The organism is Corynebacterium sp. 13CS0277 (genome assembly GCF_002994655.1).
In the GTDB taxonomy this organism is placed as follows: domain Bacteria; phylum Actinomycetota; class Actinomycetes; order Mycobacteriales; family Mycobacteriaceae; genus Corynebacterium.
The window spans coordinates 1-115,343 of the sequence record NZ_PPDL01000005.1; the positions used below are offsets into that span (position 1 = coordinate 1).

Here is a 115,343-nt window from a genome sequence, read left to right on the forward strand (position 1 = left end):
AAGCCCACCTGCGCCGATGGTACTGCACACGGGAGTGTGTGGGAGAGTAGGTCACTGCCGACATTATATCTTCATAAAAATCGCTCCAAGGCCCCGGAAACCAGTACCTCTGGTTTCGGGGCTTTGTTGCGTGTACAGGGGTTTTGGGGGTGCTCGTTGTTGTTGCGGGCCTGCCCCCGGGGAGGCGGTCTGTGGAGCACATGGAGCTCTACTGGGGCACCTGTCCGGTGCTGCCGAAGATTGCTTGTTGAGTCTCCTCCAGCGGGTGAATCATCTACGAGCGGCTGTGTTACGGGGTTCGTCGTTCTTTTTCTACACAGTGACGCTCTGCCGCGTCGTCGGGTTTCTTCTGATGTGTGGCGTGACGAGTGTTGTTGGTGACTCCCACTGTTCGGGTGTCAGGGTGTAGAATCATCCACCTAGCTTGTGTCCTTCTCCCACGTCGTGTGGCGGGAAGGACTTTGATTGCGCCGAGAGCGCACCCACCGCCCCAGAAGGAGCACCACACTATATGGCCAACGAGTATCGCGAGCGCCGGGATGACCGTCGCGACGACCGTCGTTCCCGTCGAGATGATCACCGCAGCGACGACCGCCGTTCCTATGACCGTCGTTCCGGTTCCTTCGATTCTGACAGCCGTCGCGACGGCCAGCGTCGGGATCGCTTCGACGACCGCCGCGGTGGCTACCGTGGTCGCGACGACAACCGTGGTGGTTACCGTGGCCGGGACGACCGGCGTGAGGATTCCCGAGGCGGCTACCGCGGTCGGGACGATCGCCGTGACGACCGGGGCGGCTACTCGCGAGGCGACCGTCGTGATGACCGTGGCTACCGGGGTCGTGATGACCGCCGTGACGACCGTCGCGGTGGGTACCGTGAGGATCGGGGCGGCTATGGGCGCTCGAATGATCGTGGCTATGGCCGCGATGACCGTCGCGAGGATCGCCGCGATGACCGCGGTGGCTACCAGTCCGGTGGGTACCGGGGCCGTGACGATCGGCGCGATGATCGTCGGGACGACCGTCGTGGGGGTTACAACCGGGATGATCGCCGGGGTGGCCGCCGTGACGACCGCCGTGGCCCGCAGGGCGGCGGACGCGGTCACGCGCAGCGCGGCGGTAAGGACCGCACCTATCAGGGGCCGATGCGTCCCGGTTTCCGTGAAGAGCGCCTGAACAACCGCCAGAATGACCCGGACATTCCTTCCGACGTTAAGGCTGATCTGCTGGATCCGAGCGTGCTGCAGGACCTGAAGAGCCTGAGCAAGGACAACGCCGATAAGGTCGCCCGCCACATGATCATGGCGGCCACTCTCCTCAATGATGACCCGCAGCTCGCGCTGCGACACGCCCGCTCCGCCAAGGACCGCGCGGGCCGTGTGTCCGTGGTGCGCGAAACTGCCGGTATCGCCGCCTACCACGCAGGCGAGTGGAAGGAAGCCCTCGCGGAGCTGCGCGCCGCCCGCCGCATGTCCGGCGGCCCGGGCCTCATCGCCGTCATGGCTGACTGTGAGCGCGCCCTGGGCCGCCCGGAGAAGGCCATCGAGCTTGCCCGTGAGGAAGGCGTGGGTCTTGACGACGAAACCCGCACCGAGCTCGCCATCGTCGTCGCCGGTGCTCGCCGCGACATGGGGCAGTTGGACGCTGCGGTGGTGGAATTGCAGCAGGAGAACCTCGACCCGAATCGGACGGATTTCGAGGCTGCGCGCCTGTTCTACGCCTACGCTGATGCCCTCAATGACGCCGGTCGCCCGGAGGAAGCACTCGAGTGGTTTGAACGCGTCCGGGGCATCGATCACGACGAGTTCCTCGATGCCGACGAGCGCATCCGGGAGCTGCAGCGCGCCATCGGTGGGCAGACGGAGCTTCCGCTGACCACCGATACCGTGCGCACCCAGCAGCCCGCAGAGTCGGACGACGACGCTTAAGGCTGATGATCTTCTGATCGTCGGCGCGGTCCCCGCGTCGTCAATGGCGCCCCACTCTTGCACTGCACTCGCGGTCCTGTGAAGGACTGTCGGTGGTGACGAGGGTGGGGTGTCTGCGTATCTTCTCCTCAGTGTGGGGCTTGGGTAATGTGTGCCCGCGCGCTTTCGGGGTTTAAGCTGGTACACCATGACCGCCGTATACGACGCTTACGATGCCCTGCTGCTGGACCTGGATGGAACCGTGTGGGAGGGCGGCGACGCGATCGAGCACGCGGTGCCCGCCATCAACGCCTTCCCCGGCCACAGCATCTACGTCACCAACAACGCCTCCCGCGCGGCGGCAACCGTGGCAGACATGCTCCAGGCGATTGACCTTGCCGCAGCACCTCAGGATGTTCTGACGAGTGCTCAGGCGGCGGTGTACATGCTCGCCAAGGACATTGAGCCCGGCAGCCCGGTGCTCGTACTCGGCGCGGAGTCCCTCCGGGACCTGGTCCGCGAGGCCGGGTTCGTTCCCGTGTCCAGCGCCGACGACCAGCCCGTGGCGGTGCTGCAGGGCCACAACCCGGAGACCGGGTGGGCGCAGCTGTCGGAGGCGGCGTTGGCGATTCGCGCCGGCGCGAGCTTCTTCGCCACCAATCTGGACACCTCGCTCCCGCAGCAGCGGGGCCTCATGGTGGGCAATGGTGCGATGGTGCACGCCGTCGCCATCTCCACGGGGGTGACCCCGCGCAGCGCGGGCAAGCCGGAGCCGGCGATGTTCCACGTCGCCCAGGAGCAGGTGGGCGCGCAGCGCCCGCTGGCGGTCGGTGACCGCCTGGACACCGATATTGCCGGTGGCGTGGCCGCCGGCATGGACACCCTCCACGTGCTCACCGGCGTTTCCGGTGTCGACGACCTCTTCTTCGCCCCGCGGGCGCACCGCCCGAGCCTCATCGCCCAGGATCTGCGGGCCTTGAGCGGCGACGTCGACACGCTCCGCCCCGGAAACCAGGGTGGTTTTAGCGCCACCCGCATCGGTGACACCGTCACCGTGGAGGGGGCGCCCGCAGGCGCGCTTGCCGAGGATCCGGTCGCCATCGTGCGGACGGTGCTCGGTGCCGCCTGGTCGGATATTGACGCGCCCCGCGAGCTGGTCTTCGGCAGCACGGCCGCCAAGGAGGCGTGGGACGCGTGGACGTAAAGCCTCAAGATTTCCGGGCGGCGCAGACCCCCGACCCGGAGGCCCTGTCCGCCGAGGTGCTGGGCCTGCTGGCGCAGCCCACCCATAGCGTGGACGAGGAAGTGGAGCTGCTCACCGCAGCCCACCAGATCCTCGCGGACGCGCTGCGCTAACCGCGGTGGCCTCCCACCCCAGTGGCCGCCTCAAGTTATCCACAGGTGTGCCCGCGGGGCATTGTGCTTTCGGCCCGCCAGGGGCCATAGTGGTGGGGTATCCCAGCACGCCTGCGTGTTGATCCCTGACGTCTTCTCCCCAGGGGTGCGGCGTATCTGCGCCCCAGGGCATGTGATCGGAGTTTGTTTTCATGGTTTCCCGTCGTCGGCTCGACGCTGAGCTTGTGCGCCGCAAGATTGCCCGCTCCCGGGAACACGCGGTCACCCTGGTCCGCGGCAACAAAGTCTTCGTGGGCGGCATGCTCGCCACGAAACCGGCCACCGTCGTCGACGATCAGGTCTCCATCCGGGTGGATGGCTCCGAGGAGGACAATTGGGCTTCCCGCGGCGCGCACAAGCTCATTGGTGCCCTGGATGCGTTCGGCATCTCGGTGGAAGGGCTGCACGTCCTCGACGCAGGTGCCTCCACGGGTGGTTTCACGGATGTGCTGCTGCGCCGGGGTGCGGAATCCGTCACCGCCGTCGACGTGGGCTACGGGCAGCTGATTTGGCGTCTGCAAAACGATCCTCGGGTGCGGGTGATGGACCGGACGAACATCCGGCACCTCACACCATCGATGCTGGAGCGCCCCATGGACATGATGGTCGGTGACCTGTCGTTCATCAGCCTCAACCTGGTGCTGCCGGCCATCGCTGCCTGCATGCGGCCCGGTGCGAGCCTGCTGCCCATGGTCAAGCCGCAGTTCGAGGTCGGCAAGGACCGCCTGGGTTCCGGGGGTGTGGTGACGTCTCCTGAGCTGCGTGCCGAAGTGACCCTCGATGTGGCCCGCCACGCCCGCGAGTTGGGGTTGTCGACGAAGCAGGTGGTGGCCTCCCCGCTGCCGGGCCCCTCGGGCAACGTAGAGTATTTCCTGTGGCTCGTCGCCGACGATGGTGCCAGCCACCCCGACACTGACACGCTGACAGCCATGGTGGATACCGCCATCGCGGAAGGACCCTCACGGTGACTGAACGTTCCGTCCTGCTCGTCCCGCACACGGGACGCCACTCTAACCTGGCGGCTGCGTCGACGGCGGCGGCCCTGCTGGATGCTGCTGGCATCACCGTGCGGGTGCTCGCCCCGGAGGACCCCACCCCCATCGACGAGGACCCCATCCTGGGCCGGTTTCCCCAGTTCCCGCACCACGCCTCTGCGGCGCGGGGCTGCGAACTCGTGCTCGTGCTCGGTGGTGACGGCACCTTCCTGCGGGCCGCTGACTTGGCCTACCAGGTGGACCTGCCGGTGCTCGGAATCAACCTCGGCCATGTGGGCTTCCTCGCCGAGTGGGAGTCCGACTCCTTGGAGGAAGCCATCCGCCGGGTCATTGACCGGGACTACCGGGTGGAGGACCGCATGACCCTCCAGGTCACCGTCCGCGGGGCGGATGGTGAGGTGTCGGGGCGGAACTGGGCACTCAATGAGGTGTCCGTGGAGAACACCAACCGCCGCGGGGTGTTGGATGCGACGCTCGAAATCGACGGGGAGCCGGTGAGTTCCTTCGGCTGCGACGGCGTGCTCGTGAGCACCCCGACGGGGTCGACGGCCTACGCGTTTTCCGCAGGCGGGCCGGTGCTGTGGCCGGAACTCGACGCCATCTTGGTGGTGCCGAATAACGCGCACGCCCTGTTCGCGAAGCCGCTGGTGGTCAGCCCCCAGTCGCGTGTCGCCATCGAGTCCAACAGTGATACCTCCCCGGCACTGGCGATCATGGATGGTTTTCGGGACCTCCACATGCCGCCCGGCTCCCGGGTGGAGGTCGCTCGCGGCGAACGCCCGGTGCGCTGGGTGCGCTTGGACGAGTCGACGTTCACCGAGCGGTTGGTGCAGAAGTTCCGACTGCCGGTCGTCGGCTGGCGTGGCCCCCAGGCCGGGAGCACCCCAGGCTATCCCCAGCCCTAGCCGCCCCTCCGACTGCGGGCAGTGGCGCCAGCCGGTCGTCTGCGACTGTGCTGGGTGCGAACTTTTCGCGTCGCTGCTCTGCGTTTCTCTTTCTTTGTGTGAATCCTTTCTCTTTTTCTCTTCTGGTAGAAGGCAGGTGGAAGCCCCTTGTTGACTGAACTGGACATCCGCGAACTGGGCGTCATTCACCACACCACGGTGGAACTCGACCGGGGGCTCACGGTGCTCACCGGTGAGACCGGCGCCGGTAAGACGATGATCCTGTCGGGGTTGCGGCTGCTCGCGGGCGGCCGGGCTGATGCCGGCCGGGTCCGCACCGGGGCTGCCGCCGCCGTGGTGGAGGGGCGCTTCCAGGTGCCGGAGGAACTCGCCGCCGCGGCGGCTGCCGTGGTGGATGCTGCGGGTGGCAGCATGGACGAAAACGGCGAGTACATCGTGAGCCGGACGGTCAATGCCTCCGGGCGGTCGAAGGCGCACCTGGGTGGCCGGGCGGTGCCGGCGTCCACGCTGGGGGAGTTCACCAGCGAACTGTTGGCGATCCATGGCCAAAACGATCAGCTGCGGTTGTTGTCCCCCGAGCGGCAGTTGGCGGCCCTCGATCGCTTTGGCCCCGACTGCCTGCGCCTGGCGGAGGCCTACCGCTCGGCCTACACCGAGTACAAGGCGCTGGCGAAAGATCTGGCGGAACGCACCGCGAAGCGCAGGGAACTCGCCCAGGAGGTGGATCGGCTGCAGTTCGCCATTGACGAGATCACCCAGATTGATCCGCAGCCGGAGGAGGATGTGGAGCTGCAGGCCACGATTCGGCGCCTGCAGGACGTCGATAGTCTCAAGGAGGCAGCCCAGGCAGCCCTGGGGCGCGTGGATGGTCCGGGGGCGCTCGACGGCGGGGAGATGGGGGAGTTCCTCGGCGCGATTGACCTCATCGGTGAAGCAGCCCACGCCCTCGGCGGGCCGGAGGACGAGACCCTCGCAGACCTCGCGCAGCGCCTCGGGCAGGTGGCGGTCCAGCTGTCTGATATTTCCTCCGAATTGGGCCAATTTCTCTCCCGGTTGCCCAGCGACCCGGACGCGTTGGAGACGATGCTGCAGCGCCAGCAGGAACTGAAAAACCTCACCCGCAAATACGCGCCCGACATGGCTGGGGTGTTGGCGTGGAAGGACAAAGCAGAACGCAAGCTCAGCCGTATCGACGTCTCCCCGGGGGCGTTGGACGAGCTGGCCGCCCGGGTGGCGGCCGCCGAGGAGCGGGTGCAGGCCACCGGGCAGGAGCTGAGTGCGGCGCGGGCTGCTGCGGCGACGACGCTCGCGCAGGCAGTCACCGAGGAGCTGCACGGGCTCGCGATGCCGAAGGCCGTGTTCACCGTCGAGCTCAGCCCCCGGGAACCGGGGCCGCAAGGTCTCGACGAGGTGGAGTTCCGCCTCGCGCCCGCGCCGAAGCTGCCGGCACAACCGCTGGCGACCTCCGCGTCGGGCGGTGAGCTGTCCCGCGTTATGCTGGCCCTGGAGGTCAACCTGTCCGCCACGCAGGCGGGCACCACGCTCGTGTTCGACGAGGTGGATGCCGGCGTCGGCGGCAAGGCCGCGGTGGAGATTGGGCGTCGTTTGGCGCGGCTGGCTCGCCACAACCAGGTGCTGGTGGTCACCCACCTGCCGCAGGTGGCGGCGTTCGCCGACACGCACATCCATATCTCGAAGGATGTGGCAGACGATGCGGTGACCTCCGCGGCGCGCCGGCTCGATGACGAGCAGCGGGTGGAGGAACTCGCCCGTATGTTGGCGGGCCTGGACGATACCGCCACCGGCCGGGCGCACGCCGCCGAGCTGTTGGAGATCGCCCGCACCGATACCTCCGAGGCGTAGCCCGCCCGCAGCGGAGTGGATGCGTGCTGGGGGAAGCAGCTGCGTAGGGAAAGTTTCTGCCACCAATTGCGTGTCATTGCGCCCGTTTGTGTCTGCGTGCCGCCACACTAGGCGGCATGAGTTTGTTCTCCCGCAACCCTGACCTGCCCGGTCTTTACGCACCGATTCGTGACTGCACTCCCGGCGCGAAGGGCATGCGCAAGCTGTCGACTGGCGACATTGCGCTCATTGATGCCCCGGACATCACCCGCGCGTTCGCCCAGCAGCTCATTGATGCCGGCGCGGCTGCCGTCGTCAACATTGCTCGCGCGGGAGCGGGCACGGTGCCGAGCTTCGGCCCCCAGTTGCTCATCGACGCCGGCATCACGCTCGTCGACGGGGTGGGCGTGGAGGTGCGTGCCCAGTTCAAGGACGGCAAGAAGGGCCGCCTGACGGATGAGGGGGAGCTGTTCTACGGGGAGAAGCTGCTGGGGCAGGGCACTGTGCTGTCGGCGGCCGATGTGGACGCCCAGTGGCAGGCCGCGCAGCAGCAGCTGCTCGACCACATGGAGGCGTTCTTCGGTAACACCACCGAGTTCATTCGCTCCGAAGCGCCCCTGCTCGTCGACGGGTTGGGTATCCCCGCCACCGGTGTGGATCTGCACAACCGGAAGGTGGTGGTGGTCTCCCCGGCGGTGGACTTGGAGGAGCAGCTCAAGGAGTTGCGGAATTTCCTGCGGGAGTACCAGCCGGCACTCATCGCTGTGAACGAGGCGGCGGACACTCTGGTGAAGGCGGGCTACAGCCCCGACATCATCATTGGTGACCCGGCCCGCATCGAGGTGGAGACCATGCGTGGCGGGGCGCTCATGGTGCTGCCGGCGGATACCTCCGGGCACGCAGTCGGCATGGAGCGCATCCAGGACCTGGGTATTGGGGCGATGACGTTCCCCTCGGCGATTAGTGACGCGAGCGATTTGGCGCTGTTGTTGGCCGAGTACCACGGGGCGTCGCTCATTGTGAATGTGGGTGCGCCGCTGGATTTGAATGGGGTGTTTGCCGACGCTGTGGGCGCGCAGCCCTCGGGGTTGTTGGCCCGGTTGAAGGCCGGCACCCGGCTCGTGGATGGCCGCGCCATCGTGGAGCTGTACACCGTGCGCACGAACTTCAGCTTCCACTGGCTGTGGGCACTGTTGGGTGTCGTGGCGCTTATCGCGGTGCTCATCGTCATTGGCGGGACCCATGGTGATGGCAGTTTCGTCGACAACCTCATCGATGCCTGGAACAACATTGCTGTGGATGTGCGTTCCTGGGTGGGGCTGTAGACCAGCCTGTGGGCTTGTGCGCGAAGAGCGCCTGATCTTTTTCTCCTCTAGACGACTTCACTGGGAAAGGTTTCACTATGGGTTCAATGCGTCCCGGACATGTTTTCGCCGGCGTGACGCTCGGGATGGCGGCCGGTGTGGCCGCCGGTGCCCTGCTGGTGGCCCCGAACCTCGCGGATGGGGGCAACGCGCAGTTGCGCGATACCTCCAGCCAGCTCAAAGACTTGAAAACCTCCAGCCAGGTGGTCGCCGCGGAGGCGGATGCCGCCGATAGTTTCATCGCGTCCACCGCGCCCGCGCAGGTGGCGGGCATCCTCGACGGCAAGCCTGTCACGGTGATTCGGACGGCCTCGGCGCAGCAAGAGGACGTTGATGCGGTGGAGGCGCTGCTGCGGGACGCGAAGGCCGTCGATGCGGGCCGTCTTAAGCTGACGGAGAAGTTCTTCGACAAGGAGCACGCGGACCGGCTCAAGTCGATTGTGGCGACCACGCTGCCGGCGGGGGCGAAGCTGTCCGTCGACAAGCTGGACCCGGGCACGCACGCCGGGGAGGCGCTCGGGGCGGCACTGTTCGCCCCGAAGGAGGGGCAGCCGGCGTCGCCGCCGGAGGATCGGGCGTTGTTGCTCAACGCCCTCCAGGGCGCGGGCCTCGTGGAGGCCAATGCGGCGGCGATCGCCCCCGCCGAGGCCATCGTGATCATCACTGGTGATGCGGAGGAGGGCAATGAGTTTGCCGCCCGCAACCTGGCGGCGTTTGCGCTGGCGTTGGGCCGCTTCGACGGTGGCGCGGTGTTGGCGGGCCGGATCACGCAGGCAGCAACCACGGGGGCGATTGGTGTGGTGCGTTCCGATGCGGCCGACGGGTTGAAGGTGTCCACCATTGATTCGGTGAACATGGCCTACGGGCGCCTGGCCACGGTGTTGGCTGTCCGGGAGCAGCTCGACGGCAGCTCCGGGGCCTATGGCGCGGCCGCCTCCGCGGAAGCCGCATCCCCGCCGGTGCCGCGCACCTAGCTGGCATCCGCGCTGGCGCTGACTGCCACCTGCCGCCCCGTGTGCGTGTCGCATGCGCGGGCTGCAGTGTCGCATGTGTGCAGCGCCCGCTGTCCTGCGGGAAGCTCATGGGCGCGTCCGTCGGGGGACGTGTCCCGTTTTTTCGGGTGATTTCTCGGGCTGCGGCAAATGGGGTGGGAATTTCTCAGATTTGTGGCGGGAGTGTTAGGCTGAAATCCCGTGGGTATCCAAGGATGCCGCCACAGTGGCCCGTTGGGCCAGCCTGACACAGCGTGTGAGGCGGTGGCGCTCCCGGCACACTGTGCCGCGACACCTGCGGATTTGTCGTTTCTGCACATCTTTTCTCTGCGTGGCTTCGTTCTGATGGCGGCGCATGAAAAAAGTGCGCTGCTTGTCTATTCCGCAGGCGTCGACAATGGTCTTTTCTCCCACCCGTTTTTCGCGCACCCTTTTTTCTTGATGTCTATGCATTCGTGGGGTGTGTGAGGGCGGTTTTTCTGGTGGCTTTTATATTGTCCGGGCGTCCTCTGTGGGGCTTCCGGTGGGAGAGTGTGGAGTTATGCAAACGCAAGCAGGGTCGGGGGCTAGTCCGGTGAAGTATGTGTTCGTCACCGGTGGTGTGGCGTCGTCGTTGGGGAAGGGGCTCACGGCGGCCAGCCTGGGCCGCCTGCTCATCGCCCGTGGCGTGTCGGTGACGATGCAGAAGCTGGACCCGTACGTCAACGTCGACCCCGGCACCTTGAACCCCCGGGAGCACGGCGAGGTGTTCGTCACCGAGGATGGTGCGGAGACGGATCTGGATTTGGGCCACTACGAGCGTTTCCTCGATCGGAATCTCTCGCAGGCGGCGAATGTGACGACCGGCAAGGTGTATTCCTCGGTCATCGCCAAGGAACGCCGGGGCGAGTACTTGGGCCGCACGGTGCAGGTGATCCCGCACATCACCGACGAGATTAAGGATCGGGTGCGGGTGCTGGCGGATGCGGTCGCGGGTGGCCAGCGCCGCCCGGATGTCGTCATCGTGGAGATCGGCGGCACCGTCGGCGATATTGAGTCCCAGCCTTTCCTGGAGGCTGCGCGCCAGCTGCGGCACGACGTAGGCCGCGACAATGTCTTTTTCATCCACGTGTCCCTCGTGCCCTACCTGGCGCCCTCGGGGGAGTTGAAGACGAAGCCGACGCAGCACTCCGTGGCTGCCCTGCGGGCCATCGGCATCGTGCCGGATGCCTTGGTGTTGCGCTGCGATCGGGAGGTGCCGCAGGCGTTGAAGTCGAAGATGGCGCTCATGTGCGACGTCGATGAAGCCGCTGTGATTTCCTGCGCGGATGCGGATTCCATCTACTCCATCCCGGAGGTGCTGCACCGCGAGGGCCTCGACGAGGTGGTGCTGGATCGGCTGCGCCTGCAGGCGGGGCCGGTGCAGTGGGGTGAGTGGGGCACCCTCCTTGAGCGGGTGCGCAATCCCCGCGGGGAGGTCACCATCGGCGTGGTGGGGAAGTACACGGAGCTGCCCGATGCGTACCTGTCGGTGGCGGAGGCGATCCGGGCGGCGGCGTTCACCCATGGGGTGCGCGCCACGATCCGCTGGGTGGCCTCGGACGAGTGCGCCACCGACGAGGGCGCGGAGGCACTGCTCGGCGAGCTGGATGGTGTCGTGATCCCCGGTGGCTTCGGCGGCCGCGGTATTGACGGCAAGCTGGGCGCGATCCGCTGGTGCCGCACCCACGGCCTGCCGTTGCTGGGGATCTGCCTGGGCCTGCAGTGCGTCGTCATTGAGGCGGCGCGCGCGGCGGGCCTGGACGGCGCGACCTCAACCGAGTTTGATCCGGAGACGCCCACGCCGGTGATTGCGACCATGGCGGAGCAGGAGGCCGCCACCCGTGGGGACGCGGATCTGGGTGGCACGATGCGCCTCGGGGCATCGCCCGCAGTGCTGGAGGAGGGCTCCGTCGTGGCGGGAATCTACGGCTCCCGCGAGGTCAGTGAGCGGCACCGCCACCGCTATGAGGTGAACAACGCCTACTGCGAGGAGATCACCGCCGGTTCCGGTCTGGTGTTCTCTGGGCGCAACCCCGACAGTGGCCTGGTGGAGTTCGTGGAGTACCCCCGCGAGCAGCACCCCTTCCTCGTGGCCACGCAGGGCCACCCGGAGTACGCCTCCCGGCCGACGCGCCCGCACCCCCTGTTCGACGCCCTCGTCGGCGCCGCGCTGCAGCACCACGCCGCGCAGTAGTCTGCGCGCGCACCAGCAGACCTCAGCGCCGCCGGGGGGCGGCGCGGGGACTGGGCTAGGGTGGTGTGCGGAGCTCGGGTGCGCCCGCAGGATGCCGCACGCGTTGTGCTGCGGGGTGCCGCGGACTTCGTACCCGAGCAGGAAGAATCGACGCATCGTCCCATCCCCGGCGCGCGCCCGTGCGGGCAGCCGCAGTGCCGCCGGGGATGGCCTGAGTAAGGAGGGCACTGTCCGTGCACACGCAGAAGCCAGATGGCACCACCCGCGCCACGACGCCCCCGGCAGTACCCGCGGTGCCGGACGCCCGGCATGATTTTCCCGTCCAGTCGACGGAGCTGTTGCTTGACGCGCCGATCCTGGGGGTCCGGCGCGATCAGGTGGTGATGCCGGGCGGTCACGTGGCGGCCCGGGAGGTGGTCGAACATTTCGGGGCGGTCGCTGTGGTGGCTGTGGACGACCATGACCGGGTGGCGTTGGTGCACCAGTACCGCCGGCCGGTGGGCCGCCACCTGTGGGAGCTGCCGGCGGGGCTGCTGGATGTTCCCGGCGAGCCTGCGGAGGTGTGCGCGGCCCGTGAACTCGCCGAGGAGGCGGGGTTGCGTGCGGCGCGGTGGGAGGTGCTCACCGACATGGTGACCTCCCCGGGGGTGATGGATGAGGCGGTGCGGGTGTTTCTTGCCCGGGAACTCACCCCCGTCGACCGGGGCGAGGCCGATGATGAGGAGGCCGACTTGGAGCTGCACTGGGTGCCCCTGGACGAGGCTGTGGAGTGGGTGGCTGCCGGGCGGGTTGCCAACGGCATTGCCATCGCGGGCCTGCTGCTGGCGGCCCGCGCGTGCGCCGGCGGGGCGACGCGCAGCGTGGAGGAGCCTTTCGCGCTGCGGCCGACGGCGCTGGCCGCACGCAAGGCGGCCGCCGCGTCAGGGACTGTGCGCCGTGGGTGAGGGGCGCGCCCCGGCCGCGCCGGATGCGGTGGAGGTGGTGCTGCGCCTGTGGCTGGAGCACCTGCGGGTGGAACGCTCCGCGTCGGCGAACACGGTGAGTAACTATGCCCGGGATGCGCGCCGCTGGCAGCACTGGCTCGCCCAGCAGGACATCTCCCGCCTGGGGGAGGTCACGGTGCCGATGGTGGAGCGCTACGTGCGGGATCTGCGCGACGGTGACCCGGCCCAGGGGCGCGCGCCCTTGGCGGTGAGTTCCGCGAATCGCGCGCTGGTGGTGGTCCGCCAGATGCACGCCTTCGCCCTGCACGAGGGGCGGGTGAGCCAGAACGTCGCCGCGGAGGTGCAGCCGGTGCAGATGCCGAAGCACTATCCCGACACCCTCACGGTGGAGGATGCCTGCCGGATCATTGACGCCATCCCCACCGGGGAGACGGCCACGGCGGTGGACGTGCGGGACCGGGCCCTGTTGGAGCTGTTGTACGGCACCGGTGCCCGCATCACGGAGGTGTTGAGCCTGCGCGCCCAGGAAGGCATCGGCGACCGCGACATGGTGTTGCTGCACGGCAAGGGGGACAAGGAGCGCCTGGTGCCCCTGGGGGAGCCCGCCCGTCAGGCGGTGCGGGAGTACGCCCGCAGGTCACGCCCGGAGCTTGCAGCCAAGGCCCGCGCAGGCGTACCGCAGGAGCTGTTTTTGAACACGCTCGGCCGGCCGCTGTCGCGGCAGAGCGCCTGGAAGGTCATCAAGGAGCGCGCGCAGCGCGCCGGGGTCACGGCGGAGATTTCGCCGCACACGTTCCGCCACTCTTACGCCACGCACCTGGTGCAGCGGGGTGTGCCGGTGCGGACGGTGCAGGAGCTTTTGGGGCATGCGGCGGTGACGACGACGCAGCTGTACATGCACATGAATACCCAGGGCATTGCGGAGAAGTGGCGTGAGGCGCACCCGCGCGCATAAGGTGCGTGCGGTGTTCGCCCCCGTGCCGTGCGGGGGCAGGTGTCGGGGATGATGCTCACCCGCCGCGCGGGGTTGGTAGGGTGGAGGGGCTAGAAGAGGTGGGGTGTGCGCCCCGCCCGCCGAACCACCACACACCCACAAGTGTCAAGGGAGAAGGTTTGACTGTGAAGGATCCTGGGCTGTTTGAGAAGCCGGAAAACACCCTGGGCTTGACCGGCCGTCCCTTGCGCGAGATCCCTGAGCCCGCGCCCCTGGACCGGCATGGTCCGGCGACGATCCTGGCGATGTGTAATCAGAAGGGCGGGGTGGGGAAGACAACGTCGACCATTAACCTCGGGGCGGGCCTGGCGGAAGCCGGCCGGAAGGTGCTGTTGGTCGACCTGGATCCCCAGGGTGCGCTGTCGGCGGGCTTGGGTATTCACCACGACGAGTTGGACTTGACGGTCTATAACCTGCTGGTGGATAACGAAACCTCCATCCTCAACGCCATCCACACCACGCGGGTGCCGGGGATGCATTTGGTGCCGGCGAACATTGACCTGTCGGCGGCGGAAATCCAGCTCGTCAACGAGGTGGGTCGTGAGCAGGCGTTGGCGCGGGCGCTGCGCCCGGTCATGCGCGAGTATGACTACATTCTGCTGGACTGCCAGCCGTCGCTGGGGCTGCTCACGGTCAACGCTTTGGCGTGCGCGCAGGGGGTCATCATCCCGATGGAGTGCGAGTACTTCTCCCTGCGTGGCCTGGCGTTGCTCACGGACACGGTGGAGAAGGTGCGGGATCGTCTCAACTTCAACCTGGACATCGTGGGTATTTTGGTCACGATGTTTGACCGCCGCACCTCGCATGCGCGTGAGGTGATGAGCCGGGTGGTGGAGGTCTTCGGGGAGAAAGTCTTCGACACGGTGATTACGCGGACGGTGCGGTTCCCGGAGACGAGTGTCGCGGGCGAGCCGATTACGACGTGGGCGCCCCGCTCGGAGGCGGCGACGCAGTACCGGATGCTGGCCCGCGAGGTCATTGAGCGCACCACCCATGGCGGCTAGCCGGCCCCGCACCACCCCGGGTGGCGCTGCCGCGCAGGAGGCGCCGGGGGAGCAGCTGACCCTGCCGGGTTTCCAGCTGGCGCTCGGCAACTTTGAGGGGCCTTTCGATCTGCTGCTGCAGCTCATTGGGGCGAAAAAGCTGGACGTCACCGAGATCGCGCTCGCGGAGGTCACCGACGAGTTCATTGCCTACACGCGGGATCTGGGGGCGACGGCCGACCTTGATGAGATCACCGAATTCCTCGTCATTGCGGCCACCCTGCTGGATCTGAAGACGGCGCGCCTGCTGCCCCGCGGGGAGGTGGACGACGAGGAGGACCTCGCATTGTTGGAGTCCCGCGACATCCTGTTCGCGAAGCTGCTGCAGTACCAGGCGTACAAGAAGGCCGCGGAGCAGTTCGCGGCCTGGCAGGTGGCGGCCCGGCGCCGGTATCCGCGGGCGGTGTCCCTGGAGCCGCAGTTTGCCCAGCTGTTGCCGCCGGTGCGCTTGGGTATGGATGCTCAGTCCTTTGCCGAGTTTGCGGCGAGTGTGTTTCGTCCCCGCCCGCCGGAGGAGGTGGCCACGGGGCATATTCACCAGGTGGCGGTGTCCGTCCCGGAGCAGGCCGGCAAGCTGTTGGATGCGCTGCGCCTGGCGGGTGCGGAGACGTGGTTGAGTTTCGCGCAATTGACGAGTGACTGTGGCCGCAACATGGAGATCGTGGGCCGTTTCCTCGCGCTGCTGGAGTTGTTTAAGGCTAAGGCGGTGAGCCTCAAGCAGGAGGAGTCGCTGGGCCCGTTGGATGTGTCCTGGACGGGTATCGAGGTCGATCCGGCGGTCGTGGCCGCCGCCAACTGGGAATAGGTGGGGCGCGCCCGGCGCAGGGGCAAAACAAGGGGGCGCACAATTTTTCCCGGTTTCCCTGCCGTGGGCAGGGTTGTCTCGGTAGGGTGTGGTCCATGACGACGAACAACACAGGTGCACCCACCCCGACCGCCCTGGATTCCAGTGTGCCGCCGCTGATCACCGCCGCCGCGCTGCAGCAGATGCTCGCTGAGGATCCCTCCCGCCTGGTGGTGCTGTGCGCCTCCATGGGTAACCCTGCCCGCGCCCTGCAGGAGGGGATTCCCGGCGCGCTGCTGGCCGACATTGAGGCCGAGTTCAGTGAGGCTGACGCCGAGTTTCCCCACACCGTGCCGGCGGATGTGCAGGCCCCCTTCGCCGCGTGCGGTATCAGTGACGATTCGGTGGTGGTGGTCTACGACCGCCACGGTGTGGTGGTCAGCCCCCGGGTGTGGTGGCTCGCGCAGGCCGCGGGGCTGCGCACAGTGTTCGTGCTGGACGGCGGGTTGCCCGCCTGGGTGGCTGCGGGTGGGGCGACCGCCCCGATCGCCACCCCGCAGGACGCGGGGGTAGCCGGTGGGGAGATCTCTGCACAGCCCCGCCCGGAGCTGTTCACCGATATCCGTGGTGTGGAGCGTGCGCTGGCGCGCTCCGCGTCGGCGGTGGTGGACGCCCGGAGTGCGGGCCGCTTCGCCGGGGTGGCCCCGGAGCCCCGCCCCCATATGCGGGCGGGCCACATCCCGGGCTCGGTGAATGTGCCCTTTGAAACCCTGTTTGCTGAGGACGGGACGTTCCTGCCTGCGGTGCAGCTGCGCCAGATTTTTGCCGCCCAGGTGGGCGACGCCACCCAGCTGGTGTTCAGCTGTGGTTCTGGCGTGACGGCCTGCGTGACGGCACTCGGCGCCCGCCTGGCCGGGTGGGAGGACCTGGTGGTCTACGACGGGTCGTGGTCCCAGTGGGGCAGCGCCGACTCCCAGCAGCCGATTGCCACCTAGTCGCAGGCGGCCGTAACACCCGTGGGGTCTGCGCGGGCGCCGCAGCGCCACGCGGGTGCGGGGCTGGGGAAGCGGGTGGTGCGGGCAGCCATCTAGACTGGTCGTTTGTGACTGAGCAGCCCCACACCACTGACGCGTCCCCCGCCCCCGGAACCTCCGCCCCCGGGGCGGAGTTCACCCTGGAGGCTCCCGCCGCAGCGCCAGTGGAACCCCTGGCGCACACGCCCGCGCCCCAAGGGCTGCCGGTGGTCTCCCGGCTGCGCTCCCGGATTGAATCGGTGCTGCTGGTCACCGATTCCCCCGTGACGGTGGCGGCATTGGCGCGCGCCACGGACGCCCCGGAAGCCACGGTGCGCGGGGTCCTCGTCGATATTGCCCGCGAGTTTGATGAACGCGGCAGCGGCTTCGAGCTCAGCGAGAACGCCGAAGGCTGGCGCTTGTACACCCGCCGGGCCAACGCCGATGCTGTCGAACGGCTGCTGTTGGGCGGCTCCCACACGAAGCTCACCCGCGCAGCACTGGAAACACTGGCGGTCGTCGCCTACCGGCAGCCCGTCACCCGCGCCCAGGTGGCCGCGATCCGCGGCGTCAACGTCGACGGTGTCATGCGCACGCTCATGCTGCGGGGGCTGGTGAAGGAAGTAGAGACCGACTCCTCGACGGGCGCGCACCTGTATGCCACGACGGAGTTGTTCCTCGAATTGTTGGACATCCCCGACCTGTCGGTGCTGCCGAACCTGGCCCCGTTGCTGCCGGAGGTGGATGCGATCGACGACGTCCTCTAACGGCGGCCGCCGCGACCAAGGGGGTGCGGCACGTCGGTGCGCGCCGGGCGGTGGCGTGGGGGTAGTCGTGGGGGAGAAAAAGGGGTGGGAAAACAGAGGCGGGAACGTATCACCCGCCGTATACTTGAACGGTGTTTGGTAGCGGCCGGGTTGGTCTCCCAACGATCCTGCCCGCCGTGCCTGGCCACTGCGCACACTGCGCCCACTGTGCTCTTTGGGATCCGTGTGCGCTCTGTATATTCCCCTCACCCCACCCGTAGACATGACTCACCCCGCATCCTCACCCACTCCCGCGACCAGCCCCTTCGCCGCGCCGGCGGCAGGGATGTCCCCTGAAGTGCTGGCTGCCGACCTGGCTGCCTTCGACCAGCGGCACCTCTGGCACCCCTACAGTCCCACCCCGGCCGCGATGGACCCACTGCCCATCGCCTCCGCGGAGGGGGTGTACCTCACCTGCGTTGACGGGCGACGCCTCATCGACGGCATGAGCTCCTGGTGGGCCGCCGCCCACGGGCACTCCCACCCACAGATCACTGCCGCCATGCACGCCCAGATCGACACCATGAGCCACGTGATGTTCGGCGGGCTCACCCACCAGCCCGCCGTACGCCTGGCGGAACTCCTCCTGGACATCACCGACGAGCCACTGACGAAAATCTTCTACGCCGACTCCGGCTCCGTCAGCGTCGAAGTCGCCATCAAAATGGCCCTCCAATACCAGCGCGGCACAGGCCATCCGGAACGCACGAAGCTGCTGACCTGGCGCAGCGGCTACCACGGCGACACCTTCGGCCCCATGAGCGTGTGCGACCCCGACGGCGGCATGCACTCCCTGTGGCGCGGCGTTCTCGCCGAGCAAGTCTTCGCCCCCGCCCCGCCTGTTGCCGGCAGCGCCCCGGAGGCCCACCAGGCATACCTCGCCGCGATGGAAGAACTCATCGACGACCGCATCGCCGGCATCATCATCGAACCCATCGTGCAGGGCGCGGGCGGCATGCGCTTCCACGACCCGGAACTCGTCGCCGGCGTCCGCGCCCTCTGCGACCGCTACGGGCTCGTGTTCATCGCCGACGAAATCGCCACGGGCTTCGGCCGCACCGGGGCCATGTTTGCCACCCAAGCCGCCGGCGTGACCCCCGACATCCTCTGCGTCGGCAAAGCACTCACCGGCGGCAGCATGACCCTTGCCGCAGTCCTCGCCACCGACGCCATCGCCGCCGCCATCGACACCCCCGCCGGCGGCGGGGCACTCATGCACGGGCCCACCTTCATGGGCAACCCTTTGGCCTGCGCGGCAGCGGCCGCCGCCGTCGACCTCGTCCGCAGCCGCTACTGGGAACCCCTCGTCGCCCGCATCAGCGAGGAACTGCGCACAGGGCTCGCCGACCTCGGCCACGACCCCCGGGTCGCCGACGTCCGCGTCCTCGGGGCCATCGGCGTCGTCGAACTCGTCGAGCCCTGCGACATGCGGGCCGCGACGGACGCCGCCGTCGCCCACGGAGTCTGGCTGCGCCCCTTCGGCAAGCTCATCTACACGATGCCGCCGTTTATCAGCACCACCGACGAGGTCGCCACCATCTGCACAGCCATCCACGCCGCCGTGGCGGCACAGCGCACCCCCGGCGCTTAAAGGCCGGATGCGCGCACGCGCGCGCCACCTGTGCGCGGCAGCATAAGCCGCCTTCCCTTGTGGCATCTCCCTGTGCGTATCCCCTGCTTCCTCCACTTTCACTCCAGTCGCGGAAAGGACCTGGTTGTTCACCATGGCAACCCCCACCCACCCCATCGTCGTCATCACCGGCACCAACACCGACGTCGGCAAAACCATCGTGACCGCAGCACTCGCTGTCGCACTGCACGACGCAGGCCTGGCCGTGCACGTCATCAAACCCGCCCAAACCGGCGAACCGGAAGGATCCGGGGACCGGTTTACCGCCGAGCACCTCTCCGGGGGAGTCATCACCACCGACGAGTGCGCCCGCTACCCGGAGCCGCTCGCACCGAACCTCTCTGCCACCCGGGCCGGCATGCCGCAGCTGACACTCGGTGATGTCGCCGCCCACATCCGCAGCACCGTCGAGCAAGCACCCCCGCACCAGATCACCCTCGTGGAGGGCGCCGGCGGCCTGCTCGTCCGCATCGCCGACGACTGGACGATCGCCGACCTGGCGGCCGAGCTCGGCGCCCCGCTGCTCGTCGTGACCTCCACGGGGCTGGGCAGCCTCAACCTCGCAGAGCTCACCGTGGAAGCAGCCGCCCGCCGTGGGGTGAACACCCTCGGGCTCGTAGGCGGATCCCTGCCCCAGGAACCAGACCTGGCCACCCGGCTGAACCTCGACGAATTCCCCATCGTCACCGGGGTACCGCTGCTCGGGTGCCTGCCGGAGAACTCCGGCACCCTGCCCCCGGAGGCCTTCGCCGCCATGGTGCGCCAGCAGGCACTGGACGTGACACCGCTGCTCACCCTCGACTAGGGTGGAGACATTCAGTGCGCGCACGCCTGTGGCCATAAGCCTGGGGCGTGGATGCTCCCACCGGGACCACTCGCACACTCACCCTGGAATACCGTGCCGCAAGGCGCGGTTGCAGGTGACGAGTGCGTGCGCCCGGTGTCTGCTATGGCGCACACTGACATTTTTCCTGCATTTTTCCTGTTTTCTAATCCCCGCAGCGATGCGGCGTGAATACCTTGCGATGACGAACCCCGCATCCCGTGCGGTGGTGCCTACCCTTTTTCCGTCTGCCGCGTCATTGTCCCCCTGCTTGTGCGCTCGAAGTCTTGTGGCCGGCGCGCCGGGCACCTGGCGGTAGCCAGGATGGGGGAGCAGACGCGGCGGGAGGGGGCCACCACCTGCCAGTGGGGGTGGTCCAGGCCAGGTCACGCCGCGGTGATGAGAATGCGGCGGGCCTGGCCTGTGTGCATTTTCGCCCCGCTGCCTCTCGCCTGCGGCGGCACCGCCGTGTGCTGCGCGCCTGGATGGGTAGCGCACTGGCGGGCGCCGGCGCTGGTGGGGTGGACACAGGAGACGGGCTTCTCCGCCAGCGCGGGGTGCCTGAAGACTTTTCCCCGAACAGATTGAGGACTTTCACGTGACCCCACCCGCTCGCCGCGACGGCACACCGGATAAGCGTCCGCCGCGCACCAAACTCAAAGCCGCCGACATTTACGTCTCCAAGGCCAAGCCCGCCCGCCACCAGCATGTCGACTCCTCCCGCCAGGTGGAACCCTCCGGTGAAGGGGTGCGCCTGCAGAAGGTGCTCGCCCAGGCTGGTGTGGCGTCCCGCCGCATGGCGGAGAAGCTCATCGAGCAGGGCCGCGTGGAGGTCGACGGACGTATCGTCACCACCCAGGGCCTGCGGATCGACCCGAACACCGCCATCGTCCGCGTCGATGGTGCCCGTGTCCGCATCAACGAAGACATGGTGTACTTCGTGCTCAACAAGCCGCGCGGCATCCAGTCGACGATGAGCGACGACATGGGCCGCCCCTGCGTCGGCGACATCGTCGGCGAGAAGCTCGACGCCGGCCAGCGGCTGTTCCACGTGGGTCGTCTCGACGCGGCCACGGAGGGCCTGCTGCTGCTCACCAACGACGGGGAGCTCGCCAACCGGCTCATGCACCCCCGCTACGAGGTGGCCAAAACCTATCTGGCCACCGTCGTCGGCGAGGCTGACCGGGAGCTCATCCGCACCCTCAAGGCCGGGATCGAGCTCGAGGATGGGCCGGCGAAGGCCGACTATGTCCAGATCGTCGATACCTGGCAGGGCAAGTCCATCGTGCGTGTGGAGCTGCACGAGGGGCGCAAGCACATTGTGCGCCGCATGCTCAAAGCCGCGGGGTATCCCGTGGAGCGCCTCGTGCGCACCAAGATCCACACTGTCCAGCTGGGGGAGCAGACCCCCGGCACTATCCGCGCGCTCAACTCTGCTGAGCTGACTAGCCTGTACAAGGCGGTGGGAATGTGATGTTTAATATCGAAAATCCTCGTGACCTCCCCGGGGAGCACACTGGTCTCCTCGTGGCCGTCGATGGCCCGAGCGGGGCGGGCAAATCCACGGCCTGCCGGGCGATCGCCGAAGAACTGTCCGCCAAGTACCTCGACACGGGTGCCATGTACCGGGTGGCCACCCTGCATGTGCTCAACCAGGGCATTGACCCCGCTGATACGGAGGCGGTCGTTGCGGCGACGGCGGCGCTGCCGCTCGTCGTCAACGACGACCCGGCGTCCCGGGAGGTGCTGCTCGACGGCAAGGATGTGTCCGCGGAGATCCGCTCCGCAGAAGTCACCCGCGCAGTCAGCGCCGTCTCCGCTATCCCGGCGGTGCGCGACAACTTGGTCGCCCTGCAGCGCAGCCTCGCCCGGGAGGCGGGCCGCTGCGTGCTCGACGGCCGTGACATCGGCACCAACGTGTTCCCGGACGCCCCGGCGAAGATCTTCCTCACCGCCTCGGCGCGGGTGCGGGCGGAACGCCGCCACGCGGAACTTCTCGCCAAGGGCGAGGACGTCTCCTTCGAGGAGGTGTTTGCCGATGTGGAGCGCCGCGACCACCTGGACTCCACCCGGGCCACCAACCCCTTGGCCCCGGCGGAGGACGCCTACGTCCTCGACTCCTCTGAGATGACCCTTGAGCAGGTCATCGACACGATGATGGCGATCGTGGAGGATTCCTGCGACGCCTACGCCGAGTCGCTGGGCCTGGATGGGGATGCGGCGGAAGACCGGGAACTCAGCGAGGAGGAGTACCGCGTCCTCGACGCCGCCGACTTCGACGACAGCGAGTTCGGTGAGGCCGACTTCGGTGAGAACTTCACTGAGGAGCAGTGGGAGGAAATGGAGCGCGCCTTCGGCGTGGAGCCCGACGGCATCGTGGAGGAAAACCTCTGCACCGTCGCCATCGTCGGCCGCCCCAACGTCGGCAAGTCCTCCCTCGTCAACCGTTTCCTCGGCCGCCGTGAGGCCGTCGTGGAGGACTTCCCCGGGGTGACCCGCGACCGGATTTCCTACCTGGCTGAGTGGAACGGCCGCCGTTTCTGGGTGCAGGACACCGGCGGCTGGGACCCGGACGCGAAGGGCATCCACGGGGCGATTGCCCGCCAGGCGGAAACCGCCATGGCCACCGCCGACGTCATCGTCTTCGTCGTCGACACGAAAGTCGGCATCACCGCCACCGACGAGGTCATGGCCCGCCGTCTGCAGCGCTCCGAGGTGCCTGTCATCCTCGTGGCCAACAAGTTCGACTCGGATGCCCAGTACGGCGACATGGCCGAGTTCTACGGCCTCGGGCTGGGCGATCCTTACCCGGTGTCCGCGCAGCACGGCCGCGGCGGCGCCGACGTCCTCGACGCCGTCGTCGCAGCCTTCCCCGCCAACCCCCGCCACCCCTCCATCGTGGAGGGGCCGCGCCGCGTCGCGCTCGTCGGCAAGCCGAACGTCGGCAAGTCCAGCCTGCTGAACAAAATCTCCGGCGAGGAACGCTCCGTCGTCGATAACGTCGCCGGCACCACCGTCGACCCCGTCGACTCGCTCGTGCAGCTCGACCAGAAACTGTGGAAGTTCATCGACACCGCAGGCCTGCGCCGCAAGGTGAAAAACGCCACCGGCCACGAGTACTACGCCAGCCTCCGCACGAAGAGCGCCATCGACGCCGCCGAGGTGTGCGTGTTCCTCCTCGACGCCTCGGAGCCCGTCAGTGAGCAGGACCAGAAGGTCCTCAACATGATCATCGAATCCGGCCGGGCACTCGTCATCGCCTTCAACAAGTGGGACCTCATGGACGAGGACCGGCGGGAACTCCTCGACCGGGAAATTGACCTCCAGCTCGCCCACATTCCCTGGGCGCGGCGGATCAATATTTCCGCCAAGACGGGGCGCGCCCTCCAGCGCCTCGAGCCCGCCATGCTGGAAGCGCTCGAGTCCTGGGACCAGCGTGTCACCACCGGCCAGCTGAACAACTGGCTGCGGCAGACCATCGCCCAGAACCCGCCGCCGATGCGCGGCGGCCGCCTCCCGCGCGTGCTGTTCGCCACCCAGGCGTCCACCCGCCCGCCGGTGATCGTGCTGTTCACCACCGGCTTCCTTGAGGCCGGCTACCGCCGCTACCTGGAGCGCCGTTTCCGGGAAACCTTCGGCTTCGAAGGCTCCCCGGTCCGCATCGCGGTCCGGGTGCGCGAAAAGCGCAAGCGCAAGTAACGCGCAGCGCACCCACGCACCAGCGCCCGATCCCTACCGCCCGCCCGCACCTCACACATCCAGTGAGCGTGCCGGCGGGCGGTGGTGTGTCGTGGGCCAGGAGCGCGCAGGCGAGTCACGGTGAGCCCCGCAGGAGCAGACGCCCACCCGCCAGGGGAGCAGCGCACCCGGCGCGCGTGCTCGCCCAGTATTCCGTGCGGACGCCCGGGTGCGGGCAGGGGCGGAGGTGGGTATGCGAAAACCCCGGAAGGGTGAACCTTCCGGGGTTTTCTACTGGTCGGACTGACAGGATTTGAACCTGCGACCCCTTGACCCCCAGTCAAGTGCGCTACCAAGCTGCGCCACAGTCCGTAACCATCCCACGCTAAGAAACATCAAGCGTTTCGTGCCGTGCGACTGGTATAGGTTACAACATGCCGATGTATGCGCACTAATCGGCAGGTCATGGGAGGAAAACGCCGCCCGTGGGCGTGATCGGAGGGCGTTTAGGCTTCGCCGATGTAGTACCAGCGGCCCCCCGCCTTGCCGAAGGTGGAGTTCTCCACCTGGGAGCCCACGGTGTCGCCCACACGGTAGAACGCCTCGAAGTGCACGGTGCCCATCGTGTCGAAGGGGCCGCCCTGGGTGTGACCCACGATGTCGAGCCGGTAGAACTCCACTCGCGGGTCCAGCATGAGGGTCTCTGGGGCTGTTTCCTGCAACCAGGTCGATAGCAGGTAGTCGGCGTTGCCGGTGACGAAGGCGCTAAACCGGGACCGCATGAGTGCCACGGCGGTGGGGGCGACTTTCTCGCCGGTGAGGTAGGGCTTGCAGCAGGTGGCGAACGTTGCGGTGGAGGTGCACGCGCAGCGGTCGTCGTCGGCGAAGGTGGGGAAACTGTGGGTGCTCATGGTGGGTCCTTGTGGGTGAAGCGTGGGTGGGTGTGTCCGCGTGTGAGTCTAAACGCTCTTCCGCACGCACTGGTCCTGAGGCAGCGCCGCTGGCGGCGGGTGTGGGGTCACAGAAAAGCCCCACACGTGCTGTGCGGGGCTGGTGCAGCCGGGCGTGGGAGCCGGGCCCTAGGTCGTCGCCGCGGCGGGGGTGAGGTAGGCGTCGGCCCAGGTGTGGATGAGCTCGGCGGCGCGCTGTGCGGTGCCCTGGCGGGTGAGCAGGTGATCCACCTTGTCGATCGCGAGCAGGGACTTCGGGTAGCGGGCCACCATGAAGATCTTCTGCGCGTTGTCGATGCCGACAGTCTGGTCGGTCGGGGAGTGCAGGATGAGCAGCGGGCGGCGCAGCTTGTGGATGTACTCCTCGGGGTTGACCTCCGCGAGGTCCTCCAAATAGTGGCGGGAGATCTCAATGTCACGCCCACCGAGGGTGACCCACACAGAGCCGTGGGCGTCGACGTCGCTGATGTGCTCCGCGAAGTGCAGCACCGCGTGCGCCGGGTCGAAGGGGGCACCGATGGTGGCGACGGCTTTGAGCTCCGGCATGTGGGAGGCCGCCTTGAGGGCCGCCGCCCCGCCGAGCGAGTGGCCGATGAGCAGCTGGGGTGCCTCGTGGTGGAAGCGCAGCCACTCGTAGGCGGCCACGAGGTCGCGGACGTTTTCATTGAAGGACGTCTCCGCGAAGTTGCCTTCCGACTGCCCCAGCCCGGGGAAATCGAAGCGGAGGCAGGCAATGCCGTGCTCCGCGAGGGTCTTGCACACGCGGGCCGCGGCGGGGGTGAAGCGGGAGCCGGTGAAGCAGTGGGAGAACAGTGCCCAGGCCCGCGGCTCGCCGTCGGGCAGGTCGATGGTGGCGGCCATGCTGAGGCCAGTGCTGGAGGGAACCTTCGCGCTCATGGATCGCATTGGTTCACCATAAACCGCGGCGCGGGGGTAGCGCTTGCCGCGCGTTTCCACCCGCACAGCCACATCCCTCACCCGCCACACGCCCGGCCCGTGCGCGCACCCACACGCGCGCTTGAGGGGCTCGCCCCGGCCGCGCGCGGCGGGTGGGATGCGGGCCGCAGGGCATCCGCGCGGCGCTTTTTCCGCACGTCGGCACCGTGCACAGGCCGCACCCCGGTTGCCCACGTTGCAGCACACCCACCCCTGGCGACTACGCCACCTGCCTCGGTGGAGTGTGGAAGGTGGAACAGGGGTGTGGGCGCTGTGATTTTCGCAACCGTCAGCGGCGTGGGGCCCCTGCGGCCGATCTCCCGGTCGCCCGGCCGCTGCGTGGCCGCACCCCGCGCCCGGTGTTGTGGTCTCCTCGCGCGGGTGGTTTCCGCGCGCGGCAGCCATGCGGGTGCCCACGCTGGGGGCAGGGCAAACACTCATGCCTCGGCTGGCGTGGGTACCGTAGTGGACACGGCGTGCTCGGCGCGCGCCCCTCCGCACGGCGAGCACGCCGCCCCTGTTGGCTGGTGCTCTCGCGGGTGCGGTGGACCGTTTTTCGTCCCCGAGGGAAGGCAACAATGGCAGGCTTGAACTGGCTCTGGAAAGCACTGGGCGACTCGAGTGGTCGCAATCAAAAGCGCAGCCAGGGCATCGTGGCATCCGCCACGGCACTGGCGGGCGAGTTGAGTGCCGCCAGCGATGAGGACCTCGTGGCCGCCGCCCACGCGGCCACCTCCCAGGGGCAGTTGAGCGACCCGGCGCGGTTCCTCGCCGTGCTGGGGGAGGCCTCCCGCCGCACCCTGGGGCTCAGCCCCTTCCCCGTGCAACAGCAGGCCACCCTGCGGCTGCTTGAGGGGGATGTCGTCCACATGGCCACCGGTGAGGGCAAGACCCTGGTGGGGGCGATGGCCGCCACCGGCTTTGCGCTCATGGGCAAGACGGTGCACGCCATCACCGTCAACGACTACCTGGCGCAGCGCGATGCCGAGTGGATGCGCCCCCTGGTGGAGTTCTTTGGCCTGAGTGTGGGCGCGATTGGGGAGAAGCTCACCAGTGACGAGCGTCGCGAGATCTACGCCCGCGATATCGTCTACGGCCCGGTGGCAGAGATCGGCTTCGATGTGTTGCGTGATCAGCTCATCACCGACCGCAGTGAGGCCGTGCAACACGGGGCGGATGTCGCCATCGTCGACGAGGCCGATAGCGTGCTCGTCGACGAAGCCCTCGTGCCGTTGGTGCTCGCCGGCAATCAGGCGAGCCAGGCGCCGACGGGCAAGGTCACCGCCGTGGTGCGGATGCTCAGCGAGGGGGAGCACTACGCCGCCGATGCTGATCGCCGCAACGTGTTCCTCACCGACAAGGGGGCGCGCCGCGTGGAGGAGCTGCTCGGCATCGACAGCCTCTACGAGGAGGACATGGCGGATGTGCTCGTGCAGGTCAACCTGGCGCTGCACGCCAAGGAGCTGGTGCAGCGCGACGTGCATTACATCGTGCGCGAGGGCAAAGTGCAGCTCATTGACGCCTCCCGTGGTCGGGTGGCGGACCTGCAGCGCTGGCCGGACGGATTGCAGGCCGCCGTGGAAGCCAAGGAAGGGCTCGCCGTCAGCGACTCGGGCCGCATCCTCGACACGATCACTCTGCAGGCGCTCATGGGGCGCTACCCCATGGTGTGCGGCATGACCGGCACCGCGGTGGAGGCCACCGACCAGCTGCGGCAGTTCTACAACCTGCGCGTCAGCGTCATCGACCGCAATCACGAGCTGCAGCGCTTCGACGAGCAGGACCGGGTGTACGCCACCCTGGAGGACAAGAACCGGGCCATCGTGGAGGAAATCGCCCTGCTGCACAGCCAGGGCCGCCCGGTGCTCGTCGGCACCCACGACGTCGCCGAGTCGGAGGAGCTCGCGGCTGCGCTCGCGGACCGCGGCATCGAGGTCAATGTCCTCAACGCGAAAAACGACGCGGAGGAAGCCACCATCATCGCCGAAGCCGGCGACTTGGGACGGGTGACCGTGTCGACGCAGATGGCGGGCCGCGGCACCGACATCAAACTCGGCGGCGCCGACGAGGCCGACTATGACGCGGTGGTGGCGCGCGGCGGGCTCGCCGTCATCGGCACCGGCCGCCACCGCACCGCCCGCCTCGACAATCAGCTGCGCGGCCGGGCCGGCCGTCAGGGCGACCCGGGCCTCACCCTGTTCTTCGTCTCCTTGGAGGATGACGTCGTCACCGTCGGCGGCGCTGGCGAGCAGGTCACCGCCCACCCGGAGGCCGACGGGCGGATCGATTCCAAGCGCATCTACGACTTCATCAACCACTGCCAGCGTGTCACCGAAGGCCAATTGCTGGAGATCCACGCGCAGACGTGGAAGTACAACAAGCTGATCTCCGACCAACGGGTCATCATCGATGAGCGCCGCGCCCGCCTGCTGGATACGGAGGCCGCCTGGGAGGAGTTGTCCGCCCGCGCCCCGCAGCGCGCCGCAGAGCTGCAGGCCACCGTCGACCACGACACCCTGGTGCGTGCCGCCCGCGTCATCATGCTCTACCACCTCGATGAGGGCTGGAGTGAGCACCTGGCGATGCTGGACGATGTGCGCGAATCCATCCACCTGCGCGCCATCGCCCGGGAAACGCCCATCGACGAGTTCCACCGCATCGCGGTCACCGAGTTCAAGCAGCTCGCGCAGCGGGCTGTGGACGAGGCGGTGGAGACCTTCACCACCGTCACCATCGACGCCGAGGGTGCCCACCTCGACGACCATGGCCTGCACCGCCCGAGCTCCACGTGGACCTACATGGTCAACGACAACCCGCTCGCCAGCAACGGGCAGAAGGCGCTGAAGAAGATTGCGGCGATGTTTGGCCGCGGCGGCCGAGACGAGGACGAGGAGTAGGCACACGCAGCCTCCGCGGGCGAGATCGTGGCTGTGCCTTTCGCCCCGTGCGGCCCTGTGTAGCCCGGTGCAGCCCGGGCCGTGGCGGTGGCGCAGGCAGCCTGCGCTTCCCCCACACACTCGGCGCATGACCACCGTCCCGCAGCACCCCCAGCGCCACCCCCAGGAACGAGAAAACAAGGCTGAGGCCTAGACAGCTGTGGGGTCCGGCGGTGTGTTCGGGGGAGGCGCTAAGATAACCAGTAATACGCAACGGCCCATCCCGCCCCCCGGCAGGCACATGCCTGCCACCCGCCCCGTCATCCCGTGCGGTGGGCGGCGCGGCCGCTGCTGTGACAACGCGACGTGCCACCGAGTACGTCCCGCACCCCATGCCCCGGATTTACGGTGATCCCGCCGGGTGTTGGCCGCTGTACCGCGGCCGCAGTGTGGGCAGGTGAGGGATTCTCGGTGGCACCCAATGTGAAAAGGAAGCGTCATGAGCGAAAACCTGACCCCTGCGCCGCAGATGGAGACCACCAGTGTCCTGCGTGCGGACCTGCTGAAGGAAATGGAGTCGGGCAGCCAAGCGCCGGCAGCCACCGGTGCAGAAAACCTGCCGGCGGGTGCCGCACTTCTCGTCGTGAAGCGTGGCCCCAACGCGGGTTCCCGCTTCCTGCTGGATCGCGCCACCACCACGGTGGGCCGCCACCCGGAGAGCGACATTTTCCTCGACGACGTCACGGTGTCCCGCCGCCACGCGGAATTCCGCGTCAACGACGGTGAGTTTGAGGTGGTTGACGTGGGAAGCTTGAACGGCACCTACGTCAACCGTGAACCGAAGGACTCCGAGACCCTGTCCACCGGCGACGAGGTCCAGATCGGCAAGTTCCGTCTGGTGTTCCTCGCCGGCCCGAAGCACTAAGCTTCACCCCCGCGCTCTACCCGCCCGTGCGCACGCTACGCACCGGCGGGCGCGGTGCGGGGACCCTGTTGTTTTTCCTCCCCCTGAGATCTGAAGGGACGACCACCGAAGTGTCTGCAGCTCGAGCACACGGCGTCGCCGCCGAACCGTTGAAGCGCGCCGGCGCGACGATCTCCATCGGCAACGCCGTGGAGCAAATGTCGCGCGAGTTCCCTGATCTCAGCGTCTCCAAAATCCGCTTCCTCGAAAGCGAAGGCCTGCTGTCGTTGAAGCGCACCCCCTCGGGCTACCGCCGCTTCAGCCAGGAGGACCTGACGCGCCTGCGTCGGGTGCTGCTGCTGCAAAAGGAGCAGCACCTTCCGCTCAAGGTGATCCGCGAGCGGCTTGCCGCCGAGGATGCCGCCGGCGTCACCCAGCTCGGTGGGGTCGTGCCGCTCGTCGGCGCGGAGCAGATGCGCCCCGCCGCGCCTGCGCTGCTCACTGACAAGGATGTTGCGGATACCGCCGGTGTCGATGTGGAGTTCGTGCGGGAGATGACCAAGCTGGGTGTGATCCGCGCGGATAGCAGCGGGTTTTTCACCCAGGATGATGCGCGCACCGTGGCCACGGCCTGCCAGCTGCACGAGCTCGGCGTGGACCTGCGCATGCTGAAGACTCTGCGGCTGGCCGCTCAGCGTCAGGCTGACGTCATCTCCCAGGTCGCTCAGCCGGTGGCGCATTCCCGCGATGACTCGGCGAAGGAGCGTGCGCTGGAGTTCGCCACCGAGCTCTCCGCGCTGGTGATCTCCCTGCACGCCGGGATTGTCAAGCAGGAACTGCGAGGCCAGTTCGGGTGAGTGAGCTCAACGATTCGGCCTCCGGCCAGGGTTCTGCGAACGCCCCGGAGGAAGTGGCTTACGCCGGCGTGCACAACGTGGGGCCGGAAGGCTTCGCCTGCGTGATGCTGGTGAGTACTCGCCGCCAGGTGTTGTTTCCCCTGTGGGTGTCCCTCGAGGCCGCAGCGCAGGTGCTCACCCACGAGTCCGGCGGTGGTCACCGGCGTCCCGACATGGTGGATGTGCTCAAGGACTTCGCCGATCAAAGCGGCGTGGATCCGCTGAACGTGCAGATCACCGACTACAACAAGGGCGTGGCCTACTCCTACATAGCGATGGCCCCGGACTATCTCATCGATGCGCGGCCGAGTGATGCTATTGCTTTTGCGCGTGCGGTGGGGTGCCCTATCCTCATCACGCCCTCGCTGTTGCAGCAGTACGGCATCCCGCTGGACTTCTTCGCCGGCAGTGTGCCCTTCGATTTCTCCGCCTGGGTGAATCCGGAGGAGCTCACGCGCGCGGTGGCGGACCACGATTCGGCGGTCGGCGATGAGGCCGCGGATGCTTCCTTCGCTGACCTGATGAAGAATCTTGGCTTCGATGAGAATGAGCTCATCGCTGGCATGGAGGACGGGTTTGAGGAGTTGCCGGACAATCCCGAGTCCGACGCTTAACCGCCCGCACTAGCCCTCGGCCTGAGAGTGTCGCCCCGCGCGGTGGATGTCCGCGCGGATGTCTCTCGGTGTGCTGAGGCCTGTCGCCGCTTCACGTGGTGGGTGCTGTGGCTGTGATTCTTGGCGCACAGGATATCGGGGTGCTGGGGGAGTTCCTAGTGGTGTTTTCTCTCCGGATGTCCATATGTAGTGGTGTGGCTGCGGCCGCGTGACGCGGTGGAGATGGGGTGAACCCGTCCGGGGGTGTTGCTGGTGTGGCGGAATGTGACAACTGTGACGTGGGACTTTAAGCTTCAAGTTGAGGTTGAAGGTTTTGGGCGTGTCGCGCAGCGCACGTTCACACGGCTCGTTACTCTGACCTCCGTCACGCACACCGCCGGGAAGTGCGCCACTGTGCACTTTCTTCCGTCACCACCTGGTGTTCCTGGGGCGCGCTCCACTACGCTGGGTGTCGTGCGCGCCAGCGCCCCCACGCACGTTTCGTGCCTGAACTGGATGCTGGCGGTGGTGACGAGACCGTGTCCACCACACACACCACATGTAAGGGAGAAACATATGAGCCACGACCACCCGGTGCAGGAGTCTCTGTTCGATATCAGTGAACTGACCAGTGGCCCCGACGAGGAGGTTGGCTACCGCGTGCCGATTGCCTGCCAGGTCGCCGGCATCACCTACCGCCAGCTCGACTACTGGGCCCGCACCAAGCTGGTCGTGCCCTCCGTGCGCGGTGCCCGTGGCTCCGGCTCCCAGCGCCTGTACTCCTTCAAAGACATCCTCGTGCTGAAGATCGTCAAGGGCCTGCTCGATACCGGCATCTCCCTGCAGAACATCCGCCAGGCGGTCGACAAGCTGCGTGACCGCGGCGTGCACGACCTGGCCACGATCACCCTCGTGTCTGATGGCAAGACGGTGTACGAGTGCCGCTCCAACGAGGAGGTTATCGACCTTCTCGGCGGCGGTCAGGGCGTGTTCGGCATCGCCGTGCCGGGCATCATGCGTGAACTCACTGGCACGATCTCCGCCTTCCCCTCGGAGCGTATCGATCAGCCGGCAGCCCCCATGGACGATGAGTTGGCTGCGCGCCGCGCCGCCCGCAAGATCTCCTAACATTTCAGCCCCACCCCACACGGTGGGGTGCGGCCAGGGCTGGGCGCACAGTGCCCCAGCCACTGCCTCGCGCTTCAGCGTTCCTTCGTTTTCTTTGCCGCATCGCCACGGTTTCTCCCACCGTGGCGATGCGGCATTTGTGCATGCTGCACACGGGTCCATGCGCGACTAGGTGAGCATCCCGGGATGCCTGCTGTGCGGGGTCGAGGCGTGCGGCAGAGTGGGGACGATCCGCGCACCGCCCACGTTGATGGCCGTGGGGTGTTCGCTGGTGCAAAGCAGGTGGGTCTGCGGGTGGCAGGAGTGACCGCCGTGGCCACGACTGTGGTGCCGGGTTTGGGGGAGCGGCTTGCGCGTGTGGGTCCTGGCCCAAGGGGATCCGGGGTAGCGGCCTCTCCCAGGGGCGGTGGTGGGGTCTTTAGTCTCGGGGTGCGAGGACCACGGCTGCGAGAGTTGCCGCGGAGTCAGGCGTCGGCGCGCTCGTCGGGGCGGCGGTGGTGTTGTTGGATGCCTGGCTCTCGGCGGAAGCGGCGGCAGGGTAGATGCTTTCCGCCGTGGCGAGGACTGCGGCGGTGGCGTCGTTGGGCTCCTGGGCAATATTGGCCCGCAGGAAGTCCTCGAGTGTCGCGGCGGCGCGGGATTCCTTCTCCGACACCGATCCCGCCGGGGTGAGCCGCACCGCGCGGAAGGGGACTTGGATGTCCTCGAAGATTTCGGCGGTGGCCTTCGCATCCACGACAGTCTCGCCCATGGCGAGCGGGGCATCGCTCAGCCCTGCGGCCGGACGACGGCGGTCCTTGAGGAGTGCTTCCGCGGCCGCGCGGTCCCCGTCGGCCAATACTGCGGCGGCCAACGCCTGAATCATGGCCGGTTCACCGGAGTTGATGTAGGCGTCCTCGCGGGCGGCCGTCCAGGTGGGGAAGTTCTGCGGCCGGTAGGCGGCGAGCACCACAGACTCCCAGAACGCCACCGGCCAGCGGTTCTCGCTGGTGGCGGTTGCACGCTGCGCGGAGGTAATAGTCGACTCCAGGGCGTCCGTGGGCGCGGAGGAAATGACGATGGCAGCCTCTGCGAGGGATTCCACGCGGACCGCCGTCACGCAATAGTCCCCGGAGCGGGGAGCAGAAGACGAATAGGCCCGCAGGATTTGATCGACAACGTTCTGGCGGGCATCCGAGTACACCGGCAGGTTGAGATTGCCTTCCGAGCATGCCGCCGTGGCGGCGTGTTCCGCGCGGGCGGAATTGCGCAGGGACATCCAGCCGATGACGCTCGCGACGAGGGCGGTGACCACCACAAGCGTCACGATGGGCCACAGTGCGACGCGGAATTGGGCGCGGCCATTGGAGTGGCGTGACATAGCGTCCTCAACGTCCTTCCTGTGCCGAACTCGGCAGGTCACTGTCGATGAATCGCGCCCACCGTCGTCGGGCAGCGGGCGTGCCGCGTGTTCGGCAAAAGAGCGCAGATGCCTGTTTCGCATCAGCGTCACAATAAGATATCACCAATGGTGGCGGTGAATCCTTACATGCCCACACCAGGAGCAACCACGCCGCGCGCAACCGCGGGCACAAAGGCGTAAAAAACGGTGTCCGCAGGCGCGACCGCAGGTAGGCGAAGACCTGCACAGAACTGGGCCGATTGCGGATCGCGTGGTGCTCGCCGGGATCGCCGGCGGGCGGGGCGCAGATTCAATTTTTTCTTCAGCCCAAGTTTATTGCAGCACCCGTGCTACTGCACCCTTTGTTGCCTATAGTGTCATTGCGCTGATAAGACAACAAGGCCCACCAAAGCATTTTCGTCCGGCCATGAATCCGCAGGTGGAATCATTTCACCCCATCACCGCAGGAACGGCCGCGAAAAATGGGGCAAGAATACGTGCCCAAAAGGGGGCCGAAGGAAAATATTTTTCCTCGCACCCGGACGCGCCCGGAACCTCAGCGTCCGGCGCGGCTGCGTGCCTCGGCAACGACGGCACTCAACCGGGCGCGCAGGCGACTGCCCTCGGCGGCGAGCGCCCGCTGGCGGCGCACGTACTCCGCCTTGCCCTCGGGGGTCTCGATCGGCACGACGCCGAAGCCCAATCCACGGCAATCGTAGGGGGAGGCCTCCATGTCGAGTCTCCGGGCATCGCGCGCCAGGGCGAACGCATCCAACAGCACCTCGCCCGGCACCAGCGGCCCCAGCTTCAACGCCCACTTGAGCAGATCCATCGTGGCGTGCAGGCACCCCGACTGCTCACAGGAGATCTGGTCGTCCCGCGTCAGCTGCCGGGCATTGTGGGGGCGGGCGGCAGGAGTAAAGAAACGAAACGCATCAAAGTGCGTGCAGCGCACCTGGTGGGAATCCACGACCGCATTGGTGCCCACGGCGCCCAAGCGCAGCGGCAGGCTGTGCCGGGGAGTATCGGTGCGGTACACCATCGCCCACTCGTGCAGCCCAAAGCAGTCAAAGTGCGCCGGATTCGACTCGGTTGCCGCGAAGAGATCCGCGATGAACTCGAAGGATGCGCCCCGGCGTGCCCACAGGCCCGCCACGTCGACGGCCGTCACCGGTTCCCCCGGGCGGCCGCCCTCACAGGCAGCGGTGGTGACGTGGTAGTCCCGCCACGCGGCGCGCAGGTCCTCCCCGGCGATGGCGGTGCCCACACCCGGGTGCCAGCGCGCCAGCTGGGCGGGCTTGAGCGAGTAGTAGTCGAAGAGGAAGTCCCACACGGGGTGGGAATCCCCGTGGGAACGCCGGGCGAGATGCTCGCGGGTCCAGCCCTCGACGCGGGCGGCGTGGGCGGCCGCGGCAGCGGCGGCCTCCTGCGCGCTGAGCACCCGCCACGGCCGCTGCGGGGCAGAGCCAACCGGCAGCGCGGAGATGGAGGAATTCACAAGCACACACCTTTCGGGGCGGGGGAGTCACGGACGAGCGACGAGAACGCGGCGGCCACCCAGGCAGCGCCCGGTGGGTACCGCGATGAGAAACCTATCGAGTATTAGTGGGCGGTGTCGTCCTCGTGCGTCCAGTCGCGCACAGTACCGACGAACTCCTCGATGAGGTCTTCCAGGGTGACGATGCCCAGCAGCGTCCCGTTGTCACGCACCTGGGCGATGTGCACGCTGCGGCGGCGCATGCTGCGCATCGCCTCGTCGAGGGAGTCCTGCCCATCGATGGTGGTCAGGGTACGGATCTCCGCGCGGGAAATAATCGTCGTGTGGGGGTCATTCGGGGTGACCAGTCGGTCCAAAATGTCCTTGATGTGGACGTAGCCGATGAACGACCCGGAGGCGCCGACGACGGGGAAGCGGGAGTAGCCGGTTTCTTCCACGGCGCGCTCCACCTGCGCAAGCGTCGGCCCGGAGGTGTTGAAGGAGAGACTGCGCACCTTCGCCAGGGGCACGACCACTTCCCGCACCTGCCGGTTTTCGGAGCGCAGGGCCTTTTTCAGCCGGGCGTGCTCCTCGGCGTCGAGGAGCCCTTCCGAGCGGGATTCGGTAATCATGGTGGCCAGCTGTTTCGGGTTGACCGTGGAATCCATCTCGTCGCGCTGCTCAATGCCGAACATCCGCAGCGTTACCCCCGCCAGCCAGTTCATCGCAACGATGATGGGGCGGGTGAAGCGCACGAAGATGACGTGCGCCGGCACCAGCATCATCGCCACCGACTCCGGCCCGGCGAGCGCAATATTCTTCGGCACCATTTCACCAGCAATGATGTGCAGGAACGTCACGATCGCGAGCGCCAGCGCAAACGCCACCGGGTGCAGCAGCTGCTCCGGGAGCCCGAGCGCATGCGCCGGTCCCTCAATGAGGTGCGCGATCGCCGGCTCGCCCACCTTACCCAGCAGCAGGGAGGCGATGGTGATGCCGAATTGGGCGCCGGCGAGCATCATCGACAGGTGCTCCGTGGCGTCCATGACCGTCCGCGCCCGCGTCTTGCCCTGGGCAATGAGCGCCTCCAGGCGGTCCCGGCGGGAAGAAATGAGCGCAAATTCTGCGCCCACGAAGAACGCATTGACCAACAACAGCACGATGGTCAGCGCAATGGCAGTGATACCACCCATGGTCTAGAACCCCACCTTTCCTTCGGCGCTGCGGGCGGCGGCAGACTCCGCCTCCGCGAGTGCCCGCTGGGCCACCTCGTCGCTGATGGGGGTGAGCACCGCGCGCTCAATGCGGCGGCCATCCATTTCCGTCACGTGCGCCTGCCAGCGGCCGTGATACCCGGACGCGAAATTGTCGAGCACCTCATGGTCGGAGGTCGGCAGGATCACCGTGTCACCCACCGCCGGAATCCGGCCCAGGGTCGCCATGATGACCCCGCCGAGGGTCTCGAAGGGGCCCTCCGGTGGGGTGTAGCCCACCTCCTCGGCGAGCTCGTCGACGCGCATGAGGCCGACGACCTCAAAGGAGGCGCCCATGCGGCGCACTTCTCGCTCCTGGTCGGCGTCGTCGTACTCGTCGTAGACCGCGCCCAGAATCTCTTCGACAACGTCCTCGATGGTGACGATGCCGGCGGTGCCGCCGTACTCGTCGGCGACGAGCACCACCTGGCTGCCCGCGGACCGCACCCGCTCGAGCACCGCATCACCATCCAGGGAGGCCGGCACCGTCGGCACCGGGCGCGCCAAGCGCTGCACCGCCACGTGGGGGCGTTTCGGCGCGGGAATCGCGAACGCATCCTTGACGTGCACCACCCCCACCGTGGCATCGAGGTCACCCTCCACCACGGGGAAACGGGAATGGCCGGTCGACAGTGCCAGCGTCAACAGATCGGACACCGTGTCGTCGACCTCGAGGTACTCGATCGTGGAGCGCGGCGTCATGAAATCCTCCGCCGTGGCCTCACCGAACTTCAGCGAGCGGTCCAGCATCTCCGCCTGGGAGGCCTCAATCCCGCCCTGCTTGGCGGAGTTACGCACCAGGGCCACGAGCTCCTGTGCGGAGCGCGCGGACGCCAGCTCTTCCGCCGGCTCCATGCCGAGCTTGCGGACCACCGCATTCGCGCACGCGTTGAGGGCCTTAATAAACCAGGTGAACACCCGGTTGAAGGCGCGCACCGGCAGCACCGTGAGCCGGGCGACGCGCAACGGGTCGGTGATCGCGAAATTCTTCGGCACCAACTCGCCGTACACCATCGACAGCAAGGTGGCCACGACCATCGCCAAAGCCAATGCGACCGTGCGGGCCACATCGGCCGGCAGGTGCGCCCACTCGAGCAGCGGGCGGAAGTACTGCGAGAGCACCGGTTCCGCGAGGAAACCGGTCGCCAGCGTCGTCATCGTGATGCCCAGCTGCGCGCCGGACAGCTCAAAGGAGAGGTTGTTGTGGGCCTGCTGGATGGCGTGGGCGCGGGCATCGCCGCGGCTGCGGGCGTGCTCGTCGATGGTGGCGCGCTCCATGCCGGTGAGCGCGAATTCGATCGCCACAAACACGCCCGTCGCCGCTGTGAGCGCAACGAACCCGAGGAGCGCAAAGACGCCTATGAGGATGTCCATAAGGGGATGAAAGAAGAACTCGCTAGAAAAAGTGAAAGAAAAACAAACCGTCCACGACGCCGCACGCCGGTGCCGGGCCAGGGGGACACAGCCGGGATACCAGCTGTCACGCCCGCCTGGCCGGCAGCAGCGCTAGAAGCGGCGGCGGCGACGCGGCCGGGTGCCGTGCTTGTCGCCCACGGCGCTGCCGTCGGCACGCACCTGCACCGGCTTCGTCCGCCGGCGGCCGCGGGGAGTACTACTGGCCTGCTGCTCGGGGGCCTGCGCGGGCGGCTGCGCGCTGGTGTTGCGACGACGGCCCCGCGGGGACTGCGTGGCCGAGGACTCCTCAGCGCGCCGCGCGCGACCCCGGCCGCGGCCGGGGGAGGACCCCGCAGCCTCACGATCCGCGCTGCGGGAGTCGCGAGAGCGGCGCTGCCCGCGTGTCTTCGACCCCTGGCCGCGGCCGGAACCTGCGGCCGGGGTGCCGGCGGGCGCGCCGAACGGCGCCAACGCGGGACCACTGGCGTGGCGGGCACCCATGAGCTCACCGAGGATTGCGGAGTCGGCATCCACCTCGTACTCGGCAGGCGAAATACCAGCCGCGCGGCACAGTGCCTCGACGTCCTTGGTTTGCTCCGGCATCACCAGGGTGACGACGGTACCGCCTGCGCCCGCGCGGGCCGTGCGGCCCGCCCGGTGCACATAGGCCTTGTGCTCCGCCGGGGGATCAATATGGACCACGAGGTCGACACCTGCGACGTCGATGCCGCGGGCGGCGATATCCGTCGCCACGAGGACCGGCACATCGCCGTTCTGGAAGCCCTCGATGGCGCGGGTGCGGGCACCCTGGCCCTTATCGCCGTGCAGGCCGGCGGCGTTAATACCCGCCCGGCGCAGCTTCTTCACCTGCCGGTCGACGGCGTGCTTGGTGCGCATGAACATGATCGTGGTGCCCTCACGGGCGGCGATCCGTTCCACCACCGCAAACCGGCTCGGCCGGTCGGCGACGTGGAGGAGGTAGTGCTCCATCCGGTCGACGGTCGCCTGGGCGGGTGCCGTGGAAAACGTCACCGGATCGTCCATGAACTCGTCGACCAGGGTGGTGATGTCCCCGTCCAGGGTCGCGGAGAACAGCAAGCGCTGCCCGTCGCGCGGCATGGCCTGAAGCAGGCGGCGCACCTGGGGCAAAAAGCCCATGTCCGCCATCTGGTCGGCCTCGTCGAGGGCACACACCTCCACCGCCGCGAAGCTGAGAATCTTCTGGTTGAGGAGATCCTGGGCGCGGCCCGGGGTGGCGACCAGCAGGTCGACCGGCGCGGCCAGGGAGGTGATGTTGCGCTTGATGTTGACGCCGCCGACGACCTCCAGCACGCGCAGCCCGAGGGCTGCCGCCGGGTCCGCCAACCGCTGGCTGACCTGGGCGGCCAACTCGCGGGTGGGCACCAGCACGACGCCGCGGGGGCGCCCCGGGCGGCTCGCGCCACTGGCAGCCAGCCGGGCCAGCATCGGCAGGCCGAAGGTGAAGGTTTTGCCGGAGCCGGTCGGCCCGCGGCCGAGCACATCCCGGCCGGCGAGTGCGGCGGGGATGGCTTCTGCCTGGATGGGGAAGGGCTCGGTGATGCCCTGGGAGCGCAGCTCGCGGCAGATCTCCTCGGGGAGACCGAGATCCCGGAAGGTAGTCACTTAGGCGTCAACCTCAGTTCGGTCACCGCTCCACAGCGTGTGGAAGTGGCCGGGGGCATCGACACGCTCGTAGGTGTGCGCGCCAAAGAAGTCGCGCTGGCCCTGGATGAGGGCCGCGGGCAGGCGCTCCGCGCGCAGCGAGTCGTAGTAGGACAGGGAGGAAGCGAATACCGGGATCGGCAGGCCCCGCTGGGTGGCGGCGACCACGACGCGGCGCCAGGAATCCACCAGGCCCTCCATCTCGGAGCGGAAGTAGGGGTCCAGCAGCAGCGACAGCAACTCCGGGTTGGTGTTGTAGGCGTCGACGATGCGGTTGAGGAACTTCGCGCGGATGATGCAGCCGCCACGCCAAATGGTGGCCAGGTCGCGGGGGTCAACATCCCAGCCGTGCTCCTTGGAACCGGCGGTGATCTCGTCGAAGCCCTGGGCGTAGGCCGCCAGCTTCGAGGCGTAGAGTGCGCGGCGCACATCCTCGACGAAGGCCTCACGGTCGGCGATCGGGGTGGTCACCAGGTCGCCGGAGGGCAGCACCCCAATGGTGGCGGCGCGCTGCTCCCGGGCGCCGGACAGGGCGCGGGCGAACACGGCCTCACCGATACCGGTGACGGGGATACCCAGGTCGAGGGCGGTCTTGACCGTCCAGCGGCCGGTGCCCTTCTGGCCGGCGGAGTCGACGATGACGTCGACGAGCGGCTTGCCGGTCTTCGCATCGACCTGGCTGAGCACCTCGGCGGTGATCTCCACGAGGTAGGAATCCAGGTCGCCCTTGTTCCACTCCTTGAACACCTCGGCGATCTCGGCGGGCTCCATGCCGGCCGCGTAGCGCAGCAGGTGGTAGGCCTCACCAATGACCTGCATGTCGGCGTACTCGATGCCGTTGTGCACCATCTTCACGAAGTGGCCGGCACCATCCTCACCGATGTGGGTGCAGCAGGGCACCCCATCGACCTTGGCGGACACACTCTCCAGCAGCGGGCCGAGGGACTCGTAGGAGGCTGCGGGGCCACCCGGCATGATCGACGGGCCGTTGAGGGCGCCCTCCTCGCCGCCGGAAATACCGGCGCCGACGAAGTTGAGGCCGCGGGCAGCCATCTCGGCCTCCCGGCGGATGGTGTCGGTGTACAAGGAGTTACCGCCATCGATGATGATGTCGCCGGGCTCCATCGCGTCGGCGAGCTGGTTGATGACAGCATCGGTTGCCGGGCCCGCCTGCACCATGATCAGTGCACGGCGCGGCCGCTCCAGGGAGGCGACGAAATCCTCAATGGTGGTCGAGGGGATGAAGTGGCCTTCCGCGCCGTAGGCCTCCATGAAGTGTTCGGTCTTGTCGGTGCTGCGGTTGTACACCGCAACGGTGTGGCCGTGGCGGGCGAAATTGCGGGCAATGTTCGAGCCCATCACCGCCAGGCCCACGACACCAATCTGTGCCAGTGTGTTCTGCTCAGTCATGGTTGTCTACTCTACCCCGTTGTTGCCCGCTTCAGCGCTGCCGACTATCCACAGCCGTGACGAAAAACCCCACGATACTGCCCGTCAGCGCCCCAGGCGAGTGTGGGATCCCACAGGCAAACCCACACAACCGGGCGTGATGTGGGCGTCTGGGGGCGGCCATCGGAGAGGTCTCCGCCCCAGGCCCAACGGCTCGTCCGCGCTGTCAGCCGCCCCAGGGGCGGTGGGTGTGCGGTGGTGCCCGCGTGGGCGTGCCTGCGCCCACTATGGTGGACCGCATGGATATCCACGACATCACCGCCCACCCCCGCGGCCTCGACGCGGCTCTCGGCCTGCGCTATCACACCGTCACCCCCACCCGCGTGGTCGCCAGCCTCGTCGTCGGGGAACACCACCTGCAGCCCGGGGGACTCGTGCACGGGGGCATCTACTGTGCGCTCGCCGAATCCTGCGGCAGCGTGCTCGGCATGGCGGCCCTGCGCGACCGGGAGGATGAGGATGCCCACGGCATGGTCGTCGGGGTGAACAACAGCACTGATTTCCTGCACCCGGTGAAGTCCGGCGTCATCGACATTGAGGCCACCGTCATCACCAGCGGTCGCCGCACCCAGCTGCTCGCGATCGAGATGAAAAACCGGGATCGGCTCGTCGCCCGCACCACCCTGCGCACCATGGTGATCCCACCGCTGGCACAGGCGTAACACGCGCGGCCACCGTGGTCGCCCGCGCGCGACTTGCGTCAGTCGGCTGCCGGCCGCTATCCGCGGGGGCCGAAAATCGCCTGGCCGACCCGCACGCAGGTCGACCCGTGGGCGATTGCGAGCTCGAAATCGCCCGACATGCCCATGGACAGCTCCTGCAGCCACTCCTCGGGCACCCGGCCCCGCAAGCCGTCGCGGACGTCCGCGAGCCGGGTGAAGCAGGCCGCCACGGCAGCACGGTCGGGGGAGTGCAGTGCCACGGTCATCAGCCCGCGGGGGCGGAGGTGCGGAAACTCGGAGAGCGCGTCGACAAACGCCTCGACGTCTGCGGGCCGCAGGCCCGCCTTTTGCGGCTCATCGGAGGTATTGACCTGCACGAGGACGGGCAGTTCGCGTTCGGCGGCGGCGAGCCGGCGTTCGAGTGCCGCGGCCACCGACAGGCTGTCGAGCGCCTGAAACTCGGCCGCGTGCGCGGCAATGAGCTTTGCTTTGTTGGACTGCAGTTGGCCGATCTGCACGAATTCCACCTGCATCTCGCCCGCGGCCTGGGCTTTGAGGGCGAGTTCCTGGGGGCGGTTCTCCCCAAACTGGGTCATGCCGGCGGCAGCGGCGCGGGCGATGACCTCCAGCGGGTAGGTTTTCGACACGGGCAGCAGGCGGATCTGCTGCGGGTCGCGCCCGGCAGCAATCGCCGCGGCATCCACCCGGGCCCGAATGGCGGTCCAGCGTGCTGCAAGTTCTTCCACCGTGGGCCACGCGTCAAGAGCGGCGGGCTGGGGCGGGGCGGGGTGGGGGTCGTGCGGCGTCACGGGGTGTAAGCATACTGCGTCTGCTGCGGGGCGGGGTGGACTGTGTTGTGCACAGCGGGTGAAAAACCGCCCCGGCCGCCCCCTCGACAGGTAGCCTGGTTCGCATGCCTACGTGGAACGACTTGATCGCGAATAATCCCGCCCACTCGCAGAACTACGCCGCCCGCTGGGAACGCTTTGAGCACCAGGGCGACGACATCGTCGGCGAAGCCCGCCTCATTGACGCCATGGCGCAGCGGCACGCCAAGATCCTGGACGCCGGCTGCGGACAGGGCCGTATTGGCGGCTACCTGGCGCAGGCCGGCCACGAGGTGACGGGCGTGGACTTGGACCCCTACCTCGTGGAGATTGCCCGGGCGAAGTACCCGGACGCCCAGTTCGTCGTCGGCGACCTGGAGCACGATGAGATGCCGGGCGGCGACTACGACCTCATTGTCTCCGCGGGCAACGTGGTGGCCTTCCTTGAGGTCGAGGGCCGCCGCCCGGCGCTGCAGGCCCTGGCGAAGGTCCTGGCACCCCAGGGGCGGATGGTCATTGGTTTTGGCGCGGGCCGCGGCTATAGCTTCGCCGAGTTCCGCGCGGATGCGGCCGCCGCCGGCCTGGTGGAGCAGCAGGCGTACTCCACCTGGGATCTGCAGCCCTTCACCCCGGAGTCCCAGTTCCTCGTGTCCGTCCTCGTGCACGCGGAGAACCCGCAGGCCTAACACGAGTACCGGCCGGATAGACGAACACCCCGGGCAGGACAGTCCTGCGCGGGGTGTGCGCTGCGCGCCGCTGCTAGTAGCGGCGGTCGGCCGGGTGCCGGTCGGCCACACCACGGGCCGCCAGCGCTAGCACCACGGTGGCAATGATGAGGGTCACCGACTGGGATTCCCCGAGGGCGTGCTGCCAGGCGGCGTAGCCCTTGTCGGGGTCGAGCAGGTGGTTCGGCCCCCACCACTGCACCAGGCCGAAGGCCAACGCCCACCACCGCAGCCGGGCCTTGTCGGCGAACAAGGTGACCACGACCGGCACCCACAGCACGAGCACCGCCCAGTGGTGGGTGACGGCGTAGGGCTGCAGCAGGCACAGCATGAACACGAACATCGCGAGGCTGAGCAGCGGGTGGCCTTTGCGGGAGTAGGTGACCATCGCCCACAGGCCCAGCCCCCCGAGCAACACCACGCCCGCACCCCACAGCACGAGGAACAGGGTGGAGTTGGGGTCGGCGATCTCCCGGGCGATGAGCCCACTCAAGGCCTGGTTGCGGAAGAAGTCTTTTTGCCCGGCACGGTCGGTGTTCCACATCTCCACCGTCCAGAAGTGCAGCGAGTCCTCGGCGCGCACCAGCCACCCCACGATCAAGGTGACCAGCCCCATGGCGACCGCGCGGGCGGCCGCCGCCCAGTCGCGGCGGATGAGGAACACCAAGCCGAAGGCCGCGGGCGTGACCTTGATGCCGGCCGCGAGCCCCACCCCCAGGCCGCGCAGCCGGTGCGGCAGCACGCCGGCCACATCGGCGATGACGAGCATCGCCAGGTAGGTGTCGATCTGCCCGAAACCCATCCCGTTGTCGATGGGCTCCGCCGACAGGGCTACGCCCAGCAGGCACAGCCCGAGGAACATGGCGGTGCGGCGGCCGAAACCGCCGAGCGCGAGCCCGGCACTGACAATGATGAACACGCAGACGACCTGGCCGAAGTTCCACGCGAGCCGCAGGGGGGTTTGGGGCACGTACGCCAGGGGGGACATCACGAGTGCCGCGAACGGCGGGTAGATGAACCCGAAGCCGCTGCGCGAATAGAAGCCCTCAAACAGGGGGCCGTCGGTGCGGAATGCGCGGGCCGCATCCTGGAAGACCTGTAGGTCCATGAGGAACCCGTGGGCGGCGAGCCGGTAGTTGACCACCAGCGCCCACACAGTAAAGCCGAGGCCAATGCCGCAGGCGACGAGCAGCCACTGCGCGGCCGACAGGGGTGGCGCGATCCGGGGGCGGGTGGGTGCGGGCACTGTCGCGCCAGGCGGCGGGGTCGGCGCGGCGGGGGAGGGGGGCGTCGTCGGCGTCACAGGTGGGCCTTTTGTGTTGTGGTCGGGGCGTGGGGTGGGCACCTCACGCGGTGAGAAATTACCGTGACACACCCTAGCAAGCGCACGCGCAACACCCCCGCCTCATCCGCCCGGGCAGGGGGATGAAAGACGGGGGTGTGGTGCGCGCTCACGAAGGAGCAGTGTGCGCGGGGCGGTTTACTTGCCGGTGAAGCGCTGGGTGTCGAGGATCTCGATGGGGGTGTCGTCCTGCTTCGAGTCGCCGGCCTCCTTGGCGAGGCGCGCCAGCTTCGCCAGGGCGTTGCGGGCGTGCAGCTGCTGGCGGGTGGTGGTCAGCTGCCAGCGGTTGCGGGACACGGAGTTCAGGCCCCAGGCGACCGCCGAGACGAAACGGTTGCGGAAGCCGACGAGGAACATCAGGTGCACGGCCAGCCACAGCAGCCACCCGATGAAGCCGGTGACCTCGACCTTGCCGAGCTTGACCACGGCGGAGAAGCGGGACACGGTGGCCATGGAGCCCTTGTCGAAGTACTCGAACTCGCCGCGGCCGCCGGCGGGGCGACCATCGGCCTCCGCGGCGAGGTTCTCGGCAACGTACTCGCCGGCCTGGATGGCGACCTGGGCGACACCGGGCAGGCCCTGGTAGCTCATCATGTCGCCGATGATGAACACGTTGGACTTGTCGCCGACGCTCAGGTCCGGGCCGACCGGCACGCGGCCGGCGCGGTCGACCTCGACACCGAGCTGTTCGGCGACGAGCTTGCCCAGCGGGCTGGCGGCCACACCGGCCGACCAAATCTTGCAGAAGCTTTCGATGGTCTCCACCGAGTCGTCCTTGGTGGACTTGAAGGTCACCGAGGTGGCGTCGACGTTGGTGACGATGCTGTTGAGCTTCACCGTCACGCCCAGCTTCTCCAGCTGGCGCTGGGCGTTGCGGCCCAGGCGCTTACCGAAGGGCGGCAGCACCTGCGGCGCGCCGTCGAGGAGAATGATCTTCGCGGAGGAGGGGTCGAAGTTGGAGTACTCGCCCTTGAGGGTGCGGTGCGCCATCTCTGCGAGCTGGCCGGCCAGCTCCACACCGGTCGGGCCGGCGCCGACGACGACGAAGGTGAGCAGGCGCTCCCGCTCAGCGGGGTCGGTGCACAGCTCGGCGCGCTCGAACGCGCCGATGATGCGGGCACGGATCTCGAGGGCGTCGTCAATGTTCTTCATACCGGGCGCGAACTCGGCGAAGTGATCGTTGCCGAAGTAGGACTGGGAGGCGCCGGCGGCGATGATCAGCGAGTCGTACTCGTAGGTGCGGGTGAAGTCCCCGAGGCGGGTGGTGACGATCTGGGTGTCGACGTCAATGTCGACGACCTCGCCCTTGACCACGTGCGCGTTGTCCTGATCTTTGAGGATCTGGCGGGTCGAGGGGGCGATTTCGCCCGACGACAGGATGCCGGTGGCCACCTGGTACAGCAGCGGCTGGAACAGGTGGTGGTTGGTGCGGTCAATCAGGGTGACGTCAACGTCGGCGTTCGCGAGCTTCTTGGCCGCGAACAGGCCGCCGAAACCGGCACCGATGATGACCACGTGGTGGCGTCCGCCTTCAGGTCGAAACGGCTTGTCAGTCATGTGGCGTGTGTACTCCTTGCACGATGGTGTTGCGCCGCCACCCACACCCCGGAGCTTCCGGCGTGCAGCGTGGCGTGCCGGGGTCGGGTTGGTGGCGGTCGAGGTGGGTCCCATGGTAGCGGTTTGTGTCGGATAACTCACACTGTGTGTGCCTGGGGCGCCACAGTGGGCAGACACCTCGGCCACAGTGGCCGGGCCGCGCCGGGTGCTCCGTCGTACCCCGCGCCGCTGTGTGGCCGCCGCACCGCGGCCTGTTTGCCCCGTTGTCGGACAGGTTTCGCCCGTCACCCACCGCCGCGGCACGCGGGGTAGGGGAACTGGTGACACGTACCCAGAATGTGAACTGGGGCGCACCCGCGCGCCCGCGGTGAAATACCCCGCAGGGGCCTCGCGTGACGCCTCCCCGCACCCGCAGCTCGCTGGCAGTGTGTGAGTTTGCTGGGAACCCGGCATGGGTCCCCACACCTGGAGGTCAAGTGTGAGACATTGCAGTACGCGCCACCCGCCACCGGCCACACACGCCCGCACCACGCTGCCGCGCGCGTGGGCAGGCCGTGTGCGGCCCGCGCCGGTGAGTGAAGGTGCGCGCCCAACTGTGTCTGCTGTTGTCGTGACCCTCGTGGAAGGTTCCCCTCGTGCTGTTCATCCCCGTCACTGGTGCCGGTGGCTGCCATGCCTAGCGTCGAGTTCGCCCACCTGGCGGGCCTCGACCCGCAGCTCTGGCCGGAGCTCGTGCAGGTGCCAGTGACCCGCACCTTCCGGGCGCAGGCGCACGCGGAGGCGGAGCTGGCCCGCGCAGCAGCCGCCGGTGGCATCAACCTCGACCCCGCCCGCGCAGGTGATGGCGTGCCCAGCCTGGTGGTGCACCACGATGCTGTGTTCGCCCGCATGGCGACCCGCGGCTGGTTGGGTTTCGCCGAGGGCTTTTTCGCCGGCGAGTGGGATTCCGCGCAGCTTGCCGAAGTGCTACGCCTGCTGCTGGCGGCGGGTTTTCAGCCCGGGGAGTCGCGGGTGCGTCGCGGCCACACCCAGGTGCCTGCCGCACCGCGCCACCCGGGCGGGGACCTGCCCTGGGAGGTGGTGTCCCTGTATTCGCCGACGCCGATTCCGGTGGATGTGGCGGGCCTGTACGCCAGCGGGGTGGCGACCACCGCCCGCGTGGAGCGGCCCAATCACATCGGGCGCCGCGGTGCCCCGCCGACCATCCCCGTGGAGGTGACGACGGTGCAGGCCCCGGTCGCCGTGGAACGCGCCGATCTGGCGGCCGCCCAGCTGCGGGCGGTGGATTCCCTGCTGGACTTGGCGTGGGTGACCCGCGGTACGGATGTGCTGGATATGCCGGCGACGACGGCGCTGGTGGCGCTCGCCGCTGCGGAGCGTGGCGCCGTGGTCGATGCGGTGTGCATGGATCATGACGTCGCTGAGGCGATGGCCGTGCAGATCGGAGACGTTGCGAGCGTCGACGTGTGCGAGCAGGTCGTGCCGCCGCGCAGCCAGTGGCGGGGCCGCTACGAGGCAGTGATTTCCGCAGGCCGCCTGGAGATGCTGGGGTCTGCTGGGGTGACCGAGCTCCTCCACGGCATGGATCGTTTGCTCAGCCCCGGTGGCCGGGCCGCCGTGCAGACGACGATCGCGACGGAGCGTTTCGGGCGCGTGCGCGAAGCGGCGCTGGCCCCCATCCGCACCTACCTGTGGCCCGCCTACGAACCCCAGCCCCTGGAGGGGCTGCGGGCCGCCATCGACGGGCGCACGGGGCTGCGCCTGCACACGGAGAAGTACATCAGCAGCCACGCGCAGCTGACGGTGCAGCTGCAGGGGCAGCTGTTTGCCTCCCAGGAACGCAAGGCGGCCGCCGCGGGCATCGATGCCGTGACACGCAGGCTGTGGCGCTATTGGCTGGCCTTCCAGGAAGCTCTGCTCGCCGAGGGGGCGCTGGAGGTGGTGCAGCTCGGCATCGCCCACAAGCCCCGCCGCGCACCAACCGCTACGCGCGTCACCCGATGAAAAAACCGCACCGGCAACAGGGCCGGTGCGGGCGGGGGAGTGTCGACGACGTGAAGGACAAGCGCTTAGGCCGAGGTGTTCACGTCCGACGCCGCAGCATCCGAGGCGTGCGCGGCACTAGCGTCGGCATCCGTGTCGGCCACGAGGGCTGTGCGGTCCTGCCGGGACTTCTTCACGATCATGTAGATCTGGTAGCTGAACGGGATGAGCAGTGTCGCCAACCCCGCCCAGATGAACCAGTGCATGTACTGCTGCACGAGCGGGATCTCCCCGAGGAGGTAGCCCGCCAGCGGGATGAGCGCACCCCAGGCGAAAGACCCCAGCACCGAGTAGAAGGTGAACTTGCGGTGGTTCATCTGCGACAGGCCCGCCACCACCGGGGTGACGGTGCGCACCACCGCGATGAAGCGGGCGATGAACACGGTCGCCGCGCCAAAGCGGTCGAAGAAGTGGTGGGATTTCTCCACCGCATCGGGGCCGATCCACTGCATGGCCCGGGAGTGCAGGATGGCCGGGCCGACGCGGCGGCCGATGGCGTAGCCCAGTTGGTCGCCCAGGATGGCCGCCAGCGGGATGCCCAACATCAGCGTCCATAGGGGAGTAAACGGCTGCTCCGCGTGGGCCATCATGCCGGCGGTGAACAGTAGTGTGTCGCCGGGGAAGATGAACCCAATGAGCAGGCCGGTCTCCATGAAGACGATGAGGAGGATGCCGACGAGCCCGAAGGTGCTCAAGAGCATATTGACGTCAAACAACGCTTGGGCCGTCAACTTTCTGGACTGGACTTCGGGGGAGGCGTGGGCGAGAGGCGCCCACGCGGGGCGTGTGCGGCCGCGGCCTGGGCCGGCGACCGTTCTCTGCTGTTGAGACTACCCCATGACGGGGGTAGTGGCCATCCTGCGCGCCCGCCGTGAAACGGGCAGGACCGGGCAGCACGACTGCGACACGCGACACTCCCGCGGGTCGGCGGCCACGACGGGAGGAACCCGGCTCGCCTGCCGTCAGGAGATCCACCCGGCGCGCCCACAACTCCAGTCAAGCCTGATGTCTGGAATGTGGTTGGTTGGCGCGCGGGTGGCCGCGATCCTGTTAGGGGGTGACGACGGGGCGCGAAGCCCGCTCGAGGAACAGGGCGATGTTCTCATAGGGCTTGCCCGCCACCATCTGCAGACCCATTTCGCAGGTGCGGTTGTCGGAGACAAAGGCGTCGAAGTCGCGGGCGTCGAGGGTGCGGCGCTCTTCCCGGGTGGCCGATTCGACGAGCTCCGGGTGGAGCAGCCCGCGGTCGCCGGCGGTACCGCAGCAGCTCGTGCCGTCGGGGACGACGACGTCGGTCGTGCACAGGCGCACCAAGTCGGTGAGCGCATCGTTGATGCCCATGTGCGTCGTCGAACACGTGGGGTGCACGGCGACCGCGTCGAAGTGGGTGGTGAAGGTCAGTGCCTCGGCGACCTCGTCGCGCAGCCATTCGACGATGTCGAGGATACGCAGCTGTGCGAAGCGCTCCCGCCACTGCTCCTCGAGGGCACTAGGCACTTGTTCCAGCAGGCCGTGGGTGCAGCTGGCGGCGTCGACGATGATGGGAAGCGCGCCGTGCTCGGACCACTCCCACAGATCGGCCGCGATCTTGCGGGCCTGGTAGGCGAAGCCTTCCTTGTATCCCTTGGACGACCACGGGGTGCCGCAGCAGTCCTCGCCCACCCCGCCGGGAATCCACACGGGGCGCCCGGCGCGGCGGCCAAGTTCGACGACCGCGTCCGGCAGGGGCAGCGCTTCTGCGGCATGCGGGGCGCCGAAGATGCGGTTGATGCAGGCGGGGAAGTACACCGCCGTCGCCCCCTCGCGGAACGTTTCCGGCAGGTGCGCGGGTGCCGCCTGCGGCAGCGCCCCCGGCAGGGTGGGCAGCAGGTCGGGGCTGATGACCTTCCGCAGGGTGTCTGCCACGGCGGCGAGCCCCCGGTAGCCGACGGCACGCTGCACGGTGCCGGCGGCACCGACGCCGAGGCGCACGCCACCGGCGACCTGCCCCCAGGTCTTCGCCAGCTGCAGCGCCACCTTCGCCGCCCCGGGGCGGACCTGTTGGGCGCGCAGCCCCTTCATCACCTTGCCGGTGTCGATGGACACCGGGCACGCCACGGAGCACACGCCGTCGGCGGCGCACATGTCGATGGCGTCGTACTGGTATTCCTCGTGCAGGGTGGCCAGCAGCTTGGAGTCCTCCGGCTGGCGGGCCATCTCGCGGCGCAGCACGATGCGCTGCCTGGGGGTGACGGTGACGTGCCGGGAGGGGCACACCGGCTCGCAGAAGCCGCACTCCACGCAGTCGTTGATTTCGTCCTCCACCTTCGGGAAGGACTTGAAGTTCTGCAGGTGGATCTGCTGGTCCCGGGTGAGTTTCACATCCGGGGCGAGGATGCCGTGCGGGTCGAGCAGATCCTTGACGCGCCACATCATCTCGAAGGCGCGGCTGCCCCATTCGCGCTCCACGAAGGGGGCCATGTTGATGCCGGTGCCGTGCTCCGCCTTGAGGGAGCCCTGGTACTTGCCGATGACGAGCTCGGCGAGGTCGTCGAGGAAGCGGGCGTAGTCGGCGCGGTCCTGCGGGTTGGCGAGCCGGGGCAGGAGGAAGAAGTGCAGGTTGCCGAAGGCGGCGTGGCCCATGACCATCTGCGGGTAGCCGTACTCGCCCAGCAGGTCGAGCAGGTCGGCGGAGGCCTCGCCGATGTCGCTCGGCGGGAAGCACACGTCCTCGGTGATGAGCGCGGAGCCCTGGGGGCGGCCGGAGCCGATGAGACCGAAGAGTCCGTTGCGGATCTGCCACGCGCCACTCATGCCGGCCGGGGTGGAGTCGAAGGTGAGCGGGGCGGTGAGCTGCGCGTCGGCGAGTACGTCCTCCACGGCCGCAATCTGGGCGGCCAGTTCGTCCTCGTCGCGGCCGCCGACTTCCACGAGGAGGGCGGCTTCGTCGTCGCCGATCGTGGCCCAGGATGCGGGCGCCTGGGGGAAGTTGCCCACCGAGCGCTTGAGTACCGGGGCGACGAGCAGTTCGCAGGCCAGGGCGCCGGCCTGCATGATGCTGTGCACGTAGCGGGCCGCCTGCTTAAGGTCGGGCAGCATCACCCACGCCACCGCCTTCTTCCGCGGCAGCGCGACCGTGCGAATCGTGGCCTCCGTGATCGCGCCCAGGGTGCCCTCGGCGGACACCATGAGCTTGAGCAGGATGTCGACGGGGGTGTCGGCGTCGAGGAAGGCGTCGAGGCGCAGGCCGTTGGTGTTGCGGATGGAGAACTTCCGCTGCAGGAGCGCCACGAGGTCCTTATCGGCGCGGATCTCCTCGCGCAGTGCTTCCAGGCCGGCGTAGAGCTCCGGTTCGGCGGCCGCCAGCCGGGCGTTGGCCTCCGGGTCGGTGGTGTCGACGATGGTGCCACTCGGCAGGACGATCGTGGCGGACTCCAGGGTGTGGTAGCTGTCCCGCTCCACAGAGCAGCGCATGCCGCCGGAGTTGCAGGCGAGGATGCCGCCGATGGTGCACACGGAGGTCGACCCCGGGTCGGCGCCAATCATGTAGCCTGCGCGGCCGAGGACGGCCTGGGCGTCGCCGAGGATCACCCCGGGGCGCGACCACAGGCGCCGGCCGCCGTCGCGAACCTCCATGCCCCGGAAGTGGGTCTTGAGGTCCACGAGAATGTCGTCGGTCATCGCCTGCCCGTTGAGCGACGTGCCCCCGGAGCGGAACACCAGGTGGTGGCCGGAGGTGCGGGCGTAGCGCATCAACGCCGACAGGTCCGTGGCGTTGCGGGGCCGCACCACGACCTGCGGCACCTGCCGGTAGGGGGAGGCGTCCGAGGCGTAGCGGATGAGATCGCTGATGCGGGTGAGCACATTGTCGTCGCCGACGATGGCGGCGAGCTCCCTCCGCAAGGGTTCGGGGGTGCCTGCCCAGCGGGAGGCAGGCACCGCGTCCGGCTGCGGCTCACTTCCGGCGGGCTGGCCGATGAGCTGCGGGTTTGGGCTGAACAGCTGAGTCATGGTTGGTAGCTTACCGCCCCCACACACCCCGCGTCGGGGGTAGGGCACCCTGAAAAATATGTTGCCTACTGCATAGTGCGATAGTGTTATTTGCCACAGAGGCGAGCCACCCCTCGCCACGAACCACGATGCGCCCGCGCCACACCCGGCGCCGCCACTCGCGCCCCTTGTCACTGCGGGCGTGCCCGCGAGCCCACCACACGCTCGCCCAGGGACCGGCCATCGACACGCCCGACGCTCGTGCTGTCACGGATGGGGCAGTACGAGCGCACAGCGCTGCCAGTCTTCCTGCGCGCAGGTGCACAGGAGCCCCACGCCACCGCCTGCCGCCTGGGCTGGCCCGCAGAAGTGCCGCAGCAACCCCACGCGCCCGGCAGGAGGACTCTTCTTCGCCGGTGCGCTGCCGCGCCGGCAGGGGAGAAGACCCCCGGGATTTTACGGCCGCTCATCCGCGCCACACCCCCAGCGCCGACGCGCATCACGCGTGCGGCACCACACCCCATACACCCCACACACTCCACGACACGACTTTAAATCTTTTGCGAAAGCGACGAACAACGCCATGAGTTTGCTTGATACGCCCAGCGTGCACGACGCCCAGGACGCCACCAAAGAAGACATGTCCGCCAAGCTGGCGGTCGCCGTTTTCCCCCTCGTGGTGCTCCTCGGCGCGGCGTTCGCCTACGTCAACCCGACCCCGATGCTGGGGTTCAAGCCCCACCTGACCAACCTGCTCATGGTCATCATGTTTTGCATGGGCCTGACGCTCACCCTGCCGGACATCGGCACCGTCGTGCGCCGGCCGTGGCCCATCTTCCTCGGCGTGGCCTGCCAGTACATCGTCATGCCCGCCTCCGCGATCCTGGTGTCGAAGATGCTGGGCCTGTCGACGGAGCTCACCATCGGTCTGCTGCTCCTGGGCAGCGTGCCGGGTGGTACGGCCTCCAACGTCATTGCCTACCTGGCGAAGGGCGATGTCGCCCTGTCTGTGGCGATGACCAGCGTGTCCACCCTGCTGTCGCCGCTGCTCACGCCGGTGATCATGCTGTGGCTGGCGGACGCCGAAACCCAGGTGGATGCCTCCGGCATGATGCTGAGCCTCGTCAAGACGGTCCTCGTGCCCGTGATCGGCGGCCTCGTGCTGCGCCTGGTGGCCAACCGCCTGGTCACCGCCCTGTTGCCGGTGCTGCCGTGGCTGTCCATCCTCGTCATCGGTATCGTGCTCATGACGGTGGTGGCGGTGAACTCGGAGCGCCTGGCCACCGTCGGCCTCATCGTGGTCCTCGGGGTGGCGATCCAGAACCTTGTGGGCTTCATCTTCGGCTACTTCAGCCCGAAGCTCATCCGTCAGAGGGAGGCAGCGTGCCGCACCACCGCCATTGAGGTCGCCACCCAAAACTCTGCGCTCGCCTCCGCAATGGCCACCCAGTTCTTCACCCCGGAGGCGGCGATCCCGGGCGCGGTCGCCACGGTGTATGCCAACGTCTCCGGCGCGGTCTACGCCGCCATCGTGCGCCGCCGGCCCATCACCGACTAGCAAGCCCTCCATAGAGGCACAGACGGCCGCAGCAGATCCGCGCATGCACACGCGTGTCAGGGATCCGCTGCGGCCATCGCTGCGTGGTGGGGCAGTGGCGTCCGTGATAAGTCCCGCGGGTGGTGTGTGGGGAACCTTTAGCGTGGGGTCGTCGACTCGGTGCCGACAGGAACGAGGTCGGCGCCCCGGAAGCGGTACTCGCCTCGGGTATAGCGACTGGGGCAGCAATCGGGGTCCTGCGGAGCGTGGGAGGCAAAGCCCAGTCGCACTGTGCCTGCCGGGGTGACGCTCAATTCCTTGAATGGGGCGCGCCGCAGCGCCGCCGGCCGCCATCCTGACGTGCGGCTCCCAGGATTGGTCACAAGGTGCAGATCCTGGTCGACGAGGAAGAGTTGTTCGGGCCAATCGACCCCACCGCGCCAACACTGCATCGCCACCACGTACTCGAAGGTTCCATCGCGATCGACATCGATCACGTAGCCGCGAATCTGCTCGGCGAGCTGCGCCGTCGACGCACTGGCATCGTCCTTCCGGTAGACGGCGCGCGGATCGCTGGTGAGGATGGTGACTGCACCACCCGGATCCTTGAGCGCAGAGGTCTCTAGGCGTCCGCGGATCATCCGACCGGGGTTCTGCTCACAGATCGCCGGCAGCTGCATGCTGAGCATCTGAGTGCGCACGGCCAGGGGGATGCGATCACCAGGTGCAGCAGGGATCGTCGTCGAGGTGCCGGGAAGGTGGACGGTGCCACGCTGATCAGTGGCGTTCGGGCTGTTGCTGCCTGCGCTACCGCCACCACCGGTGGTGCTGGTGTTCCCGCCGCCCCCGGGGTTTCCAAAGCCCCCGCCAGGGGAATCGGTGTGAGCACCGGGACGAGTGCCCTGTCCAGGCTGCTGTCCTGCCGACCGCGCTGGGGTCTGGGAACTTCCCACGGCAGGGCCAGCGAACAGTGTGCCGAAAAGGAGCACGCCGATGAGGAGTGGGAGCGGGTTGTTGGGGTCAAGGAACCCCTGGGGGATGGTACTCCAAGGTGGCGGCGCAGCTGCGGGTCGGTGATCCGCCGTGCCAGGCAGCGAGGATTGCGCTTCCGCAGCGGGTGTCTGCACGGTGCCCACCATGCACGCCATACTCGTGCCGAGAGCAACGACCGCTCGCACCAGGCGGCGGCGCGTGGTGTGCGCAGTACCAGGGGATAGGGAGCGGACCCCAATCACGGGGCCCGGGGTGGTGGGAGCGTTCATGGAGACGGCCGACCTTTCACGGAAGCATGGGGAATCGCGGGTGTCGCGCGGCTGACGGCCGACATGTCGCGCAGGTCTTTCAGCCGGCGACCCAACGGAAGAACACTCTGCGACACTAACGCCTGTGACCAGCAGAAATCATGGCTGCGATTACCCCCGACGTGCGCGTGTGGTGGCACAGCACATGGTCACGGCGCAGGCGTTCAGTCGTTGGGGTGACCACGGGGACAACCCGGGCGCTTGGGACATGCGCGCCGTTGGCGCATCACAGTGGAGGCAATCGAGGAGACAACTCGTGTCGGCTCGGCGTGGGTGGCGGATGCGAGACGATGCTCGCGATCCTCAACAGAGGCACGCTCGTCGTCGCACGGCCGCCGCGTTCACGGGCGTGCCTGCAGCGTGGTGCGCTGAGCACGGTCGTAGCCCACGCCCGGTGGTTGCGACCGTGCGGCGCGGCGTGAACCTGATCCGAGTCGAGTGCCCTGAGCGCGGAGCGCAGGAACGCATCGCCGAGGTGAGAGTGAGGATGCGGCCATCCACACAGACGAAGGGGATGGGTGTGGTGGGGACGTCACTGTCAGGGGCTGGCACAACACTGCATCCAGAATGACATAATGTACATTATCGGACTTTTAACGAATGTCCTGATGGTGGCCGTGTGGTCACAGTGCCCAGCTCTTCACCCCGTCACGGTATGGATCTGTTGCTGTGTGCATGGCCTGACGCCCGCATCTGCGGGCTGTCTTGTGTGGGCGCGTCGTCGGCACGGCTCGGCGTGTGCCGCAGCCGCCATGGCGTGCCAAGGGGTCGTGCGTGGTGTGGCGATCCGCGTATCGCTCGCGTTGCTGTGGCGCCCGAGCCTTCCGGCGGGCTGTGGGTGCTCCGCCGTGGCGCGTGTCGGCATGTGCGGTCTGAGCATCCGCAGGTTCCGCGCGATCCGGGGTTCTTCGATCTCTGCATGAGTCGCCCGCACCCCTGGGCCCTGTGCGTCCGCCCCTCCGTATCGCCCGAGGGGTCCTGATCGTGACGGATTGCCATATGCTGCCGGAGGCTCCTTTTTGTCACGTATGACGAAATGTGGGTGTGTTGCCGCAGCTAGGACGCCGATAGTTCTCATCGTGTAGGCGGCCTCCGGGGCGAGTTTTCCTCATGGGTGTACGCTGGGCGGCTATGACTCAGACTGTCCTGATTTTTGGCGCGCATGGACGCGTCGCCCGCCTGGCCACGCCGTTGCTCGCGGAGCGTGGCTGCAAAGTCCTTGGCGTGATTCGCCAGCCCGCCCATGCTGAGGACGTACGTGCCGATGGCGCCGAGCCGATGCTCGTGGATGCGCTCAGCATGAATGTCGATGAGCTTGCCGCTCTCATGGAGCCCGCCGACGTCGTCGTCTGGTCGGCTGGTGCGGCCGGCCGTGGTGGCGCGGAGATGACGATGGCTGTGGACCGGGACCTTGCGCTCCGGGTCGCGGAGGCGGCCGCCCGCACCGGAACCCGGCTCATCATGGTCAGCTTCGTGCGGATGGCGGTGCCTGCGGAGCATCCTCTCCGGACCTATTCGGTGGCCAAGCGCGCCGCCGATGCCGGCATCCGGGACCTGGGATACCACGAAGGCCTTCGTTATGTCATTCTTGGCCCGACGGCTCTCAGCGACGAACCGGCCACCGGCATCGCCGTCATCGCCGAAGGTGATACCGCCGCCGCGGCCACACCGACGAGCCGCGCACTCGTCGCCCAGGTCATCGCCCACTACGCCCTCCAGGACGACCTTCCCTGCGTCACGGTGGACTTCTCCGACGGCGTGCAGGCCACGGCCGAGGTTCTCCCCTAAAAAGTCACCTCTCCCCTGTGCCGCGCGCGTGAGCGGCGAAAAACCTCCTGACGTGCGCTCCGCCCGCCGCAGCACCATGATCGTGGTGTCGCAGCGGGCGGTTGTTTCGTCGTTAGTACGGCCAGGGGCACGCTCTAGGGTCGGCCGCGCGGGGACTCCTGCGCGGGCTGCCCGCCGAGGCGTAGCACCCGCACCATCTGGTAGCCGGTGAGCAGCAACAACACGATGCCGATGCCGACGAACAGCAGCTGCTCACGCACCAGGTACATGAAGACGGCGATGGCGAGGATCCTCAACCCCAACAGGCCCAACTGTGCACTCTGCGACATGGCGTGTCCTCCACTTTCCTTAGAACTGTTGTCGTCGTGGCGTGCGCCTCGTAGCGCTGGACGCCTACTTCTTCTCCAGGGCGAGCCGGATGTTGAGCACACCCTGCTCGTCAATCTTCGCCGCCACGAACTCCGGCGAATCCACGCCAAACTCCGTCCGGTCGAAGGGCAGGTCGCCGGCGACCACGAGACGAGCGCCCGTGCGCAGCACATCGAAGGTGCCGGTGACCTCACGGGCAGTGCCGTGGAGGGTGAGCATGCCGGTGAGCGTGGCTGTGCCCACCCGACCGTCCTCGGGGACGCTTGCCACATCGACCGGTTCGGTCAGTGTGAAGGAGGCAGTCGGGTAATCGTCCGTATGGAGGATGTTGCGGCGCACGTTGATGTCGCGCTTTTCTACATCGGTGCGAATCTGCGTGAGATCCACGGTCACCTCACCAGCAGTGACCACGCCGTCAGCGATCGTCACCGCGCCGGTGACCGCGTGGGTGGTGCCGGAGGTGTCTTTTTCCTGGCCGGGCAGCAGCTCGTGGAAGGTGTAGCCCACGGCGGTGGTGTTCCTGCCTGAACCTTTCACCACGGACCACTCCCCCTCCAGCGGCGTCGATGCGGGCAGTGCCCCGTCGGCGGACAGGCCTTCAGTTTTAATGCCTGTGCTTGTCAGCGCCTTATAGGCGACGGGGCCAACGCTCGCGAGCGCGAGCACGATAATCGCGACGACCAGCAGGGCCACAACAGGCTTTCTCATGATTGGTCATTCTAGTCCCTCCACCGTCACCCCGCGCCGCCACCCCCAATCCCCCGGGGGTATCCCGGGATCGCTCCCGCGAGGCACCCCGGAGGCCTCCCCAGGGCAGGGCCGGCGCCGGTGGCGCAGGCGCGCTAGTCCCGCACCCGCAGCTGCTCAATCTGCTTGGCGAGCTCCACCAGCTCCCCGCACAGCAGCGAGATGTCCTCGCGGTCCTCCCCCTCGGACACGGCCGTGGCGATATCCTCGGCCGCGCAGCGCAGCTCGAAGAGCCGGTCGGTGAGCTGCTCCGCGCGCTCCGGGGTGAGGATCACCGCGTTCTGCGGAATAGGCGTGCCCTTGACGTTGTTGCGCTGTTCGTACGCCCGCTGGCGGCAGGACTGCCCGCAGTATTGCTTCGGGCGGCCCCGGCCGGCGAACTCAATTTCGCGGCCGCACCACTGGCAGGTCGGCGGTTTCCGGTGTCCATGTGCTTTCACACTGGCACACTGTAGCCCTGCGGCAAGTCACCGCGCGACCCCACGGGTTCGCACCTGTGGATAACTCGTTGCCGGGGCCGGCACATCCCCACCGGCGGGCGTGGCGTGGACGTTGCTGGGGCGTGGACTCGTTCCCCTGCAGCGTGACTCGCTATACTGGACACTTCCGATGCGGCGCGCCGCTCTCCCCCACCGCAGAGGCAACACGGTGTGGGCTGGCGCGGTGGTGCCGTCACTTTTCACAGTTGTAAGGATTGATGCGCAAATGGCAGATCGTGTTCTTCGCGGCAGCCGCATGGGTGCGGTGAGCTACGAGACGGATCGTGATCACGACCTGGCTCCCCGCCAGATGGTGAAGTATAAGACGGAAGCGGGCGAAGTGTTCGAGGTTCCGTTCGCCGATGACGCTGAGGTTCCTGGCACCTGGCAGTGCAAGAACGGCCAGATGGGCACCCTCATGGAGGGCGAGGGCCTGGAGGCGAAGCCGGCGAAGCCGCCGCGCACCCACTGGGACATGCTCTGCGAGCGTCGCACCATGGAGGAGCTCGACGTCCTCCTGGAGGAGCGGATTGAAATCCTGCGGAAGCGTCGCCGCAACGCCGCCCGCCTGCTCAAGCAGCAGGAGGAGGAAGCAGCGGCCGCAGCCGCAGCCGCCCAGGAGTAACTGCGCTGACCTTCACAGGTCAGGCACTGAGCCTTTTTCTTTATCGGGGCCCCACGCCCGCCCTCGTCGGCGGCACGTGGGGCTCCCCTTTTTTACTCCCGCTACGGACCGTGGGTGCGGCGGGCAGGATGGTCCCATGGGAAGACCCCGCCCGATTCCTGCTGCAATGGCAGGAAGATCGGCGCGGGGTCGAGGTGTGCGGCCGCGTGGCTTAGCGGTTACGGAACTTCTTCCACTGGTACTTCGCGAGCTTCGTGGTTTCCTTGGCGATCTCCTTGAGCTGCTCGCCACGGTGGGCGACACCCCAGCGGGTGACTTCCGCGAGGGAGGAGCCGACGAAGCTGCCGTCGAGCTTGGATTCGCCGATCTCACGCTCGGTGAAGGTGATGGGGACTTCGCGCACGTCAAAACCGTCGCGGATGGCGCGCCACGCCAGGTCGACCTGGAAGATGTAGCCGGCGTTCGACAGCTCGTCGAGGTCCATCGCCTCGATGACCTCGCGGCGGTAGGCGCGGTAGCCGGCGGTCATGTCCGACAGGCCGGCGCCAAGGGCCAGGCTGATGTAGAGGTTGCCGCCGCGGGAGAGCACGTAGCGCTTCGCCGGCCAGTTCACCACCTTGCCGCCCGGGATGTAGCGGGAACCGATGACGACGTCCGCGCCGTCGGCGATGGCCTCCAGGAGGGTGTGGAGCTGCTCCGGGGCGTGGGAGCCGTCGGCGTCCATTTCGCACAGGACGCCGTAGTCGCGCTCCAGGCCCCAGCGGAAGCCAGCGACGTACGCGCCGCACAGCCCGCCCTTGCCCTCGCGGTGGAGGACGAAGAGGTGCTCATCGTCAGCGGCCATCGCATCGGCCCGGTCGCCGGTGCCGTCGGGGCTGTTGTCGTCGACGATGAGGACGTCGACCTCGGGGTTGGCGCTGCGAATCCGATCCACGATCAGCGGCAGGTTATCCAGCTCGTTGTAGGTCGGAATGATGACCAGCGTTTTCTCCAGCGTCACAGCGTGCCTTTGTTTCTTCAGTCGGTGGTGTCAGGTGAGTCGGAAGGTGTGGGCCGGGCGTGATGCCCGCGCCGGCGGGTGGCAACCCACGCGCCCAGTGCACACAAGAGTCCAATGATATCCAAGCTGGTGGCGATTGGTGAACCCGCGCGGGCAGCCAGGGTGCGCCCCTGCTTGAGCGGCAGCGTATCGGTGAGAACATCCTGGGTGAAGATCTCACTGTGGTCCAGCACCGTGCCTGAGGGGTCGATGAGCGCACTGACCCCGGAGGTGGCGGCGACGATGACGGCGCGGTCGTACTCCACCGCCCGCACCCGGCTCATCGCCAACTGCTGGTAGGTCATGTCGGTGAAGCCGAAGGTGGCGTTGTTCGTCGGGGTGGTGAGGATTTCCGCGCCGTGGGCGACAGCGCTTGCGGCCGAGCCGTCGAAGGCGACCTCGTAGCAGGTGCTCACCCCGACGGTGATCTCCCGGCCGATGAGCGCCCCGGTGAGCCGCACCGTGCCATCGCCCGTGCCCGGTTGGAAGTTGCCCGCCTGATCCACCAGGGGGCTGATCGTGCGGAAGAAGTCCCGCAGGGGCATGTATTCGCCGAAAGGCTGCAGGTACTTCTTGTAGTGGTAGTCCCCCGCCCGGCCGTCGGCGTCGAAGACAACCATGGTGTTGCGATCCCCCACCGCGTCCGCGGTGACGGTGCCGACGAGGATCGGGGCCTGCAGCTCGCGCGCAGCACCCGCCACCCAGGCGCCGGCCTGGGCATCACGGAAAGGATTGACGTCCGAGGCGTTTTCTGGCCACACCGCGAAATCGACGGGCGTGCTGATGCTGTCGGTGGCGTCGACGTGGTTGCGGAGCACTGCGCGGCGCTGGGCGTTGAAGTCCAGGCCCATGCGCGGCACGTTGCCCTGCACCGCGGCTACCCGCACGTCGCCGACAGGTGCCGGCGTCGGCAGGTGCGCCACCCCCAGCACGAGCGCCGTTGCCCCCACGAGCACGCCCGCAGTGACCCGGCGGGCCCGCCGGAGTGGGGTCGGGGCGGTCCTCGCACCGCGACGCCAGTCGGCCAGCGCCTGGACACCCAGGACGACGAGGGCTGCGAGCGCGACGACGAGGACGGTGATCATGGTGGGGCCCGCCACCCGCGCCGCCCACACGAGTGGGCCGTCTGCTTGGCCCCAGCTGATGCGTCCCCAGCCGAACCCGCCGAATGGCCAGCTGGCGCGCAGCCACTCGACTGCCACCGTCACCACAGGCGCCATGAGCAGACCCCACCGCAGCCGCAGCACCCGCGCGAGCAGCACGCCTAAGCCTGCCGAATAGAGCGCCTCCGTGACGGCGAGCGCCACATAGGGCATGGCGCCGACGAATTCCCCCACCCACGGCAGCAACAACAGGTACAGGGCCAACCCGTGCGCCAGGCCGACCACCAGGCCCCCACCCGCGCTGAGAGGCCGGCCACCCCAGGGGGCCGCGGCAGCGAGGAACACCGCCATGCCCACGATCCCGAGCGGCCACAGGCCGTGCGGGGCGAAGGAGAGATACACGCCCACGCCGCCGACCGCGGCAAGCAGCATGCGGACAGCCAGCACCCCCAGGCCCGCCCAGCGGGCGCGGCCCGGCCGCGGGCGGTCGTGGGCGGCGTGCGGGTGCGCGGCGGGTGGGGGCAACAACGTCATCGGGGTCATCGGGCCTCACAGAAGAACACACGGGGGTGCGCCCCGTGGGTTGCGGGGGTGGTCGTGGCGACACCCCGCGCCCGGCACCGGGGCGCACGCGGTGGCGCGGGGTGCGGATGCGGGGTGCAGGTGGTGTGCGAGGAGGCTATCTCGCTGCCGGCGGGTCCCGGAAGTCCTCCGGGTCGAGCGAATCCGACCAGCGGCTGATGTCCTCTTCCGAGGGCGCGGACTGCGTGCTGCTTGCCGGCCCGTGGGCCGTGGAGGTGGGTTCCTCGGCGTCGATGACGAAGGAACCGTAGCTGCTGCGGCGCTCCCCCATGCCGTACTGGGCGGCCTGGGCGTACATGGCGTCGCCGAAGGCCGACAGGCGGGCGCTGATACTGCGGGCCAGCACTTTGCGCACCATCACGCGCGTCGGCGAGATGATGAGCAGGAGGCCACAGATGGTGGTGATGAAGCCGGGGATGGCGACACCCATCGCGCCGGCCGCAATGAGGCCGAGTTCGCCGGCAGCCTGGCCGGGCGAGCGGCGGCCCCGGGCGGACAGTTCCGCGATGTGGCGCATCTCGTAGGCGGCGAGCAGCAGGCCGCCGAAGAAGAAACCGGCGAGCGCGACAAGCGCCCAGCCGGTGCCAATCCAGCGGGACACGGCGTAGAAGGCGAGGCCTTCGCCGAGGATGTACGGGATTGCGAATGTCAAAGGCACGTGTGCCACTGTATCGGACCCGCAGGCATTCCCCGGTCCTGCCACGCACCCACCGGCGGTGCCGGCGCGCGCGGGGCGGGGGTGTTTAGCGGTCCTCGAGGGTGCCTTCGGCCTCCAGGAAGGTGGCGCGCAGCAGGTCGAGGGATTCCTGGCTGGGCTCCTCCCACAGGCCGCGTTCCGCGGCCTCGAGGAGACGCTCGGAGATGTCCTTCAACGCCCACGGGTTGGACTGGGTGAAAAACTCCCGGTTGACGGGATCCGCCACATAGGTCTCGGTGAGCTTCTCGTACATCCAGTCGTCCATGAGCCCGGTGGTGGCGTCGTAGCCGAAGAGGTAGTCCACGGTCGCCGACATTTCGAAGGCGCCCTTGTAGCCGTGGTTGCGCATCGCCTCCAGCCAGCGGGGGTTGACGACGCGGGCGCGGAACACGCGGCGGGACTCCTCGTGCAGGGTGCGGGTCTTCACCGTCTCCTGGCGGGTGCTGTCACCAATGTAGGCTTCCGGGTCCTTGCCGGACAGGGCGCGGACGGTGGCGACCATGCCGCCGTGGTACTGGAAGTAGTCATCCGAGTCGGCGATGTCGTGCTCCTGGGAGTCGACGTTCTTCGCGGCGACGACGATGCGGCGGTAGGCGGTGCGCATCTGCTCTTCGGCGCGTTCGCCGTTGATGCCGCGCCCGTAGGAGTAGCCGCCCCAGGTGGTGTACACCTCAGCCAGGTCGGCGTCGTCACGCCAGTTGCCGGACTCGATGAGCTCGAGGAGGCCGGCACCGTAGGTGCCCGGCTTCGAGCCGAAAATGCGCGGGGTGTGGGCGTCGACGGTGCCGTCGGCGAGCGCGTGGGCGCGCACGTAGTTCTGCTCCACCGGCTCGTCCAGCTGGGCGACGAGCTGCACCGCGTCGTCGATGAGTGCGAGCACGTGGGGGAAAGCATCGCGGAAGAACCCGGAGATACGCACCGTGGTGTCGATGCGGGGGCGGCCGAGTTCAGCCAAGGGGATGACGGACAGGTCGGTGACGCGGCGGGAGGCCCCATCCCATTCGGGGCGCACACCCAGCAGGGCGAAGACTTCGGCGATGTCGTCGCCGGAGGTGCGCATCGCGGACGTACCCCACACGGAGATGCCGACGCTGCGGGGGAACTCGCCGTCGTGGTCGGCCTGGTAGCGCTCGATGAGGGAGTCGGCGAGCAGCTGGCCGGTCTCCCATGCCAGGCGGCTGGGCAGGGATTTCGGGTCCACGGAGTAGAAGTTTCGGCCCGTCGGCAGGACGTTGATGAGGCCGCGCATCGGGGACCCGGAGGGGCCCGCCTCAATGAAGCGGCCGTCGAGGGCGGCGAGCACCTGCGCGATTTCGCGGCCGGTGCCGGCCAGGCGGGGGATGATTTCCGCGGCGGCGAAGACGAGGATGTTCTCCACGAGCGTGCGGTCGGCGCCGGCGGGCAGGGAGCCTGCGGCGAGGGCGGCGTCGACGATGCCGGGGATGGCTGCCTCATCCCAGCTGGCGGCGTCGAGGGCCTCCAGCAGGCCGCGGGCGGACTCCTCGGCGGCGTCGACCTCCGCGCGGGATGCGTCGCCAGCTTCGCTCAGCCCCAGGGCCTCCCGGAGGCCGGCGGTGGCGCGCTCCCCGCCCCACAGCTGGCGGGCCCGCAGCATCGCCAGTACGAGGTCGATGCGCATCTCCCCCTCGACGGGCTGGCCGAGGATGTGCAGGCCGCCGCGGATGGCGACGTCTTTGATTTCGCACAGCCAGCCGTCGATGTGCATGAGCATGTCGTCGAAGACGTCCTCGTCGGGGCGGGACTCCCAGCCCAAATCCTGGTCCATCTTCGCCGCGGTGAGCAGCGTCCAGATTTCCTGGCGGATCGCCGGCAGCTTCGCCGGGTCCATGGCGGAAATGTTCTGGTGCTCGTCGAGCAGCTGCTCCAGGCGGGTGATATCGCCGTAGGTTTCGGCGCGCGCCATCGGCGGAATCATGTGGTCGATGAGGGTGGCGTGGGCGCGCCGCTTCGCCTGGGTGCCCTCGCCGGGGTCGTTGACGAGGAAGGGGTAGATCAACGGCATGTCCGCGATCGCCTGGTCGGTGTAGCACTCGGCCGACATGCCGACCGTCTTGCCGGGCAGCCACTCCATGTTGCCGTGCTTGCCCATGTGCACGATCGCGTCCGCACCGAACTTCTCCCGCAGCCAGAAGTAGGTGCCCAGGTAGTGGTGGTTCGCCGGCAGGTCCGGGTCGTGGTAGATGCCGACCGGGTTATCGCCGAAGCCGCGCGGCGGCTGCACCATGACCACCACGTTGCCGAAACGCAGGCCGGCGACGTAGATCTCGCCGGTCGTCGGGTTGACGTAGTGGGTGCCGGGCGCGGCCCCCCAGTGCTCCTGCATCTCGTCCTGCATCGCCTCCGGGAGGGTGGCGAAGTAGGCGAGGTAGTCCTCGCGGGACACCTTGAGCGGATTGTTGGCCAGCACCTCCTCGGTGAGCCACTCGGGGTCGTGGCCGCCGGCGTCGATGATGGCGTGCATGAACGCATCCCCGTCGAAGTCGGCGTAGCCGGGGATCTGGTCTACATCGCCCAGGTCGTAGCCGGCCTCGTGGAGGGCGTGCAGCACCCGCAGCGTCGACAGCGGCGTGTCGAGGCCGACGGCGTTGCCGATGCGGGCGTGCTTGGTGGGGTAGGCGGACAGCATGACCGCGATCTTCTTGTCGCTGTTGGAAAGGTGCCGCAGGCGGGCGTGGCGGGCGGCGATGCCGGCCAGCCGGGCGCAGCGCTCCTCGTCCGGCACGTAGGAAAACAGCCCGTCGGCGTCGTATTCCTTGAAAGAGAAGGGCACGGTGATGATGCGGCCGTCGAATTCGGGCACCGCCACCTGGGTGGCGACGTCGAGCGGGGTGAGCCCGTCGTCGTTGGCCTCCCAGTCCGCCCGGGAGCTGGTCAGCGCCAGGCCCTGGATGATGGGAATGTCGAGGGCGGCCAGTGCTGCCACATCCCAGGCTTCGTCGTCGCCACCCGCTTGTGCGGTGGCGGGCTTCGTGCCGCCGGCCGCAAGCACCGTCGTGATCGCCACATCCATGCCGGACAGTTCCTCCAGCAGGGCCTCCGGGGCCTGCCGCAGGCTGGCGGCGAACATCGGCACGGCGCGCACGCCGCGCTCCTCCAGGGCGTCGGCGAGGGCGTGAATGTAGCCGACGTTGCCCGCCAGGTGCTGGGCGCGGTAGTACATGATCGCCACGCTCGGGGCGCCCTCAGGCAGGGTGCGTGCCCGGTCGCTGCGGTCGAGGTGTCCCCAGAACGGCATGCGCTCCGGCGGGGCGAAACCATGCCCGGTGAGCAGCACGGTGTCGGAGAGGAACTTGTACATCTCCCCCAGGTTCTTCGCCCCACCCTCGGCGAGGTAGGTGTGGGTTTCGGTGACGGTGCCGGCCGTCGGCGTCGACAGTTCCGTCAACTCCGCATCCACGGCCAACTCGCCGGAGACGAACACCACCGGGGTGGATCCTGCGACGAGGGCATCCACACCCTCCTCCCAGGCGCGGCGGCCGCCGAGGAGGCGGACGACGACGATGTCGGCCTCGTCGACGTGCTGGGCCAGCGCCTCCATGCTCATGCCGTTGGGGTTGGCGTAGCGGTAGTGGGCGCCGAAGTGCTCGTTGGCGGCTTTCGCCGAGAGCAGATCGGTGTCGGAGGTGGTCAGCAGCAGAATCACGGAAACGTCCATGCCTTTCTTCTGTTGGGGTTACGCGCCCCAGGAGAGGGAGAAAAGAAAAACGCCGCACGGCAGCTTAGAGGCGTGAGTGTGCCTCATGCCGGCGTGGCGACACATGTGTGGTGGAAGGCCCTGCACAGCACCACAAGGTGGCGTGCATGCAGGACCGGCAGGGTGGCTGCGGGTGGCACTGGCCGTGGTCTGGCTTCGCCCCGCCGCACACTGGAAAGCCACGCGCCCGCGTGAAACCCCGGCGGACAATATCCGCCGGGGGACGGTGGGCGTGACGTGCACGGGTGCGAGCCCGTGCGGTGTGGGCAAAAGATTGGGCGTGACAGTGGCGCGACCGCCCCGGATTTTCACCGGGTTCACGGATCCTGGTTCGCCGCAGCCGCCATGCATGTGGGGACAACCTTACCTGCTCACCCGAATCGCCCGGCCGTGACGTCACACTCCACTCCCCCGCGACTACCCCCGCCGCGCCCCGGGCCCTGCGGCGCCATGCTCCCCCACGCCCGGGGCGCGCCACCACACCGTCTCCCGCAGCCGCACCCGGCCCGGTGGGCAGCCTCGGGGCTGTGAGCTACTCCCCTGGGCGTCGTGGGGTTTCTCATAGAAGATGCCCGGAACTTTTTTGCCCGGGCACAATCGGGCAAGGCCAGGGCGCAAACCGGGCGCATCTGGGCCGACACCCACCGGGGTATCCCCACCACCGTCCACCCGCCAGGGTGGGTGCCTGCGGCGTAGGGTGTGGGGCATGAACGCTCGAGAGACACAAAAAACACCAGGTCAACAGGCATCCAAGCCTAACCTGGCAGGTGGCATCGACGGCGACGTCACCACAGGCGCCGGTACCGGCGATCTCGCGACCTGCATGGTGCTCGGCGACCGCAGCCGCGGCGACGGCTGCCCCGGCGCGATCCGCATGCACCAGGCCACCGACGGCTACATCGGCCGCGTGCGCTTCCCCGGCGGCTTCATTACCGCCGCCGAGTGGGACCAGCTCGCCGCCATCTCCGCCGAATTCGGCGACGGCGACATCCACCTGACCACCCGCGGCAACGTGCAGATGCGCGGCGTCGCCGACCAGGAGGGCTTGAGCGCCCACCTGGACCAGCTGGGCTGGATTCCGAGCCGCGCCCACGACAAAATGCGCAACATCATCACCGAACCCCTCCTGCCCGAGTGGGGCGCCTGGGCGAAAACCCTCGACGCTGCGCTGCGCGCCGAACCCGGCACCGCAGGCTTGTCCGGCCGCACCCTGTTCGCCCTCGACGAGGGCGCGGGCCGGGTGTCCCGCTTCCGCCCCGACTTCGGCCTCCAGCGGCACCCGCAGCACGCAGGCCACCCCGCCCGGCAGAACGACCACGCCTACCTCATCATCGGCGGTCGCCTCTTCGACGCCGGACACACCCTGGCCACCGGGCTGGGTGCTGTGGTGGCGCTCGCCGCCGCCTGGGCGGAGATCCGCGGGGACAACTGGCGCGTGCGGGAACGTGACACCGCTCCCGCCGAACTCCTCGCCCACCTCGGAATCGACGCCCAAGAGATCCCCACCCCCGCCGACACCCACACCCGCCCCATCGGCTGGTTCGAAATCGACGCCCCCCACGGCGCGGGCGACGAGGACATCACCAGCCCGCAAGCCGCCGACATTGACGACCCCGCCACCTTCGGCGGCGACCCGGCGCGCCGGGTGTCCCTCGGCGTCGGTGTGCCCTTTGGGCGGGTGACCGCCGCGCAGGCGCGCCTGTTGGGGGCGGTGGGGTATCCCACGACGGTGACGGCGTGGCCGTCGATCACGATTCACGGGCTGCACGAGGCGGAAGCCGACGCGGTGGTCAAGGTGCTGGCCCCTGCGGGGTTTGTGTTCCACCAGGATTCCCCGCAGGTGCGGGTCACGGCGTGTACGGGTTTGCCGGGCTGTGAGAAGTCGGCCACGGACGTGCGCCGCGATGCGTGGCAGCTCATGGCGGACCCGGCGCTCATGGCCACGAGCACGGAGGAGGTGTTCGCTGAGGCTGGCCGCGAAGCGCCTGCGGACGGGGATCTGTTGGTGCACTTCTCCGGGTGTGCGCGCCGCTGCGGGCACCCGGGTCGCGCCCACGTGGAATTCCTCGCCGAGGGCGAGGGCGAGTACACCACTCAGCTGCGCCCCTAACCCCCAGTTACCCCCGGTGCGGGTGCGCGCCGGGTGGGATGCGGGTAAAGCTATACACAACGAGCCGTGCAGCACATGCGAAGCCCTGTGGGCGCTGCGCTGTGCGCTGGCTGGTTGTTCACAGTCTTCTCTTCTTCGCCGCTTTTGCCAGGTTGTGGAATCCCTGGAGGAAGTGTGTGCCGCTGTGTGTGGCGGCACAAGAGAAAATCGTGCGGGCATGTGTGGTGCCCGCACGTGTGTGTGGCGCCCGGGCGGGTGCGGCGCGGCGCAGGTGTGTGCCGGCGCGGCCCGCCCGGGTGTTTTTTCTTGCGTGCCTGTGCGCCGGGTGCGCGGAGGTCGACCCCGCGCGGCTGACGGTGTCGGCCCGCCGGGCTAGTGTTATGGGCATGTATGACTACATCACCGACGGGGCGGAGATTTACCGCCAGTCGTTTGCGATGATTCGCGCAGAATCCGATCTGTCCCGGTGGACCCCGGAGCAGGCGCAGGTGGCGGTCCGCATGATCCACGCCGCCGGCCAGACGGACCTGGCAGACGACATTGAGTTTTCTGCGGGGTTGGTGGCTGCCGCCCGGGGTGCGCTGCGCGCCGGGGCCCCGATTTTCACGGATGTGAACATGGTGGCCTCCGGGGTGACGCGGAAACGCCTGCCCGCCGACAATGAGGTGGTGTGCCTGCTCGGTGATCCCCGTACTCCGGAGTTGGCGCGCGAGTTGGGCACGACCCGTTCGGCGGCTGCGGTGGAGTTGTGGGGTCACAAGCTGGCGGGCGCTGTGGTGGCTATTGGTAATGCGCCGACGGCGCTGTTTCATCTGCTCAACCGGCTGGCGGAGGATCCGGAGTTTCCCCGCCCGGCGGCGATTGTCGGGATTCCCGTCGGGTTCGTTGGTGCCGCGGAGAGCAAAGCGGCGCTGAGCGACGTGGCGGCTGATCTGGGTGTGGAGTTCGTGACGGTGCACGGTCGCCGCGGTGGGTCCGCGATCACCTGTGCCGCGCTCAATGCCTTGGCCACCGAGCACGAGATCATGCCGGGGTCCTAAACCGCCCGCGCACCCCAGTCCCGTGCGCGCGTCTGCCCATCCTGCGCGCCCGTTTGTTGCCTGTTGTTGTCTTTGAACTGTGGAAGTGTCGTCATGACGAAGTCCCCTGAATCCTCTGCCCCCTCCCCCGCGCCGGCCGTGGTGGCCGCGCAGCAGCCCGCTGGCCGGGTCATTGGGGTGGGTGTGGGCCCCGGCGACCCGGAGTTGTTGACCGTGGCGGCCACGAAGGCGCTCGCCGCGGCGGACGTGGTGGCGTATCACGCGAAGCCCGGTGGGCGCTCCAGTGCGCGGGCGGCGGCCGCGCCCTACCTGCCTGAGACGGTCATCGAGGAGTTCCTCGAGTACCCCGTCACCACGGGTTCGACGGCGCACCCGGGCGGCTATGCGGGGGCGCTGGCGGACTTCTATGCCGAGGCCACGGCCCGCCTGGGGGCGCATCTGGCGGCGGGCCGTACCGTCGTCATCCTTGCCCTCGGCGACCCCATGCTGTACTCCTCCTACCAGCACCTCCACCGGGCGTTGTGTGACCTGGCTACGGAGGCGCGCATCATCCCGGGGATTTCCGCGATGACGGCGGCCGCCGATGTGGCGCAGCTGCCGCTCGCCGAAGACGATGATGTGCTGACCATCCTGGCGGGCACCATGGAGGAGTCCGCACTCGTGCAGGCGTTGTCGGCCACGGATTCGGCCGTCATCATGAAGCTGGGGCGTACCTTCCCCCGCGTGCTGCGGGCGCTGGCGGCCGCCGGCATGACGGAGCGCGCCGTCCTCGTGGAGCGCATCGGCATGGACGGGGAAAACGCCACCCCCATCACCCAGGTCGACCCGGAGCAGGTGCCGTACTTCTCCGTCGTGGTGGTGCCGTCCCCGACGGCGGCCACCCGCGCCGCCGAGGGCTACCGCGCCATCGACACCCACGTCAGCACCGACACCACCCACACCACCCACACCGCGGGCGCGGTGGTGGACGATCCTGCCGGCGGCGAGGTCGTCGTGCTCGGCCTGGGGCCGGGCGCGGCCCGTTGGACCACCCCGGAAGTCACCGCCGAGCTTGCGCAGGCCACCGACATCATCGGCTACACCACCTACGTCAACCGGGTGCCCCTGCGCCCCGGGCAGCGCCGCCACCCCAGCGACAACAAAGTTGAGGCCCAGCGCGCGCTCATGGCGCTCGACCTGGCGGCCCGCGGCCGCCGCGTCGCCGTGGTCTCCAGCGGGGATCCCGGCGTGTTCGCCATGGCGGCCGCCGTGCTGGAGGAAGCCGACCGCAACGGCATGGCCGACATTCCCGTCCGGGTGGTGCCGGGCATGACTGCCGCCCAGGCGGTGGCCTCCCGGGTGGGCGCCCCGCTCGGGCACGACTTCGGCATGATCAGCCTGTCGAACCGGCTCAAGCCCTGGGAGGTCGTGGAGCGCCGCATCCGGGCGCTCGCGGGCGCGGACATGGCTTTTGCCTGCTACAACCCGGCCTCGAAGGAGCGCCGCGACCAGGTCGCATGGCTCAAAGACATCGTGCTCGAGTACCAGTCCCCCGACACCCCCGTCATCGTGGCCCGCGCCGTGGGCAGTGAGCAGGAAAACGTAACGGTGTGCACGCTGGGCGCGTTTGATCCCACAGTGGTCGATATGCGCACGATGGTGATCATCGGCGCGTCGACGACGACCGTGTTCGACACCCCGCAGGGCCCGCGCGTCTACACCAGCCGCACCTACGGGCCCAACCACACCGCCGGCACCCCCGTCGGCCCCGTGGACTAGCCGCCGCGCCCCACAGCACGACGCGCGCGGGTGTGATGATTCCCGCATCCGGGGCCGCGACCTTGGGGCTGAAAAGCCCCGGTTGCTACCCTGTGAACCACGGAACCACTGCGCCTTCGTCCGCGGGCCTTCTCGGCGTGCGTTGTCACGCCACACCGCGGCCACGGCAGAGTGAAAACAAAAGACCGTCCATTTCACCCCCGGTGTGTGGAAGAACTCGCATCCGAGTTCCACCTCTCTACACATCACGTCCCCACACACGACACATCCCCTGGATGCTCTGCCACGAGCGCTGGGAGGTGGTGGTGTCCGGGGCAGGGCAGATTCAAGGAGTTGACCCGACGCAGTGAAGCGTTTCCCCAAGGCTCAGGTGCTGTGCGCCGGCCTCGTTGCTTGTTCCCTTTCCTTCGGCACCGTCGCCCCTGCGGGCGCGGCCACGCCGCCGGCCAACCAGGGCTCCTCCCTGGACAAGCTCAGCGACATGAGCTCCGAGAAGAAGGGCCAGAAGGGGGCCGAGGGGTCCTCGCCGGAGAAGATGTTCTCCGGCCTGAGCTCCGACAAGGACAAAGCCGGTAAGGGCAAGAAGAAGCCCGCGAAGAACACCACGAAGAAGGACCCCGCCGACTTCGAGCAGCTGTCCGGCACCGTGGGCCTCAACAGCCTGCAGGAGTGGTACAACGGCTCCAACGAGGTCGGCAAGACCATCCTCAAGGTGCTCGGCGTCATCGCCGCCCTGGAGATCCTCGGCATGCTGCTCGGCCCGATCCGTTCCTTCCTGTTCAACGCAGTCGGCGTCCGCTAACACCACCAGCACCCGGGGCGCACAGGCCCCGCCCAGGTGCCACATCCACCCCAGGGGTGTCCCCCACATGCAATGCAGGGACACCCCTGGGGTGTTGTCGTCTGTGCAGACAGGTGCCTTAGAGCTGCTCCGCGAGGGCGAAAGCCTCGGCCGCCGTGTGGACGACGTGGATGCGTTTCCCGCCCGGCAGCTGCGGGCGGGCAATCATGAGCACATCGATCCCGAGGGCGCGGGCCGCATCCAACTTCGGCTGCGTCATCGGCCCACCCGAGTTTTTCGTCACCAGGCAATCGATCTGGTTGCCGATCATCAGCCGCTTTTCGTCCTCGACGCTAAACGGCCCGCGGGACAGAATCAGCCGGTGCCGCGGCGGCAGCGGCACCTGGGGCGGGTCGACGCAGCGAATGACGTAGAGGTTGTGGGGGTCCTTGTGGAACGGGGCGAGCTGCTGCCGGCCGATGGTTAAGAAAATGTGGTGGTAGTCCCGGGCGGCGATCTGCGCGGCGCTCGCCATGTCCGGCACACTGCGCCACTTGTCCCCCGCCTGCGGCTCCCACGGCGGGCGGTGCAACGCCACGAGCGGCACGCCGACCGCGCGGGCCGCCTCCGCGGCGGAGATACTGATCCTTTCGGCAAACGGGTGCGTGGCGTCGATGACGACCTCAATGGCCTCGTCGATGAGGAAACGCGCCAGCCCCGCCGGCCCGCCGAAACCACCGATACGGACCTCACCTACGGGCAGTGCTGGGTTTTTCACCCTCCCCGCCAGCGAGGACGTCACCCGCCAACCCGCCCCCACGAGCAGGGCCGCGACCTCGCGGGCTTCCTTCGTCCCGCCGAGAATTAGTGCGCGCACGGAATCGTCCTCCCGTGCTCGTCGCGGGGCCGATCGTCGGAGTAGAGGAAACTATCCGGGAACCCCTCGGCACCCAACGCGGGACCGACGATGATGATGGCGGTGCGCACCACCCCGGCAGCCACGGTTTTCTCCGCCAGGTCCGCCAGCGTGCCCCGCAGGATCACTTCCTCCGGGCGGGAGGCGTACGCCACGACCGCCGCCGGGCAGCTCGCCCCATAGCTAGCCGCCAGCTCCTTTGTCACGCGGTGAATATCGTGGGCCGCCAAGTGGATGCACAGCGTTGCCGTCCCGGAGGCCGACAGTGTCGCCAGATCCTCCTTCGGCGGCATGGCCGACGCGCGCCCATCGACGCGGGTGAGGATCACCGACTGGGCGACCGTCGGCACCGTCAGCTCGTGGCCCAACACCGCGGCCGCCGCCGCGAAGGAGGGCACCCCGGGGACGATCTCGTAGGCCACGCCCGCGGCGGTGAGCCGCCGGGCTTGCTCCGCGAGCGCGGAGTACACCGACGGGTCGCCGGACTGCAGGCGCGCCACATCCTGGCCCGCGGCATCCGCGGCGACCATGATGCGCACAATCTCATCGAGCGGCATCCGCGCCGTGTTCACCACCTGCGCGCCCTCAGGGCACAGTGCGAGGACCTCCTCGCTGACAATGCTGCCGGCGTACAGGCACACCGGGGCCTGGGCCAGGATCCGGGTGGCGCGCACCGTCATCAGGTCGGCGGCGCCGGGCCCGGCACCAATGAAAAACACCGTCATGGGGGTTCTCCTCCACTTCACAGGACTTTGCTTGTATACCCGCACCCACCCCGAGCTGCACGTGGGGGACACTCGGCGGGGTCGTCTCTGACGCCTGTGCGCCGGGAACACACAACGACACACAGCGCAGCACGTGCACTGCGCCACCACGTACTCCCCTGTGTCGGGCGCGGGTGCCCGGGGGTGGGGTGATGGGGGCGGGCTAGTCGGCGGGCTTTCGCACCCGCCACTGGGTGACCGGGAGCGCGGGCCGCAGGGTACTAAACGAGCCTACGGCGTGCTCCCGGGCAATCTCTATGCGCCGCAACTCGCCACCATACGCCCACCGCAGGGTCCGCAGGTGCTGCTCCGATTCCAGGGTGACCGCGTTGGCAACGAGCAGCCCCCCAGGCTCGAGGTACTCCCACGCGCCGTCGAACACGCCCTCGGCGGTCAGCCCCCCACCGATGAACACGGCGGTGGGGCGCCCGCCGCGGGTGGCCTCCTCAGCGAAGGCCTCAGGTGCGGCGCCCGCGACGTGAAGCCGCGGGGTACCCAGCCGGGCGGCATTGTGCCGGATCCTCCCCGCCCGGGTGGGGTCCTGCTCAAAGCAGGTGGCGGTCGCCTGCGGTACGGCCCGCAGCGTCTCAATCGCAATGGACCCGGAGCCGCCACCGATGTCCCACAGGCGGGTGCCCGGGTGCGCGGCGAGAGCGCACACCGTCCAGGCGCGAATATCCTGCTTCGTCAGCTGCCCATCGTGGTCGTAGGCCGCATCCTCCAGCCCCGGCAGCACACTCCGGTACGCGCCGCGGGGCGCGACCGCGATGACCGCCAGTGGGCTGGTCGCCTCCGGGGGGTGGGCGGCGGTGCCCCGCACAATGGTTTCCGCGGGCGAGCCCAAGTCCGACAGGATCCACACGCTGCTGTCACCAAAGCCCATGCCCTCGAGGAGGCTGAACACTTCGGCCGGGGTGTGGGCATCCCGCCCCAGCACGACGAAAGGCTGCCCCTGCTCGATGGCGGGGATGAGCGATGCCACCGGCTGCGTGACGAGGGAAAACACGGCGGTGGTGTTGAGCGCCCAGCCGAGCCGGGCGCACGCCAGCGACGCCGAGGAGGCCGTCGGCCACACCCGCACGCAGCGCTGGCCAAACTCGCGCACCAGGGTCGTCCCAATGCCATGGAACATCGGATCCCCGGAGCCCAACACCACCACCGTCAGTCCCCGCAGTGCCTCGATCGCCTCGTGCAGATGCGGCAGCAGCGGCCGGGGGTACGGCACCCGCCGGGCGGTGATCTCCTCCGGGATGAGCTGGAGCTGGCGGGTCGAGCCCATGATGACGTCCGCGTCGCGGATGAGCGCCTGGGCGCTGGAGCCGAGCTCGGAAAAACCACCCGCGGGCAGGCCGATGACGTCAAGAAGCAACTCGCCCGCACTGTGGCGGGCGGTCGTGGGGGCCGGGGACGATTCCGGTGTCGGGGCTGCTGGTGCCATAGGCAAAAAGTATAGTCCCCCGCGCCCCCCGCCCCGCGTGCCCGGCAGACCCCAGCAGCGGGCGTGGACAGGGACTGCGGGCGCGGACCTCCACCTAGCGGGGCGTGTGCCGCCACAGGGGCCGCGGGACGCACGCCATGACGGCCGCGAGCAGCCGCAGGCGGCCCGGGATCCACACGGTGGCGCTGCGGCCGCGGGCCATGTGGGGTGCGAGTGCGGCGGCGACCTGCTCCGGGGTGGAGCTCAGCGGGGCGGGAGTCATCCCTTCCGTCATGGAACCGATGACGAACCCGGGGCGCGCGACCACCACCGAGACTTTCGTGCCGTGCAGCCGGTCGGCCAGCCCCTGGGCGAAAGCATCGAGGCCCGCTTTCGTGGAGCCATAAATGTAGTTGGCCCGCCGGGCCCGGAAGCCTGCGATGGAGGAAAACGCCACGAGCACCACCGGGGTGGATTGGACAAGCGCCCGGCGCGCCGCGCTGAGCAGGCAGGTGACCTGGGCGGTGAAATCCACGTTGAGGATCTGCCGCGCGTGCGCCGGGTCGGCCTCGGCGGCCGCGTGGTCGCCGAGGATGCCGAAGGCGGGGATGACGCAGGCGACGGGCCCCTGGGCGAAGGCGGCGTCGAGGACGGCGTCGATGCTGGCGGGGTCGGTGGCCTCAAAGGCGAGGGTGTGGACGCGCGTTGCCCCTGCCGCGCGGCAGGCCTCGGCGCAGGCTGCCGTGGCCGTGGGCCTGCGGGCGGCGAGGAAGACTTCCCGCCCTGGGCACAGGCGGGTGATGAGTGCGGAGCCGATGTCACTGGTGGCGCCGAGGAGCACCACGCTACCCGGCCCGGGTAGCGCCCCCGCCACGGTCGTGGAGTGCGCGCGGGATACACGCCGCCGGAGGACGGACACAGGCCTCGCCAAGGAGAGCTTCACTCTGGTCGCCCCCCTTAGTCGGCTGCGGTCGGGTTGCTGGCGGGCGCCTCGGCACGGCCGTCGAGCGTGCGGGGCCGGGAGTTCAGGCGGCGGACACCCGTGTCGGTGACGACGACAATGTCCTCAATGCGGGCACCACCGAGACCGTCCAGATAAATCCCCGGCTCCACGGAAAACACCATCCCCGGGGCCAACAGCTGCTCATTATCGCCCGCAATGGAGGGCTCCTCGTGGGTGGACAACCCAATGCCGTGGCCGGTGCGGTGGAAGAACTCCGCCCCGAAGCCCGCGGCAGTAATGAGGTCGCGGGCCGCAGCATCCACGCGCGCCACCGGCACCCCGGGCCGCACCGCGTCGAGTGCCGCCTGCTGTGCCGCGCGCAGCACCTCATACGCCTCGGCCAGGCGCGGGTGAGTCGCGCCGCCAGGGACCACGTAGGTGCGGGTGCAGTCCGAACAGTAGCCGCTCGGCATGGTGCCGCCGATGTCGACGACCACCATGTCGCCCGGGGCCAGCACCCGGTCCGAATAGTCGTGGTGGGGGCGCGCCCCATTTTCACCGGAGCCGACAATGATGAAGTCGACGCGGGCATGCTCAGCGAGGATGAGCTCCCGCAGCTGGGCCGCCACCTCGGCCTCCGTGCGGCCGGGCTGCAGCAGCGCCGGGACGGCGGCGTGCACCCGGTCAATGGCCGCACCGGCGTCCGCGAGGGCGGCCACCTCGGCCGGGTCCTTGATCTGCAGCAGCGGCGCGAGCGCCTCCTCCGCCAGCAGCATCTCCGCGCCGACAAGGGCCTGCAGCCGCAGCACGTGGTTGGCGGTGAGGTCCTGCCCCACCACCACCGGGCCCGCCCCGCCACCGAGGACGTCGGCGACGATGGCGTACGGGCTCGACCCATCCGCCCAGGAGCGCTGCTCCACCCCGAGCGCCGCATCCACCTGCGGGGTATCCACCGCCGGGGTGAGCAGCACCGGGCGCTCCCCGCCGAGCACCAGGCAGCTCAAACGCTCGTGGGAATCAATCGTCATGCCCGTGAAGTACTGCAGCAGCATGCCCGAGGGCACCACCACACCCCGGGCGCCCAGCTCGCGGGCCAGTGCGGTGGCACGTCCCATCCGCTCGACACACATCTCCGCCGGGATTCCGGCATCCGGGGCTGGACTAGGTGCAGGCGACAAAGATTCACTCATAGCGCCCCACCCTACCGCGCACACCACACCCCCGGCGCACCCCAGCGCCGAGGGGCACCCACAGGGGGTGGGTTGCTTAGGTGCCGAGGGCAACCACGCCGCGGCGGATCGCCTCCCGCGCCTGGCGGGCGGCCCGGACGACATGATCCGAATAGCCTGTGTCGGCTACCTGGTCGAGAGCATCCACCACCTGCCGGCACTGCCGCACAAAATCACCCGGAGTCAACTGCGCACCCTGCTGATTCGCGGCCGCCAAGCAATAACCCAGGGGCGCGCCGGCCGTCCACTGATGGATCGCCAACGCGAAGCCCGCATCGGGCCGGCCGGTCGGTGCCAGCCCCCGGTGGTTTTCCTCCCACACGAGCTCCTCCCACACCGACAGGGTGCGCCGGAACGCCTCCGCCAGCGCCTCCGTCGCGGCCTGCGCCTCCAGGGAGGTATGTCCGCCCTCCTTGCGCGCCTCGTAGGTGCACTGCGATACCGCCGCCGCAAGCTCCGCAGGATCCAAATCGTCGAAAATCCCGCGCCGCAACAGCTCGGCGATGAGCAAATCGTGGGAGTTGTGGATCCGCGCCAAACGCATCCCCTCCTCCGTCGGCACCAACTCCGCCAGATTCGCATCCTCCGGGGCAGCCGCGTCGACGAACTCCCCGCGCGCGCCAGCACCCACCGCTGTGGGGCTCCCGGCGGGCGCCAGGTAACCCAGGTGGCGCAGCAGGTCGATGATCTTGTCGAAGGTACGGCCCAGGGAATTCTGGGAGGAATCCATCTGCTCCTGCACGTCACGGAGTTTGCGCTGCAAGGCACCGAGGTTCTGGGCGCGCCGGGCGATGCGATCGACGGGCGGCCAGTGGTGCGCCGGGTGGGCGCGCAACTGCTCTTTGAGCGCCGTCGCCTTCTTCGAGGGGCGGACCCGCACGGTGTTCTTCAAACGCTTGGGCCGCTCGATGCGCTGCTGGTGGATTTCCTTGCGCAGCGCCTGGGCGACCGCCCCGGCGGAGAATCGGCTGCCGCGGCCGCGGCCCTTCGAGGGCACGTACATGGTGCCCAGGGTGATGGGCGGCAGGGCGAGCTCGTCGGCGTGGACGCGGCCCATCCACCCCTGCTCCGTCACGATCGTCACGGCGGGCTGCCCGCCGAAGGATTGCTCCACCACGCAGGCCAGAATCGGGGACTTCTTCCCCGGCAGCGCCACAATGTCGCCGAGGCGCGCCCGGCGCAGCACCGCATCGATTTCTTTACGCCGCTCGGCGACGGCCCCCCGCTTGTCGTCTTTCTCCCGGGCAGACAGCTCCGCACGCAGCTCCACGTACTCGAGGATGGAGGCTACCGCGGTGTCCTCGTCCCTCGCCCAGCTGAGGTCGTAGCCGCGCAGCTCCTCGTCGAGGACAGCCCGCTCGGCGGCGATTTTCCGCGCGAGTGCGTCCTCGCGGCGGGCGTCGGCCACCACATCCCGGTCGAGCTGGAACTGGGCGAAGGAGCGCTCGATGACACTGCGGCCCTGCGCGTACCCCATGGTGGCCAGCAGGTTGATGGTCATGTTGTAGCCCGGCACGAACGTGGACACCAGCGGGTACATGCGAGTACTCGCCAGTGCGGCCACGGTATCCGGCTCCACCCCGGGCTCCCAGGCGACGACCGCGTTGCCGATTGTGTCGATGCCGCGTCGCCCGGCCCGCCCCGTCAACTGTGTGTACTGGCCGGGGGTGAGATCGGCGAAGCCATCGCCGTTGAACTTCACCAACCGTTCGATGAACACGGTGCGGGCCGGCATGTTAATACCCAACGCCAGCGTTTCCGTCGCGAAGACCGCCTTGAGCAGCCCCTTGACGAAGAGCTCTTCGACGATGTGACGGAAGGCGGGCAGCATGCCCGCGTGGTGGGCGGCGAAACCCCGCATGAGCGTCGACCGCCACTGCCGGAACCCGAGGATCTTCAGATCTTCCTCCGGGATGGTGGCCACCCCGGCGTCAACAATCCGGGCAATCTCCTCGGCTTCTGCGCCGGTGGTCAGCGTGAGCCGGGAGCGGGCGCACTGAGACACCGCCTTATCGCAGCCGGCGCGGGAGAAAATGAAGTCGATGACGGGCAGCATCTTCTCCTGCTGCAGCATCTCCAGCATGTCGGGGCGGCTCAGCGCGCCCGCACCCCGGCCCCGCGGGCCGGCTGCCCGGGGAGAATTCTCGAGCGTGCGTTCCGCGCGCGCGACCGCCGAGACCAACGCCGGATCCAGGCTGCGGGCCTGATCTTGCGGGGTGTCGCCAGCCGAGGCCTGCGCCGCAGCAGCGGCAGTGTGCTGTGCGCGCGCCTGCTGGGCCATCTCGTCAATGCTCAAAGGTGCCGTCAGTGGGCGCCCACCCTCCCCCGCCCGACGCAACGGCTCCTCAGCGGTGCGCTGCGCAAACAGGGGGTAGAGGCGGCGGCCGACGACCATCCACTGCTCCAAGGGGATGGGGCGATGATCGGTGACCACCACCTCCGTGTGGCCCCGCACCGTCGACAGCCACTGGCCGAACTCCTCCGAGTTACTCACCGTCGCCGACAAACCGATGACGGCCACATCGTCGGCAACGTTGAGGATCACTTCCTCCCACACCGCACCCCGATCCTTGTCGGCGAGGAAGTGAATCTCGTCCATGACGACATAGCGCAGGCGCCCCAGCGCGGGGCTCCCGGCGTAAATCATGTTGCGCAGCACCTCAGTGGTCATCACGACGACGTCCGCGTCGCCATTGACGGACACATCGCCGGTGAGCAAACCCACCCGGTCCTCACCGTAGGTGGCGCACAGGTCGTGGTACTTCTGGTTCGACAGCGCCTTAATCGGGGTGGTGTAGAAACACTTCGTGCCCTCCTCCACCGCACGGTGGACAGCAAACTCCCCCACCACGGTCTTGCCGGCGCCCGTCGGCGCGCACACGAGCACCCCCAACCCTTGGGCGACGAGCCCGCAGGCACGCTCCTGGAAGCCGTCGAGTCGGTACGGCAACGTCGCCGCGAACGCGTCCACGACGCTCTGCGCCGCCGCAGGAACAGCATCCGCCGGTGGGGCGGCGAGCGGGGCGGCGGTGTCGGGGTCACGCGGGTGCGAGTGCTGCTCAGTCATGGTGTCCAACCTACAGGGTGGGCCAGGATCGCAGCACCACAGCAACCACCGGCGACCCACACGCCCGCACCATGGAGACACCTGCGCCCCCGCACAGCAGAACAGCACGCTGCGCGGGGGCGCACACACATCACCTGTGCAGTTCGGCGGGCACTACCTACGGGCCGCGGCGGGCACCGCGTGGCCCCGACGTCACTGGATCAGATCGGCGCGGGAACGTTCGCTTAGAGCACGTCGTCGAAGTCGCTGCCCAGACGCTCAGCGAGGTTGCCGCGCTCCTGCGCGCCCTGCATGTTCGGCAGGCGGGAATCCACCCGACTCACCCCACCCGGCGTCGGACGCTGGGAGGGACGCACCGGGTCCACCGGCCCCACCGGGGCGGGGGCATCGATCCCGCCGGCGGCACCCACACCACCCGCCGGGGCAATCGGGCCGGAAGCCTCATCGTCATCCAAGTCCAACCAGTCGGGGCGCTCCCGCTGGCGGCGCCGATCGTTGTAGCGGCAGAACTGCAGCGACAACTCCACCAGCACCGTCAATGCCAGCGCCAGGCACACCATCGAAAACGGATCCTGGCCCGGGGTCATAAACGCCGCGAACACGAACAGGCTGACGATGATGAGCCGCCGCTTGCTCTTAATCGACTCGTAGCTGAGCACCCCGATGATGTTAAGGGTGCCGATGATGAGCGGCACCTCGAAACTCACGCCAAACAGCAACAGCAGGGTGAACAGGAAGTGGAAATACGCCTCACCATTGAGCGCCGCGACGGAGGTGTTGTCACCAATGGTCATGAGGAACTCGAGGCCCACACTGACGACGAAGTACGCCAGCACCGCACCCATGACAAACAAGGTGGTGGCGATGGTGAGGAACCCCAGCGTCCAGCGGCGTTCGTTCTTCAACAGGCCGGGATTAATAAACCCCCAGATCTGCCCCAGCCACAACGGGGCGGTGAGCACCGACCCGGCCAGCGCACCCACCTTGAGGCGCAGCATGAACATCTCAAACGGGGACGTCGCCAGCAGGCGACACTCCCCACTGGCGGTGACTTGCACGCGCTTGTCCGGCGGCAGGTCACAGTACGGCCCGCGCAGCAGGTCGCCGAGGGTGGGGATCCCCAGCACGGACCGCTGGTACCAGATGTAGCCGACGATGGTGCCGGCGAACAGCACGAGCAGGCTGATGATGATGCGGCGGCGCAGCTCCTGGATGTGCTCCACGAGGGACATGCTGCCGTCACTGGGGCGGGGGTTGGCGCGGCGGGGCCGCAGTGCCGTCAGGCCGCGCCCGCGGCGCGCCGTATCGCTGGTCATGGTGCAGTGCTCACAGTGGGGTCGATCAAAGCCGGGCAAACAGGACACACGTCACCCCACCGCGCCCCGCCACCTGCGGCCCACAGGGGGGTGAGGGTGCGGCGCGCGCGTGGGGTTGTCTACGTGCGGTGTGTTAGGCGCTGGGCTGCTGCGGCTGCTGCTGGGTGGGCTGCACGACCGGCTGCGGCGGGGTCACCGGCTGCGCCTGCACGGGCTGCTGGGTGATCGCCTGCTGCGTGGCCTGCGCCTCGTCGTCCTTGCTCATTTCCTTGACCTCGGACTTGAAGATGCGCATCGAGCGGCCCAGGGAACGGGCGGCTTCCGGCAGTCGGCGGGAACCGAACAGCAGGATGATGATCGCGGCGATGATCAGAAGCTCGGGGACACCCATATTGAGCATGAGGAAAACCTTTCGGTCGTAGAAGGCGCGGCATCGGCCTGGTGATCGCGGTGCTGTGGGCGGGGATGCCCCGGCGGGCACGCCCCGCACGAGTCCTCGCGGTGGGGTACGGGTGTTTAGTCTACTCGCCCCACCCCCACACGGGGTGAAGAAACATCAGACAAACATCAGACCATCGGACCATCAGACTTTGCCACAGGATGACTGGGGGTTGCTGTGGCGCCCGCGCGCGGATCAGGACCCCGGCCGCACCACGCTGGTGGCGTAGGCGGCCTGGCCGCGGGCACTGCGCTCGGCGACACGGGTAGCCACCCGGCGCGCCAAGGCCCGCGCTGCCTGCGCCCGGGCTGCTGCAGTGGGCGTCGCGGCATCCTCGGCGGCGGTGGGCAGCAGCTCCGGCAGGAGTACCATCGCGTCGCCCTGCGCGAGGAGGCATTCGGTGAACCAGTCCTCGTCGACGATGCTCATCGACGCCGCAACCCAGGAGCTTTGGGCGTCCAGGTCTGCGGGCGGGGCGGTGACCTGGCCGTCAAGCAGTGCTAGGGGCATGCGGTCGGCCAGCCAGGCGTGGTCCGCCCGGAGCAGCACGTGCACCTCGGTGCCGTGGGCTCGGAAGCCGAAAGGATCGGCGCTGTCCACGACGGGGGGTGCGGTGGGCGGGGTGAACGTCTCTGCTGTGGCCTCTGCGCGAGTGATGCGGTCGAGTCGGAAGGTGCGTTCGGCGTCGGTGGTGGCGTCGAAGCATTTCACGTACGAGTGGGCGCCGACGGCGAACAGCCGCCAGGGGTGGATGCGCCGGCGGGTGGCGTGCGCGTCCGCGTCGACGTAGTCGATTTCGACGACGAGATGGTTCTCGAGGGCGCCCCGCAGGGTGGCGGTGATGGCGGGGTCGACGGTGTCGGCGAAGTCTTCGGCCATGATGTTGGCCACCGCTTGGGAGTGCGGCACGATGGCGCGGAGTTTGTCAGCTGCGGTGGCGACGACGGCCGCATCGCCGAGTTCCGGCATGGACTCGATGGTTTCCAGCACGAGCAGCAGCACCGCGGCCTCCATGCGGGTCAGTCGCAGCGGGCTGGTCATCCCCTGCGGGTCCGTGACGGTGACCTTGTGGTAGGTGTGCTCCATGTCGACCAAGTCGCCGGGCCCCATGCCGGGCATCCCGCAGCACCAGAGCCGGTTGAGGTCGTCCATGATTTCCTGCGGCGTGCGCCCCAGGTCGCTGGCGGCCTCCATGACGGAGCTGCCCGGGTGGGTGTGGAAGTACGGGATGAGGCTGAGCATCCGCACCACGTCCGCGAGCCGTTCGGCGCTGCGCTCGGCGCGGGGGGCTTCTTCCACGGCCTGCGGGGCGGCGAATGTGGGCATGGCGCCGTCCAGGGTGGCGGCGGCCGCCTGCCCTGCCGCCGCGAGGCGGGCGTCGACAGCGGACCGCACCTCGGCGGTGAGTGCGGCGTCCGGCTGGAAGACCGCGGCGGCCGTGTCAGCAACCGCGCCGACGGCGCGAGAGTCCTGTGCCGCCGACGCAGGCTGTGCCCCCTGGAGCAGCACCAGTGGCGCGGCAGCAGCCAACGCCGCCACGGCGGCGGCCCGGTCGACTGCGGGGAACACCCGGGTGACGTGGCCGGCGGTGGTCGTGGCCTCTGCTTCGACCACCAGGTGCGCCCGGGTGCCTGCGTCCACTGCGCATTCGGCGACGGCGGCCGCAGGGCCGGCGACCTGGATGTCGATGACGCTGCGCATCGACATCAGCGCCTCCAAGGCAACGGCGGCCGGCGTGGTGCCCTCCGGCAAGGGGTGGGTGACACTGCCGGCCGCGCCCGCAGACAGGTTCCGCACCCGGTTGATGCGGAAACAGCGCGGTCCTTCGCGCTGCAGGTCCCAGCCCACCAGGTAGATCCGCTGCCGCAGCGGCACCAGCGCCCACGGGTCCATGTGGCGCTGCTCCACCGGGGCGCCCGGGTGGCGGGCGTAGTCGAAGGAGATGGCCGCCTGCTGGGCAATCGCCTTCGCCACCGCATCCACCACCTTCGGCGACACGCGTGTGAGGTCGCCCAACGCCAGTGCCGCAGGCTGGGTCACCGGGGTGCGGCGCACGCCCGCAGCCGCGATTTTCGTCCACCCGGAGGACGCGAACGCGCCCAACTGGCGGGACAGCCCCAGGGTGTTGGCGACCGCCAGCACCGCCGCTTCCTCCTGGGTGAACTGCACCGCCACCTCGTCGGAGAGGTCGTAGTCCTCCACTTTGAGCCGGTAGACCTTGGTGCGGGTCTCCGGGTCAAGGGTGGAGTCGATGGGCACACCGACCTGGGCGAGCATCCGCCGGTCCCGCCGAAACTGCGAGTCGAAACTCTCTGGAGTGAGGTGGCCGTAGCCGGCGACGTGGGTGCGGATCCACTCCGGGGAGCGCCAGCGCTTCCACTCGTGCGCCTGCCGCAGCGCGAAGGTGAGGTTGGTCAGCCGTTCAAGAACAATGTTGGGCTTAGTCACAGGCAAAAGGGGCTTTCAGTGCGACAACGGGCCACCCCGCCCCGAAGCCAGGTGGCCGCCGGGGCGGGAGGCAGGAAGAAAAGACACGGAGGGAGGGTGACCGGGGAAGTCACCGCGTGATGTCGTGCGGGGCGCGGGGACTCCCCCACGCCCCGGACCACGGCACCCGCGTGCGGTTAGTCCTCGGCGGAGGTCGCCTGGGAGGTGATGAACTCCACCAGGGCGGCCAACTGCTCGTCTTCGGTGACGAAGGGGTCGAGCAGCTCCACGGACCTCGGCTCCGGGCGCGAAATCGAGCAGCGCACCCAGTCCACGGCGGCGGGGATATCCCGCCCGTAGATGGCGTGCAGGAACTGCCCGCGCAGGTGCGCCCGGGTGGTCGTCGGCGCGCGGTCGACTGCGGCCGCGATCTCCTCCTCGCCGACGAGGACCTCCAGCAGGCCCTTGCGCTGCAGGATGCGGCCCACACCCCGAGTGGGGTGAATATCGTGGTACGCCAGGTCGAGGCGGAGCAGCTTCGGATCATCCAGCGCCAGGCCCTGGGTGTCCTGGTAGCGCTGCAGCAGCTGATACTTGGCCACCCAGTCGATCTCCCGGGCGACCCGCTCGAGGGCGCGGTCGTCGATCGCGTCGAGGGTCTTCTCCCACAGCGCGAGACCGTAGGCCAGGTCCTCATCCGGGGTGCGGGTGGCGTAGTAGTCCTTCGCCGCGGCGAGGAACGTGCGCTGCACCTCCAGGGCGCAGGTCGACCCGCCGTCGGCCAGCTGGATTCCGTGCCTGCCGGTGATATCGCGGGCGATGTCCCGGATCGCGGTCTGCGGGTCCGCCAACTCAAACTCCAGGCCCGGGGTGCCAGCCTCCAGCATCTCCAGCACGAGCAGCGTGGAGGCGAGCTTCAGCCACGTGGTCGGCTGCGCGATGTTCGAATCCCCGGTGATGACGTGCAGGCGGCGGAAGCGGTGGGAGTCGGCGTGCGGCTCGTCCCGGGTGTTGATCATCGGCCGGGAACGCGTCGTCGCCGAACTCACCGCATCCCACACATGATCCGCGCGCTGCGACAGGCAGAACCCAAGACCATAGTGCTGGGAGGGGCTCGCCGGGTGCGGGCGGTAAATCTTGCCCGCGCCACACACCAACTGGCGGGTGATGAGGAACGGGATGAGCTTCATGCTCAAGTGCTTGAGGATGACGTCCCGGCCCACAAGGTAGTTCTCGTGGCAGCCGTAGGAGTTACCCAAGGAATCCACGTTGTTTTTCAGCAGGGTGATCTCCCCGCCAATGCCTTCGGCGCTAAGGCGGGCTTCCGCCTCCGCGCGCAGCTCGTCGAGGATCCGGTCGCCGGCCAGGTCGTAGGTGAGCAGCTGCCGCACCGAGTCGCACTCCGGGGTGGCGACCTCCGGGTGGGAGCCCACATCGAGGTAGAGGCGGGAGGAGTTGCGGGTGAACACGTTGGATGCCTGGTACTGCTCCACCACGGGGCGGAACAGGTAGCGGGCCGCATCGTCGGGGCTCAGCCGCCGGGACCCCTGGGAGGTGCAGGTGATGCCGTATTCGGTCTCCAGGCCCATGATGCGGCGGGTGAAGACCTGCTCCCCCAGGCCCTGGTGCTCGGACACCTACTCGCCGCCCTTTTGGACGTAGCCGCGCACGAATTCCTCCGCGTTGGCTTCCAGCAGGGCGTCGATCTCGTCGAGAAGCTCGTCAGCCTGGTGGGTGTTCAGCTGCGCCTGGCCTGCTGCGGCCTCCTCAGGGGCGTGCTCGTCGCGACCGCCGGGGGAAGAAACCTGGCTCTGGGTGCCCATGGTTGGATTCACACTCCTGGAAAAAATCGTGCAAGAAAACAAGAAAAACTGCCTCCCGCCGCCTGTCATAGCGGCGGGACCATACCCCACTTAATCTAGCCCGCACGCCTGCGATGGTGCGCCCGGCAGGGGGAGACACAGGGGGTGCGGGTGGGTTAGCCCAGCGGGCTGAGCCACTGCGGCGCGTGCGCCCGCCACGCGGCGAGCACCGCCGGAATGTCACCTGCGGCGGCGTTCTCGAGGGCGTCCGCCAGGCCGGGCTGCAGCTCGCGGCCGTCACCGAGGCCCAGTCGCCACAGGGCGCCGTCGAGGCTGACGACGACGGAATCCCAGTTCGCCGCGACAACGTCGGCGGCACACCGCTGCATGAGCAGCCCCCGCAGCCACGCGCGGGTGTCGCGCGGCGGGGTGGTCATCGCCTGCTGGATAGTGTCCTCGTCGACGAGGGTGCGCATCCGGCCGGTGCGCATGAGCGCCAACGCCAACCCTTTCGCCGGGTCAATGTCGTGGTACTGCAGGTCCACCAACGCCAGCTTCGGGTCGTCCCACGTCGCCCCGCGGGCGCGGTAGCGTTCGATGAGCGCCAGCTTCGCCGTCCAATCCAGCATGTCCGCGGTGGACAGCGGATCGGCGGCCAGCTTGGTGAGCACCTCCTCCCACAGGGCCAGCACTTCCTCGACGTCCGGGGTGCGCGCCGCCGCGGGCAGGCTGTCGGCCACTCGGCGGAGGTACTCGCGCTGGATGTCGATGGCGGTCATCGCTCGGCCGTCGGCCAAGGGCAGCACTTCCCGCAACTCAAGGTCCCGGGAGACGGTCTGCACCGCCCGCACCGCGCCGAGGAGCCGAAGATCCTGGAAGTCCACTCCCCGTTCCACGGCGTCGATGACGAGGCTGGTGCAGCCCACCTTGAGCAGGGTCGCGATCTGTGAGAGGTTCGCGTCGCCGATGATGACGTGCAGCCGGCCGAACGCCTCCCGGTCGGCGTGGGGTTCGTCCCGGGTGTTGATGATGCCCCGGTTGAGGGTGGTCTCCAGGGAGATTTCCTGCTCGATGTAGTCGGCCCGCTGGGAGATCTGGAAGCCCTGCTCCTCGGAGCGCGGCCCCAAGCCCACCCGGCCGGCACCGCACAGAATCTGCCGGGTGACGAAAAACGGGATGAGCGCCTGCGCCAACACGTCGAAGTCGAGCGCCCGGGAGTACTGGTAGTTTTCGTGGGCGCCGAAGGAGGCACCCTTGCCGTCGACGTTGTTTTTGTACATCTTTACCGCAGGGCACGGTGGGTGGCCCTCGAGGGCGGATTCTCCCCTGCTGCTGCGCTCGGCGGTGAGCTGCGCCGCCCAGTGCATGATGCGATCGCCCGCCTGGTCGTACACCATCGCCTGGCGGGCGGTGGTGGTCTCCGGGGCGGAGTACTCCGGGTGCGCGTGGTCGACGTAGAAGCGCGCCCCGTTGCCCAGCACCATGTTCGCCACCCCCATCCCATCGGCTGCCACGACCGGGGTCGTGTGGTAGCGGCGCAGGTCAAAACCGCGGGCGTCCCGCAGAGGGGATTCGCCCTCGAAATCCCAGCGGGTGCCGCGGGCCTGCTGCTGGTCGGTGGCGAAACCGACGACCACGTGCGTGGAGGTCACAATCGGGCTGATGAACGCATCACCCGGGGTGGCGATGCCGTATTCGGTTTCGGTGCCCAGAATGCGGGACATGGGCGAACTCCTTGACGGTCGACGAGGGAAGGAAAAATGAAAATCAGGGCAACACAGACGGGGGCCCGCAGCGGGGGCTGCTAGGTGCCGGTGGCAGCGACGATGCGGGCGGCGACCACCCGGGCCCCACCCCGGCCGGTGATCCGCGACCACTCCTCCGGATTGGACGTATTCGGCAGGTGCGAGTTCTCCGCGTGCTCCGCGTCGACGGCGGCCACCATGTGCGCGGTCGTCACCCCTTGGCTTTGGCCCAGAAGCTCATCTTTGATGGCGAGCTTCTTCGCCCGGTCCACCACGTTGGCGATCATCGCCCCCGACACGAAGTCGCCCGCGTGCAGCACATCGACAGTGCCGTCGGCGCGGGTGAGCTCCACCCAGGGATTCGGGGCGAACATGCGCTCCACGGCGGTGGCGATGATCGTCTCCCGCGGCGCGGCGAGCGGCACCTGGGGGCTGAAGTGGCGTTCGAAAATCTCCGGGGCGGTGGCTTTCGTGGGGCGCTCCACCCGAATCTTCACGTCCAGTCGGCCCGGCCGCAGGATCGCGGGGTCGATGAGCTCCTCCCGGTTGGTGGCGCCGATGACGATGACGTTGGATAGGGACTCCACGCCGTCGAGTTCGGTGAGCAGCTGCGGCACCACCGTGGTCTCCATGTCGGAGCTCACCCCGGAGCCACGGGTGCGGAAGATCGACTCCATTTCGTCGAAGAACACCACCACCGGGCGGCCCGAGGACGCCAACTCCCGCGCCCGGCGGAAAATGAGCCGAATGTGGCGCTCCGTCTCGCCCACGAACTTGTTCAACAACTCCGGGCCCTTGACGTTAATGAAGTAGGAGGAACTGCCGTCGGCGGCGTTCGCCGACAGGCTGTTGGCCACCGCCTTCGCGATGAGGGTCTTGCCGCAGCCAGGCGGGCCGAACAGCAGCACCCCCTTCGGCGGGTGCAGCGCGTAGCGGGCGAAAAGCTCCGGGTGGGTAAACGGCAACTCCACCGCGTCGTGGATGACGCTGAGCTGCTCGTCGAGACCACCGATATCCGCGTAGGTGACCGTCGGCACTTCCTCCAGCACGAGCTCCGCGATGTCTGTTTGCGGGATGACCTCGAACGCGACGGCGGCTTTGGCATCAACGAGCACATGATCGCCCGCGTCCACCGTCACCCCCGCCTGCCGCAGCGGCTCCGCTGCGCGCACCACGTGCTGCTCCCCGGACTGTTCCACGACGACGATGCGCCCGTCGGCCAGCTGCTCGGCGACGCTCATGATCTGTCCGGTGGCTTCCAGCCCGCAGGCCTCCACCACCTGGGAGCCCTCCCCAAGACGCACCCGCACCCCGGGGATGAGCTGGGTGGGGTCCACCAGCGGGCTCACCACGACCCGCATGCGGCGGCCCAGGGTGAAAATCTCCACGGTGGGTTTACCCGGGGTGAACTCGAGGAAGGTGCCATACGTCGACGGCGGGGCGGCCAACTCCTCCACCTCGGCGGTGAGTTGCTCCAGCTTGTCCCGGGAGGCTTTCAACAGCTCTACGAGCTTGGTGTTGCGGGCGGCAAGCTGCCGCAGTTCCCGCCGCAGCTGCGCCGGATCCGCAGCCCGGGTGGCGTCCGCGCCGGCGCGGGTGTCAGTGGTGTGGTCAGCCTGGTTGTCGTGCATGGAGCAACCCCTTGGGATGTGTGCGTGGCGCGCCCCTGCCGCGTGGCGGGGTGCGCCCTCCCCGCGACAATCACGCGGGGTGGTGGAAGAAAAGACGAAGAAAGAAAAACGATGAAGAAGAGATGAGGGAGGCCCACGCCTGAGCCCCCGGCACCTTTCGTGCAGGTGCCCTACTTGCGGGCGCGGCGCTGCGGGCGGGGTGCGACGGTGCCGTCGGCCAGGCGGCGGGCCCACACGAGGAACGCGGTGTGGGCGTTCATGCGGTGCTCCGGGCGGGTGGCCAGCCCCTCCACCTTCCACTCACGGACGAGGGATTCCCAGGCGCGCGGCTCGGTGAAGCACTTCTTGTCCCGAATGCCTTCCATGATGTTCATCAGCTGCGGCACGGTCGCCACATAGGTCATGAACACCCCGCCGGGCACCAGCACGTCGGCGACGACGTCGAGGCACTCCCAGGGCTCCAGCATGTCCAGAATGATGCGGTCGACAGGCTGGCCGCCGAGGTCGTCGAGGGTGACGTCCTTGAGGTCGCCGAGGCGCAGGTCCCAGTTCGCGGGGTGGCCGCCCAGATACTCGCTGACGTTGTTTTCCGCGTACTCCAGGTGGTCCTCGCGGATCTCATAGGAGATCAGCTGACCTTTCTCGCCGATCATGCGCAGCAAACTCATCGACAGCGCACCGGAGCCGGCGCCGGCCTCCAGGACACGGGCCCCGGGGAAAATATCGCCCTCGACAAGGATCTGGGCCGAGTCCTTCGGGTAAATCACCGCCGCGCCGCGCGGCATGCTCAAAATGTGGTCGACGAGCAGGTGCCGGAAGCACAGGTACTGGCCGCCCTGGGCGGAGGTGACGACGGTGCCTTCGTGCTGGCCGATGATGTCGTCGTGGGCGATGCCGCCCTTGTGGGTAAAGAAGTGCTCCCCCGGGGTGAGCACGATGGTGAAGTGGCGGCGCTTAGCGTCGGTGAGCTGGACGCGATCGCCCGGCTGGAAGGGGCCAGAATAAGCCATAGGTGTAGGTGAGAACTTTCCGGTGTCAGTGACAGGTCAAGGTGAGAAACAAGGGGCGTGCCGCCGGCGGCCGGCAGCGCTACAGGGTGAAGAAGCTGACGAGCGCCTGCTCCATCCACTCCATGTCGTACACGCCACACATTTCGCGGGCGGAGTGCATCGACAGCAGCGGGATACCCACATCGACCGTCGGGATGCCCAGCCGGGTGGCGGTCAGCGGGCCGATGGTGCTGCCGCAGGGCACATCATTGTTGGAGACGAACATCTGGGCCGGCACCTCCGCCATCGCACACGCGGTGAGGAACCGGTGGGAGGTCACCGCGTCGGTGGCGTAGCGCTGGCGGGCGTTGGTCTTGATGACGGGGCCGCGGTTGATCAGCGGCTGGGTGACCGGGTCGTGCTTGTCGACATAGTTGGGGTGCACCGAGTGCGCGGCATCGGCGGAGACGCAGAACGAGCGGCGGAAGATCTGCATCCGCCCATCCAGGTCCAGACCGGCGGCGGAACACAGGCGCAGCAGCACGTCCTCGAGGAAGGGGCCGCAGGCACCACTGGCGCTCCCGGAGCCGACTTCCTCATGGTCGAAGGCGGCGCACATGAGAATGTCGTCCCCGTCGCCCTCCTCGACCGCCTGCACCAGGGCGGTCACGCTGGGATAGAGGCTGGAGAGATTATCCAGGCGGCCCGCAGCGATGAAGTCCTTGTTGAGGCCGAAGATGCGGGGCGCTTGCGCATCCACCGTGATGAGGTCGTGGGTGACCATCTGCTCCCCCAGCACGCTGTGCAGCGACTGGGCCTCGGTCTCTGCGGCGTAGACGGGCTGCAGGTGCTTTTGCCGGTCGAGAGCCATCTCGTCCTGGCGGTACAGGTGGATCGCCAGCGACGGCACCCGCAGGATGGCTTCGGTCTCCACGAGGCGCACCGTGCCGTCGGCGTCGACCACCCGGCCGGCCAGTTTCAACTCCCGGTCCAGCCAGGTCGCCAGCACCGGCCCGCCGTAGACCTCCATGGAGGCCTGCTGCCAGCCGGCGGTCGTGAAGGTCTCCCCCGGCTTCAGCTTCAACCCCGGGCTGTCCGTGTGGGAGCCGACGATGCGGAAAGCAGAGGTCTCCGGGTCGAAACCTTCCGGGATGTACCAGGCGATGATCGCTCCGTCGCGGATCGTGTACCGCCCGCCGGGGGCAGCATCGAAACGCTCGGTTTCGCTCTGTTCACTAAAGCCTGCGGCGCGCAGCCGGCGGGCAACTTCATGTGCTGCGTGATACGAACTCGGCGAGGCGGAGAGAAAATCAAGAAAGTCCTGCATAGCGCTTAAGCTTACCCGCCTGGCTAGCCGCGGAAAGCACCCGCACCCCATGCTGTCCACAATCCGCGCACTCGCAGCACGCAAGCGGCCGCAGACGCGGTGCGACATCATCTCGGCCGCGCCCGCACCCTGGGCGCCGGCGTGAGGGCACACACATATGCACGTTCATCCGTCCCCGCAGCGTGCCAACGACGCCCGGTTGCCCTTTCACCACGTGCCTATCCGGCTGCCACACCCCGGGGGTGCGGGGCAACCCGCGGGTTGACCCGCCTGTGGACAACTCCACCGCGCAGGAATGCACGTGACGGGTTTGGGGGTGTGCGGAGCCGACGGGCTAGATTGTGTAACCGAGATGAACGCCCCGAAACCACTCGCCCTATCCCCCTCCCGCGCCAGCGACTACCAGCAGTGCCCGCTGCTCTACCGCTTCCGCGCCATCGACCGCCTGGAAGAACCCACCACCCTGGCCCAGCTCACAGGTACCTTGGTGCATGCCGTGCTGGAACACCTCCACGGGCTGCCCCCGGAGGACCGCACCTACCCGGCAGCAGTGAAGCTGATTAAGCCCGAGTGGGCGAAGCTGCTCGCCAAGGACCCCACCCTCCGGGGCGTGGTGGGCGACACCCCGCAGCAGGAGCTCGACTTCCTCGTGACCTGTCGTTCCCTGGTGCGCGGCTACTTCGAGATGGAAAACCCGCAAGGGTTTAGCGCCGAGCAGTGCGAGATGTACGTCAACACGGTGCTGCCCAACGGGGTGCCCGTCCGCGGCTTCATTGACCGGGTCGATGTAGCCCCCACCGGCCAGGTCCGGGTCGTTGACTATAAGACAGGCAAGAAGCCCCTGCCCCGCTATGCGGCGGCCGCCCGTTTCCAGATGCGGTTCTATGCGCTGGTGTATTGGCGGATGTTCCAGATCATCCCCACCCAGCTGCGGCTGATGTATTTGAAGGTCTCGGACTCGCTGATCCTCACCCCCTCGCAGGAGGAACTGGAGTTTTTTGAACGCGACCTCGGTGACCTGTGGGCCAAGATCGAAGGCGATGGCCTCAGCGGTCGCTTCCGCCCGCAGACCTCGAAGCTGTGTGGCTGGTGTTCCTTCCAGCACTTGTGCCCCGAGTTCGGGGGCACTCCGCCGGAGTATCCCGGCTGGCCGGGCAGTGTGGCAAAGCCCCTGGAGTCGGTGGCTGTGGGGCTCGACTTCGGCGCGGACTCCCCGCTGCAGTAGCGCCACCGCACTGAGCCGTCGGCGCTGAGGACGATCCGGCGCACGCACACACCCCACGCATCCTGCAGCAGGAATACTGCTCGGCGCGTGGGGTGTGTGTCTGTGGTGGGAGCTGGTACTGGTTAGTTGTCGAGGTACAGCTTGCCGCGGAAGATCGGGTGCATGAGGTTTTCCTTGCTCAGGACCTGGTCGAGGGTGGCCTCATCCATGAGCCCCTTCTCGAGCACGAGCTCGCGGACGGACTTGCCCGTCAGGGCCGCTTCCTTACCAATGAGGTCGCCCATGTGGTGGCCGATGAAGGGGTTGAGGTAGGTGACGATACCGATGGAGTTCTCCACGTAGGCGCGGCACACGTCCTCGTTGGCGGTGATGCCCTCCACGCACTTTTCCCGCAGTGCGACGGCCGCGTTGCCCAGCATGCGGATCGACTGGAACAGGGCCTCACCGATGGCGGGCTCCATGACGTTGAGCTGCAGCTGGCCGGCCTCGGCGGCCATGGTGACGGTGAGGTCGTTGCCGAAGACCTTGAAGCAGACCTGGTTGACGACCTCGGGGATGACGGGGTTGACCTTGGCCGGCATGATCGAGGAACCCGCCTGGCGGGGCGGGAGGTTGATTTCCCCGAGGCCGGCGCGCGGCCCGGAGGACAGCAGACGCAGGTCGTTGCAGATCTTCGACAGTTTCATCGCGGTGCGCTTGATCGCGCCGTGCGCGAGCACGTAGGCGCCGGTGTCGGAGGTCGCTTCGATGAGGTCGCGGGCGGACTTGATCTCCAGGCCGGTGACCTCACTGAGCGAGGCGACGACCTGGTGGCGGTAGCCAGAGGGGGTGTTGACCCCCGTGCCGATGGCGGTGGCACCCAGGTTGACTTCCAGCAGGCGCTTCTGGGCGTGGCGCAGCACGCTCTGTTCCTCGGCGAGGTTGTGGGCGAAGGCGCGGAACTCCTCCCCCAGGGTCATCGGCACCGCGTCCTGCAGCTGGGTACGGCCCATCTTGAGGATGTCGATGAACTCCGCGCCCTTGGCATTGAAGGCGTGCTGGAGGGAATCAATGCGGTCGATGAGTTCGTCCATGGCGGCGTACACGCCGAGCCGGAAGCCGGTCGGGTAGGCGTCGTTGGTGGACTGGCTCATGTTGACATCATCGTTGGGGTTGATGACGTCGTAGGAGCCCTTCGGCAGGCCCAGGTATTCGAGCGCCAGGTTCGCGACCACCTCGTTGGTGTTCATGTTCAGCGAGGTGCCTGCGCCGCCCTGGAACACGTCGATCGGGAACTGGTCCATGCAACGCCCGTGCTCGAGGATCTGGTCACAGGCCCACACGATGGCCTCGCACTTGTCCTTCGGCAGGGTGTGCAGGCGACGGTTCGCCAGCGCGGTGGCCTTCTTCACCTGCACCATGCCGCGGATGAACTCCGGCACGTGGTTGATGGTGGTGCGGGAAATCTGGAAGTTGTCGACCGCCCGGAGGGTGTGGATGCCGTAGTAGGCGTCGTCCGGGACTTCCATCTCGCCGAGGAGGTCGACCTCCACGCGGTAGCCGTCGGCGGGGACGGTGTCGACCTCGGGGCGGGTGTATTCAGGGGCCTCCGCCGCGGAGGCGATGGTGCCGCTCGCACCGCTGAACCCTTCGGCGAGCGCCTGCTCGTAGGCCTCCTGGTAGGCGGCCTGTGCGGCTTCGGCTTCCTCGGCGCTGAAATCGGCGGAAAGGTCTTCGTCGTAGGTGAACTCCTCCTCGGCGGCACCGGAGTCTGCCGTGGCTGCCGCCTCGGTGGCGTCAAAGCTGAAGGCCGGGGTCTGTGCGGCCTCGAAGTCGCTGTCGTCGAAGGTGAACTCGCCCAGCGAGTTCTCGTCGAAGACGTCGCCGGATTCAGTGGTCGTGGCCATGAGGTACCTTTCCCGCCCGGGAACCACCCCACCTTGCCCCGGGTGCGGAAAGAAGCATCCGAGGACACGCCGTGCGGCGTGGGGCCGGGGCCCTGCGTCGCCGCAGCGCTTGAAGGGGGTGGGGTGGTGGACAGTTGCGTTGATTGAAAAATGTGCCATCGGCATGCCGCGTCACCCTCGCACGAGGCACCCGATGTGTGGGTAACCCCGCGGGTGCGCGGGTGGCGGCACGCGGTAGGTCCATCATAGTCGCCTGCCCGCATCGGGGGCGTACCCCGGTGCCGGCGACACCCCCGGGCGACGGTCGTCGGTAGAGAAAACCCGGCGCGGATGCGTCAGCCACGCGGTACTCCCCTGCCGTGGCACGACCCGCGCTGCTGTCAACGCATCTGGCTTGACGTCACCGCAGAGACGACACATCCCCGGCACCGTGAGGACACCGGGGACGTCGCCACGCATCGCAGACCTAAGGGACGAGGCGACCCTGCCTGCGACGCGCGGGTGAGTGCTCTGCTAGAGGCGGGCGATGCGGATCTCGGAGGCGAGGATCGCTTCCGCGCCCAGCTCGGCGAGCTGATCCATGATCTTGTTCGCGTCCTTGCGCGGCACCATCGCGCGCACCGCCACCCACTCCGGGGAGGCCAGGGGGCTGACCGTCGGGCCGGAAATACCCGGGGTGATGCTCGTGGCGTCGTCCAGCAGGTCGGCCGGCACGTTGTAGTCCAGCATGAGGAAGTTCTGGGCGTGGAGGATGCCCTCGATGCGGCGCAGGAGGCGCTTCATGTCGTCGGTGAGCTCCACCCCGGAGCGGGCGACGATCACGGCCTCCGAATCGACGAGCACCTCGCCGAAGGTTTCCAGGCCCTGCTTGGCCAACGTGCGGCCGGTGGAGACGACGTCGGCGATGGCGTCAGCCACGCCCAGCTTGATGGAGATCTCCACCGCCCCATCGAGGCGGATGACGTCGGCGTTGATGCCGCGCTTCGCCAAGTCGACGCGCACGAGGTTCGGGTAGGAGGTGGCGATGCGTGCGCCCTCCAACTTGGTCACGTCCCAGCCTTCGCCCTTCGGTGCGGCGTAGCGGAACGTCGACGCCCCGAATCCGAGCTGCAGCACCTCAGAGACCTGGGACAGGGAGTCCCACGCCAGGTCCCGGCCGGTGATGCCTAAGTCCAGGTGGCCGTTGGCGACGTAGATGGCGATGTCTTTGGGGCGGAGGAAGAAAAACTCGATGTCGTTGTCCGTGTCCACCACGGTCAACGCTTTAGAGTCACCGCGGCCCTTGTAGCCAGCCTCCGCAAGAATTTCGGTGGCCATCTCGGACAGGGAACCCTTGTTGGGAACAGCGACGCGCAGCATGTGGATCTTTCAAACGGTGGGCACCGGTACACCGCCCGCAGCGTCCCCGCGCCCCGCGGCAGCGGGGTGGGGTCACGGCGGGCAGTGTCGAGTGGTGCGTCGAGGAGGGATATCAGGGACTTTCACTCAACACAGAGCGACATATAAGGAAAACAGCAAACAGAAGAAGGGAAAACGCGGATACCTGCCGCAGCCCTTGCAGGCGCGCGGCACGGCGCGTTAGAGGTGCCGGTAGATGTCGTCGGGGGTGAGCCCCCGCTCCAGCATGAGCACCTGCGCCCAGTACATCAACTGGGAGAGTTCTTCGGCTAGTTCGGTGTCGGACTGGTACTCGGCCGCAATCCACACCTCGCCGGCTTCCTCGATCACTTTCTTACCGATGAAGTGCACGCCCTTCTCCAGGGCTTCCACGGTGCCCGAGCCTTCCGGTCGGGTCGCGGCCTTCTCGGACAGTTCGGCGTAGAGGGAGTCGAAGTTCTTCACCGGACTATTGTTGCATACCAGCCAGTGGGGCCCCGCACCCGCTGCCCGGCGCGCCCAGAACCGTGCGGGCCGAGGGAGCTCACGCACCCGCTTCTCCCCTGCGACCGGGCGGACACGCTCGCGCGGTGGGCCGGGCGCGTGGTCGGCTACTGGGCTGCGGGGTCGTGGGGCGGGATGGCCTCAAAGAATGCCTGCATGTCGGCCAGGGTGAGGCCCTCGAAGCTGCGCTGCCCATTCCGGCCCGGCATGTCTGCCAGCAGGCGCGCGGTCGGCGGGACGGGCGTGCCCGGCAGTTCGGGTAGGGCCACGACCCGGCAGCCCGCCGCCGTGGCGGCCTGCATGCCGCCGGCGGAGTCCTCGAAGACGAGACACTCCTCGGGTGCCACGCCCAGTGTGCGCGCCGCCATCAGGTACAGGTCCGGCGCGGGCTTGGGGTGCTCCACGTCGCTGCTGGTGAGAGTGCCGGTGAAGAAGTCGCGGCCGATGCTGTCGAAACAGCCGTCGGCGATCTCCCGGACCGTGTTCGTCACGATCATCATGGGCACGCCGGCATCCCGCAGTTGGGTGAGGAGTTCCGGCACGCCCGGCATGAATTCCAGGCCGCCGGCAAAAAGCTCGTTCATGCGGGCCACCATGATGTCGAACTCTTCGGCTTCCCGCTCGGGCGTCGGGGTGACGCCGGCGTTGTCCGCGCAGATGAGGAAGGTGTTGTGGAAGGAGCCGCCGACGGTGCGGGCCCGCGCCGCGGGCGTCAAGGGGGCGCCGAGGCGCTCTGCGAGCTCATAGGTGGCGGTCTCCCACACTGGTTCGGAGTTCACGAGGGTGCCGTCCATGTCCCACAGGATCGCTTTCATCATGGGTGGACACTCTAGCACCGGGTGCCGAGGCGGCTGCGGCTTCCGGGCGCCTGCTTAGACGTTGAAGTAGCTGGCCTCCGGGTGGTACAGGACGAAGGCGTCGGTGGATTGCTCCGGGTGCAGCTGCAGCTCTTCGCTGAGCTCCACGCCGATGCGTTCTGCGCCCAGCAGCTCTACGAGGGTGGCGCGGTCGGCGAGCTCCGGGCAGGAGCCGTAGCCGAAGGAGTAGCGCGCCCCCCGGTAGTCGAGGTCGAAGAAGCGGCGCGGGTCGGTGGAGTCGAAATCGCCGACGTGTACCCCGGAGCCGAGGCTGAGCTCGGCGCGGATGCGGCTGTGCCAGTACTCGGCGAGGGCTTCCGTGAGCTGCACACCAATGCCGTGGACTTCGAGGTAGTCGCGGTAGTTGTTGGCGGCGAACAGCTCGTTGGCGTAGTCGGCGATCGGCTGCCCCATGGTCACCAGCTGGAAGGGCAGGACGTCGACCGTGCCGGTGGCTTTGGCCTGCTCCTCGGGTAGAAGGAAGTCGGCGATGCAGTAGAACTTGCCGCGGGACTGGCGGGGGAAGCTGAAGCGCGCGATCTCCTCGGCCTCCGGGTGGGGCTCGGCGAGCACGATGACGTGGTCGCCGCGGGCGACGGCCGGGAAGTAGCCGTAGACGACGGCGGCGTGGTCGAGGATGCGCTGCGACTTCAGCCGGTCGATCCAGGCCCGCAGGCGCGGCCGGCCTTCCGTGTCGACGAGTTCCTCGTAGTCGGGGCCCTCGCCCCCACGGGTGGGCTTCAGCCCCCACTGCCCCATGAACAGGGCGCGCTCATCCAGGCAGGGCAGGTAGTCGGCGAGGGGAAGACCTTTGACGATGCGGGTGCCCCAGAACGGCGGGGTGGCGCGTGGCACCTCGATCGCGACCTCGGAGCGTTCGGGGATGTCGACGGGGGTCGCCTCCGCTTTGCGGCGGGCGGCGATCTCGCGGCTGCGGGCGTGGCGAGCTTTGCGCTCTTCCCGCTTCGCTTCTGCTGCGGCGCGCGCCTCCCGCGCGGCTGCCGCCTCAGGATCGTCCGGGTTGGCGTCGACGGCGGTGGCTTTCTTCGCCGCCATGATGTCGTCCATGAGTTTCAAGCCTTCGAAGGCGTCGCGGGCGTAGTGCACCTGCCCCTCGTAGAGTTCATCGAGGTCGTTTTCGACGAAGGTGCGTGTCAGCGCCGCCCCGCCGAGCAACACCGGCAGATCGGACGCGCCCTGGGCGTTCATCTCCGCGAGGTTTTCCTTCATCACCACGGTGGACTTCACCAGCAGCCCGGACATGCCGACGACGTCGGCGCCGGCGTCGCGGGCGGCGGAAATGATGGTGGAGATCGGCTGCTTGATGCCGAGGTTGACCACGTCGTAGCCGTTGTTGGACAAGATGATGTCCACGAGGTTCTTGCCGATGTCGTGCACATCGCCCTTGACAGTCGCAAGCACGATCGTGCCCTTCGACCCGGTGGCGTCCTGGGCCTCCATGAACTGCTCCAGGTGGGCCACGGCGGCCTTCATCGTCTCCGCGGACTGCAGCACGAACGGCAACTGCATCCGCCCCGAGCCGAAGAGCTCGCCGACGGTCTTCATCCCGCCCAACAGGTCCTGGTTAATGATGTCCAAGGGGCTTTTCTCCTCCATCGCGGCGTCCAGGTCCGCCTCGAGGCCCTGGCGTTCCCCGTCGATGATGCGCTGCGCGAGCCGCTCAAACAGCGGCATGGCGGCAAGCGCTTCCGCCCGGGCGTCCTTCGCGCTGGCGGCGGAGACCCCCTCGAACAACTCCATGAACGTCTGCAGCGGGTCGTAGTCCGCGGTGCGGCGGTCGTAGATCATGTCGAGCGCCACCTCACGCTGCCGCGGCTCGATGCGGTTCATCGGCAGGATCTTCGACGAGTGCGCGATCGCGGTGTCCAGCCCGGCCTCGATGCACTCGTGGAGGAACACCGAGTTGAGCACCTGGCGGGCGGCCGGGTTGAGACCAAAGCTGATGTTGGACAGGCCCAAGGTGGTGTGCACCTCCGGGTAGCGGGCCTTGAGCTGCCGGATCGCCTCGATTGTTTCGATGCCGTCCCGGCGGGTCTCCTCCTGCCCCGTAGAAATGGGGAAGGTGAGGCAGTCGACGATGATGTCGCGGTACTCCAAACCCCAGGTGCCCGTGATGTCCTCGATGAGGCGGGTGGCGATCTCCACCTTCTTCTCCGCGGTGCGGGCCTGCCCCTCCTCGTCAATCGTGAGCGCCACGACCGCCGCACCGTGGTCGGCGACCAGCCGCATGATCCGCTGGTAGCGGGACTCCGGCCCGCACCCGTCCTCAAAGTTCACGGAGTTCACCGCGCACCGGCCACCCAGGTGCTCTAGGCCGACGCGGATCACCTCCGGCTCCGTGGAGTCAATCATGAGCGGCAGCGTCGAACTCGTCGCCAACAACCCCGCCAGGCGGGCCATATCCTCGCGCCCATCACGGCCCACATAGTCCACGCACAAATCCAGCATGTGCGCCCCATCGCGGGTCTGCTGCTTGGCGATCTCCACACAGGTGTCGACGTCGCCGGCGAGCATCGCCTCCCGAAACGCCTTCGAACCGTTGGCGTTGGTGCGCTCACCAATCATTGTCACCCCCAGCTCCTGCACCAGCGGCTGGGAGGTGTACAGGGAGGACACGGCGTCGCCGGCGGTGCGGCGGGTGGCGGCGAACTCCTCACGATCGAGCCGCGTGGCCGGCTGGGCGGGCAGCGCCACGCCGGTGGCGGCGACCTGCTCCTCAACGAGCTCGTCGAGGTGATCCGGGGTGTGTCCCTCCGGGCGGCCGAGCACCGCGTCGCGCACCGCCCGAATGTGGGCGGGCGTGGTGCCGCAGCAGCCGCCGACCATGCTCAGGCCGAAACGTTCGACAAACTCGTGGAGCGCGACCGCGAGCTCCGGGGCGCTCAAGGGGTACTCGGCCCCCTGCGCGCCCAAGATCGGCAGGCCCGCGTTCGGCATGACGGACACGGGGATCGTGGCGTGCGTGGACAGGTAGCGCAGGTGCTCGCTCATCTCCGCCGGGCCCGTGGCACAGTTGAGGCCAATCATGTCGATGCCGAGCGGCTCCAGGGCGGTGAGTGCCGCACCAATTTCGGATCCCAGCAGCATCGTGCCGGTGGTCTCCACCGTCACGTGGCAGATGATCGGCACCTGGCGGCCGAGTTCTTCCTCCGCTGCCCGGCACCCCAGGACTGCTGCTTTCACCTGCAGCAGGTCCTGCGCGGTTTCCACGAGGATGCCGTCGGCGCCGGCGCGGATCATGCCGCGGGCGGCCAGGCGGTAGTGCTCCCGCAGGTCCTCGTAGGCTGCGTGCCCGAGGCTCGGCAGCTTCGTGCCGGGTCCCATCGATCCCACCACGAATCTCGGGGTGCCGTCAGCTGAGGGCCCCATCTCGTTGGCGACCTCCCGGGCGATGGCCACCCCCTTGTAGGCGAGTTCCTCGCAGCGGTCCGCGATGTCGTAGTCCGCGAGGTTCGGCAGGTTACAGCCGAAGGTGTTGGTTTCCACCAGGTCGGCGCCGGCCTCGAAGTAGGCGCGGTGAATGCTGCGCAGCACATCCGGCCGGGTGTCGTTGAGGATCTCGTTACACCCTTCCAGGCCGAGGAAGTCGGCCTCCACGTCCAGGTCGAAGGACTGCAGCTGGGTGCCCATCGCGCCGTCGCCGATGAGTACGCGGCGCGACAGTGCCTCCAGCAGCGGGTGCTGTGCGGACGACCCCTCGGGGCGTGCGGTGGGTGCAGGGGCGGACGCGGCGGCAGGGCTGGCAGATGTGGCGGAGAACGTGTGCGAGGAAGAGGACATGAGTAGACAGCTTAGTTCATTGTTGGTCTGCCCCCAACACCCCTGCCCACCCAACCGAGCTGCTGCCTGCGGGATACTCCCCCGCGCGGCGTCACGTACCCTCCCCTGCCCGCGCGCCGCGCACCAGGGACCGCGATCCGTCACGCCGACCGTGCGTCAGGACACGGGGATCCGTCCCCGAAATATCCCGACATGCCCCGAGCGGCCTCCCGCACGCTTCACACCATGGGTGCGCGGCGGCGGCCGCGACTGTGCCGGGCGTTGTCTGCTAGGAGGTGGCGACCGTGTCCCCCGTGGTCACCGGGATGCCGGTGGCGTCCGACGCCTGGGCGACGCTGCCGAGGTTGTAGACGCGCTCGAAGCCTAAGGTCTGCATCTTCTTCACCGCCTGCCCCGCGCGGTTGCCGGAGCGGCAATAGATGACGTACGTCGCATCCCGGTCGAGGCTGTCCACCCGGGACAAAAACTCCGGAGAGTTGAAGGAGATGTTCTCCGCGCCACTGAGATGCCCGGTGGCGAACTCCTCCGGGGTGCGCACGTCCAGGACGACCGCGTCGGCGAAGGATTCGGGGGTCGTTGCGCCGCTGTCGCCCGCGCCGCTGGGTGCGGAGGTGTGCTCAGTGGTGGGAGTGTTGGAGTCGCTGCCGCAGGCCGGCAGCGTGGAGGCGATGGTCAGTGCGCCCGCCGCGACGAGAATGCGTCGCAGCAGCGATGGGGACGTCTGCACCATGGGGTGAAGCCCTCCTTGGGATTGTCGACAAGGACACACGCGGGACCGCCTCAAGGGGCGCACCGTGAGTGGCGGAGCCAACAATCACAGCCGCGGTGTTATCTCTACCTCCACTGAGCATACTCGCCCCCGGTGGGTGGCGTGGCGGATGCGCGGGCTGCCGCAGAGGGCTCCGGATGGCGCGCCTGCCAGCGGACATGCGCCCTGCGGCGGGTGGATGTCGCGTGAGTAAAGCAACACCCCGCCCGGGGCGCTGTTCACACAGCGTGGGCGGGGTGGATCACACGGAACGCACCCAACAACCATGCATGAGGTTGCATCGGTGTATGGGGCGCTCGCGGCGTGGCGGGGAGCTACAGAATGTCGATCGTCATCTCGTCGTCGTAGGGGTCCGACTGCTCAAAGGTCGGCAGGTTCGCAATGTCAGAGGCGTCCAACTCTAGGGCGCCGGCGACCCGGGCGAAAAACTCCGTGAGCTCTGCTTCCTCCTCCGGCTCGATGACGGCGTCACCGAACACGGCGTTGATGCGGCCCAACTGGTCGATGGTGCTGCCCACGAGTCGACTCACGGCCGGGGCGCCGGCCGGGGTAGACAGTTCACTCGCGGCGTCGACGAGCGCGGCGAGCGTCCTTTTCACCTCCACGATGGCATCCACCTCATAGGGGGCGTCCCAGGCGTCCTTCTCTTCCTCGGTGAGGTAGGCGCCGGTGGCGAACGTCGTCATGTCGTCCGTGAATTCCTCCACGAAGGCGTTGAGCTCGGCGAGGACAGCGGGGTCGATCATAGAGTGATTCCCATCAAGGCATCGAGGGCGCGGGCAACAGTCTCGCCCGGCGCCGCAGCACGGGCAGCTGCCGCGGGTGCAGCAGCATCTGTGCCCACTGTACCGGCTGCCCACTCATCAATGGCGGCAAGGGCCGCCGGGGTGTCCAGATCATTTGCCAGGTGCCGCTGGACCGCTGTCACCAGCGCGTCCGCAGCCTGCTGATCGGAGGCACGCCGCGCCGCCTCGCGCCAGGTGCGCAGGCGCTCCTCGGCGCGGGCAAGCACCGCCTCGGAGAAGTCCCGGTCGGCGCGGTAGTGGTCAGCGAACACCGCCAGCCGGATCGCCGACGGCTCGTGACCTGCCGCCGTGAGCTTGGAAACAAACACCAGGTTGCCCAGCGACTTCGACATCTTCACCCCATCGAGGGCAATCATGCCGGCGTGCACGTAGTGGCCCGCCATCCTCGGCACTCCGGTGGCGGCCTCCACGTGGGCGGCGGAGAACTCGTGGTGCGGGAACACCAAGTCGGAGCCGCCGCCCTGAATCGCGAACTCCGGGCCCAGGTAGCGCTGCGCGATCGCCGCGCACTCAATGTGCCAGCCCGGCCGACCCGGACCGAACGGCGACGGCCAGCTCGGCTCCCCGGGGCGGGCCGCCCGCCACACCAACGCGTCCAAGGGATCCCGCTTGCCGGGGCGCTCTGGGTCGCCGCCTCGCTCAGCGAACAGGGCCGCCATGGTCTCCTCGTCCAGGTGGGACTCGTAGCCAAACTGGGCGGTCGCCTCCCGGGAGGCGTAGATGTCGGGGTACTCCGCATCCTCCACCACGTAGGCCGCACCCACCTCGAGCAGCTTGGATACCAGGGCGATGACGTCGTCGATGGACTCCTGCACCCCGATGTAGTGCTGCGGGGGCAGTACCTTGAGGTCCGTCATATCTGCCCGGAACAAGTCAATCTGCCCCTGGCCCAACTCGCGCCAATCCACCTGGTCGCGCTCCGCACGTTCGAAGAGCGGATCATCCACATCGGTGATGTTCTGCACGAAGTGCACCTCGTGGCCCAAGGCCAGCAGCTGCCGGCAGATGAGATCGAAGGTGAGGTAGGTGGCCGCGTGCCCCAGGTGGGTGGCGTCGTAGGGGGTAATCCCGCACACGTACATCCCCACCGGCCCCTGCTCCGGCACCGCCACGGGCCGGATGGCCTCATCAGCAGTGTCGTAGAGCGCCAGCGGCGCCGGCGTCACACCACCAGGGGTGGGACAGCTGGGAACGGTCGGTGTCGGCCAAGACTGCACGAGGGGCACTCCTTGAAGTTGAGCCCGCAGCAGCGCCACGGGGAGGGTTCTATGAAAAACGTGACTGGGGATAAGGCGAGAAAACTGGAAGAAAACGGCCGCGCAGCCACGGACGCGCGCGTGACACACGCGGGCTGCGCGCAGAGGTCTACCGCATCCAACGCCCCGCCGGGCGCACGCATTCCCTTTCTCCCCTGTTCGATGAGGAGGTGATGGGGACTGCGCGCGGACCCGCGCGGACGCCGGCGGGTTCAGGACCGGGTTAGCCGGCCTGCAGCACACCCGCCGCGAGCAGCGCCATGACCGCCAGGCCCGCAGGAATGCGGTAGGCGGCGAACCAGCTGAAGGAGTGGTGGGCGACGAACTTCAGCAGCCACGCAATCGACGCATACCCCAACCCGAATGCGATGGCCGTGCCCACGAGCAACTGCATGCCGCTGGCCGCCTGCCCGGCCTCCGGGTTGAAAGCATCGGGGAGGGAAAACAGCCCCGAGGCCAGCACCGCCGGAATCGCCAACAGGAAACTAAACCGGGCCGCCACCTCGCGGGTCAGCCCCAAAAACAGGCCCGCCGAAATCGTGCCGCCGGAGCGCGACACGCCAGGAATGAGCGCCAGGCACTGCGCCAAACCCATCACCAGCGCATCCTTCATCGTCAACTGGTCGAAGCTGCGGGTCTTGCGGCCCAGCTTCTCCGCGGCGATGAACACGAAAGAAAACACGATGAGCACACCGGCGGTGATCCACAGGTTGCGCAGCCCCTCCCGGATGTAGTCCTTGGCGAGGAACCCAATGATGGACACCGGCAGGGTGCCGGCGATGACCATCCAGCCCATCTGGTAGTCGAAGCCGCGGGCCGCGGGGTTTTTCAAGCCCTGGAACCAGGCGGTGATGATCCGCAGAATGTCCCGCCAGAAGTACACCAGCACGGCGGCCTCGGTGCCGAGCTGCACGACCGCCGTGAACGAGGCACCCGCATCGTTGCCGTAGAGCAGCTCGGAGACGATCCGCAGGTGCCCGGAGGAAGAGATCGGCAGGAACTCGGTGAGCCCCTGCACGACCGACAGCACGATGGTTTGGCCCCAGCTGATGGACGACTCGGCCTGCTGGGCCGCGAGAAGATTCAGATCAATCACACCCAGGCACGCTACCAGCCGCCGCCAGGGGCGGGAAGAGCGTGCCGGGCGAGCTTGTAGCATGGGGTGAATGAAACAGCGCACGGTTGGCCACGCAGGATTGCGAGTCTCCCGCCTGGGGTTGGGCACCTCCACCTGGGGGGATCAAACCTCCCTGGACGAGGCCGCCCGCCAGCTGGAGGTGTTTGGTGCCGCCGGGGGCAGCCTCGTCGACGTGGCCGCCTCCTACGGCGGGGGCGCGGCGCTGGAAATGCTTGGGGAGCTGTTGCCCCGCACGCCCCGCCACCAGTGGGTGATCTCTGCGGCCTCGGGCGTGGACCCCGCCCAGCCGATCGGCCGCCGGGTGGATTGCTCCCGCCGCTTCCTCATCACCAGCCTTGATGAGACCTTAAAGACCCTGGGCACAGACTTCATTGACCTGTGGTCGGTGGAGTTCTGGGATCCGCGCACCCTGCCCGAAGAGGTCGCCGACACCCTGGACTATGCGGTGCGGACGGGCCGCGCCCGCTACGCGGGTGTGCGTTCCTACGCGGGCTGGCAGCTGGCTGTCACCCATGCGGCGGCGAATCATGCGGCGGCCTCAGCCCGCCCGATCGTGGCCGCGCAAAGCGAATACAACCTGCTGGTGCGCCGCGCGGAGGAAGAACTGCTGCCCGCGACCGCGCACCTGGGCGTCGGCTTTTTCGCGGCGGCCCCGTTGGCGCAGGGGGTGCTCACCGGGAAATACCGGGGCGGGATCCCGGAGAACTCCCGCGCCCACAGTGCGCAGCGCTCCGCGGAGGTGCACGGCTACCTGGATTCCCGCACCGACGCCATCACCCACGCGGTCGCCACGGCGGCGGAAGGTTTGGGTGTGACCCCGGGCGCGGTGGCCACTGCCTGGGTACGAGACGCTGTCGGGGTGACCGCCTGCATCCTGGGGGCCCGGACCGCAGCCCAATTGGAGGAGAATCTGGCCAGCGAGGCTCTGGTCCTGCCGCCGGCCATCCGCGACGCCCTCGACGACATCAGCCGCTCCTAGCGCCCGGGTGGCGAGGCGTCGGTGGGGGTGCGGCGTGCGTGCCCGCCGCGCGCGCTAAGCTGGTGGCTTGTGTATATCCCCCGCCGTCTTCCCTTCCTCGGTGGCAGTCGTGATGCCGCGATTGTCTCCGCGCTGTCTTCCCGCCCGGACCGCACCCCGCCGCGCCGCCGTGCTGCCGCGGCACTGCTGGGGGTGCCGCTGCTTGTGGGGTTGAGTGCCTGCGGGCAAGCCCCCGCCGGGTTGGAGGGCACGGACTTTAGTCTCGCCACCCGGGTGGCGTCGCCGCAGGCGGAGTCCTTCGCCGGCACCGCGTCCTCCCCCGCGGCCGATGTGCGGGCTATCTCCGCGCTGGTGCCGGGCTCCGCGGGATCCCACACGGTGCTCATGAGGAGCGCGGGCGGGCTTCTGGTCGCCTCCCTGGAGGAGGCCGCCGCGGGCGCGGCCCGTGCGGTGCGGGGCCTGGACGCCGCGGCCGAGTGCGGCACCCCGAGCGCCTCCGTGCACGCGGCCGACACTTTCGTCGTGGCGTGCCCCCGCGGGGAGGACACCACCGCGATTTTCCTCATTGACGGCACGACCGCTGAGGCCACCCACATTGTCGACGCCCCGCTGCGCGGCACCGCCGCCGTGCAGACCGCCGGCGGGCGCATCGTCGTCGCCAGCGCCACGGACGGCACCGTCCTCGCCTACACCGCGGCCGGGGAAGAATCGGGCCGCACCACCGTCGACCGGCCCACGAACACCCTCGTGGCGGTGGGTGCCCGCACCTACACCGACGGCGCCGACGCCGAGCACACCTCCGGGGAGGCGGACGGCGACGCCATCGTCGCCATCAACGCCGACGACACCGTCATCCAGGGCGTGAAGGTGGACCTGGGCCGCCCGGGCGCGGCACTGCGCATCGGCACCGGTGTGGGCCAGGCCGTCCCCGGCGGCGACAACATGGTCCTGGCCACTAATGTGCCCGGCAACCAGCTGTTCGTCTACACCGTGGAGCCCGTCATCCGCCTACACCAGGTCGGCAACACCGGCACCGGCCCCTGGGCTGTCGCCTGGGATGCCGCCCGCAACCTGGCGTGGGTGTCGACCACCGGCGACAACACGCTCACCGCCTACCGGCTGTCCGGCGGCGTGCCCGAGGCCGTCGGCAGCGTCGACGCCCCGGCGAACGTCACCAGCCTCGCCGTCGTCGACGGATCGCTCCTCGTCGCCACCGACGGTGCCGACAGCGCCCCGGCGCTCGTCGTCGTGGACGCCGCGGCCGCCACTGCGGCGGTCAGCGACCCGGGCCGCACGGACTTCGCACCCCGCCGCGGGCAATAACCCCCGGGCCGTCCTCGGTCATTCTTGTTCTCCTTGTTGTTCTCCTTGTTCGTTTCGCCCGCTTGCACGGGCCGCCCGAGAAACCCCCTCCCACCATGGCGTTTTCCCACCCCTTCCGTTCTGCCCTGTACTCCACCGCCCTCAAGGGCATGTTCACTCTCCCCCCGGAGCGCATCCACGAGCTCATCAGCGACGGCGTCGGTGTGCTCAACTTCGCGGGCCCGCTGAACCGCCTCCTCAACAAGGCGCTGCCGGTCAACGACCCGGTGCTCACCCAGGAAGTGTTCGGCGTGACCTTCCCCCGCCCCCTGGGGCTAGCCGCCGGGTTCGACAAAAACGCGGTCGCCCCGGACGCCTGGACCCCGCTGGGCTTCGGCTACGCGGAGCTCGGCACCGTCACCGCCTCCCCGCAGCCGGGCAACCCCGCCCCCCGCCTGTTCCGCCTGCCGCAGGACAGAGCCATCCTCAACCGCATGGGCTTCAACAACAAGGGCGCTGCGGCAGTGGCGACCAACCTGCGCCGCAAGAAGAGCAACGACGTCATCGGTATTAACATCGGCAAGACGAAGGTCGTCCCCGCCGAGCAAGCCGTCGACGACTACCGGCGCAGCGCCTCCCTGCTGGGCAACCTCGCGGACTACCTCGTCGTCAACGTCTCCTCCCCCAACACCCCGGGCCTGCGGGACCTACAGGCCGTCGAGTCGCTGCGCCCCATTCTCACCGCCGTCCGCGACGTCACCACCGTACCGGTGCTGGTGAAGATCGCCCCCGACCTGAGCGACGAGGACATCGACGCCGTGGCAGACCTCGCCGTCGACTTGGGGCTCGCCGGCATCGTGGCCACCAACACCACCATCAGCCGCGAGGGGCTGGCAACTCCCGCCGCCGAGGTCGAGGCCATGGGCGCGGGCGGTATTTCCGGCCGCCCCGTCGCCGCCCGCTCCCTGGAGGTGCTGCGCCGCCTCTACGCCCGCGTCGGCGACAAACTCGTCCTCATCTCCGTCGGCGGTATCGAAACCCCTGAGCAGGCCTGGGAACGCATCAGCAGCGGCGCGACCCTCCTGCAGGGCTACACCGGCATGATCTACGGCGGCCCCGACTGGATTCGCGACATCCACCGAGGGATCGCCGCCCAGATCCGCCACCACGGCCTCGGCAACATCGCCAGCGCCGTCGGCTGCGGCCTGCCGTGGGCCGACGAAGCCATCAGCTAGCCAAACAAACGAACACCACCACAGGGCACCGCCCGGGGCACGAGGAACCCGGCGGTGCCCTGCGTGCTGTGGATGCCCGAACATCTTGAGGCCCGCGCAGCAAAAACGCCCACCCCACATGAAGGGGTGGGCGCTCTGCGGTGAAGCACTGCGCGTGTTAGGTGCGTCGCCGCATCCTCGTCATCCTCGTCACGCGTCGTGCCCCGACAGCGGGAACATTAACCGCGGGTGACTGAATGCCGTCGCAGCAGCAAGCCCGCCAGCAGCGCGGTCACCGCGTACGCGACCAGCCAGCCAGCCTCCATGACGTGCAGCTCCGGGTTGGGCAGGAAACGGCTGCCCACCACCAGCAGCACCGCCACCCCGAGCGCGATGGGGCGGGCGATGGTCTGCAGCTGCCCGGGCATCCGGACAGCGTACGCCCCGAGCAGCCCCGCGGCCACGACGATACTCAGCAGCCGGGGTGTCACCGACACGAGAGCGAAAATCCCCTGGGAACTCATCGCAAGGAACACCATCACCCCCAGCACGACAGCGATCGCGAGAAACGCCCCGCCGAAGCGCAGGCTGGCGGGAACGGGCAGGGGCGCGCCGGGGGCGTGGGATCGGGCCATGGGGCGGGAACTCACTCCTTGGGTAGCAGGTGACGGGCGGGAATGTGGCCGTGGTGGTCGCTGAGACACGCGGGCCTCAGGAAGGGGTTTTAGGTGTTTTCGTACCAGCCCCACAGGATCGTGCGGGCCAGCGAGTGGAAGTACAGGTTGAAGCCCAGCACCGTCGGCGTCGCATCGGCCGGCACGTCGAGGGTGTCCACGTCGACGGCGTGGACGGCGAACAGGTAGCGGTGGGGGCCGTGGCCGGCCGGCGGCTGGGGGCCGTAGTAGTCGCGGGCCCCACTATCGCCGCGGAGCACCACGGCGCCGGGGATATCGGCGAGGTCGCCGGCACCGGTGGGGAGCTCGGTGACGCCGACGGGGATATTGAAGGCGGCCCAGTGCCAAAAACCGGCGGCCGTCGGCGCGTCCGGGTCGTAGCAGGTCACCGCAATCGACTTGGTGCCCTCCGGGAGGTTGTCCCACGCCAGCTGGGGGCTGATGTTGGACGGCGCTGCCTGCGCGTCGGCGATCCGTTCACCGTCACGCAGGTCCGTGGAGGTCAGCGTGAAGGTGGGCAGGTCGCCGAGGGCGGCGTAGGGGTCGGGGCCGGGGAATCGGGGGTCGACATAGCTAGGGGTTGCAGATGAGGTGCTCATGGTCACAGTGTACGGGTGATGGGGGCCGAATTCACGTCATTGGGGTGATATATCGCCCACCCCCGGCCACCCCCGCTCCTGCTGGCGCGGGCGGGTTAGGCGCTGTCCGCCCAGGCGCGGTAGAGCCGCGCGTAGCGTCCGCCGCGCGCCAACAGTTCGCTGTGGGTGCCGTCTTCGACGATCCGCCCCTGGTCCATGACGACGATCCGGTCGGCACCAGCCGCCTGGTCGAGGCGGTGGGCGATGACGATGCTCGTTCGCCCCCGGGTCGCCTCCCGGGCGGCGTTTTCCAGCAGGTGGGCGTGGTCGGAGCCCGCCTCACTGGTCGCCTCATCCATGATGAGCACTGGCGGGTTGACGAGCAGCACCCGTGCGAGCGACAGCTGCTGTTCCACGGCGGCGGGCAGCGGGTCGGCCCCCGTGCCGACGACGGTGTCCAGCCCCTGGGGGAAGTACCGCTGCCAGGCCATGGAGTCCTCCCCCAGCCCGACGCGCCGCAGCGCCGCCAGCAGATCCTCGTCGCTGGCGCCTGGCCGCGCCAACAACAGGTCGTCGCGCACCGGCCCGGCGAAGACGTGCACCTCCTGGCTCATGAGTGTCACGTGGCGGGCGGTCCAGGAGTCGGCCACGGTCGCGGTATCCACCCCGTCGAGGAGGATCCGGCCTGCGGTTGGCCGGTTCATGCCGGCCACCAGGGTGGCGAGCGTCGACTTGCCCGCGCCACTGGCGCCGACGATGGCGGTGGTGGTGCCGGCCGCAAGGGTCACACTCACCTCGTCGAGGATCCGGGGGCCATCCCCGTAGGCGAAGCTCAGCCGGTCGATGGTGACCTCCGGCGGGGAGCCAAGATCGGCGGGCACTGTGTGCTCCACGCCCTCGTCGAGGCGGGCCAGCGACACCGCCCGCCCGAGTTGGGTGAACGCTTCTTGGATCTGGCCCAGCATGAGCACCGCGTTAAAGATCGGCATCTCCAGGCGCATGACGATGACGATGGCGGCCGTCGCCTGCCCGAGGCTCACCTGATCCGTGTACGCCAACCACGCCGCCAGGCACACCACGGAGATCAAATACCCGCCGTAGAGGACGTAGGCGTGGCCGATGAGCCGCGCCAGCACCGGCGCGATGAGCAGCCGGGCCCGCACCGAACGCCACGAGGTGTCCTTCAGCCGCTCCGCCGACCACTGCGTCAAGTGCAGCGCCCGAATCGTCGGCATGCTGCGCAGCGCATCCAGCAGGATGTTGTTGCGCTCCGCCTCCCGGGAGGCAATGAGGTTCGCGGCCTGCGGCAGCAAGGTCGTATCCCGCCGCACCGGCAGCCACAGCACGGCCACCAGGACGAGGAATGGCAGCAGCATCCGCACATCGATGGCCGTCAGCGCGACGAGCGCGACGGGGAACATCGCGATCGCGAGGATGATGCGGAACGCCATGTTGTACATGGCGGAGACGAAATCATCGATGTCTTTCGTCAGTCGCGTCATGATGTTGCCCGTACCGATGGCCATCAGCTGCGGGATCGGGGCCGCAAGCGTGGCCTTGAGGCACGCCTGCCGCAGGTCGACGCTCACGCGCTTGAGGGCGACATCCATGTGGTACCTGGCGGAGGTGCGCCCCAGCTGGTCGGCCAGGGCCGCAATACTCAGCACGACGATGCAGCCGATGATCGCCCGCCGGCCACTGCCTAGCAGTGGCAGGGAGGCGCCGTTGAAGAGGTCCACCATGGTGCCCGTCAGCGCGGCGATACCCACCAGGCTGAGCAACACCACGCCCGCGGAGGCGACAAATGCCGCCACCCGCCAGCGGCTCGGGGCATGCGGTGCCCGGCGCAGGAAGTCGAGGCAGTCGCGCATACTGGCCGGGGCCAGCGCATCAGCGACGAGCGACTCCTCGGCAGCACCAGGGGTGTGGGGTGCCGTCACAGCGTGTCTCCGTTCATGGTCGGGGTGGCCGTAGTCGGGGCGGCGGTGCCGCCGGCGGGGTTGGCTGCCGGGATTGTTCCACTCAGCTCGGCGCTCGCGGTGAGGACTGCACCATCAATGACCTGGTCGGCGCCTGCGGCCCACAGTCGCGACGTCGACAACACCACCGTCACCAGGCCGGCACGCTCCCGCGTGACCGCGTCGACCACATTGGCCAGGGTCAACGCATCCAGGCCCGTCGTCGGCTCATCCAGCACCAGAAACTCAGGGGTACGCGCCAGCACCCGCGCCAGCGCCAGCCGTTGGCGCTGCCCACCGGACAGGTTCAGCCCCGCCTCGCCAATCGGGGTCGTGGGCAGCTCGCCGTCCGGGCCCAGGCCACCCAGTCGGCGGAGAATATCGCCACACTGGGCGACCTCCAGGGCGCGCAACACCGTGGCATGCGGGATCGTGCCCACCGGATTGAGGTTGTCCGCCAGGGTGCCCTCAAAGATGCTCACTGCGTGTGGTGACTCCAGCGCCCCCGGCGCGAGCGCGACTGCCGCCAACAGGTCTCGGGCCGCCTGGAACTCCGCCGCCGACGTCGGCGCCACCACCGTTAACCCCGGGGTGTGCACGACCAGCCGCGCGAGTGGATGCTCCTCCACCGTCACAGGGCTCGTGGATGCTGCGGCGGGAATGGAACGCTGGAAGTCCTGGATGCGCTCCATGGAGGCCACCGCCCGGGCGTAGGTCTCCGTGAGCAGCCCCAAAGAAATGCCCATCGCCGCGAAAGTCGGCGGCGCAATCATCGACACCGTCACCATGTCGCCCGGGGTAATCATCCCGTGAAACGCCATCCACGCGGCAGTACTCAGCACCACGGCCGTCGCGATGCCCGGCACCAGCTGGCGCACCGTGCCCATGAGCGCCACGACGCGCGCATCCGCGAGCATCGCCTCCAGGGCCTCATCCACCGCCGCATCAAAGCGGCGTGCGGAATACTCCGTCGCCCCCAGCCCCTTGAGCACTCGCACACCCTGGGCGTAGTCCGTCGCCAACGAGGTTGCTGCAGCCTCCTTCGCACGGCGCACCGCAGAGACCTTCTTCACCGGCCCCGCCGTCACCTTCGACACCACGGCCGTCGCCACACCACCAGCAAGCATGAGCAACGCCAACCACACATCAATTGGTGCGACGACGATGACCGCAGTCACCAACGCCACCACCATCGCCAGCGGGAAGCTCAACCCAAACCGCACGCGGGCCACGGTTTCGGTGTCCTGATCCAACGTGTTCAGGATTTCACCCGGGGTACGGCCCATATCCCCACCGGCAGTCAACTGGCGCAACAAGTCCGTGCGCAGCGCGTGGCGGAGACGCTGAATGGAGATGTTGATGAAGTTCTCCGATACGGCCTCGCTGAACCACTGGATCGTGAACATCACGGCAAGAAGTACCGCCAGTGCTGCCACCCACGCCCCATGTCCGGGGGTGAGCACTGTGTCCGTCGCCTTACCCAACACCTTGGAGATCAGCACGCCCACGGAGGAGAAGATCTGGGCGACCACAATCCACACGACGACCACGCGGTAGCTCACCAACGCGCGCCACACTGCGCGTCGCGGCGAGACATCACTCGTGACGCACACGTGGGAATCGTCGGGCGCGGTGGATGGAACAAGCCAATTCCACGGCGCTCTCTTCGGAATCCGCAGAGCAGGTGGTTGGGGTTGTGTCATAGTCGCACAGCCTACACCAACGCCACGCATGACTACGCGCCCAATAAAGCCTTCTAGCTGCGGATTTGTGGAACTACGGCGTTGTGGTTAAAGTATTGCAAGTGCCCAGCCGGAAGCGGTTGAGACAACACCCGGCCCGGGTGGCGGAATGGCAGACGCGCTAGCTTGAGGTGCTAGTGTCCTATTAACGGACGTGGGGGTTCAAGTCCCCCCTCGGGCACAAAGTCCCCCTTTGTACAGTTTGTGCAAAGGGGGTTTTGTTATGTGCAGGCTCGGCTCAGTCGCGGCGTGGGAGAGTACGCCGCCCTCTTCTCCCCTGGCTCGCACCCGCCTGGCGCACCTGCGACAGGACACCCCCATCGGCGAGGACAATTCCCCACCGGTGGATGGCTCCTCTCCTGATAGAGACTTACTTGTAGGGGCTGCCCGTATCCGGGCGGTTACCGAAGTCCAGGTGCTGGTTCGTCCACGGGATCGGCTCCCCCAACAACGCCCGCAGGTTGTCTTCACGCTCCAAATCGTTGAACGTCTGCGGCCCCTTCTTCTCATTCTCCTTAGCCCCACCACGGGCACCCGCTCCCACGGGCGCACCCATCATCGGCGGGTGCTTCGCCTGCGAACCCTGCCCCGTGGCATGCGGCTCACCACCACCCGGTGCCGGGGACGGCGACGGCGTCGGCTGCCCCAACTGCCCGCCCCGGGAACCACCGGGACGCTCCAGCCCATTCCCCACACCACCATTGCCCAGGCCGCCGCTGCCCAGACCACGGGAACCACGACCGGCCCCCACGCCACCAGGCATACCACCACGGCCAAGGCCACCATGACCCACACCAGGGCCACCAGAGCCCGGCACACCGCCACCAGGGGCACCAGCTCGACGCCCGGGACTCAGCCCGTCGGAGCCGCCCTGCCGATGGCGCGGCACGCCACCCACGCCCGGAACCCCACCAGCACGCGGGCCTGCGGCACCAACACCACCGACAACACCCGCGCCAGCACCCACGCCGGGAGTACCAGCACCAGTACCTCCACCAGCAGCCTGGTCATGACGCGGGGTCGCAGGTGTCACGGGCCTCGTCACGTGCGGGGACGCACCCACACGGGGACTTCCTCCACCCAAGGACCCCAAGGCCCCGATACCACCCACACCACCGACACCAGTGCCAGTGCCGCCGGCACCACCTGCCAGGCCAGGTGCGGGAGCATTACCGAGGGATCCCACCCCACCAGGGGTAGACCCACTGCCGAGGCCGCCAAAGCCGGTGGCGGACTGCCCGGCACCGATGCTCTTGAGGTCGTTGAGGTAGGCGTCGACGTTGGCGAAGCTGGCACCCGCAGCACCCGCACCACCACTGAGGCCTTGCATGCTCGGCAGGCCACTGCCCCCGCTGGTGAGGTTGCCGGAGCCGTTGATCTTCGGGGTGTCCCAGTTCGGGGTGCGCCCGTTGCCGGTGATGCGATTCTCCAACGCGCGGCCGCGATCCTTGCCGGAGGCACCGCCGGGGCTGACTTTGCCGACGCCCATGAGGTTGTTGATGTTGGGCACCCCATTGGTCAGTTCCCCGTCGAAGTAGGACAGGAAATCACTCAGCAGGGCCTTCTCGAGGGCGCGGGCTTCGATGGGGTCTTCAACAGCTGCGACCTCGGCAAGATAGGCGTCGACTTCACGCTGTCCTGCGGCGTGGATGCTGATGAGGTTGTCCGCGTAGTAGGCCATGACTTTGGCGTTGTCGGCGAAGGCGTCGCTGGCGTCGGCGAGTTCGCGGATGGCGTTGGTGGCGGCGACAATGACGTCGCCGCCGTAGTCGTCGGCGATGTAGTTCTTGATCGAGTGCAGGTCGTTCGCCAGGGAATGCGCCTTGGACTCCATGTCCCGCCAGAGGTTCGCGATCTCGTAGAACGCGGCCGTGTTCGTCGAAGCGAAGTCGAACGAGAGTCCCTCCAGGGAGCTGCCACCGGCAGAGGGCGTCGGGAACGAGAAGTCGTCGAAGACGGGGTCGGGCCGGGTGGGGAACTCGATGAGGTCGGCGATCTTGCTGATCGTGCCGTTGAGAATGTCGTCCAGGCCGCTGGCGAAACCAGCGTCGGCGATCGCGAAGTTCTGGCGGGTGGCACCGAGGTTGCGGTGCATCCACTCCACTTGCCGTGCATAGGTGTGAAGGACCTCTGCCGCACTGCCGATCGCACCCCCGAGGATGCTGCTGTGGGTGTTGGCAAGGTCATCGAGTCCAGGCACAGTGGTCGCCGAATCGAAG

87 protein-coding genes, 2 tRNA genes and 1 pseudogene (1 of these 90 running past the window's edge) are annotated in these 115,343 nt (G+C 68.3%); 39 read left to right on the plus strand and 51 right to left on the minus strand.

Features of this window, described 5'->3' with window-relative positions:
• Positions 1-511: 511 nt before the first annotated feature.
• From C1Y63_RS02715 to der, 19 genes are all read left to right on the plus strand, one after another.
• Positions 512-1,927, plus strand: a complete 1,416-nt coding sequence (locus tag C1Y63_RS02715; protein WP_106014935.1) for a tetratricopeptide repeat protein — start codon at positions 512-514, stop codon at positions 1,925-1,927.
• 187 nt (positions 1,928-2,114) lie between these two features.
• Positions 2,115-3,110: an HAD-IIA family hydrolase gene (locus C1Y63_RS02720; RefSeq protein ID WP_106014936.1), complete on the plus strand. Its 996-nt coding sequence runs from the start codon at positions 2,115-2,117 to the stop codon at positions 3,108-3,110.
• Complete coding sequence (locus tag C1Y63_RS12645; RefSeq protein ID WP_158256065.1) at positions 3,101-3,262, plus strand: hypothetical protein; 162 nt, start codon at positions 3,101-3,103, stop codon at positions 3,260-3,262. The genes C1Y63_RS02720 and C1Y63_RS12645 overlap by 10 nt, the downstream gene beginning before the upstream one ends.
• 191 nt (positions 3,263-3,453) lie before the next feature.
• Positions 3,454-4,269 (plus strand): TlyA family RNA methyltransferase, encoded by an 816-nt coding sequence (locus tag C1Y63_RS02725; RefSeq protein ID WP_106014937.1) that lies wholly within the window; start codon positions 3,454-3,456, stop codon positions 4,267-4,269.
• The gene (locus C1Y63_RS02730) at positions 4,266-5,201 is read left to right on the plus strand and encodes an NAD kinase (RefSeq protein ID WP_106014938.1); all 936 of its coding nucleotides are present in this window, start codon (positions 4,266-4,268) and stop codon (positions 5,199-5,201) included. Before C1Y63_RS02725 ends, C1Y63_RS02730 begins: the two co-directional genes overlap by 4 nt.
• Positions 5,202-5,348: 147 nt before the next feature.
• On the plus strand, positions 5,349-7,064 hold the full coding sequence (gene recN / locus C1Y63_RS02735; protein WP_106014939.1) for a DNA repair protein RecN: 1,716 nt from the start codon (positions 5,349-5,351) through the stop codon (positions 7,062-7,064).
• Positions 7,065-7,180: 116 nt separating this feature from the next.
• Positions 7,181-8,368, plus strand: a complete 1,188-nt coding sequence (gene steA, locus C1Y63_RS02740) for a putative cytokinetic ring protein SteA (RefSeq protein WP_106014940.1) — start codon at positions 7,181-7,183, stop codon at positions 8,366-8,368.
• A 77-nt stretch (positions 8,369-8,445) separates the two neighbouring features.
• The gene (locus C1Y63_RS02745) at positions 8,446-9,381 is read left to right on the plus strand and encodes a copper transporter (protein ID WP_106014941.1); all 936 of its coding nucleotides are present in this window, start codon (positions 8,446-8,448) and stop codon (positions 9,379-9,381) included.
• A 559-nt stretch (positions 9,382-9,940) separates the two neighbouring features.
• A complete protein-coding gene (locus C1Y63_RS02750) occupies positions 9,941-11,614 on the plus strand; it encodes a CTP synthase (protein WP_106014942.1) in 1,674 nt (557 codons plus the stop codon).
• Positions 11,615-11,907: 293 nt separating this feature from the next.
• Positions 11,908-12,558, plus strand: coding sequence for an NUDIX hydrolase (locus C1Y63_RS12960; protein WP_233195552.1), 651 nt, complete (start codon positions 11,908-11,910; stop codon positions 12,556-12,558).
• Positions 12,551-13,513: a tyrosine recombinase gene (locus C1Y63_RS02760; protein ID WP_106014943.1), complete on the plus strand. Its 963-nt coding sequence runs from the start codon at positions 12,551-12,553 to the stop codon at positions 13,511-13,513. Before C1Y63_RS12960 ends, C1Y63_RS02760 begins: the two co-directional genes overlap by 8 nt.
• A 164-nt stretch (positions 13,514-13,677) precedes the next feature.
• A complete protein-coding gene (locus C1Y63_RS02765; protein WP_106014944.1) occupies positions 13,678-14,556 on the plus strand; it encodes a ParA family protein in 879 nt (292 codons plus the stop codon).
• The gene (locus tag C1Y63_RS02770; protein ID WP_106014945.1) at positions 14,546-15,400 is read left to right on the plus strand and encodes a ScpA family protein; all 855 of its coding nucleotides are present in this window, start codon (positions 14,546-14,548) and stop codon (positions 15,398-15,400) included. Before C1Y63_RS02765 ends, C1Y63_RS02770 begins: the two co-directional genes overlap by 11 nt.
• Positions 15,401-15,495: 95 nt before the next feature.
• Positions 15,496-16,374 carry a sulfurtransferase gene (locus tag C1Y63_RS02775; protein WP_106014946.1) on the plus strand — a complete coding sequence of 293 codons (879 nt, stop codon included), beginning with the start codon at positions 15,496-15,498 and terminating at the stop codon, positions 16,372-16,374.
• Between the two features lie 245 nt (positions 16,375-16,619).
• Entirely contained in the window at positions 16,620-17,159 is a 540-nt protein-coding gene (gene scpB / locus C1Y63_RS02780) for an SMC-Scp complex subunit ScpB (protein WP_106015032.1), read from the plus strand.
• Between the two features lie 325 nt (positions 17,160-17,484).
• Positions 17,485-18,789, plus strand: a complete 1,305-nt coding sequence (locus tag C1Y63_RS02785; RefSeq protein WP_233195553.1) for an adenosylmethionine--8-amino-7-oxononanoate transaminase — start codon at positions 17,485-17,487, stop codon at positions 18,787-18,789.
• 133 nt (positions 18,790-18,922) lie between these two features.
• Complete coding sequence (bioD, locus tag C1Y63_RS02790; RefSeq protein WP_106014948.1) at positions 18,923-19,633, plus strand: dethiobiotin synthase; 711 nt, start codon at positions 18,923-18,925, stop codon at positions 19,631-19,633.
• A 688-nt stretch (positions 19,634-20,321) separates the two neighbouring features.
• Positions 20,322-21,125, plus strand: coding sequence for a pseudouridine synthase (locus tag C1Y63_RS02795; RefSeq protein ID WP_369831011.1), 804 nt, complete (start codon positions 20,322-20,324; stop codon positions 21,123-21,125).
• Entirely contained in the window at positions 21,125-23,350 is a 2,226-nt protein-coding gene (der, locus tag C1Y63_RS02800) for a bifunctional cytidylate kinase/GTPase Der (protein WP_106014950.1), read from the plus strand. Before C1Y63_RS02795 ends, der begins: the two co-directional genes overlap by 1 nt.
• A 274-nt stretch (positions 23,351-23,624) precedes the next feature.
• On the opposite strand, the gene C1Y63_RS02805 is transcribed toward der, so the two are convergent.
• The 3 genes and pseudogenes from C1Y63_RS02805 to C1Y63_RS02815 form a co-directional block, all read right to left on the minus strand.
• Positions 23,625-23,701, minus strand: a tRNA-Pro gene (locus C1Y63_RS02805).
• 134 nt (positions 23,702-23,835) lie between these two features.
• Complete coding sequence (locus tag C1Y63_RS02810) at positions 23,836-24,240, minus strand: YchJ family protein (RefSeq protein WP_106014951.1); 405 nt, start codon at positions 24,238-24,240, stop codon at positions 23,836-23,838.
• A gap of 189 nt (positions 24,241-24,429) precedes the next feature.
• Positions 24,430-25,185 (minus strand): annotated as a pseudogene (locus C1Y63_RS02815) (alpha/beta hydrolase family protein); the annotation flags it as partial.
• 608 nt (positions 25,186-25,793) lie between these two features.
• Between C1Y63_RS02815 and secA2 the strand changes: the two are divergent.
• The 5 genes from secA2 (at position 25,794) to C1Y63_RS02840 (ending at position 31,612) form a co-directional block, all read left to right on the plus strand.
• A complete protein-coding gene (gene secA2, locus C1Y63_RS02820) occupies positions 25,794-28,112 on the plus strand; it encodes an accessory Sec system translocase SecA2 (protein WP_106014953.1) in 2,319 nt (772 codons plus the stop codon).
• A 478-nt stretch (positions 28,113-28,590) separates the two neighbouring features.
• On the plus strand, positions 28,591-29,016 hold the full coding sequence (odhI, locus tag C1Y63_RS02825; RefSeq protein WP_106014954.1) for an oxoglutarate dehydrogenase inhibitor Odhl: 426 nt from the start codon (positions 28,591-28,593) through the stop codon (positions 29,014-29,016).
• A 110-nt stretch (positions 29,017-29,126) separates the two neighbouring features.
• Positions 29,127-29,852 (plus strand): MerR family transcriptional regulator, encoded by a 726-nt coding sequence (locus C1Y63_RS02830; protein WP_233195545.1) that lies wholly within the window; start codon positions 29,127-29,129, stop codon positions 29,850-29,852.
• A complete protein-coding gene (locus C1Y63_RS02835; RefSeq protein WP_106014955.1) occupies positions 29,849-30,505 on the plus strand; it encodes a bifunctional nuclease domain-containing protein in 657 nt (218 codons plus the stop codon). Before C1Y63_RS02830 ends, C1Y63_RS02835 begins: the two co-directional genes overlap by 4 nt.
• A 555-nt stretch (positions 30,506-31,060) precedes the next feature.
• On the plus strand, positions 31,061-31,612 hold the full coding sequence (locus C1Y63_RS02840) for a MerR family transcriptional regulator (RefSeq protein ID WP_106014956.1): 552 nt from the start codon (positions 31,061-31,063) through the stop codon (positions 31,610-31,612).
• A 418-nt stretch (positions 31,613-32,030) separates the two neighbouring features.
• Here C1Y63_RS02840 and C1Y63_RS02845 read toward each other — a convergent pair whose 3' ends face one another.
• The 6 genes from C1Y63_RS02845 to gndA form a co-directional block, all read right to left on the minus strand.
• The gene (locus tag C1Y63_RS02845; RefSeq protein ID WP_106014957.1) at positions 32,031-32,972 is read right to left on the minus strand and encodes a hypothetical protein; all 942 of its coding nucleotides are present in this window, start codon (positions 32,970-32,972) and stop codon (positions 32,031-32,033) included.
• Between the two features lie 577 nt (positions 32,973-33,549).
• On the minus strand, positions 33,550-34,491 hold the full coding sequence (locus C1Y63_RS02850; protein WP_233195546.1) for a 3-methyladenine DNA glycosylase: 942 nt from the start codon (positions 34,489-34,491) through the stop codon (positions 33,550-33,552).
• Between the two features lie 104 nt (positions 34,492-34,595).
• Entirely contained in the window at positions 34,596-35,663 is a 1,068-nt protein-coding gene (locus C1Y63_RS02855) for a hemolysin family protein (protein WP_106014958.1), read from the minus strand.
• A gap of 3 nt (positions 35,664-35,666) precedes the next feature.
• Positions 35,667-37,097: a hemolysin family protein gene (locus tag C1Y63_RS02860; RefSeq protein ID WP_106014959.1), complete on the minus strand. Its 1,431-nt coding sequence runs from the start codon at positions 37,095-37,097 to the stop codon at positions 35,667-35,669.
• Between the two features lie 132 nt (positions 37,098-37,229).
• A complete protein-coding gene (locus C1Y63_RS02865; protein WP_106014960.1) occupies positions 37,230-38,762 on the minus strand; it encodes a DEAD/DEAH box helicase in 1,533 nt (510 codons plus the stop codon).
• Positions 38,763-40,211: an NADP-dependent phosphogluconate dehydrogenase gene (gene gndA, locus C1Y63_RS02870; RefSeq protein WP_106014961.1), complete on the minus strand. Its 1,449-nt coding sequence runs from the start codon at positions 40,209-40,211 to the stop codon at positions 38,763-38,765. It abuts the gene before it with no gap.
• A gap of 278 nt (positions 40,212-40,489) precedes the next feature.
• Between gndA and C1Y63_RS02875 the strand changes: the two genes are divergently transcribed.
• On the plus strand, positions 40,490-40,912 hold the full coding sequence (locus tag C1Y63_RS02875) for a PaaI family thioesterase (RefSeq protein WP_158256066.1): 423 nt from the start codon (positions 40,490-40,492) through the stop codon (positions 40,910-40,912).
• A gap of 56 nt (positions 40,913-40,968) precedes the next feature.
• Here C1Y63_RS02875 and C1Y63_RS02880 read toward each other — a convergent pair whose 3' ends face one another.
• Positions 40,969-41,721 carry a YggS family pyridoxal phosphate-dependent enzyme gene (locus C1Y63_RS02880; protein WP_106014963.1) on the minus strand — a complete coding sequence of 251 codons (753 nt, stop codon included), beginning with the start codon at positions 41,719-41,721 and terminating at the stop codon, positions 40,969-40,971.
• A gap of 104 nt (positions 41,722-41,825) precedes the next feature.
• Here C1Y63_RS02880 and C1Y63_RS02885 point away from each other — a divergent pair, with 104 nt between their 5' ends.
• Positions 41,826-42,425 carry a bifunctional 2-polyprenyl-6-hydroxyphenol methylase/3-demethylubiquinol 3-O-methyltransferase UbiG gene (locus tag C1Y63_RS02885; protein ID WP_106014964.1) on the plus strand — a complete coding sequence of 200 codons (600 nt, stop codon included), beginning with the start codon at positions 41,826-41,828 and terminating at the stop codon, positions 42,423-42,425.
• 73 nt (positions 42,426-42,498) lie between these two features.
• Here C1Y63_RS02885 and C1Y63_RS02890 read toward each other — a convergent pair whose 3' ends face one another.
• The gene (locus tag C1Y63_RS02890; RefSeq protein ID WP_146128842.1) at positions 42,499-43,767 is read right to left on the minus strand and encodes a glycosyltransferase 87 family protein; all 1,269 of its coding nucleotides are present in this window, start codon (positions 43,765-43,767) and stop codon (positions 42,499-42,501) included.
• Positions 43,768-43,944: 177 nt separating this feature from the next.
• Positions 43,945-45,363, minus strand: a complete 1,419-nt coding sequence (locus tag C1Y63_RS02895) for an NAD(P)/FAD-dependent oxidoreductase (protein ID WP_106014966.1) — start codon at positions 45,361-45,363, stop codon at positions 43,945-43,947.
• Positions 45,364-46,035: 672 nt separating this feature from the next.
• Here C1Y63_RS02895 and C1Y63_RS02900 point away from each other — a divergent pair.
• On the plus strand, positions 46,036-47,367 hold the full coding sequence (locus tag C1Y63_RS02900) for a class I SAM-dependent methyltransferase (RefSeq protein ID WP_146128843.1): 1,332 nt from the start codon (positions 46,036-46,038) through the stop codon (positions 47,365-47,367).
• 65 nt (positions 47,368-47,432) lie between these two features.
• On the opposite strand, the gene C1Y63_RS02905 is transcribed toward C1Y63_RS02900, so the two are convergent.
• Together C1Y63_RS02905 and C1Y63_RS02910 are read right to left on the minus strand one after the other, a co-directional pair.
• Positions 47,433-48,122: a DedA family protein gene (locus tag C1Y63_RS02905; RefSeq protein ID WP_106014968.1), complete on the minus strand. Its 690-nt coding sequence runs from the start codon at positions 48,120-48,122 to the stop codon at positions 47,433-47,435.
• 334 nt (positions 48,123-48,456) lie between these two features.
• A complete protein-coding gene (locus tag C1Y63_RS02910) occupies positions 48,457-51,396 on the minus strand; it encodes an FAD-binding and (Fe-S)-binding domain-containing protein (protein WP_106014969.1) in 2,940 nt (979 codons plus the stop codon).
• Between the two features lie 562 nt (positions 51,397-51,958).
• Between C1Y63_RS02910 and C1Y63_RS02915 the strand changes: the two genes are divergently transcribed.
• The gene (locus tag C1Y63_RS02915; protein ID WP_106014970.1) at positions 51,959-52,933 is read left to right on the plus strand and encodes a bile acid:sodium symporter family protein; all 975 of its coding nucleotides are present in this window, start codon (positions 51,959-51,961) and stop codon (positions 52,931-52,933) included.
• A 137-nt stretch (positions 52,934-53,070) separates the two neighbouring features.
• Here C1Y63_RS02915 and C1Y63_RS02920 read toward each other — a convergent pair whose 3' ends face one another.
• Complete coding sequence (locus tag C1Y63_RS02920) at positions 53,071-53,613, minus strand: hypothetical protein (RefSeq protein WP_146128844.1); 543 nt, start codon at positions 53,611-53,613, stop codon at positions 53,071-53,073.
• Positions 53,614-55,344: 1,731 nt separating this feature from the next.
• Here C1Y63_RS02920 and C1Y63_RS02925 point away from each other — a divergent pair.
• Entirely contained in the window at positions 55,345-56,001 is a 657-nt protein-coding gene (locus C1Y63_RS02925) for an NAD(P)H-binding protein (protein WP_158256067.1), read from the plus strand.
• Positions 56,002-56,135: 134 nt separating this feature from the next.
• On the opposite strand, the gene C1Y63_RS02930 is transcribed toward C1Y63_RS02925, so the two are convergent.
• The 3 genes from C1Y63_RS02930 to C1Y63_RS02940 form a co-directional block, all read right to left on the minus strand.
• The gene (locus tag C1Y63_RS02930) at positions 56,136-56,330 is read right to left on the minus strand and encodes a hypothetical protein (protein ID WP_106014973.1); all 195 of its coding nucleotides are present in this window, start codon (positions 56,328-56,330) and stop codon (positions 56,136-56,138) included.
• A 64-nt stretch (positions 56,331-56,394) separates the two neighbouring features.
• Positions 56,395-57,078, minus strand: a complete 684-nt coding sequence (locus C1Y63_RS02935; RefSeq protein ID WP_106014974.1) for a YceI family protein — start codon at positions 57,076-57,078, stop codon at positions 56,395-56,397.
• 134 nt (positions 57,079-57,212) lie between these two features.
• Positions 57,213-57,557 carry a hypothetical protein gene (locus C1Y63_RS02940; protein WP_106014975.1) on the minus strand — a complete coding sequence of 115 codons (345 nt, stop codon included), beginning with the start codon at positions 57,555-57,557 and terminating at the stop codon, positions 57,213-57,215.
• A gap of 265 nt (positions 57,558-57,822) precedes the next feature.
• On the opposite strand from C1Y63_RS02940, the gene C1Y63_RS02945 reads away from it, so the two are divergent.
• Positions 57,823-58,221 (plus strand): RNA polymerase-binding protein RbpA, encoded by a 399-nt coding sequence (locus C1Y63_RS02945; protein WP_106014976.1) that lies wholly within the window; start codon positions 57,823-57,825, stop codon positions 58,219-58,221.
• Between the two features lie 211 nt (positions 58,222-58,432).
• On the opposite strand, the gene C1Y63_RS02950 is transcribed toward C1Y63_RS02945, so the two are convergent.
• The 4 genes from C1Y63_RS02950 to cobN form a co-directional block, all read right to left on the minus strand.
• The gene (locus tag C1Y63_RS02950; RefSeq protein WP_106014977.1) at positions 58,433-59,221 is read right to left on the minus strand and encodes a polyprenol monophosphomannose synthase; all 789 of its coding nucleotides are present in this window, start codon (positions 59,219-59,221) and stop codon (positions 58,433-58,435) included.
• Between the two features lie 17 nt (positions 59,222-59,238).
• Positions 59,239-60,906, minus strand: coding sequence for an apolipoprotein N-acyltransferase (gene lnt, locus C1Y63_RS02955; protein ID WP_233195547.1), 1,668 nt, complete (start codon positions 60,904-60,906; stop codon positions 59,239-59,241).
• A 136-nt stretch (positions 60,907-61,042) separates the two neighbouring features.
• Positions 61,043-61,603 carry an FxsA family protein gene (locus tag C1Y63_RS02960; protein ID WP_106015036.1) on the minus strand — a complete coding sequence of 187 codons (561 nt, stop codon included), beginning with the start codon at positions 61,601-61,603 and terminating at the stop codon, positions 61,043-61,045.
• Positions 61,604-61,688: 85 nt separating this feature from the next.
• Positions 61,689-65,306: a cobaltochelatase subunit CobN gene (gene cobN / locus C1Y63_RS02965; protein WP_106015037.1), complete on the minus strand. Its 3,618-nt coding sequence runs from the start codon at positions 65,304-65,306 to the stop codon at positions 61,689-61,691.
• A 757-nt stretch (positions 65,307-66,063) separates the two neighbouring features.
• On the opposite strand from cobN, the gene C1Y63_RS02970 reads away from it, so the two are divergent.
• The 4 genes from C1Y63_RS02970 (at position 66,064) to C1Y63_RS02985 (ending at position 71,067) form a co-directional block, all read left to right on the plus strand.
• Positions 66,064-67,467, plus strand: coding sequence for a precorrin-3B synthase (locus tag C1Y63_RS02970; RefSeq protein WP_233195548.1), 1,404 nt, complete (start codon positions 66,064-66,066; stop codon positions 67,465-67,467).
• Positions 67,468-67,853: 386 nt separating this feature from the next.
• Positions 67,854-68,507 (plus strand): precorrin-8X methylmutase, encoded by a 654-nt coding sequence (locus C1Y63_RS02975; RefSeq protein ID WP_106015039.1) that lies wholly within the window; start codon positions 67,854-67,856, stop codon positions 68,505-68,507.
• Between the two features lie 93 nt (positions 68,508-68,600).
• Positions 68,601-70,265, plus strand: a complete 1,665-nt coding sequence (gene cobJ / locus C1Y63_RS02980) for a precorrin-3B C(17)-methyltransferase (protein ID WP_106014978.1) — start codon at positions 68,601-68,603, stop codon at positions 70,263-70,265.
• 346 nt (positions 70,266-70,611) lie between these two features.
• Positions 70,612-71,067, plus strand: a complete 456-nt coding sequence (locus tag C1Y63_RS02985; RefSeq protein WP_106014979.1) for a hypothetical protein — start codon at positions 70,612-70,614, stop codon at positions 71,065-71,067.
• 118 nt (positions 71,068-71,185) lie between these two features.
• Here C1Y63_RS02985 and C1Y63_RS02990 read toward each other — a convergent pair whose 3' ends face one another.
• The 15 genes from C1Y63_RS02990 to C1Y63_RS03060 all read right to left on the minus strand — a co-directional run bounded on the left by C1Y63_RS02990 (position 71,186) and on the right by C1Y63_RS03060 (position 91,058).
• Positions 71,186-71,923 (minus strand): cobalt-precorrin-6A reductase, encoded by a 738-nt coding sequence (locus C1Y63_RS02990; protein ID WP_106014980.1) that lies wholly within the window; start codon positions 71,921-71,923, stop codon positions 71,186-71,188.
• Positions 71,911-72,687, minus strand: coding sequence for a precorrin-4 C(11)-methyltransferase (gene cobM, locus C1Y63_RS02995; RefSeq protein WP_106014981.1), 777 nt, complete (start codon positions 72,685-72,687; stop codon positions 71,911-71,913). Before cobM ends, C1Y63_RS02990 begins: the two co-directional genes overlap by 13 nt.
• A 202-nt stretch (positions 72,688-72,889) precedes the next feature.
• Positions 72,890-74,164, minus strand: a complete 1,275-nt coding sequence (cbiE, locus tag C1Y63_RS03000) for a precorrin-6y C5,15-methyltransferase (decarboxylating) subunit CbiE (RefSeq protein ID WP_106014982.1) — start codon at positions 74,162-74,164, stop codon at positions 72,890-72,892.
• Between the two features lie 94 nt (positions 74,165-74,258).
• Positions 74,259-75,017, minus strand: a complete 759-nt coding sequence (locus C1Y63_RS03005; RefSeq protein ID WP_106015040.1) for an SDR family NAD(P)-dependent oxidoreductase — start codon at positions 75,015-75,017, stop codon at positions 74,259-74,261.
• 83 nt (positions 75,018-75,100) lie between these two features.
• Positions 75,101-76,276 carry a Xaa-Pro peptidase family protein gene (locus C1Y63_RS03010; protein WP_106014983.1) on the minus strand — a complete coding sequence of 392 codons (1,176 nt, stop codon included), beginning with the start codon at positions 76,274-76,276 and terminating at the stop codon, positions 75,101-75,103.
• A 76-nt stretch (positions 76,277-76,352) separates the two neighbouring features.
• Positions 76,353-79,382, minus strand: coding sequence for an RNA helicase (locus C1Y63_RS03015; protein ID WP_106014984.1), 3,030 nt, complete (start codon positions 79,380-79,382; stop codon positions 76,353-76,355).
• Between the two features lie 224 nt (positions 79,383-79,606).
• Positions 79,607-80,698, minus strand: a complete 1,092-nt coding sequence (tatC, locus tag C1Y63_RS03020; protein WP_369831009.1) for a twin-arginine translocase subunit TatC — start codon at positions 80,696-80,698, stop codon at positions 79,607-79,609.
• Positions 80,699-80,831: 133 nt separating this feature from the next.
• Positions 80,832-81,098, minus strand: a complete 267-nt coding sequence (tatA, locus tag C1Y63_RS03025) for a Sec-independent protein translocase subunit TatA (protein ID WP_106014985.1) — start codon at positions 81,096-81,098, stop codon at positions 80,832-80,834.
• Positions 81,099-81,332: 234 nt separating this feature from the next.
• A complete protein-coding gene (locus C1Y63_RS03030; protein ID WP_106014986.1) occupies positions 81,333-83,585 on the minus strand; it encodes a YafY family protein in 2,253 nt (750 codons plus the stop codon).
• Between the two features lie 176 nt (positions 83,586-83,761).
• Positions 83,762-85,153 carry a Pup--protein ligase gene (gene pafA, locus C1Y63_RS03035; protein ID WP_106015042.1) on the minus strand — a complete coding sequence of 464 codons (1,392 nt, stop codon included), beginning with the start codon at positions 85,151-85,153 and terminating at the stop codon, positions 83,762-83,764.
• A 48-nt stretch (positions 85,154-85,201) separates the two neighbouring features.
• On the minus strand, positions 85,202-85,387 hold the full coding sequence (locus tag C1Y63_RS03040; RefSeq protein ID WP_106014987.1) for a ubiquitin-like protein Pup: 186 nt from the start codon (positions 85,385-85,387) through the stop codon (positions 85,202-85,204).
• Between the two features lie 155 nt (positions 85,388-85,542).
• Complete coding sequence (dop, locus tag C1Y63_RS03045) at positions 85,543-87,090, minus strand: depupylase/deamidase Dop (protein WP_106014988.1); 1,548 nt, start codon at positions 87,088-87,090, stop codon at positions 85,543-85,545.
• An 80-nt stretch (positions 87,091-87,170) separates the two neighbouring features.
• Positions 87,171-88,742: a proteasome ATPase gene (arc, locus tag C1Y63_RS03050; RefSeq protein ID WP_106014989.1), complete on the minus strand. Its 1,572-nt coding sequence runs from the start codon at positions 88,740-88,742 to the stop codon at positions 87,171-87,173.
• Between the two features lie 170 nt (positions 88,743-88,912).
• Entirely contained in the window at positions 88,913-89,752 is an 840-nt protein-coding gene (locus C1Y63_RS03055; RefSeq protein ID WP_106014990.1) for a tRNA (adenine-N1)-methyltransferase, read from the minus strand.
• 79 nt (positions 89,753-89,831) lie between these two features.
• A complete protein-coding gene (locus C1Y63_RS03060) occupies positions 89,832-91,058 on the minus strand; it encodes a M18 family aminopeptidase (RefSeq protein WP_106014991.1) in 1,227 nt (408 codons plus the stop codon).
• A 352-nt stretch (positions 91,059-91,410) separates the two neighbouring features.
• Here C1Y63_RS03060 and C1Y63_RS03065 point away from each other — a divergent pair, with 352 nt between their 5' ends.
• Positions 91,411-92,283, plus strand: coding sequence for a RecB family exonuclease (locus C1Y63_RS03065; RefSeq protein WP_106014992.1), 873 nt, complete (start codon positions 91,411-91,413; stop codon positions 92,281-92,283).
• A gap of 122 nt (positions 92,284-92,405) precedes the next feature.
• Here C1Y63_RS03065 and aspA read toward each other — a convergent pair whose 3' ends face one another.
• The 9 genes from aspA to C1Y63_RS03110 all read right to left on the minus strand — a co-directional run bounded on the left by aspA (position 92,406) and on the right by C1Y63_RS03110 (position 104,635).
• Positions 92,406-94,169, minus strand: a complete 1,764-nt coding sequence (gene aspA / locus C1Y63_RS03070) for an aspartate ammonia-lyase (protein WP_233195549.1) — start codon at positions 94,167-94,169, stop codon at positions 92,406-92,408.
• Between the two features lie 513 nt (positions 94,170-94,682).
• Positions 94,683-95,528, minus strand: coding sequence for an ATP phosphoribosyltransferase (hisG, locus tag C1Y63_RS03075; protein WP_106014993.1), 846 nt, complete (start codon positions 95,526-95,528; stop codon positions 94,683-94,685).
• Between the two features lie 219 nt (positions 95,529-95,747).
• Entirely contained in the window at positions 95,748-96,011 is a 264-nt protein-coding gene (locus C1Y63_RS03080; RefSeq protein ID WP_106014994.1) for a phosphoribosyl-ATP diphosphatase, read from the minus strand.
• A gap of 146 nt (positions 96,012-96,157) precedes the next feature.
• Complete coding sequence (locus C1Y63_RS03085) at positions 96,158-96,868, minus strand: HAD family phosphatase (protein ID WP_106014995.1); 711 nt, start codon at positions 96,866-96,868, stop codon at positions 96,158-96,160.
• A gap of 54 nt (positions 96,869-96,922) precedes the next feature.
• Positions 96,923-100,708: a methionine synthase gene (gene metH / locus C1Y63_RS03090; protein WP_106014996.1), complete on the minus strand. Its 3,786-nt coding sequence runs from the start codon at positions 100,706-100,708 to the stop codon at positions 96,923-96,925.
• 268 nt (positions 100,709-100,976) lie between these two features.
• Positions 100,977-101,438, minus strand: a complete 462-nt coding sequence (locus C1Y63_RS03095; protein WP_106014997.1) for a rhodanese-like domain-containing protein — start codon at positions 101,436-101,438, stop codon at positions 100,977-100,979.
• 353 nt (positions 101,439-101,791) lie between these two features.
• Positions 101,792-102,223, minus strand: coding sequence for a hypothetical protein (locus C1Y63_RS03100; protein ID WP_106014998.1), 432 nt, complete (start codon positions 102,221-102,223; stop codon positions 101,792-101,794).
• Positions 102,220-103,500, minus strand: a complete 1,281-nt coding sequence (gene mshC, locus C1Y63_RS03105; protein ID WP_106014999.1) for a cysteine--1-D-myo-inosityl 2-amino-2-deoxy-alpha-D-glucopyranoside ligase — start codon at positions 103,498-103,500, stop codon at positions 102,220-102,222. Before mshC ends, C1Y63_RS03100 begins: the two co-directional genes overlap by 4 nt.
• Before the next feature lie 262 nt (positions 103,501-103,762).
• Positions 103,763-104,635, minus strand: a complete 873-nt coding sequence (locus C1Y63_RS03110; protein WP_369831010.1) for an undecaprenyl-diphosphate phosphatase — start codon at positions 104,633-104,635, stop codon at positions 103,763-103,765.
• Positions 104,636-104,705: 70 nt separating this feature from the next.
• Here C1Y63_RS03110 and C1Y63_RS03115 point away from each other — a divergent pair, with 70 nt between their 5' ends.
• From C1Y63_RS03115 to C1Y63_RS03125, 3 genes are all read left to right on the plus strand, one after another.
• Complete coding sequence (locus C1Y63_RS03115) at positions 104,706-105,656, plus strand: aldo/keto reductase (RefSeq protein ID WP_106015000.1); 951 nt, start codon at positions 104,706-104,708, stop codon at positions 105,654-105,656.
• Positions 105,657-105,725: 69 nt separating this feature from the next.
• Positions 105,726-106,979: a hypothetical protein gene (locus C1Y63_RS03120; protein ID WP_106015001.1), complete on the plus strand. Its 1,254-nt coding sequence runs from the start codon at positions 105,726-105,728 to the stop codon at positions 106,977-106,979.
• 95 nt (positions 106,980-107,074) lie between these two features.
• Positions 107,075-108,193, plus strand: coding sequence for a quinone-dependent dihydroorotate dehydrogenase (locus tag C1Y63_RS03125; protein WP_106015002.1), 1,119 nt, complete (start codon positions 107,075-107,077; stop codon positions 108,191-108,193).
• 218 nt (positions 108,194-108,411) lie between these two features.
• Here C1Y63_RS03125 and C1Y63_RS03130 read toward each other — a convergent pair whose 3' ends face one another.
• From C1Y63_RS03130 to C1Y63_RS03145, 4 genes are all read right to left on the minus strand, one after another.
• Positions 108,412-108,807, minus strand: a complete 396-nt coding sequence (locus C1Y63_RS03130; RefSeq protein ID WP_106015003.1) for a hypothetical protein — start codon at positions 108,805-108,807, stop codon at positions 108,412-108,414.
• Positions 108,808-108,896: 89 nt separating this feature from the next.
• Positions 108,897-109,445, minus strand: a complete 549-nt coding sequence (locus tag C1Y63_RS03135) for a YbhB/YbcL family Raf kinase inhibitor-like protein (protein ID WP_106015045.1) — start codon at positions 109,443-109,445, stop codon at positions 108,897-108,899.
• Between the two features lie 95 nt (positions 109,446-109,540).
• A complete protein-coding gene (locus C1Y63_RS13170; RefSeq protein WP_106015004.1) occupies positions 109,541-111,364 on the minus strand; it encodes an ABC transporter ATP-binding protein in 1,824 nt (607 codons plus the stop codon).
• On the minus strand, positions 111,361-112,944 hold the full coding sequence (locus C1Y63_RS03145; protein WP_158256068.1) for an ABC transporter ATP-binding protein: 1,584 nt from the start codon (positions 112,942-112,944) through the stop codon (positions 111,361-111,363). Before C1Y63_RS03145 ends, C1Y63_RS13170 begins: the two co-directional genes overlap by 4 nt.
• Positions 112,945-113,219: 275 nt before the next feature.
• Between C1Y63_RS03145 and C1Y63_RS03150 the strand changes: the two genes are divergently transcribed.
• Positions 113,220-113,305: transfer RNA gene (locus C1Y63_RS03150), tRNA-Leu, on the plus strand.
• Between the two features lie 189 nt (positions 113,306-113,494).
• Here C1Y63_RS03150 and C1Y63_RS13215 read toward each other — a convergent pair.
• Positions 113,495-115,343: the 3' portion of a hypothetical protein gene (locus C1Y63_RS13215; RefSeq protein WP_106015006.1), read on the minus strand. Its footprint extends 113 nt past the window's final position; only the last 1,849 of its 1,962 coding nucleotides appear in the window; its start codon lies beyond the right edge, outside the window — the gene reads right to left on this strand; the stop codon is at positions 113,495-113,497.

Bases quoted from the DNA above. Each gene is read 5' to 3' on its own strand.
- C1Y63_RS02715 (WP_106014935.1), top strand. From the start codon at position 512: ATGGCCAACGAGTATCGCGAGCGCCGGGATGACCGTCGCGACGACCGT.
- C1Y63_RS02720 (WP_106014936.1), top strand. From the start codon at position 2,115: ATGACCGCCGTATACGACGCTTACGATGCCCTGCTGCTGGACCTGGAT.
- C1Y63_RS02725 (WP_106014937.1), top strand. From the start codon at position 3,454: ATGGTTTCCCGTCGTCGGCTCGACGCTGAGCTTGTGCGCCGCAAGATT.
- steA (WP_106014940.1), top strand. From the start codon at position 7,181: ATGAGTTTGTTCTCCCGCAACCCTGACCTGCCCGGTCTTTACGCACCG.
- C1Y63_RS02745 (WP_106014941.1), top strand. From the start codon at position 8,446: ATGGGTTCAATGCGTCCCGGACATGTTTTCGCCGGCGTGACGCTCGGG.
- C1Y63_RS02750 (WP_106014942.1), top strand. From the start codon at position 9,941: ATGCAAACGCAAGCAGGGTCGGGGGCTAGTCCGGTGAAGTATGTGTTC.
- C1Y63_RS02770 (WP_106014945.1), top strand. From the start codon at position 14,546: ATGGCGGCTAGCCGGCCCCGCACCACCCCGGGTGGCGCTGCCGCGCAG.
- C1Y63_RS02775 (WP_106014946.1), top strand. From the start codon at position 15,496: ATGACGACGAACAACACAGGTGCACCCACCCCGACCGCCCTGGATTCC.
- C1Y63_RS02785 (WP_233195553.1), top strand. From the start codon at position 17,485: ATGTCCCCTGAAGTGCTGGCTGCCGACCTGGCTGCCTTCGACCAGCGG.
- bioD (WP_106014948.1), top strand. From the start codon at position 18,923: ATGGCAACCCCCACCCACCCCATCGTCGTCATCACCGGCACCAACACC.
- der (WP_106014950.1), top strand. From the start codon at position 21,125: ATGTTTAATATCGAAAATCCTCGTGACCTCCCCGGGGAGCACACTGGT.
- C1Y63_RS02810 (WP_106014951.1), bottom strand. From the start codon at position 24,240: ATGAGCACCCACAGTTTCCCCACCTTCGCCGACGACGACCGCTGCGCG.
- secA2 (WP_106014953.1), top strand. From the start codon at position 25,794: ATGGCAGGCTTGAACTGGCTCTGGAAAGCACTGGGCGACTCGAGTGGT.
- odhI (WP_106014954.1), top strand. From the start codon at position 28,591: ATGAGCGAAAACCTGACCCCTGCGCCGCAGATGGAGACCACCAGTGTC.
- C1Y63_RS02840 (WP_106014956.1), top strand. From the start codon at position 31,061: ATGAGCCACGACCACCCGGTGCAGGAGTCTCTGTTCGATATCAGTGAA.
- C1Y63_RS02845 (WP_106014957.1), bottom strand. From the start codon at position 32,972: ATGTCACGCCACTCCAATGGCCGCGCCCAATTCCGCGTCGCACTGTGG.
- C1Y63_RS02855 (WP_106014958.1), bottom strand. From the start codon at position 35,663: ATGGGTGGTATCACTGCCATTGCGCTGACCATCGTGCTGTTGTTGGTC.
- C1Y63_RS02860 (WP_106014959.1), bottom strand. From the start codon at position 37,097: ATGGACATCCTCATAGGCGTCTTTGCGCTCCTCGGGTTCGTTGCGCTC.
- gndA (WP_106014961.1), bottom strand. From the start codon at position 40,211: ATGACTGAGCAGAACACACTGGCACAGATTGGTGTCGTGGGCCTGGCG.
- C1Y63_RS02875 (WP_158256066.1), top strand. From the start codon at position 40,490: ATGGATATCCACGACATCACCGCCCACCCCCGCGGCCTCGACGCGGCT.
- C1Y63_RS02885 (WP_106014964.1), top strand. From the start codon at position 41,826: ATGCCTACGTGGAACGACTTGATCGCGAATAATCCCGCCCACTCGCAG.
- C1Y63_RS02895 (WP_106014966.1), bottom strand. From the start codon at position 45,363: ATGACTGACAAGCCGTTTCGACCTGAAGGCGGACGCCACCACGTGGTC.
- C1Y63_RS02900 (WP_146128843.1), top strand. From the start codon at position 46,036: ATGCCTAGCGTCGAGTTCGCCCACCTGGCGGGCCTCGACCCGCAGCTC.
- C1Y63_RS02910 (WP_106014969.1), bottom strand. From the start codon at position 51,396: ATGACTCAGCTGTTCAGCCCAAACCCGCAGCTCATCGGCCAGCCCGCC.
- C1Y63_RS02915 (WP_106014970.1), top strand. From the start codon at position 51,959: ATGAGTTTGCTTGATACGCCCAGCGTGCACGACGCCCAGGACGCCACC.
- C1Y63_RS02925 (WP_158256067.1), top strand. From the start codon at position 55,345: ATGACTCAGACTGTCCTGATTTTTGGCGCGCATGGACGCGTCGCCCGC.
- C1Y63_RS02930 (WP_106014973.1), bottom strand. From the start codon at position 56,330: ATGTCGCAGAGTGCACAGTTGGGCCTGTTGGGGTTGAGGATCCTCGCC.
- C1Y63_RS02935 (WP_106014974.1), bottom strand. From the start codon at position 57,078: ATGAGAAAGCCTGTTGTGGCCCTGCTGGTCGTCGCGATTATCGTGCTC.
- C1Y63_RS02945 (WP_106014976.1), top strand. From the start codon at position 57,823: ATGGCAGATCGTGTTCTTCGCGGCAGCCGCATGGGTGCGGTGAGCTAC.
- lnt (WP_233195547.1), bottom strand. From the start codon at position 60,906: ATGACCCCGATGACGTTGTTGCCCCCACCCGCCGCGCACCCGCACGCC.
- C1Y63_RS02970 (WP_233195548.1), top strand. From the start codon at position 66,064: ATGAACGCTCGAGAGACACAAAAAACACCAGGTCAACAGGCATCCAAG.
- C1Y63_RS02975 (WP_106015039.1), top strand. From the start codon at position 67,854: ATGTATGACTACATCACCGACGGGGCGGAGATTTACCGCCAGTCGTTT.
- cobJ (WP_106014978.1), top strand. From the start codon at position 68,601: ATGACGAAGTCCCCTGAATCCTCTGCCCCCTCCCCCGCGCCGGCCGTG.
- cobM (WP_106014981.1), bottom strand. From the start codon at position 72,687: ATGACGGTGTTTTTCATTGGTGCCGGGCCCGGCGCCGCCGACCTGATG.
- cbiE (WP_106014982.1), bottom strand. From the start codon at position 74,164: ATGGCACCAGCAGCCCCGACACCGGAATCGTCCCCGGCCCCCACGACC.
- C1Y63_RS03010 (WP_106014983.1), bottom strand. From the start codon at position 76,276: ATGAGTGAATCTTTGTCGCCTGCACCTAGTCCAGCCCCGGATGCCGGA.
- C1Y63_RS03015 (WP_106014984.1), bottom strand. From the start codon at position 79,382: ATGACTGAGCAGCACTCGCACCCGCGTGACCCCGACACCGCCGCCCCG.
- tatC (WP_369831009.1), bottom strand. From the start codon at position 80,698: ATGACCAGCGATACGGCGCGCCGCGGGCGCGGCCTGACGGCACTGCGG.
- tatA (WP_106014985.1), bottom strand. From the start codon at position 81,098: ATGCTCAATATGGGTGTCCCCGAGCTTCTGATCATCGCCGCGATCATC.
- pafA (WP_106015042.1), bottom strand. From the start codon at position 85,153: ATGGGCCTGGAGACCGAATACGGCATCACCTGCACCTCCCAGGGGTCC.
- C1Y63_RS03040 (WP_106014987.1), bottom strand. From the start codon at position 85,387: ATGGGCACCCAGAGCCAGGTTTCTTCCCCCGGCGGTCGCGACGAGCAC.
- dop (WP_106014988.1), bottom strand. From the start codon at position 87,090: ATGTCCCGCATTCTGGGCACCGAAACCGAATACGGCATCGCCACCCCG.
- arc (WP_106014989.1), bottom strand. From the start codon at position 88,742: ATGCACGACAACCAGGCTGACCACACCACTGACACCCGCGCCGGCGCG.
- C1Y63_RS03055 (WP_106014990.1), bottom strand. From the start codon at position 89,752: ATGGCTTATTCTGGCCCCTTCCAGCCGGGCGATCGCGTCCAGCTCACC.
- C1Y63_RS03060 (WP_106014991.1), bottom strand. From the start codon at position 91,058: ATGCAGGACTTTCTTGATTTTCTCTCCGCCTCGCCGAGTTCGTATCAC.
- C1Y63_RS03065 (WP_106014992.1), top strand. From the start codon at position 91,411: ATGAACGCCCCGAAACCACTCGCCCTATCCCCCTCCCGCGCCAGCGAC.
- aspA (WP_233195549.1), bottom strand. From the start codon at position 94,169: ATGGCCACGACCACTGAATCCGGCGACGTCTTCGACGAGAACTCGCTG.
- hisG (WP_106014993.1), bottom strand. From the start codon at position 95,528: ATGCTGCGCGTCGCTGTTCCCAACAAGGGTTCCCTGTCCGAGATGGCC.
- C1Y63_RS03085 (WP_106014995.1), bottom strand. From the start codon at position 96,868: ATGATGAAAGCGATCCTGTGGGACATGGACGGCACCCTCGTGAACTCC.
- metH (WP_106014996.1), bottom strand. From the start codon at position 100,708: ATGTCCTCTTCCTCGCACACGTTCTCCGCCACATCTGCCAGCCCTGCC.
- C1Y63_RS03095 (WP_106014997.1), bottom strand. From the start codon at position 101,438: ATGGTGCAGACGTCCCCATCGCTGCTGCGACGCATTCTCGTCGCGGCG.
- C1Y63_RS03100 (WP_106014998.1), bottom strand. From the start codon at position 102,223: ATGATCGACCCCGCTGTCCTCGCCGAGCTCAACGCCTTCGTGGAGGAA.
- C1Y63_RS03115 (WP_106015000.1), top strand. From the start codon at position 104,706: ATGAAACAGCGCACGGTTGGCCACGCAGGATTGCGAGTCTCCCGCCTG.
- C1Y63_RS03125 (WP_106015002.1), top strand. From the start codon at position 107,075: ATGGCGTTTTCCCACCCCTTCCGTTCTGCCCTGTACTCCACCGCCCTC.
- C1Y63_RS03130 (WP_106015003.1), bottom strand. From the start codon at position 108,807: ATGGCCCGATCCCACGCCCCCGGCGCGCCCCTGCCCGTTCCCGCCAGC.
- C1Y63_RS03135 (WP_106015045.1), bottom strand. From the start codon at position 109,445: ATGAGCACCTCATCTGCAACCCCTAGCTATGTCGACCCCCGATTCCCC.